Raw genomic sequence first — 112,500 nt, forward strand, 5'->3', positions numbered from 1 at the left:
GGTCCAGGCCCAGGTCTGCCCTGAGCGCGGCTACCGTTTCGGCGTTTGCTGCCGGGCCGAGTCGGTTCGCGATGACGCTGTCGAACGAGAAGCTCAGCAGCCAGAACGTAATCGCTGATACCAAAATGATCAGGATGACACCGGTCAGAATTCTTCGGGTTGCGTAACCCAGCATAATTTCCTCATTTGACGGTTCAATACAGTCAACGCGCATTGGCAGCGCGCCTTGTCGGGAGGCCGCCAAAGGTTTTGTGGCGGCCTCCCGACCGGGTTACTTAGACAGGCCGAACTGTTCCAGCGTGGGGGCGATCTGGTAGGCGGTCCCCACGAAGGCGTAACCTTCCCGGGCGGCGGCCAGGGAACTGCCCTTGGCGATAGGGGCGGACCAGGCGTTCTTGACCCCCCATTTGTTGATTTCCTCGTACGCCGGGGCAGCTTCCTCGGCGGAGACGGCCGCGCCTGCGCGGGTGAGCATTTCCGTTAGCTCCGGGTCTTCCACCTTGAATGGGTTGAGGAAGCCATTGGGACCGAAGTGTCCGAACGCGACCGTGCCGTCCGGGTCGTTGCCGTCTGGCCAGATGACCAGGGGGAACTTGCGGGAGGTGATGGCCGTGACGGTGTTCTGTGCAGGGATCGGTTCCCAGGTCACGTTGATGCCGATGTCAGCTAGTGCCTGACCTACCACGGGCTCAAGGGTTGCCGAGTAGATGATGCTCGGCATAGTGACCGAGAAGCCGTCCGGGTAGCCAGCCTCCGCCAGCAGTTTCTTTGCTCCCTCCACATCGTAGGGATAGGTCTCGTCGAGTTTCTCGTCGAACGCTTCGAAGGTCGGGTAGAAGACCTGCTCCGTGGGGGTTCCCATGCCGCTCATCGCCGCCGCCACGATGTTCTTGCGGTCAAGCGCCATGTTGATGGCCTGCCTCACCCGAACATCGGCGAGGGCCGGCTGGATTGTGCCATCGCGATCAGCGATAATCAGGGTCTGCTGGCTGGTGCCATCGATTTGGGTGATCTCGATTCCCGGCACTGCCTCAAGAGACTTTCGTGAACCGGGCATCACACTCGGGGCGACATCAACTTCACCCGACCGCAGCGCATTCTCCAAGGCCGTTGTGTCTTCGATAACTCGAACCGTTACGGTCTCAAACGGGTAGGTTTCGGCGTTCCAGTGATCGTCACGCTTCTTCAGTACGTATGTCGCCCCCTGCGTCGATGCTGCAGTGTCGAGAATGTAGGGGCCGGATCCGATCGGGTTCAGGCCGTACGCCTCGTCCGCCATCTGACCGGACTTCGCGATTATGCCAGCGGGTCCAGTGAACTTCCTCAGCAGGCTGGGGTCCGGTTTGCTGAGCGTTATTGTGAGTGTCGTGTCGCTCGTGACTTCGACACCCGAGATCGCCGCAACTTCCTTTTGGCTGGGACCAGGGGTGTCGCGGATACGCTCAAGGGTCGCCTTGAGATCATTCGCTGTCGCCTTGCTGCCATCCGAGAACTTGAGGTCGTCCCGGAGCGTCATGTCCAACTTCAGCCCATCGGCCGAGAACTCCCACTTGGTCGCCGCACGGGGCTCGTACTTTCCGTCAGGGCCAGCGAACACGAGCGTGTCATAGATCGACTTCCAGATATAGCCGTCCGTACCCGAAGACGCACGGACGGGATCGAGCTGCGCAGGCTGCCGGCTCACTGGAATCGTAAGCTCAGTCGGCGCCTCCGCTTCAACAGAATCACTGCCGGACGGTGAGCAGGCGCTGACCGCAAGGGCTGCGACGGCGACCATGGTTGCGGCGCCGACACGCCACCCCCGGCGACGCGGAACGTCTTGGGCCCGCCTGTCTACAAACAGGTTGTTCATCAAAAACTCCTTTGTCTTCACTACCACCACACTCTTGTGCTGCGAATCACGGTACCAACATTTGCAACCGCTTGCATTAAAAAACTTGAATCGTTACATTCTGCCGGATCCTGATAGCGCTTTCCCTTGGGCCGTTGGCACTATCGAGGCACGGCCGGTGAAGCAACCGGTTTCATTTTGGATGAAACAGTGATTCACTGTTTAGGCCGTGAGGTGCAACATCGAATGCACCGCATCAACCGGACCCAACGGCGCGGATGGAGAACGAAACCGATGAATACGACGACTGGGCTTGAGGGAGTCTTTGTGGAGGCGCCCCGCGCGCTGGGCACCGCTGCCCCTTACCTGAGGCGCTCGTTCGACCTCGGTCAGACGCCGGCGAAGGCCGTACTGCGCGTGACAGCGCTCGGCATCGTCGAACCTTGGTTGAACGGACGGCGGGTGGGCTCCGAGGTACTGGCACCTGGCTGGACTTCCTATCACCACCGGGTCGTGGTCTCGGACCACGACGTCACAGACCTGCTGCGCGATGGCGAGAATGTCGTCGGCGCGATTGTCGGGCGCGGGTGGGCAGTCGGTAGGTTGGGCTGGGATGGGAAGTCGGAGTTCTACGCAGACCGCCCCTCCGTGTGGATGGAGCTGCACCTCAAGTTTCCCGACGGCCGCAAAGAAGTGGTTCCCACGTCCGCTGCCTTCCGTGTATCAACGGGAGCCATTCTCGAAGATGACCTCTATGACGGGGAAGTTTATGATGCTCGATGGCATCCTCACGGCTGGAGCGAGCCGGGATTCGATGACAGTGCCTGGCTGCCTGCCGAAGAGAAAACGTGGGATTTGAGCACCCTGGTCCCCCGGGTAGCAGAGCCGATCCGGCCCGTCGAAGTGCTCCCCACCGTTGCGATCTCTGTAGCGGAAGACGGCGCCCACATCGTGGACTTCGGTCAGATCATCTCCGGCTGGGTACGTCTGCGGGTCTCAGGCATTGAGGGTTCGCAGATCACGCTGCGTCATGGCGAGTTGCTCACACCCGGTGGTGAACTCGAGACATCGAACCTTCGCACGGCAAAGGCGATCGACCGTTACACATTTGCTGGTCACGGAGTCGAGGAGTGGGAGCCGCGGTTCACCTTCCACGGATTCCGATACGCCGAGATCTCCGGGCTGCAGGGGACGCTCTCACCCGAGGACGTCGAAGCCGTCGTCGTACACAGTGACATGGTGCGTACCGGGTGGTTCGAGACATCGAACCAACTCCTGAACAAGCTGCATGAGAACACCGTCTGGGGAATGCGCGACAACTTCGTTGGCCTGCCAACGGACTGCCCACAACGGGATGAACGACTTGGCTGGACAGGGGACATCAATGCTTTCGGCCCCACAGCCGCCTTCCTTTACGACGTGCGCGGTGTTTTGTCATCGTGGTTGTCTGACGTCGCAGCTGAACAGAACGAACTGGGGTACGTGCCCTGGTACGTCCCGCAAATAACCGGCCGATCGCAATCACCAACAGCCCTCTGGGGGGACGTAGTCGTCAGCCTGCCATGGGCGCTGTACCGCGAGTATGGTGATGTGCGCATCCTCGAGGACAACTACACATCCGCTACCCGATTCGTGGATGACGTCGAAGGGCGCCTCGACGAGAACGGTCTGTGGTCCAACGGCTACCAATTCGGAGACTGGCTGGACCCCGATGCTCCAGGAGATCGCCCGGATCTCGCCAAAGCTGACAGATTCCTGGTCGCGACCGCCTACTTCGTTCGTGCCACTGCAGAAATTGCTCAGATGGCACGCGTACTCGGCAAGGACAACGACGCCGATCGGTATCAGGCACTGTCAGTGCGGGTCCGGGAAGCATTCCTGCATGAGTACGTGGCACCGTCCGGGCGACTCGTGGACGAGTCACCGACGGCATACGCGCTTGCAATCCGCTTCAACATCCTCGACGGAGAACGCAAGCACCGCGCCGGGCAGCGTTTGGCCGCAAAGATCGCCGAGGCCGGCTTCCGAATTGCCACAGGCTTCGCCGGCACACCGCACGTGCTTGACGCACTCGTCGAGACCGGACAGATCGACGTGGCCTACCGGCTGCTGATGCAAACGGAGAGTCCATCCTTCCTTTACCCCGTCACCATGGGCGCCACAACAATTTGGGAGCGCTGGGACTCGGTCCGTCCCGACGGCACCCTGCATCCATCCGAAATGACCTCGCTCAACCATTACGCCCTCGGAGCAGTTGCCGACTGGATGCACCGGCGAATTGGAGGACTGGCTGCGCTCGAACCCGGCTACCGGCACGTCGAGATCTCACCACTGCCCGGGGGCGGAATAACCTCCGCGAACGTATCCCACACCACGCAGTGGGGCGAAATAGCAGTGGCGTGGCGGATAGACGGAACCACCGTGTCCCTGGACGTCACGATTCCGGACGGCGTAACGGCACGAGTCACTCCCCCGCTTCACCCCGATGCCCTCGTAAAGGATGTCCCCGCAGGAAAGCACTCCTGGGCGTATGAGGTGCCAGTCCCCGAAATGCCTGAGTTCGATCTCGACACCCCTGTTGGCGAAATCACCGCTTTCCCCGCGGCGTGGGACGCCGCGTTCGCCGCGATCCTCCAGCACATGCCGTTTCTCAAAGACTTCATGAAAGAGCCCCCCCTCGCGAGCACGCCGCAAGGCCAAGCCTCACTTCGGTACATGCTCAGCCACATCCCGGGCTCCAATCCAGCGGTCGAGGCCGACGTCTACCAGGCGCTCCAATCTGCCCGGATGCAAACCATCTCGGGGGCAACAAAGATGTGACCCGCTTCAGGACCTTTGTTCGTGGTCCGCGACGCAACCCACCGCTTCCTCGACATCCATAAAGCTGACGGCGAAGCGCCTAAACCGGATAAAGGCGCCCGGAAGTGAAGGAGCAAGTTATGTCCGATTCAAAGTTCTTTGACCACAACTATGACGTCGTCATTGTCGGCACAGGTGCCGCGGGACTGGCGACAGCCCTGGGCGCCGTAGACGAGGGCCTAACGGTCCTCCTCTTGGAAAGCACCGGCAAGTGGGGCGGCAACACGGCCATGTCCGGGGGCGGCATGTGGATGCCCAATAACCCCCTCATGCAGCGTGACCGTGCCGGTGACTCCCGGAGCGAGGCTCTGACTTACCTTGAGGCGACGGTTGGCGAGGAAGGGCGCGCCACGACCCGTACCCGCAAGGAGGCGTTCGTCGACGGCGTCGCCGACTTCGTCAACACCGCCGAGAAGTACGGGGTGACATTCGTGCGCGCGGCGGACTACCCCGACTACTACCCCGAGCTCCCGGGCGGCAAGATCGGCCGTGGCCTCGAGGTGAAGCCTTTTGACATCAAAAAGATCGGTGACTGGTGGAAAACGTGCCAGGCACCCGCGGCGCTGCCGATCAAGACCGACGACGTGTGGCTGCTGGGCCGCGCATGGTCAACGCCTGCAGGTTTCGTCCGCGGGGCGCAGCTGGTCTTCCGTGCCCTCGGCGGTGTGGTCACCGGCAAGAAGCTCGGGGGCATCGGCGCCGGCTTCGCCGCTGCGTTCCTCCATGTCGTCGTGCAGAAGCAGGGTGCTGAGCTGTGGCTGAATGCGCCGCTGCAAGAACTCATCGTCGAGGACGGCCGTGTCGTAGGCGTGCGGATCACCCGGGACGACAAACCAATGACAATTGGCGCGGCGCGGGGAGTGATGCTCGCCGGCGGCGGCTTTGACCACAACAAGGACCTCCGCCAGAAGCACCAAGGGATCGACGGTGCCCCGTCGGGCGCTCCGGGCAACCTTGGGCGCCCCATCGAAATCGCCCACGCCAACGGCGCCGCGCTTGAGCTCATGGACGACGCATGGTGGGGCGGATCGGTCGCCGCAGCACCGGGACACAACGCCGCGTTCATCGTGGCAGAGCGTTCCTTCCCCTACTCCATCATCCTCAACGCCAAGGGCGACCGGTTCGCGAACGAGTCAGAGTCCTACGTCGACCTCGGCCACCACATGCTCGAACACGACAAAGACGGCCCCTACTGGCTGATCGGCGACGCCCGGCACGCCCGGCGCTACCTTCGCACCTTTGCGATCGACCCGAAAAACAACAAAGCCATGAAGGAGGCGGGAATCATGGTCAAGGCTGCCACCCTCATCGAGCTCGCCGCGAAGCTCGACATGGATCCCGCCCGCCTGGAAGCGACCATCCACCGGTTCAACGGCTTCGCCAGGGCCGGCGTCGACGGCGACTTCGGCCGCGGCAACTCAGCCTACGACCGCTACTACGGCGACCCCACAGTCCACCCGAATCCCTGCCTCGGCCCGCTCGAAAAGGGCCCATTCACCGCATTCAAAGTGGTCATAGGAGACCTCGGCACCAAAGGCGGCGTCGTCACCGACGCCGCAGCCCGGGCATTGCGCGAAGATGGCACCGTCATTGAAGGCCTCTACTCCGCTGGCAACAACTCCGCCTCCGTCATGGGGCGGACGTACCCCGGCCCGGGCTCGACCATCGGACCCGCCGTCGTCTTTGGTTTCATAGGTGCACGCCACATGGCACGGCAGAGCGGCTAACGCTAAACCGACTCCTTCCGACAAACCGGGCCAAACTCGACGGATCAGCCACTGCTGCTCAACAAGCCTAGTTAGTGTCCGGAGGTTCCCTACCAAACTTGTGCGGCGACCACATGGATTATGGAACGCGGCGGGACTAGGAGATGGCTATCGCCATAATTTCTGTGATTTCAAATGCGGTCATCCGAAGCCATGTGGAGTTGAAACCCCTTGGTGGCCACCTTATTTGACGTATTCCTAGAGAAGAGAAGGACCTCGTCCACCATGAACGTCGAAAACTACCACTGGGGGAGCTTCACTACAGGGGATGTGATAGAAGTACTCGATGGCGACCTCGTCATTGCTCGTGGAATAGTCGACAAGTACACCGACGGCGGACTGATCCTCTGGATCCACTTGTCTTACGGAGGAGGGACGCGGGCATTCAGTCGGAAAGATGGGTGGCACGCCCGTCTTGCTAGCGATCCAAACCCGTGAAGGCACTACAAGTTCAATTCGATCGAGCTAGGTCTTTGCTTGACCTACGGTTCACTGTCGGCTCTGGACCTCTCGACCATCCGATCGAAAGCCGTATCCGACGGCGCTTTAGTCCCGCTATCAAATCCAGGTCCTTCCCGACGCCCCGATCGCAACGGTAGTTCTCCACACGGCTCACTGGCATCGTCTAGCTAGGCACACCCTAACCTGACGTCAGGAACCCCTCGGAACAACTGTCAGATAAGGGTCCATACCGCCGTTTCCAGACAATGCTTCCGGAAGCTCAGAGAATCCACCCTGACACCTTCCGCAGCGACACCCCGGTCCATGGCTAGAAGGGACCAAAACACCAAGCCCCTCCCAAAATCCGTTGACAGCACCAACGCCCCAACTTAGGCTCCTGCCATTGTGAGCCACGGATGCGTAAACGAAGGAACAGCGCCATGAACGAGGACAACGGGCAGGTACGGGATCAGTTGGGCCGCCTGGGCTTTGGCGGTACGGGTGTGGGCAACCTGTACCGCGCCATTTCTGACGAGCAGGCGGCCGCAACGGTGGAAGCAGCCTGGGGCGGCGGCATCCGCTACTTCGACACCGCTCCCCACTACGGGCTGGGGCTGTCCGAGCGGCGGATGGGCGAAATCCTCTCCCGGAAACCGCGGGAAGACTTTATCCTCTCCACGAAGGTGGGCAGGGTCCTCGTCCCGTCGCCTGCAACCAGGGACGCAAAGGACCCGGACGGCTTTGACGTACCGGCTGACCTGCGGCGCGAATGGGATCCCTCCGAGGCAGGCGTACGACGCAGCATCGAGCAGTCACTGGAACGGCTGGGCCTGGATTACATCGACATCGCCTACCTGCACGACCCCGATGTCTACAGCATGGAAGATGCAGTTGAGTCTGCCCTGCCGGCCCTGGAGAAGCTCCGCGCCGAAGGACTGGTCCGTGCCATCGGTGTCGGGACCAACACAGCCGGCGCCGCCCTGCAGTGCATAGAAGCGGCAGACCTGGATCTCCTCATGCTGGCAGGCAGGTTCACCATGCTGGAACAGCCGGGCTCAGACGGCCGTGCCGGCGAAGGACTGCTGGACCGCTGCCAAGAGCTGGGGACCGGGGTGGTGAGTGTGGGCGTCTACAACTCCGGCATCCTGGCCAAGCCCGAACTGCCTTCCGATGCGCATTACAACTACTCCCAAGCGCCCGTGGAAATCCTGCAAAAGGCCCGCCAGTTGGCAAGCCTCTGCAAAGAACATGGCGTCGAGCTTCCCACTGCCGCCATCCAGTTCCCCTTCCGCCACCCCGCCGTCGTCAACGTCACGGTTGGCGCCAGCAGGCCGGAGCAGATCCGCGAAAGCGCCGAACGCATGGCCACCGAGGTCCCAGAGTCCCTGTGGCAGGACCTGCAGGAGAGGGGCCTAATCCCAGCCTGACCCGGTTCTCAACGTACGCGAAAACCGGATCCCGGCATTCCCTCCTTCTAAAAACACATCCCCTGTTTAAACTCGCAAGGACTTCTAAAGTTGGGTTACCTACTTTTAGAAGGAGTTTACGATGCGCTGTAGGGATCCGGGCATAAGACGCAGGTTCATTTACGTGCTTAGGCGACAGGTGACCTGAGATGGACTGGCAGGGCTGGGCCCTGTCCGGGCTGGCGGCAACCTCTGTGTTGACCGCCGTGATGATCGCGGCCCAGATGGCCGGGCTCACGCGGCTGGATTTGCCGCTGGTGCTCGGGACCCTCGTGACGCCCGATCCGGATAAGGCCCGCGTGGCGGGGTTCTTTATCCACCTCGGTGCCGGCCAGGGGTTCGCCCTCGGTTATGCGGCAGTCTTCGCGCTCCTGGGGCAGGCGACGTGGTGGCTCGGCGCCCTGTTGGGACTCCTCCACGTCGCGGTGGCCCTGACGGTTATCCTCCCGTTGCTGCCCGGCGTCCATCTGCGATTGGGGTCCACCAGGGCCGGGCCAACCACCACCGCTGTACTGGAACCGCCGGGCCTGCTGGGCCTGAACTATGGCATCCAAACCCCTGCCGTTGCGGTGGTGGCGCACGTCCTCTACGGCACGGTGCTTGGGCTTGCTTCTGGGGGCACGATGAGCGTTGATCATTGGGATCCGGCCCGGCAGGAGCGGGAGCTGCCGGGCGCGTTGTGGGAGCAGCATTCACCCACCCCCATCGCTGATTACGGGCTTTTCAGTGACACGCGTACAGCCGCGCTCGTTTCCGCCGCGGGGTCGCTGGACTGGCTTTGTGCTCCCGCGTTCGACGGCGAACCCCTCTTTGGTGCCTTGCTGGGAGGACCGGAGGCTGGACGGTTCCTCGCCGGACCTGCCGATCCTGCCCTGGTCATCCTCCGCAGGTACCGGCCGAACACCGCAACCCTGGAAACGGTGTGGGCGGTCGGGAACGGCAGGCTCACCTTGACGGAAGCCATGATCGCGGAAGTGGCGGGAGAACTGCTGCCCACCACTCTCCTGGTGCGGCGCCTTGCAGTGGAAGGTTCACCGGTCCGTGTCACAGTGCTCTTCGACCCTAGACTTGGCGAACAGCACCGGCGCCCGCGCGTGCGCCGGGGCCAGGACCTCGTCTGCGACTGGGGTCCACTGGCAACATCCCTGGGAACCAGCCCCCACCTTGACGTTGAGCCGGGACACCCCCTGACCTTGAACATTGTTCCGGGCAAACCCCTCACGCTTGTCCTCGCCTTGGCCTATGGCGAACCGCTGATCCATGTTGACCCCGGCGCAGTCTGGAACCTGGTGACCCGGGACGAGGCCCGGTGGCAGGCGTGGACGGAAGAAATCGACGGCGCCATCCCGTACCGCGACGCGGTGCTGCGCAGCCTGCTGACACTTCGGCTACTCACCTACTCCCCCTCGGGAGCCCCCGTGGCCGCTCCCACCACCTCGCTGCCCGAGCACCCGGGAGGCATCCGCAACTGGGACTACAGGTACGCCTGGCCCCGGGACGCGAGCATCGGCGTCGGCGCCTTCCTGCGGGCGGGTAAAATGCAGGAGGCGGAGGACTTCCTCGGCTGGCTCTTGCATGCCAGCCGCCTTGAACGGCCGCACCTTCCCGCCCTGCTCACCCTGACCGGAGGACACGTCCCGGCAGAACGGAACCTCTTCCAGTGGCTAGGCTATGCCGACAGCAGCCCGGTGCGGACCGGCAACCTCGCGGCAGGCCAGCACCAGCTCGACGGCTACGGCTGGGTCCTGGACGCCGCGTGGGCATTCGTGGACAGTGGCCGAAGGCTGACATCCGAAACCTGGCGGGCCATGCGCGGGTTCGCCGATCTGGTCGCCGCCAACTGGCAGGAACCCGACGCCGGCATTTGGGAGATCCGCGGCGACGCCGCCCAGCACGTCCACTCCAAAGTCATGGCCTGGCTCGCGCTGGACCGGGCCCTTCGCATCGCGGCTAGCCACCGGCTCAGCAAGCGGCGCCGGCTCAGCTGGGAATCCGCCCGCAGCCGGATTGCTGCCCAGGTGCGAACGAATGGTTATAGCGCTTCCAGGAATTCATACACGCGCACCTACGGCTCCGATGACCTCGATGCAGCCCTCCTGGTCCTGCCGCTCACCGGCCTGGAAGAACCGGGCTCGCCCCGCCTCGCGGGAACAATCGATGCAGTCCGCGACGAACTGTCCGCAGGATTTCCGCTGCTCTACCGCTATCCGCCGGGCCAGGACGGCCTACCCGGGAGCGAGGGAGCATTCCTGCCCTGCTCCTTCTGGCTCGTTCAAGCCCTTGCAATGACAGGCCAGCGCCGCGAAGCCGCCGGCCTGTTTGAGGCCCTCCTGCACAGGGGCTCACCGCTGGGACTCTTCAGCGAGGAAATGGACCCATCCTCCGGCATCCTCCTGGGCAACTTCCCCCAAGCCCTGACGCACTCCGCACTGGTCCAGGCCGCACTCGCCCTCCGCGACTGTCCCCCCACAAGCCGTAAGGACTCGCGTATCAGAACCGCGTAAGGGTGGCCGGCGAAAAGACCCGGAGCCATGGATTTCTTGAGAAAGCTGAGGGCCCTGGCAGAAACGAGCGAGCTAGGATGGTGGAGTAAGTCCGTTACCGCGATGCGGGCGGATTCCGACCGAAGGGAGAAACACCGTGGGTTTGGACGACAAGATCGGTAACGCCGCCGAGAAGTTGGGCGGCAAGGGCAAAGAAGCCACCGGAAACGCCACTGGCGATGAAAGCCTGAGGGCCGAAGGCCAGGGTGATCAGGCTAAGGGCGACCTGAAGCAGGCCGGAGAGAAAGTCAAAGACGCTTTCAAGAAAGACTGATTTCCATTATGGGAAGGGCGCCGCTCCGACTGGAGCGGCGCCCTTTTCTGTCTTCACCGGTCAGTTTTCCGAACTGCTCCTGTCCTAGGTGGGGCAGTTCCGGTTAACGAGTACCGACTACTCGTGTCCACGTGGCTGAAGCAACATAGTCTTTTCAGCAGCGGAGAAGTTATCCCGCTGCTGAGGTCTCAGCCATGAATTTCCCCGGCCAGGTGCCGGGGATCAAGCTGGGGCCGGCGACGATGGTGTCCGTCTGAGACCGCGGACACCGCCCCCAGCCGTCGCCGGCCCCACTCACGTGGTCAAGCCGGTTGCGCCGTAGTGGGGCCACCGGAAGCGCTGCCCACGGCAGGCACATGCGGCCAGGGCAGAGGCGCCAGGAGTGCGGTTTTCAGCTCATCGTTCAGTTCTTCAGGAACATCCAGCTCAACGTTCAGAGCCAGCAGCGCCCTGCTGAAGAAGTTTCGTGCGGCGGCGGCCATCGTGATGTCGGTGATCTCGCGGTCGCTGAAACCGCACTCGCGCAGCCGCAGGGCATCGTCATCAGTCATGGCAGCAGCGTGGGTGCTGAGCTTCACCGCGTAGTCCATCATTGCCACTTCAGCCTCCGGCAGGCCGGCGTCGTGGAAGTCCCTGGCGATGGCACTCAGTTCCTCTTCCGGAATGATCGAGAGTGTTTTCTTTCCGTGGGCCAGCCGGCAGTGGGTGGACCCGATGGCCTGCGCGGCCGCCAGCGTCACGAGCTCATACCGGCGCAGTCCCAGGGACCTGCTAATGGCCTTAGTGAGCGATTCCCAGGCGAGGAACGCCTCAGGGTTCAGGCTCATGGCCTTGGTATGACTGGGGACATAGCCGAGTGAACGGCGGTCGGCGTCGTAAATTTCGGCCGTCAGACCGGTGGCCTCGGATTCGGGGGTGATCCTCAGTATGGTCACAAAAACTCCTCCATTTGGCCGGCTGCGGCAACAGCCGGTGCCGCCTCTCCCAGCAACGGAGGCCGTGATTTTGACTCATTGTGGGCCTCGGCCCGCCGTTTGTAAACGGCCAGCGCCCCTCGGCCCGCGAGAGAAGCGTACCTAGACTTGAAGCGCTGGGACTATGCGCCGGCGGTGCCCTTCGACGTATGTGGGTGGGCGTACCAGGAAACTGAAGCTGTCGGCCAATCCACACGCCATGACCGCCGCCGCCAGCAACACCAGCAGCGCCCATAATCCCTCATTCCAGCGGATGAGTCTCGTCATGGATCAAAGGTAGTGGCATCAGGTAGCGCGCATCCGGTGAGTGGAAGCCCCCGCGCGAGTCGAGCTCGAGCGCAGGGGCTTCCGTGCTTCCGCTTTGGGGGAAAAGTTGGAAGCACCTAGAAATGTACCGGCTGGTAACTACCGAAAAAGACGGTTTGGGTCGCCTTCCGGAAATCTTGATTGAACCTTGAGCGGCCCACAGGCGGCATGGCCGCCGGCGCTCAGTCCGCCTCCGGCCCTTCGGTTGCCTCGGGGTCCTCTTCCGGTTCGAAGGTGTTCGGCTCCGCATCGGCACCGATGCCTACGCCGTCCACACCGCCGGGAACGCCGCCGTCGTCCTTGCCCTTGCCGGCAGCCGCGCCTTCCTGCAGCTCGTCGTCAGGCAGTGAATCAGGTGAGTTGATGGTCATTGCTCCTCCTTCAGTGGCCGGGCCTCCACGCTAACAGCCTCCGGCGCGAAAGGAGCGGACAAAACCAAAGAATTTAGGGCCGACGGCGGACCGGGGCCGCCGCTTTCAGGATGACGTCGAGCCCCCGCCGGCTTCCGGGCCAGTGCCTTTCCAGGGCCTCGGGTCCGGCCCGCTTGAGCACCGACCGCAAAACCAGGGCCACAATCACGGCATCGTCCGCGTAGCCAATCACCGGGATGAAGTCCGGCACCAGGTCAATGGGCGAGAGCAGGTAGGCGAGCAGCAGCACCAGCCGCACCCGCACCCCGACCGCGAGGGTCCGGTCCGCGGCCAGCCTCCTGATGAGCCGGAGCAGGTCCGGCAGCAGGCGCAGCGCGTCCTTCATGGTGACGGTCTCAGGATGGCGGCGGGCGTACCACCACAGGAGGAGCAGCAGCAAGGCGTACGCCAGCAGCAGCCCGGCCGCAATCCCGACGACGGTCTCCCAGGACATCCGCATCTCCCTGCCTCACGGCCGGGTGGGGCCCGGCCCCTGGACGAGCGTACTCCAGTTGTTCCGGTCAGGATCGGGGTAGCCTTTCGGGAAACCCACCCTGAGGAGCAAGCAATGGATTACCGCGTTCTGGGCCGTACGGGCCTCTCCGTCTCAGCCATCTGTGTCGGCACCAGCTCCTTGGGCAGCCATCCTGCTCCGCGCGGGACGGACACCGCTGTTGCCACCATCCGCCGCGTCCTCGAAAGCCCCTTCAACTTCATCGACACCTCCAACGAATACGGCGACGGCGGCAACAGCGAGAAGCGGATCGGCCAGGCCCTCGCCGAGGTTGGCGGCCTCCCGGCGGGCTTCGTGGTGGCCACCAAAGTGGACCCCATCCGCGGGAGCAAAGACTTTTCGGGGGACCGCGTCCGCCGTTCTGTCGAGGAAAGCCTGGAGCGGCTCGGCCTGGACCGGCTGCAGTTGGCCTACCTGCACGATCCGGAAAAGATCACCTTCGAGGAAGGCACCGGGCAGGGCGGCCCGCTGGAGGCGCTGATTGACCTGCGGGACCAGGGCGTCATCGGGCAGCTGGGCGTGGCCGGCGGGCCGATTGACCTGGAGCTGAAGTACCTGGCCACGGACGTGTTCGACGTCGTCATCAGCCACAACCGCTACACCCTGGTGGACCAGACCGCCGAACCCCTGATCCGGGACGCGATGGGGCGCGGGGTCGCGTTCGTCAACGCAGCACCTTTTGGCGGCGGCATGCTGGTGAAGGGGCCCGACGCCGCCCGCAACTACTGCTACCGCCCGGCGAGTTCGGCGATTATCGAGCGCGTCCGGAGGATGGAGGCGCTCTGCGCCGAGTACTCCGTACCGCTGGCGGCCGCGGCCCTGCAGTTCTCCACCCGCGACCGCCGGATAAGTTCCACCATCGTGGGCATGTCAGAGCCGGGCCGTGTGGACGAAACGCTGCAGCTGGCCGGCACGGACATTCCCGAGGAGTTCTGGGACAGGATCCTGCCTCTTGCCACAGCGGGAACCGGGGAACTGGGCTAAGTCCGCGCCCCGATGAGCCAAGGTTGATGTTGGCCCGCCCACCACATTGCAGAACAAAATAGAACAGAAATCCACCAATTTCTCTTGACCGCAGTTGTTTTAGCCTGTTACAAAGGCTGTAACGCCGGTACCCCAATCCCCTCCGGCAACCCCCACTAGCAAGCGACGGCACCCTTGCCGGTCCTATTTTGAATCGATACAAGAACACGACGCCGTGGTCCGCGCCCCACCCGTCATCGAAGGAGATGAACGTGATCGAAAGTCCCAGCCTGCGCAGCACGTCCCGCAAGCCCTCCGGAAAAACCCTTGCCTGCTGCCTGGCAGCCGCCGCGCTGGTAAGCGGCGCAGGAATCAGCCTGGCCGCCCCCGCGGCCCACGCGGAGCCGAGCAACTACCGCTTCGACTTCGGCCGCGGACCGGTAGAAGACGGCTACACCGGCGTCAGCGCAACGGACGCCTACAGCCCTGAGAAGCGTTACGGCTTCAACACACCCGAGCACATGGCCAACGTTCCCGCCAAGGGAACCGGGGCGGGCAGCGACGCCGTCCGCTTCCTGCAATTCGGGACCAGGAGCGCCAACACCTTTGACGTGGACTTGAAGGAAGGCCTGTACAAGGTGTCCGTCACGCTGGGAGACACGTCCCGTGCGAGCATTGCGGCCGAGGGCGTCTTCCAGGAGATGAACCTGACCGGAAACGGCGCCACGGCCTCCTTCGAGATTCCCGTCACCGATGGCCAGTTAAACCTGCTGGTCACCGAAGGCAAGGTTGGTACGGCCTTCACGCTGAGCGCGCTGGACATCGAAAAAGTGTCGCGCCATCCCGACATGGATCCGGCCATCTGGGTAGGCGGGGACTCCACGGTTGCCAGCTACTACCCCCTGGAGACCAGCGTGCAGGGCGGCTGGGGGCAGATGCTCCCTCAGTTTGTTGACCCTGAAGCCTTCGACGTCCGGAACATGGCAACCGGCGGACAGATCGCCCGCGGCTTCCGCAATGACGGCCAGCTGGAAGCCATCCTGCAGTACATTAAGCCGGGCGACCTATTCCTGCTGGAGATGGGCATCAACGACACCGCCGCCAAGAACGCCACCACCGAGGCGGAGTTCAAGGAGATCATGCGGGACATGGTCCGGCAGGTGGCGGCCACCGGAGCGACACCTGTCCTGGTAACGCCGCAGGGCCGGGCCACGGACTTCGTGAACGGCGTGCACTCCTCGGTGAACCGCTGGTACCGCAACTCCACTGTTGCGCTGGCCCAGGAAGAGGGCATCCCCCTGGTTGACCTGAACGTCCTGGCGTCCGCCTACTTCACCGCAATTGGTCCGGAGGCAACGCTCGCACTGTTCATGACCGGTGACACCCTGCACCCCAACCGTGCCGGCGCCATCGAGCTGGCGCGGCTCGTGGCAGAGGACCTGGCACGCCAAGGCCTCTAACCGAGCAGGAAGCGACGGCGGGATGCGGCGGGGAGCCGCGTCCCGCCGTCGTGATTCCAGGCCTCCCCTGTCCCACGGACCGCGGAGGGGGAACCAGCCGGACCGCCCTCGGCGAGCGCGGTCAGGGGATGAGGTTCTCCGCCCGGTAACGCTCGAACAGCGCGATGAACGCATCGAGTGTCCGCCGGTAGCCGGTAAACCCGGCGTCCCGGCTCTTGCCCATGTCTGTCACTACCTCGATGTTGCGCCCCAGGTCGCCGTCGGTATGCCACCAGGAGGCGACACGATCCAACTCCGGCTCGCTGAGGTTATGGCGCCGGGCAAGTTCCCGCCACTGGCCCTCCCGCCCCGCCATGGACTGCTCGAGGGGCCGGGGCTCCCCCTCGTACCCCTCCCACTCCACGCCGAAGTAGGCTGCAAGCTTCGGCCACATCCAGCGCCAGCGGAACACGTCGCCGTTGACGATGTTGAAGGCCTCGTCAGCGGCCCGGGGCGTAGTGGACGCCCAGAGCATGTGCTCGGCGAGCAGGCCTGCCTCGGTCATGTCGGTCAGGCCGTTCCACTGCGTCTCGGATCCCGGAAAGACGAACGTCTCCCCGCTCTCCCTGCAAAGGGTGGCTTGGGCGGCGAGCGTAAGGCCCATGTTCATGGCGTTGCCCACCGCATGCCCGATCACCGTGTGCGCGCGGTGCACGGACCAGGTGAACCCCTGCTCAGCCGCCGCCCACAGCTCATCCTCCTGGGCGTAGTAGAAGTTCGGGACCGGCAGCCGCGGTTCCTCCTCGTGGAAGGGCGTGTCCGCCATCTCTCCGGCTGCGTACGCCTCGAAGGGTCCAAGGTAATGCTTCAGGCCGGTCATCAGGGCAACGTGGGCCACGTCCTTGCCGCGGAGTGCAGCGAGCAGGTCGCGCACCATCCCGGCATTGACCGTGATGTTCTCCTCCTCGGTGTCACGCCGCGACCACGCTGTGAAAAAGACATGCGACGGATTCTCCGGCCCGAGCACACTGGCCAGCGATGCGGCCGAGGTCAGGTCCGCGGACAGCCACCGGACCCCGGCGCGCTCCACCCCGGGCCTGCGGGACAGGGCAAGGACGTCCCAGCCCCCACCTGCCAAGATGTCCACCAGGGCGGATCCGGCGATGCCGGTGGCTCCCACTACCAAAGCCGACCGCCCATTTCCCGCTGTTGTTCCTGTACCGATGGTCATGGTCCTCCTCGTGGTGTGCTGCTCGTGCCAATGGGGACAAGCCGGCATCCCGGGGAGATATTCCTGCAGGCCGAATCCTCCACGGCTGGTGCTGGACGTCGTCGTGATCGGATAGCCCTCATCGACGTCGTCACCACGTCCGAACGCACCAAGGAACACGAACCGGAGACTCCTGGGCGGGCTTAAGGCAGCCAAACCCGTTGAGCCCGCTGCCGCGCCCAGAATTGATCCGATCTTGAGGTAAACCTTGCTGCCTGTTGACGTTGCAGGTCCACGCTGGAGCTATCGAACCTTCAAATCCATCGGACCACCCAGCTTGTGGGGAGCAGGAAGTCATGGGGAACAAAGTAGTTTCTGAGGAAGTAACAGCCGTGGAAGGCGTGCTCACGGATCAGCATCCGCTCGACTTCTACACGTTGGGGCTCGCCGGCTGCATTGACCGGCTCACGGCGCCTCTCCGCCAGCGAGGGACGGCGGTCCGCTGGGATACCCCGCACTGGGGCATCGAGATCCCGGCGGACTGTGCCACTCTGCTGTATCAGTCGGCGCGGGAGGCGCTCAGCAACACCTTCAAATATGCCCAGGCCTCGCAGCTCAACCTCCAGCTCGCCGCAGTGGACCACGGGATCCGCCTGGTGGTGGCCGACGACGGCACGGGCTTTGACAGCCAGCTCGCCACGTGTGGGCGCCACCACGGCTATGGCCTGCGGCTTATGTCAGCGGCCGTCCACGAGGCCGGCGGAACCGTGGAGGTCTGCTCCGTCCCGGGTCAGGGCACCAGCGTGACCGTCACCCTGCCGCTGGACTAAGAACTGCGATGCCTGCCTAAGAACTGGATACCCGCCGTCGCTGGGACGGCGGGTATCCGTATTTTCGGCTCGTGGTGCCGCTACCGCGTCAGCTTCGCGCTGTCGTGCTCAAGGTCGCCGATGTGGCCTGGTGCGTTGGCGGCCAGGACCCTGGCGACGAAGGCGGCGTACTCGTCCATGAAGTGCCGAAGGAACTTGGCGGTGTCCTCGTTCTTGACCTCGCCGTCTTCGCCGAAGACCGCAGCGTTGTAATGGATGTAGGCCTCAGGGGCATTGAGCTGCGGCGCGTCCAGGAAGCTCAGCACGCTGCGGAACGAGGACTGCATGACCGCCGTGCCGATGCTGCCCACGGAGGCGCCGATGATGCCGGTGGGTTTACGGGCGAAGGAGTTGCTCCCCCACGGGCGGGAGCCCCAGTCGATGGCGTTCTTGAGGGCACCGGGGATGGACCGGTTGTATTCGGGTGAGACGAACAGGATGCCGTCGGAGGCCTCGATGGCCTCCTTCAGGGCCCGGCCTTCGGGCGGGAAGTCGGCGTCGTAATCGTAGCTGTAGAGCGGGAGGTCCCGGATGGGGATTTCGGTGAATTCGAGGTCCTCGGGAGCGAGTTTGATCAGTGCGTTAGCGAGGACCCTGTTGATGGAGCCGGTAGCGAGACTCCCCACGAAGTATCCGATCTTGAACGGTGCCATGAGTGTTCCTTCCACTGGCCAGTCAATGCCGGCCGTCCATGTCCTGCTTGGAAAAGGTGCCGCCCGTGACTGGACGGCGGTTGGTGCTCAGTGCATCACCAGTCCAGCACATGGAGACCGACCTCGGCCAGAGGTGCGGCAGGTCCTTGACAGGCTGCGGGAGGGAGCGCTGAATGATCTGTAGCGAAGTCCCCGGCGCGGTCAGGAGCAACCATGAGCGAGAATCCACTGCAGGACGAGCGGGTCCACACGGAGGCACCCGCCGAGGGCGACCCGGATGCCGACGCCACAGAGATCCGGGTGCACACGCAGGACCCTGCCGAGGGACCGGATACTCCGGAGGCTACCGGGCCCGGCAAATAACCCAGCCCGGTGCGGGGCCGAGTTTGGGCGGCTGCCTGGAGGTCATTGATCCGCTTGTTGGAGCTGGCGTACGAATGCGGCGGCGCCTTCACCGGAGAAATCTTGCCTATCGACGGGGCGGCCAGAGACAGCCATGAGAAGTGCCAACACGCTTCCCTCGACCGCTGCGCCAGAACCGTGCTCAAACCTTGAATCCGAAGCTCGCAGACGAAATCCAACTGCGTGTTCCTTGCCGCCGCCCATGAAGGTGCCGGTCTTGAGTTGATAACGCAAGGCCGCCTCGATCGACTCACCCGGGTAGGAGCGCACAATCCCCAGGGGACGCCGAATGTCCTCACCATGCACGATCACTTCGACGAGTCGGGTAGCCAGAGCAGCAGGCGGCGTCTTGATTGCTTCGCGTATGCGGCGGAACTCAGTCAGGGTCGCTTCCGGGGTCGCGGCACGTTCCCTGGTGATGCCGATTGCGTTGTCCTTGTCGAAGTCGAACTTCGCGGCGATCAGCCGACGGAGAAAGCTGAGACGGGTTGTCTTCGCGGAATCCACGAGATGGGCTAGGACGTCATGAATGTCCCAGCCGGGGCAGAGCGAGGGCTGGGCCCATTGCTCCGGGGTAAGCGACTCAAGTTCTCCAATGAGGGTCTCGCGTTCGCTGTGAACTGCTGGCCACACCGAGGCCGAAGGTCGGGAAGGCATGGGGCAATATAACCACGGGATAAGGACGACCACCCGATATGTGACAGGACCACGCGTGGATTCCTCGCTGTGCTGGTTTGGACTGGTGGACTGGTCTGGTCTGGTCTGGACAACGAACAACGGCCCACGGGAGACTGACGCCATGCGCAACCTGGCCTTCGGCATGAACCTGAGCCTGGACGGCTACATCGCCGCGCCCGGCGGCGACCTCGGCTGGAGCGTGCCGAGCGACGAGCTGTTCCAATGGTGGTCCGACCGGGTAGGGGCTACGGGACTGGCGCTGTACGGGCGCAAAGTGTGGGAGACGATGAGCTCCCACTGGCCCACCGCCGACCAGCAGCCCGGCGCCACACCGGCGCAGATCGAGTATGCCCGCCGCTGGCGGGCCATGCCGAAGGTGGTGTTCTCCTCGACGGCCAGCACGGTGGACTGGAACACCCGCCTGGTCACCGGCGACGCGGTCACCGAGATCACCCGGCTCAAGGCCGACGACGACGGGTCCATGGACATCGTCGGTGCCACGCTCGCCGCGGCGGCCATGCGGGCCGGACTGATCGACGAGTACGTGCTCGTCACCCACCCGGTCCTGGTGGGCGGCGGCACACCGTTCTTCACAGCCCTGGACAACTGGGTGAACCTGCGCCTTATGGAGACCCGGACGTTTCCCGACGGTGTGGTCCTGACCAGGTACGAGACCAGGCGCTGACTGCCCGGCGCCGGAGCTGGCCCTCCAGATGGCGGCTACCCCTTGCGGTTCGGGTTCCCCTGCGACTATTTTGAAACGACTCAGAAAACGGTTTCTTGTGTTACGTGACGGGTGATACTCCGTCCTCCAGCGACAAAACCGAAACAGCGGAAACGCACCGACGGAATTGGACACGATGATTGAGAACACGCTGGTCAGGTGGATCGACGGCGACGCCCCGGCAGAAATCAGCAGCGGCATCACGTGGGGCATGCCGTTCCCACGCGGAAAAGTAGCGGGCACCGAGGAACTTAGCGTCCGTAATGCCGACGGCAAGCCCATCGCAAGCCAGTCCTGGCCGCTGGCCACCTGGCCCGACGGTTCGCTCAAATGGGCCGGGTTGGCGATCCCCGCCACCGATGCTCCCTCCGAGGGTTACGAGGTGACAGCCGACGGCGGCGCCTCACCCGGCGAAGCCGGCCTCCCGCCGTCGGCCCTCCGCAGCGTCACCGTCACCGAAACGGCCGAAGCATTCACGGTGGACACCGGCACCCTGCAGGCGGTGATCAACCGCAGCGGTTCGCACCTCTTCAGCAGCCTTACCCGCGGCGGAACCGAAGTGGCACGGGATGCCTGCCTGGTCAGCCTCCTGCAGGACAGCCTTCCAGAGGGTGCCGGAACGGCCAACCGGGAAGCCTTCACCGGCGAGGTCACCGCCGCCGTGCTTGAACAAGCTGGTCCCGTCCGTGCCGTCGTCCGGCTGGAAGGACACCACCGTCCGGACACACCCGGCAGCAGCAGTCGGAACTGGCTTCCGTTCGTGGTTCGGCTCTACTTCTACGCCAATGCCCGCAGCGTGCGGATGGTGCACTCGTTCATCTGGGATGGCGACGCCGGGCAGGACTTCCTGGCGGGACTGGGCGTCCGGTTCACCGTGCCGCTTGAGGCCGAGCTCCATGACCGGCACGTCAGAATCGCCGGGGCCGACGGCGGATTCCTGGTTGAAGGCGTGCGCGGACTGACCGGCCTGCGCCGGGACCCGGGTGAGGAGGTCCGCCGGGCGCAGGTGGAAGGCCGGCCCACCCCGCCGCCGGCGGAATGGAACCCGGAAGTTTCGGAGCGGCTCCACCTGGTTCCCGCGTGGAATGACTACACGCTCACACAGCTCAGCGCTGACGGCTTCGACCTCCGCAAGCGCACCGGCACGGGCCATGCCTGGGTGGGAATCTCCGGCGGCACCAGGTCGGCCGGCTTCTGCTCACTGTCCGATACCCGCGGAGGTTTCGGCGTGGGCGTGAAGGATTTCTGGCAGTCCCACCCCGGCCAGCTGGACATCCGTGGTGCGGCCACCGGCGAGGCGTCCATGACCGCATGGCTGTTTTCCCCCGAGGCCCAGCCCATGGACCTGCGCTTCTATCACGACGGCCTGGGCCAGGACACGTTCGAGGAACAGCTCGAGGGGCTCGAGATCACGTATGAGGACTACGAGCCGGGCTTCGGCAACGCCACCGGCATTGCCCGCACACATGAGTTAACTCTTTTCGCCTACGAGGGCACCCCCGCAACGGAAAGCCTCGCTGCGGACGTTCACGCCGCCTCAACCCCCGCCCTGCTTCAGGCCACCCCGGAATACCTGCACTCCGTGGGCGTCTTCGGCGACTGGGACCCCGTGGACCGCAGCACCCCCGCCCGGGCCGAACTCGAGGACCACCTGGACTTCCTCTTCGATTTCTACGCCGGCCAGGTGGAGCAGCGCCGCTGGTACGGCTTCTGGAACTACGGCGACGTGATGCACACCTACGACTACGACCGGCACGTGTGGCGGTACGACGTGGGCGGCTACGCCTGGGACAACTCCGAGCTCTCCCCCGACCTCTGGCTCTGGTACTCCTACCTGCGCTCCGGACGGGCGGACATCTTCCGGTTGGCGGAGGCCATGACCCGGCACACTGGCGAAGTGGACGTGTACCACCTGGGACCGTGGAAGGGACTGGGGTCGCGGCACAACGTGCAGCACTGGGGCTGCAGCGCCAAGCAGCTGCGCATCAGCACCCCGGCCTACCGCCGCTTCTACTACTACCTCACCGCGGACGAGCGCACCGGCGACCTCCTCACCGAACTGGTGGACAGCGACCAGAACTTCCTGGGCCTGGACCCGGTCCGCAAGGTCCGCCCCGACGCCGACACCTACCGCCCCAACCGGAATGCGCTCGGCGTGGGGCTCGGGACGGACTGGGGCTCCCTCGCTGCCACCTGGCTCACCGACTGGGAACGGACCGGCAACCCGCACTCCCGCGACCGACTCCTGGGCACCATGGCAGACATCGGCGCCCTCAAACACGGCTTCCTCACCGGCGAGGCCCTGTACGACCTGGACAAGGGACGGTTCGACACCGGCCGCGAACTCATCCAGGTCTCACACCTCAGCGCAGTCTTCGGCCTGGTGGAGATCTGCAGTGAACTGGTGGACCTGGTCCCTGATCCTGAGTTCGAGCGGGCCTGGCTGCAGTACTGCCGGCTTTTCCTGGCCACCAAGGAGGAGCAGGTGGAGGCCGTGGGCCAGCCCCTGGCCGGGATCTATCTCACCCAGGCGCACAGCCGGCTCACCGCTTACGCAGCGGCCCGGTTGCACGATCCGGAACTGGCGGCCCGGGCGTGGGAAAGCTTTGCCGAGGGCGGGGAACACCTGAACCACGAAGCGGCCTTCACGCTCCGGAAGATCGAGCCGCCGCATGTGCTGCTGCCCGTGGACGAGGCACCCACCGTCTCCACCAACGACGCCTCGCAGTTCGGCCTGGCGGTCATCCAGAACCTGGCGCTGATCGGCAACCATTTGCGCTGACCGCCGGCTTCACATCACGACGGCGGCACCCCGGCGGGCCGGGTCCCCGGAGCAGGTGCCGCCGTCGTCCATTCCCATTTCCCGGGTGCTTGAGCGTCCCGGCGGGGCTAAGTTAAAGCTACTGATGACCCCAGTTTTCTCATCAGATTCGGTTCAGTCAAAGGAGACATGATGAGCACGAAAGTGGAGAAACGGATCGTGGTCGACGTACCGGTCAGCACGGCCTACAACCAGTGGACCCGAATTTCGGGACCTCGGACAAAACAGGACAGAACTCGCCCTGACGCTCGAGTACCAGCCCACGGGCGTGGTGGAGAAAGTGGGTAGCCTGCTCCACGTGGTGGGCCGCCAGGCCGAGCACGACCTGAAAAAGTTCAAGGAATTCATCGAACATGAGGGCCACGCCACCGGAGCCTGGCGTGCACCAATTCCGCGGACCGCCGCTGGGACGGCCGCAACTGCAGAACCCACCACCGAACCGCGGCCCTACAACCGGTTCGAGCACCCGTTCGACCAGACCGGCGGACTGGTGGACTTCGAGGGCGAGTCGGACGAGACAGCCGAAGGCGAGAACTACAGCTCCACGGCCCGGAAGAATCGCCATAACGGCGAGGGCATTGCGCCCTACGGCAACCTTTTCGGACAGCCCTGACCAGCCCTTTTACGGAAGGGACCCCGGTGCCCGCTGCCGGCGTCGTTCTTTCTTGCTCTGGAAACCGGCCGGCCTAAAAGGTATGTTGGTAAGCATGCTGATGATTTTTACGGCTCATCAGCTTCCGGTAACAAAAGCGAAGGAGACGTTATGAGCACGAAGGTGGAAAAACGCATTCTGGTGAACGTACCGGTAAGCACCGCTTACAACCAGTGGACCCAGTTCGAGGACTTCCCGCACTTCATGGGCGGCGTCAAGAGCGTTACGCAGCTCAGTGACGACCGGCTGGAGTGGGTGGCCGAGATCGGTGGCATCCGCAGGCAGTGGGAAGCCAAGATCCTGGAGCAGATCCCCGACCGCAAGGTGGCCTGGGCCGCCACGGAAGGCGCCACGAACGCCGGCGCCATCGAGTTCGAGGACATCGGCGGCGGCCAGACCTCCCTGCAGCTGACGCTTGAGTACGAGCCCGAAGGCATTATCGAGAAGGTGGGCGACAAGCTTAACGTCGTGGAGCGCCAGGCCGAGGCAGACCTGCAGCGGTTCAAGGAATTCATCGAGGACGAGGGCTACGCCAGCGGGGCGTGGCGTGGCAGCGTCAGCTCCGGAGCACCCGCAGGCACGCCAGGCGTCGAGGACGCAGCAGGCTCACGCGGCGATTCGGGCAAGGCGGGCATTTCCGGCAAGGTAGCCGCAGGCTTGGGCGTTGCAGCAGCAGCCGGCGCAGCAGCAGCCGTGGCCGCCAGCGGAAAGAAGGACACCACCGCGGCTGCCGATGAAACGGTAACTCCAACTGTTCCCGGGGAGCCAGTCACCGTCACGCCGATTTCGACGGACACAACGACGGACACCACAGGCACGGCTACCGGCACGACGGCGGCAGCCGGCTCCACCGGTTCGGTGGCCGACCTCGGTGATGACAGGATCGGCCACACGTTCGACCAGACGAACGGCCTGGTGGACACCACCGGCGAGTCCGACGAGACGGTCGAGGGCGAGAACCTCAGCGCCGGGGAACGCCGCGAAGGCGACCGCCGGCCCGACGGCGGCTTGCCGCCCCTTGGCGGGAACCTCGGCCAGCACTAAACCGGGACTTACCGCGCCGGAAACTGACTGAGGCTTGCCGCTGAAGCAGGGCTCCGGGGTCGGACCTTCCGGACATAACGAAAGCGCCGCCCACCTCCTTTGGAGGCGGGCGGCGCTTCGTCGTTCCGGTGCTACTGTTCCGCGCCGGCGTACTTCACGGCCGGCGCAGCCGGGGTTTCCATACCCTCACCGATGAAGAAGCTCGGGTGCGGCGGCTGGTTGTACGCGACGCTCTCGCGTGCCACGCCCGTCCGGTACATCGGATCATGCATGAGGGTGCGGAGCCGGACCTCGGTGGGCGAGGTGCTGGTGTAGATCCGCAGCTCGGTGCTGTCCGACGACGGGAAGGCAAGTTCCTCGCGCCAGTCACCCAGGAGGTCTGCCTGCAGCGACGGGTTGCCCTTGGTGTGGTTGTTGGTCCTGGCGCCGGCAGCTGTCAGCAGGCGGTCGCTGGTCTCTGTTTCCCAGTTCCACTTTGAAACGGTGGGGACACCCACGCCGGCAACGGCGTCGAAGTCGTGGTCAACGATCTCGCGGAGCAGGTCCCCGTCCCACCAGGCCATGAAGTTGGCAGCCGGGATCTTGTTCGCGATCAGCTCGCCCTTGGCCGAGCGCAACTGGCCGACCGGGGAGTTCCAGGCAGCATCGCCGCCCACAGCCCAGCCCTCGGCTCCGGCGTGGCGGGGATCAATGTCACCGATGGCGCCGCGGCCGGTGTCCCGGGCAGCGGGAATGCTCCACAGCACTTCGCCGGTGGCGGAGTCGCGGAAGGTGGCGCCGCGTTTGCCGCTCTGGGTCATGTTCTCGTGCACCGCGAAGGTCTCCAGGCCGGGGCGGGACGGATCCCAATCGCTGGTGTGGATGGCGTCGCCGTGGCCCAGCTTGGTGTTGTAGAGCGGCTTGCCGTCGTCGTCGATGGTCATGGAACCGAAGACGAACTCGTCCTTGCCGTCCTGGTCCACGTCGGCCACGGACAGGTTGTGGTTGCCCTGGCCCTTGTACTCCGCCCCGGCAATGTCCGAGTCGAAGGTCCAGCGCTTCACCAGCTTGCCGTCCACCAGGTCATAGGTGACCAGCACGGCGCGGGTGTAGTAGCCGCGGCTGAACATCATGGACGGCCGCTCGCCGTCGAGGTACGCGACGCCGGCCAGGAAGCGGTCCACGCGGTTGCCGTAGTTGTCGCCCCAGGAGCCGACGTTGCCGCGCGGCGGGTCGTAGGGCACCGTGTCCATGATGGTGCCGGTGGTGCCATTGAAGACCGTAAGGAATTCCGGACCGGACAGCACGTAGCCGCCGCTGTTGCGGTAGTCCGCCGCGGGGTCCCCGATCACCGTTCCGGCGCCGTCCTTGGTGCCGTCCGCCGTCTTCATGGACACTTCGGCTTTGCCGTCGCCGTCGAAATCGTAGGCAAGCACCTGCGTGTAGTGGGCGCCGGCGCGGATGTTGTGGCCCAGGTCGATGCGCCACAGCTTGGTGCCGTCCATCTTGTAGGCGTCAACGTAAACGTTGCCCGTGTAGCCGGACTTTGAGTTGTCCTGCGCGTTGGAGGGGTTCCAGAGTTGGATGATCTCGTAGCTGCCGTCGCCGTCCAGGTCTGCAACGCTGGCATCGTTGGCTGAGTAGGTATACGGCTTCCCGTCCTTGCTGACGCCGTCGGCCGGCTTGTCCAGCTTGATGGCGAGGTAGTTCTGGGCCAGCGGCGTGAACTCGGCACTGAGCTTGTCCTGCCCGTTTCCGTTGCCGACGGTCTTGATGACATACGTGGAGGCTGCGGTTCCGGCCGGGTCCACGTAGGTGGTGGTGTTCCGGATGGGCTCTACAGTGAGCTGGACGCCGTCGCGGATCACGTGGAAGCCGACGCTGTCCTTGTCCAGGCCCAGCATGCGCCAGCCCAGGGTGACGCCCTGGTCCGTCAGCACGGCCACGGGCGCCCGGTCCAGGTTCTCCACCTGGCGCTGGAGCCCTGCCTTGCCGGATTGTCCGGGGGCGGTGCTCGGGTTGGCCTGCGCGAGAGGCACTCCGGTGAACGCCAACGCTGCGGCCGTGAGAGTTGCCGCTGCGGCCAGCGGGGCCGCTTTCCAGGCGCGGCCTGCCCGGGACGGACGGGAACATTGTGAGGGATAGAACAAGGGAACATCTCCTTTGATGCGGCGGCAGCTGAGTCTGCCACACGACAGTTTGGAACGTTTCACTTCGCGCTGTCCGCGGTCCCTCGGGAGGAAGAGGGGTTGTTTGGCGGCGCCTGGAAAACGCTTTCTGCCCTACTGGTCTATCAGTGCCGGTCGGGGTGGGTCAAGGTTTTTGCGTTCCTAAGTGGGCGTATTTGTTCTATTGCGTTTCGTTATAGGTAGTTCGGGCCCGGAAATATCTGAGCGCAGGATGTGGTTGGGCCGGACATGACAACCATCGGAATCATTGGTGCAGGACACATCGGAAGCCAGATCGCGCGGAAGGCGGTAGAGCTGGGCTACGACGTAATCATCAGCAACTCCCGCGGCCCGGAAACCCTGGCCGGGCTGGCCGCGGAACTCGGCCCCAAGGCACGGGCAGCCACAGCGGCAGAAGCAGCAGGGGGCGGCGATTTCGCCGTAGTCACTGTTCCCCTCAAGAACTACGCGGACGTTCCCGTGGAACCGCTGGCCGGCAAGATCGTCATCGACACCAACAACTACTACTGGGAACGCGACGGCCACATCCCGGCCCTGGACAACGGGGAGGCCACCACTTCCGGGCTGCTGCAGGGGCACCTGCCGGAATCGAAGGTAGCCAAGGGCTTCAACCACATCGGTGCCGCCCAAATCACCACGGACGGGGCGCCCGTGGGTACGGAGAACCGTCGGGCGCTGGCCACGGCCAGCGATTACCCGGAAGCCGCCGAACTTGTCACCCGTCTTTACGACGAATTTGGCTTCGACACCGTCAATATCGGGCTGTTGGAGGAGAGCTGGCGCGTGGAGCGTGACCGGCCGGCGTATGGGGTGCGGCAGAATGCGCAGGAACTGAAGGACAACCTCGCCAAGGCGCCGCGGACCATCTAGGCCCCTGTCCAGCAAGGACCTACAAAACTGGCTGGCAGCAGATGTCCCGCAAAGCGTGTAATGACGCTTTAGCTGCCAGCCAGTTGCGGGTTCCACCTACTCCCAGACCGGGACCAGGACCAGGCCCGCCAGAGCCTGATGCCCTTCATAGTCCCGGGGGCAGGCAGGGCGAACCAGCACCGGGTCCCGGATTCTGCTTACAATCAAAACCTCAATCAACTACTGAGGGACCCATGAAGAAACTCACCACAGCCCTGCTCGCTGCCGGACTCGTTGTTTCCGCTACAGCCTGCACCGCTTCGAACCAGCTCTCCACCGCGGAAACCTGCGAACGGATCCAGAGCGTCGTATCCAACCCCGCGAACAACGCCGGCAAGACGGGCATGAACCGCCTGGCCAACCAGATCCGCCCCATCCACGCGGTTGCCTCCGATGACCTCAAGCCCGCCCTTGAGTCGATCCTTGCGTACACGGACGAGCAGGCAAAGGAAGCACCGGACGAAGCCAGGCTTTCCGAGCTCCAGGCCGGCTATGAGCAGGCTGGCAATACCTACAGCCAGTTCTGCAGCTAAGCCCTACTCTTTGACCGGGCCCGGCTGCCCTTCCTAAAAGGTGGCCGGGTCCGTGTTCGCCCCGCATAAGACCACCGCAACCCGCTCCCCCGGCTTCGGCTCATAAACACCGGCGGTCAGGGCAGCGTAGGCCGCGGCGGCTCCGTGTTCCACCATGACGCGGTAGTCATTCCACAGCCGCGAACGTGCGGCGACGATGTCGGCGTCGGACACCAGAACGCTTGCGACGCCCGCGCGGACCGCGACTGAGAAGCCGATGCCACCGATGCGTCGGGCTCCCAGAGAATCAGCGGCAACGCCGGATACGGCAACGTCAACCGGCTCCCCGGCGGCGAGTGCGGCATGGAGGGTCGGTGCGTTTTCGGGCTCAACGCCCACCACCCTCGCCCGTCCTTCCACAGCAGCAGCGATTCCTGCCATCAGCCCTCCGCCGCCCACGGCTACCAGTACGGTGTCCACCCCGGTTACCTGCTCCAGCAGTTCTGCCCCCACGGTTCCGGCACCGGCTGCGATCTCGGGTTGGTCGTAGGCGTGGCAGTAAACAGCACCTGTTTCCCGGGCGTGCGCCACAGCGGCCTGGTATGCCACGGCGTACTCGGCTCCGCCCTGGATCACCGTGGCCCCGATCGCTTCGAGCTTGCGCACCTTCACTACGGGAGCGGCAGCGGGGACAAAGACAGTAGCGGGCACGCCCAGTTGGGCTGCCGCGTACGCGTTGGCCAGCCCTGCGTTGCCTCCGGAAGCCACCACCACACCGACGTCAGGCTTCAGCTCACCGCGCTCTTTGCTGGCAAGGAGTCGGTTCAGCGCGCCGCGGGCCTTGAAGGTGCCGGTGTGCTGCAGAAATTCGCACTTGAACCACACATCGGCCGGAAACGAACCGGGGTCGGCCTGCAGGACAGGCGTCAGCCGGGTGAGTCCTGCTGTCCGCTGTGCCGCTTCATCCACATCGGCGCGGGTAATCACCTCAGCCTTCGTCGTCCCAATTTCCCGGCTCGGCCAGGGCTTCCTCGGGCTTGTGCTCCTGCGGCGGTTCGCCGCTTCCGGAGTACGACGCCGGAACAGTACCGGCTGCGTGCCCCTGCTGCTCCTCGCGGATGTTGCTGGCACCGGGCAGCTCCGGGTGCTGGCCGCTCTGCGGCGCCTGCGTCACCTGCTCGGTCTCATCGGGGTCACCCGGACCGCGAAGGTCGGCGGTGTTCCGGGGCTCCTCATTCGAAGTGGTCATGATCCTGCCTTTCACTTAACGCAGCGCGAGTCGGTACGTCAGCGTTTGTCGCGGTCGTTGAATTCCTCGTCCAGTTCGTAGTGGCGGAACTCGGTTTCGGGGTTCGGTTCGCCGTCAACCACCACTTCGTGATCCAGCTGGCGCTGGACCTGGCTGTCCAGTATCTGCAATTCGTGGTCTGTGACGGTGTCCAAATCCTCCGGGAACTGGTCTTCCGGAGTGAGGTGCAGCTTGTCGCTCATTGAGTCCGCCATGTCCTGATGCTGGGTATTGGTTGGTTCAGTGTAGCGGTGCTGACGACTCAACCCGCCCCGCTATCCGTCGACCAGCCCCAAGGACGAAGGGCGGGCAGAACCATCAGGTCCTGCCCGCCCTGCTGCTTGCTACAGGAATCAGCCTTAGCGCGAGGCTGTGGGCGAAGCGGAAGACGTCTCGGCGCCTTCAGTCTCGGTTTCTGTTGCCTCAGGCGACGCCGAACCGCTCGGCGACGACGTGCTGGTGGAGCCGGAAGTGCTGGTGGACGTAGGGCTGGAAGTTGCGCTGCCGCCGTCGGCCTTCTCAAGCACCTCGTTGATGAGGTCCTCGAGCTCCTTCTGGTCCGGATCACCGAGGTTGGCTCCGCTCTTGGTGGCCACAACCAGCAGCCTGCCCTCAGCGGCGGAAACCTGCATCAGCTTCTGCTGGTTTTCGCCGCTGCGGGTGCTGACCGTGCCGAAGGTCTTTTCGGCATCCGTGTCAGCCTGGAGCTCCTCGCTGGTGACCTCGTACTTCTGTCCCAGCGCCGTGACGGAGAACGTGGCGCACTGGTCCATCTTGCCGCTGATCTCATTCAGGACCTCGACGGCGTCAGGCCCGTCGCTGCCCGATTGGGCGGACAAGGTGCGGGGCTGGTCGCCTTCTGACAGCGCGACGGCGATCTCACCGCTTTCGACAGTGTCCAGCAGCCCCGCCGTGGCGATGTCTTTGCAGTCTTCAGGGTCCACCGTTGCCGTGCTCAGGAGCAGGTTGGCGATATTGCCGCCCTGGTCCACCTGCTCCTTGGAGTACAGCTTCAGCTCGTTGCCGTCTTCGTCCTTCTTGCCCGAGATCAGCTCGCGCAGCTCATCCTCGGTATAGACCTTTGCTTCTGCCGTTTCCGAGGCGGACGCGGTAGCCGTGGTGGCCGAGGGGCTTGCAGCTCCCCCGCCGCCTCCCGTGCAGCCGGCCAGGGCAATCATCGCTGCCGTCATCAATCCAAGCGCAGGTACTTTTCGCATCAGGTAAAACCCCTTTTGAGATAGGAAGCATGCTTAGTGTTCTTAACACTAAAGGGTTTTTTCCGAAGCAGGAAATACCGGCGCGGCAACTTTCCCAAAGGCTCGCCGGGCGCCCTGGTCAGGCAGGCTCGGCCGCCGGCTCCCGCGGGGAATGCCGCCACGCCCCGCTCACAGTCGCCTGATGGCCAAGGTTGCGTGAGATGGCGCGGGCTGCGGCCCGCACCAGCGGCACCAGCTCATGCGCCGGCGTCGCCGCGTCCGGAACCACGATGGAGAGCGCGGCGGCCACCTCACCATCGGCCGCGTAGATGGGTGCCGCCACCGAGACGGTACGCGAGGGACGGGTTCTGCGGACTACTGCGGCGCCTGACTGCTTCACGCCGGCAAGGACGGCACGCAGGTGATCGGAGTGCAGGTTTCCGGACCCGGGTTCAGCCTCGACGGGCTGTGCGAGCAGTTCTTCCAGCACGCCAGGACCGGCCTGTGCCAGCAGGACCTGCCCGACGGCGGTGCTGCGCAGGGGCATCCGGCCGCCCACCCGGTAGGCCACTTCGGTTGCGTGACGGGACGAGAGCCGGTCTATCAGGACAGCGTCGGTGCCTTCGCGGACGGCGAGCAGCACATGGTGGCGCGTGACCTCGTACAGGTCCTCGAGGTACGGCAGCGCGATCTGCCGTACACCGTGGCCGCGGGGTGAGAGCGATGCGATCTCCCAGAGGCGCAGCCCCACCACGTACCGGCCATCCTCCAGCCGCTCCAAGGCACCCCACTCGGTAAGGTGCCTCACCAGCCGGAGGGCGGTGGCGGGGGCCAGACCGGCAAGCCTGGCCAGTTCGGACAAGCCCAGGGCGCGGCGCTGCTCCGTGAACTGCTCCAGCAGGGACAGCGCCCGCACCACCACTGGCTGCCCGGGGCTTTCCTGCAGCTGCTTTGCCCTGCCGGCTCCCGCCACAAACCCTCCTGATGACCCGATTTTGCGTCTTCCCAGCTTCGGCGGTGTGGCGTGTGACACAAAGTGCGTTTTCACTCAGTGAAAAGTACAGTCATGGGGCTGGGCAGGGGGATCAAGCTGGTTGACGTCCCGACGGCGAGTCCCATGCCGCCCCTTGACCCGATTGGAATCAACGATGAACTCCAATGCCCCTCGAAAATCCTTGGCCGGAATTTTTGTGCTGTGCTGGCTTGGCCTGCTCGCCGACGGTTACGACCTCTATGTCTATGGCGCCACCCTTCCCGGTCTGATCGGCCAGCCCCCATTCAACGTCACGCCGGCCGCCGCCGGCGCGGTGGGCTCCCTTGCGCTGGTGGGAATGCTGCTCGGCTCCCTGATCGTGGGCACCCTGACGGACCGGCTCGGCCGGCGCCGCATCTTCGTCAGCGCCCTCGCCTTGTTTTCCGTGGCCATGCTGGCCTGCGCCGTGGCGCCCAGCTGGGGGCTTTTCGCGGTGTTCCGCTTTATCGCCTGCTTCGGCGTGGGAGGTCTACTCCCGACGGCGGTTGCCCTCACCAACGAGTTCGCCCCGGCCGGCAAAAAGTCATTGGTCCTTGGGGCAGTCCTCACCGGACCGGCCACCGGGACCGTGGTGGCATCCTTGACTTCGCTGGCCCTGTTGGAGTCCAGCGGCTTCCGTCCGGTGTACGCCATCGGGGCCGGCGGCCTCTTGCTGGTTCCGTTCGCCTGGTTCCTGCTTCCGGAGTCGCCATCCTTCCTGCGGACGCAGCGTCGCAATGACGAAGCGGACCGCATCGAAGCCGTGTACGGCCTCCCGCGCACGGAAGAAATACCCACCCCGGCGGCCCGCGTTTCGCCCACGCGCGCGCTCTTCACCAACGGCACAGCGCGGACCACAGTGCTGCTGTGGGCCATCACGGTACTGAGCCTGCTGACGATCTTCGGCGTCAGCACGTGGCTGCCGCAAATCATGCGGACGGCAGGGTTCGGCGTGGGATCGTCAGTGTCTTTCCTGCTGGCGTACTCGGTGGGCGCTGTGGTGGGCACGGTCCTGGCGGCAGTTGCGAGCCAGAAATTCGGGCCGCGGCCCCTGGTGATCGTTGGCTTCGTCAGCGCCGCGGCAGCCCTGCTGCTGATGTCCGCCAACCCGCCGGCCGCGCTGATGACGGTGCTCGCCGCCGTCGCGGGCTTCGGCGGGCTCGGCACCCAGAACATGATCAACGACTACATCGCGCAGTTCTACCCGGCGGCTACGCGCGCCACCGGGCTGGGCTGGGCCCTGGCAGTGGGCAGGATCGGCGCCATCGCGGGTCCGACGTACGGGGCCCTGCTGGTCAGCTTCGGCGGCGGTGTACCGGTGGCGGCCATGGCGTTCGCTGCACCCGCGCTCCTCGGAGCCGCACTTATGCTCGCTCTGCGGTTCAGGGTGGCCGGCCGCCCGGCTGCTGCGCAGGAAGCGGAACTGGTCGCCTGACCAGGCCCATGGCGGCATGGAATAATCCGAGGTGACGGTCCACCGGGCGTGCGGCGCGGCTCTCCACCGGGACCAGGGCAACTGCCGCTGATCCCTTCCCCGCTGCCGTTATGGGGTAGCGCTTTTCGGCAGGAGGGGACGACTTGTGGGCGGGGAACTGATACTTCGTGGCCGGATAGTGTCCGGCAGCATGGACATCGAGGACGGCCTGGTAGCGGTCGACCATGGATACATCACCTATGCCGGGCCGGCGTCAGGCTACCCAGGGAACGCTGCAGGTGACTGGGGTGGCCCAGACCGAAGTGCCGCAGGAAAAGGCGCCGGCCACATCCTGATGCCGGGCCTGGTGGACCTGCACTGCCATGGCGCCCACGGGTCAGACTTCTCTGAAGGTTCCGTCGAGGGCGCCCGTGCTGCTGCCCGTTACCTGCATGGCCGGGGCACCACGACGCTGCTGGCCAGTTTGGTCACGGCAGCGCCCGCGGATCTGCTTCGCAACCTGAAGACGCTGCGGACGGTGACGGAGGAAGGGCTGGTTGCCGGGTCACACCTGGAAGGCCCCTTCCTCTCGGCAGGGCAGTGCGGAGCGCATGACCCCTCGCTGCTGCTGGAACCCGGTGCCGGGCTGATGGCCGAACTGCTCGAGGCGGCAGGCCCTTCCCTGGCCTCCATGACGCTGGCCGCCGAACTTCCGGGCGCGGGCGAACTGGCGGACCTGCTTTCTGCCCGCGGCATCATTCCGTCATTGGGCCACACCGCGTCGGATCATGCGGTCGCCGCCACTTTCCTGGAGCGGGTTGCTGCCGGGCTTTCTGCAGCGCCTAAGTTTTCCGGGGAGCCAGGCCCTGAACCGGCCGGCAGGGGCAGGCGCCCAACAGTCACGCATCTCTTCAACGCGATGCCCAGCCTGCACCACCGCTCCCCCGGGCCCGTCTCCGCCTGCCTCAGCGCCGCCCGCGCCGGGACCGCCGTCGTCGAACTCATTGCCGACGGCGTGCACCTGGCTCCCGAGACGGTAAAGACAGTGTTTGAGCTCGTGGGAGCAGACAACATCGCGCTGGTCACCGATTCCATGGCGGCCACCGGCCTCCAGGACGGCCACTACAAGCTGGGCACCACGGCTGTGACGGTGGACGGAGGCGTGGCCCGTGTGGACAGCACGGGCGCGATCGCGGGCGGAACGGCTACCCTCCTGGACGTTGTCCGCTCCGCCGTGGCAGCCGGCGTTGCGTTGAGGGATGCCGTCACGTCAGCGAGTGCAGTCCCGGCGGCCGTCCTGGGACTGTCACGGCAGGCGGGTGACCTGCGGGCAGGAATGCCTGCGGACGTCGTCGTTGTCGACACCGAACTGAAGCTGGCAGGGGTCCTGCGCCGGGGCGAATGGGTGATGGAGCTGCAGTCCTCCGTCTAGCCGCACGCACGGCTCGGAATGTCGGTGACAAGGAAATGTTGTCTGTCTGCCTGCCCCGTTAAGCGGTTGTGCACTCCTCAAATTGTCAGTGCCTCCGTAGATGATATTCATATGCGACAGAGCGTGAGTGAGGCAGCAGCAATGGAGGGCATTCATGCTTCCATTGCTGCCCTTGATGCGCTCTCCCTGCAAGACGCCCATTTGGGAGCCGACGGGAGCGGGATCGACGTGCTGCAGCGCGGGTACGAGCTCCGTTTGGACCGGATGTCGGTAGTGAAGCGGCTGGAAGCACAGCTGGCCGCGCTCAAGGCCCGGGACGCAGCCGAGTGCATCGAACTGCAAAAGGCCATGACCCCACCGGACGCGCCCGTGCACGAGCGGACCTACGCCGAGATGTCAGCGGTTGAGGAAATCGCTGCCGTCCCGCTCCGCAGCAGCAGGGGCACTCGCCACCCACTCCCGGCAGCTGTGCGCCCTGCCGCTGGCCATGGATGCCCTGTCCTCGGGGACCATTTCATGGCAGCACGCGAAGATCATCGCCGACGAAACCGACAGCGTGGACCCCGCCGGCGCCGCGAACCTGGTCGCCCATTTTTTGGACCCGGACTCCCCCAACCCTGCCCGCGGAGCCGCCGCCGGTGAGCTGGTCCCCTCCCGGTTCCGGACCAAAGTCCGCGCCTGGAGGGAACGCCACCACCCCGAGTCCCTCGAAAGACGCCACGCCAAAAGCGCGGCCGACCGAAGGGTGGAATACAGCCCAGACCGGGACGGCATGGCCTGGATCTCGGCCTGCCTCCCCGCCCACGAGGGCTTAGCCGTGTGGAACAGGATCACCGCACTGGCCCGCGGCGCACAGGGACCGGACGAAAACCGCACCCTCACCCAACTCCGGGCCGACATCCTCGCCCGCCTGCTCCTCAGCGCAGCACCGGCCCTAAACCCCGCCCCGGAAACCAGCGAACGCACCACCAAAAACAACTCCGACGACGGTCCCGATGACGCGATCGGGCTGGCATCCCTAGCGGCAACAGACAGTGAAGCAACTGGCAGCTGCCGGCAAGATGCCGCCGCGGGCCCTGGCGGCGACAAGGGGTACGCCGACATCGCCACAGTCCCGGCCCCGAACGCCCAGGTCCTGGTCACCGTCCCGGTGTTCGCACTGCTGGGCCTCACCGACGAACCCGCGATGCTGGACGGGTACGGCCCGATCCCTGCCTCGATGGCACGACAACTCCTCGCCGACGGCGCCACCTCCTTCCACCGCGTCCTGGTGGACCCGAGGGACGGCGCACCACTGGAAATCGGACGGACCAGCTACCGGTTGACCAAAGCCATGGAGCAGGCACTGCGGCTGCGCGACGGCAAATGCAGCTTCCCCGGCTGCAACAACCGCACTTTGGACAACGAGGCAGACCACCTCCAAGCCTGGCACCACGGCGGAACCACCGGCATCAGCAACCTGGCCCAACTCTGCCCCAAGCACCACCGCCTCAAACACCACGGCACCTGGGCACCCACAACGGCAACCAAAAACGAACCACCCGGCTGGATCTCCCCCACCGGGAGGCACTACAAAAGCGAACACCAGGACTGGGAACCGCCAATGTGGCCGCCCGGATTCCGGCCAGCGGACCTGTCCGGGTTCGTGCTGGCGGAAAAGAGCTACTTTGAAGCAGTTCTTGTGGACTACGTAGTTGGCTAAGGTGCTTTCTCGCGCCGGCGGTGCCGGGCGTATGGCGCCAGGCCTATGGCAGCTGTGTCCGCTTCACGCCCGGACAACTTCCTTCCGCCGCACCAGGAAACTCAGTCAGCGCCGGGAAGGTTCACTTCCACCAGCCCGCCGGTGACGCGGGTTTCAAACCGCGGCTGCCTGGCAGTGGCTGGCCCTGCCTGCACCTCGCCGGACCGCAGTGAGAAGGTGCTGCCGTGCCACGGGCAGACCACGCACGGGTCGCCGTCGTCGTTAGGGCTGCCGCCCTTTAGCTTGCCCTCGTGAAGCGGCCCCGAGAGGTGGCTGCAGACGTCGGACAGCACGTTCACTGTCTCTGCCTCCCGAAACACAAGCAACGGGAGTCCGGCCACAACGCGCTTGTGCAGCTTTCCTTCCGGCAGGTCCTCCAACGGGGCGAGCGCCTGCCACCCGCTGGGGAAGCGGTGCGGGATGTCCTCGCTGTGGTTCACGCCGGCCGCCTGGCGGTAGCTGAGGTGGCCGCCCAGGAAGCCGCCAAAACTGACGACTCCCAAGCCAATGTAAGCGAGTACCTTGCCTGCGCCCTGCTGGCCATTTGCCCGCGCCACCAGCGAAGCGCCGTAGAGGCTAACGGCCGTAATGTTGGCTGCCGCATGGACCAGGCCCACCCGCTGCTGCTGGCTGTGCAGCTGCGACCAGTCCATGAAGCCTGCCACTGCGGACGGCACGGCAGAGGCAGTTCCGACACCGATCAGCACCGTTGCTGCCCGGTCGTTGCCCGGCAGCGTATCGAGAACGGCAGCTGAGATCCACGACCCCAATGGAACCTGAACCGCGAGTGGATGAACCGGGTGGCCGATGGGCACTCCGTGCAGGATGTCGCGGGCCCACTGCGGACGAATCGTGCGTTTTACTACTTTCCGCACCTTCTTGGCCACGGGGTCCAGCCACTCGGCATCTTCCAGCCGGGCAACAAGTTCAAGTGCAGGCAGCGGTTTCATGTGAGTCCCTTACCCCGTTCGTCAAAGTCCAGTCGATGGTCCAGGTCCAGCCGATGCCCGAGAGCCTAGCTGCTGGCGGCCCGCGAGGGACAGGGGTGCCCGCCAGCAGCGCCGCGCATTCGGCGCGGTTCAGCGCAGCGGCGACCCCAGCACGGTGAATTGGTTGCCGCCCATCTCACCGGAGAGCAAGGGCATCGCCTCGGCGATGGCTGCCCGCACACTGTCCAGCTGGAGGGAGGCCCGGTGCGCTTCCGGTGACTCCCACAATTCGGACACAAACACGGTGTCAGCTACATCGTCATTGACGCCCACCTCGTACAGCAGGCAGCCTGCTTCCTTCAGCCCGGCCATGGGCCGGAGCAGAATGGACACCACGGCGTCGCGCTGGCCGGGCCTGGTTCCGAGACTTCCCACATTCGCAAAGGTCATAGTGACAGTTTGCAGCACAGGGCCGACAGAAGCGGGAAGCTGTCAGGCCGCCGTCGTTCGTTTGCCCGCTCCCGGCCCATGTCACACCCCTGTGGTTGGATGGAGTTCTCTTATCGGGGATGGAGGCGGGCATGGAAGTCTGGACGGGGAGCCCCTACCCCCTGGGCGCCACCTATGACGGCAGCGGCACGAACTTCGCGGTGTTCAGCGAGGCGGCGAGCGCCGTCCAGCTGTGTCTCTTCGATGACGACGGCTCCGAGCAGCGGATCAATCTGGAGGCCGTTGATGCCTTCGTCTGGCACTGCTACCTCCCGCATGTCCTCCCCGGCCAGCTGTACGGCTACCGGATGGAGGGCCCCTATGACCCCCACCGCGGCCTCCGCTTCAACCGGCACAAGCTCCTGTTGGACCCCTACGCCAAGGCAACCAGCGGTGATATCACCTGGGGCCAACCGATGTTTTCCTATAACTTCGGAGACCCTGCATCCTTCAACACGGAAGACTCCGCCCCCAGCACGATGAGGTCCGTGGTGATCAGCCCGTTCTTCGACTGGCAGCACGACCGCCCGCCGCGTATCCCCTACAGTGACAGCCTGATCTACGAAGCCCACGTGAAGGGCCTGACGATGACCCATTCGGACGTGCCGGAACGGGAACGCGGCACGTACGCCGGCATCGCCCACCCCGCCGTTATCGAACATCTGCAGAAGCTGGGCGTCACTGCGATCGAACTCATGCCGGTCCACCAGTTCGTCCAGGACAGCACGCTGAAGGACAAAGGCCTCAGCAACTACTGGGGCTATAACACCATCGGCTTCTTTGCCCCGCACGAGAGCTACAGTTCCAGCGCCAGGCCCGGGCAGCAGGTGCAGGAATTCAAGGCGATGGTCCGCTCCCTGCACGCTGCCGGCATCGAGGTGATCCTCGACGTCGTTTACAACCACACCGCCGAAGGGAACCACCTGGGGCCCACGCTGTCCTTCAAAGGCATCGACAACCAGGCCTACTACCGGCTGGTTGACCATGAGAAGCAGCACTACCTGGACTACACGGGCACAGGCAACACCATCAATGTCCGGCACCCGCACGCCCTGCAGCTGATGATGGATTCGCTGCGGTACTGGGTGCTGGAGATGCATGTGGACGGTTTCCGCTTCGACCTCGCCTCCGCTCTGGCCCGCGAGTTCTACGAGGTGGACCGGCTGTCTAGTTTCTTCGACCTCGTCCAGCAGGATCCTGTTGTGTCCCAAGTGAAGCTCATCGCCGAGCCGTGGGATGTGGGCCCGGGCGGGTACCAGGTCGGTAATTTCCCGCCCCTGTGGACGGAATGGAACGGCAAGTACCGCGACGCCGTCCGCGACTTTTGGCGGGGCGCACCGGCCACGCTGGGTGAATTCGCCTCCCGCCTGGCAGGTTCCTCCGACCTTTACGAAAGTTCAGGACGCCGGCCCGTGGCGTCCATCAACTTCGTAACCGCCCATGACGGTTTCACCATGCGGGACCTGGTTTCCTACAACGCCAAACACAACGAAGCCAACGGAGAAAACAACAACGACGGCGAGTCACACAACCGCTCGTGGAACTGCGGCGTGGAGGGACCCACCACGGACAGCGGCATCCTCGCGACGCGGGCGCGCCAGCAGCGAAACTTCCTGGCAACACTCCTCCTGTCCCAGGGTGTCCCCATGGTGCTGCACGGTGACGAACTGGGCCGCAGCCAACTGGGAAACAACAACGCCTACTGCCAGGACTCGGCTCTTTCATGGATCAGCTGGGAGGAAGCGGACCAGCCCTTGGTGGAGTTCCTCACTGCCGTCACCAGGCTGCGGCGGGAACACCCCACCTTCCGCCGCAACAGGTTCTTTGAAGGCCGGCCCGTCCGGCGCAGCGTCGGTCAGCCGCTGCCCGATATCGTCTGGCTGAACACAGATGCTTCAGAAATGGTGCCTGAAGACTGGGGCAACCCCCTTGCCAGGGCCCTCGGTGTGTTCTACAACGGTGCGGCGGTAGGCAAGGACCACCGCGGCCGCATGATCCGGGACCACAACTTCCTGCTGTACTGCAATTCGGGCGACGATCCGGTGGTTTTCACGCTGCCAAGCGCGGAGTACTCACCCAGCTGGGAACAACTCATCGACACGGCCGGGGAGCACGCTGACACCGGCCTCCTCCACGCCAATGAGACCGTGGAACTGGTCGGGAAGTCCCTGCTGGTGCTTCGGGCCTACACAAAACCGCCGGAGAAACCCGACCATTCGGTATCCGCCTCCCTGGCGCTGCTCGCGCCACCCGAGGCTGCGGTGCTACCGAAGGCGAAGGCCCCTTCCCGCGGCCGAATCCACACTGGACCGCCTTCTCACCAGTAGAAGTCAGATCAGCGCATGCATCCCGTGGCTTCTGGGCCGGCCGAACGAGGCGGCACCAAGGAATTCGACGGCGACGAAAGGTTCGTCCCCCACCACCCATTCGTCGTGGCCGGGAGGAAGCGCATAGGTGTCGTTCGCGTGGATGGTGGACCGTCCGCCGTCGGCCGTAGCAATATCCAGCCGGCCGGAGATGCAGTAGCCGAGGTGGTGGTGCTCGCACAAGGCTGTCAGCTCGGCCGGTTTGGCCGACTCCGACCAACGCCAGCCCGGTGCGAGGATCAGCCGGGCGACGGAGTAGTCATCCACCGTCACAAGATCGAACTCCGCCTTGTCCGGGCAGCGCTTCCTGTCAGGAACATCAAACGACTTAACTGCCAGAGCTCTGATGAAATTTGCGGTCATTCGGACACAGCCTAGGGATGGAAGTGGACGCCTGGCGGTGAGTCAGGCGATCTGTTCGGATACCGGCGAGCGGTTAAGAATATCGAGACCATCTAGCTGCATGCGCCATGCCCCCCGGAGCACACTTGTTGACCAGCTCGTGCTGGCGTACCTCTAACCGTAGCCCTGCGGCACCTGAAGTCAATGGGGGGAAAATGCCGCCAGGAAGGGTAGTTTGCGCCCTGGCGCGGCGCGGGACCCAGACGCAACATTGAAATGCCTGGCCCTCAGTAAAAGCTGGAGGAAGAGTCGAACATTGCAGTACGTCAACGCGCAGCTCTAGCGCTTACAACCACCGCGCACAGCAGCCAGGGGCAGAGGCGCCTCTGGCTCCTGCATGGCGTTCACCGGATCCTGTCGGCAAGAAGGAGTGGTCCTGATGCAGGCTGACGATATTCGTCGGTTGTTCCCCGGGCTCCAAAGCACCATTTATCTCAACACAGCCACCATGAACGTCGGCTGCGCTCCGGCTCGGGAAGCGTACGAGGGGGCGCTCGAGCGCTGGTCAGCGGGCAGGTTTGACTGGACCGAGGCGGAACTGGCCGGCGAGGATGCCCGTGCGATGTTCGCCGAAATTGCCGGCTGCACGGCGGGGGAAATCGCGATCGTCCCGGCAGTGAGCGCAGCTGCCGGGATTGTCGCCGCAAACATGCCCGCGGCGAAACGTGGTGAGAATGTCGTGGTCGCAGAGAACGAGTTCACGTCGAACTACTACTCCTGGCTCCTGCTTCAGGAGCGCGGCTACCACGTGCGTGCAGTCGCGCCGCGCGGAGAAGGGGTGTCAGCCGAGGAGTTCGAACGGGCGGCCGACGGCGGCACCCGCCTGATCGCGGTGAGTGCTGTCAGTTCAGCCAACGGCTATCGGGCTGACTTGAATGCCATTGGCCAAATCGCCAGGAACTCCGGGGCCTGGTTTTTCGTCGACGCCTGCCAGGCGGCCGGGGCGGTGCCGCTGGACGTCGTGCGTGCCGGCGTGGACTACCTTGCCGCAGCGAGCCACAAATTCCTCCTCGGCTCCAGGGGCATGGGCTACCTCTATGTCCGTCGGGACCTGCTGGATGCCTTCCACCCCGTCGGGCCCGGGTGGAAGGCAGCCCGAAAACGGGCAGAAAGCTTTTACGGGCCATCAATGGACCTGTCACCGACTGCTTCCAAGCTCGATGCCTCCCTGGCCTGGTTGCCGGCCATGGGAGACCAGGCGGCATTAAGTATTTTCCGCCGGTTCGGTACCCGCGCGCTCCTGGAGCGAAACGCCCGCTTGTCGCTTCGGCTACGGGATGCATTGCGCGCGCAGGGCCTGTCCTTCCAGCCTTCGTCTAACGAAAATCGCTCGACCATTGTTTCGGTCCAGGTCCCTGACACAGGTGCGGTGGCGGCACGCTTTCGGAAGCAAACGTGGTGGCCTCCGTGCGCACCGGCAGGATTCGGCTGGCAGTACATTTTTACAACCTGGAGGAAGAACTCGATCGGGTCGCGGAGCTTATCGGGCCTTCCTGAATGACCGGAGCCACGAGGTCATCCGGCTTCCTAGCTTCCGCGTGCTTTTGTTCCCCCTGGGCCTTCCCCTTGACTACCCACACCCCCCTTCCCTACACTTTTCATAAAGCAGAATCTAAATTCCACAAAGCGGAAACGGCAGCAAACCGGTAGCCAAGGGAAGATAGATCAAAGCCCCTCCTCGGAAGGACCTACGATGACGTACACAGTGAACTGCTCCATCCTCCTCACGGAGCTGCCCCTGCTCGAGCGCCCCGCCGCAGCCAAGGCAGCAGGCTTTGACGCTGTCGAGTTCTGGTGGCCCTTCGAAAGCTCCGTCCCCTCTGACGCCCAGGTCACCGAATTCGAGAACGCCATCAAGGATGCCGGCGTCCAGCTCACCGGTCTGAACTTCAACGCCGGCAATATGCCCGGCGGCGACCGCGGCCTGGTTTCCTGGAAGGGACGCTGCTCGGAGTTCAAGGACAACATCGACGTTGTTGCGGGCATCGGCGAGCGCCTGGGCTGCAAGGCCTTCAACGCTCTTTACGGCAACCGGCAGGACGAGTTCTCCCCCGAAGAGCAGGACGAACTGGCCGTTAAGAACCTGGCCGCTGCTGCAGAAGGCGTTTCCCGGATTGGTGGAATCGTCCTCCTCGAACCGGTCAGCGGCGCACCCAAGTACCCGCTCCTCACCGCTGATGACGCACTCAAGGTCATCGCCCGCGTGAAGGCGGAGGCCGGCGTCGGCAACATCAAGCTCCTCGCCGACTTCTACCACCTCTCCGTCAACGGCGATGATGTCGAATCCGTCATCGAAAACCACGCCAAGGACTTCGGCCACATCCAGATTGCCGACAACCCCGGCCGCGGCGCCCCCGGCACCGGCACCCTCCCGCTAGGCGAGTGGATCGCCCGCAGCCGCGAACTCGGCTACGAAGGCTACATCGGCCTCGAATACAAGGAACCGCAGGAAACCGCCTTCAGCTGGGCCATCCGCGAACACGCCTCCAAGTAACGGCCCAGAGCTCAACTGGGTAGCGCCGAGTGTCGTTTAGAGCCCCCCATAACGACACTTAGCGCGACCTAGTTGGGTCCGGCTCCCTCGATCACCCCACAGACTTTCAGAAAGAGAACCATCATGAGCAACATTGCAGTTATCGGACTCGGAATCATGGGCCTGCCCATGGCCATCAACCTCGTCAAGGCCGGCCACACCGTCAGCGGCTTCAACCGCAGCCAGGACAAGATCGACAAGCTCGTCTCCGAAGGCGGCAAGGGCGCCACCAGCATCGCCGACGCCGTTAAGGATGCCGACGTCGTCATCACCATGGTGCCGGACTCCCCCGATGTTGAGGGCGTCGTCAGCGGCAAGGACGGCGTCTTCGCGAACGCGAACAAGGGCACGTTGTGGATCGATGCCTCCAGCATCCGCCCCGACGTTGCCAAGCGCCTCTCCGACGAAGCCCGCGAAGCCGGGATCCGGCCGCTCGATGCCCCGGTCTCCGGCGGCGAACAGGGCGCCATCGACGCCGTCCTCTCCATCATGGTGGGCGGCGACAAGGAAGATTTCGAAGCCGCCTCGGACATCCTGAACGCCGTCGGCAAAACCATCGTCCATGTCGGTCCCTCCGGCTCCGGCCAGACCGTCAAGGCAGCCAACCAGCTGATCGTCGCCGTCAACATCGAGGTCCTCGGCGAAGCCATCGCCTTCCTTGAGGCCTACGGCGTGGACACCGACGCCGCCCTCAAGGTCCTCGGCGGCGGCCTGGCCGGCTCCAAGGTCCTGGACCAGAAGGGCCAGAAGATGCTGGACCGCAACTTCGACCCCGGCTTCCGCCTCGCCCTTCACCACAAGGACCTCGGCATTGTCACCTCCGCCGCCCGCGAAGCCAACGTCGCCGTCCCCCTCGGCGCCGTCGTCGCACAGCTCGTCGCCGCCACCGTCAACCAGGGCGACGGCGCACTGGACCACTCCGGACTCTTCAAGCAGGTCCTCCAGCTCAGCGGCCGGGAGTAAAGCACCCGCGCCAGAGGCGCGATAACCAGCACAACGGGACCACCGGCGTCGTACATCACGACGCCGGCTCCCTTCAGCACACCCAAAAACAGACTTCCCCCAAACAGACTTAAGTAGGAGCACACCATGAGCAAGATGCGTACCGTTGATGCAGCGGTGGCCATCCTGGAAAAGGAAGGCGCCATCGAGGCGTTCGGCCTGCCAGGCGCGGCCATCAACCCGTTCTATTCCGCAATGCGCGCCCACGGCGGCATCCGCCACACTCTGGCCCGCCACGTTGAAGGCGCCAGCCACATGGCCGACGGCTTCAGCCGCGCCAAGGACGGCAACATCGGCATCTGCATCGGCACCTCCGGCCCCGCCGGCACGGACATGATCACGGGCCTCTACGCCGCCTGGGCCGATTCCATCCCCATGCTCTGCATCACCGGCCAGGCGCCCGTTGCCAAGCTGCACAAGGAAGACTTCCAGGCCGTGGACATCGAGTCCATCGCCAAGCCGGTCACCAAGATGGCCATGACCATCCTGGAACCCGGCCAGGTTCCCGGCGCTTTCCAGAAGGCCTTCCAGCTGATGCGCTCCGGCCGCCCCGGCCCGGTTCTGCTGGACCTGCCCATCGACGTGCAGCTGGCCGAGATCGAATTCGATATCGACACCTACGAGCCGCTGCCGGTCGAGAAGCCCAAGGCTTCCCGTAAGCAGCTGGAAAAAGCCCTGGACATGCTGACGGCGGCACAGCACCCGCTGATCGTGGCCGGCGGCGGCATCATCAACGCCGGCGCGTCCGCGCAGCTGGTGGAACTGGCAGAGATCCTGAACGTTCCGGTAATCCCCACCCTGATGGGCTGGGGCACCATCCCGGACGACCACCAGCTCATGGCCGGCATGGTGGGCCTGCAGACCTCGCACCGCTACGGCAACGAGAACTACCTGCAGAGCGACTTCGTGATCGGCATCGGCAACCGCTGGGCCAACCGCCACACCGGCGGCCTGGAGACCTACACCGCCGGCCGGAAGTTCGTGCACATCGACATCGAGCCCACCCAGATCGGCCGCGTGTTCTCACCGGACCTGGGCATCGCGTCCGACGCCGGTGCGGCGCTGGCCGGGCTGGTTGAGCTCGCCAAAGAGCGCAAGGCGGCAGGGTCCCTGCCGGACTACAGCGCCTGGGCTGCCGAATGCCAGGAGCGCAAGGCCTCGCTGCACCGCAAGACCCACTTCGAGAACATCCCCATCAAGCCGCAGCGCGTGTATGAGGAGATGAACAAGGCCTTCGGCCGTGACACCATCTACGTGTCCACCATTGGCCTGTCCCAGATCGCCGGCGCGCAGATGCTGCACGTGTTCGGCCCGCGCAAGTGGATCAACGCCGGCCAGGCAGGTCCCCTGGGCTGGACGGCACCGGCAGCCCTCGGCGTCGTTCGCGGCAAGCCGGACGAGACCGTGGTGGCCCTCTCCGGCGACTACGACTTCCAGTTCATGATCGAGGAACTGGCCGTGGGTGCGCAGTTCAACCTCCCGTACATCCACGTGGTGGTGAACAACTCCTACCTGGGCCTGATCCGCCAGTCCCAGCGCGGCTTCAACATGGAACAGAACGTGTCCCTGGCCTTCGACAACATCAACTCGCCCGAGACCAACGGCTACGGCGTGGACCACCTGAAGGTGGCCGAGGGCTTGGGCTGCAAAGCCGTGCGCGTGCAGGACCCCAACGACCTCGCCGCCGCGTTCGGCAAGGCCAAGGCACTGATGGGCGAGTTCCAGGTGCCCGTGGTGGTTGAAGTGATTCTGGAGAAAGTCACCAACATCTCCATGGGTGTGGAAATCAACGCCGTGAACGAGTTTGAGGAACTGGCCGAGACCGCTGCCGACGCCCCCACCGCCATCCTGGCGCTGCAGGCCTAGAACCTGCCGGCCTGAACAAGAAAGACACCCACTGCCATGCGCATCGTCATTGCCCCGGACAAGTTCAAGGGGTCCCTGTCCGCCCCGGAAGTCTGCACGCACCTGGAAAAGGGACTGCAGCGCGGGGTTGGCGGGAACCTTGACGTGGTCCGGATCCCGGTAGCCGACGGCGGTGAGGGCACCCTCGACGCCGCCGTCGGCTCCGGCTTCACCCGCCGCAGCGCCGTGGTTGCCGGACCAACAGGCGAACCGGTCACGGCCGACTTCGCTGTCCGGGGCAATGAGGCGGTCATCGAAATGGCAGCCGCCTCGGGTTTGGCCCTGCTCCCCGCCGGCGCGCTGATTAACGGACGGCCAGGCTCGACGGCGGCCGGCACCGCCACCAGCCTGGGCACCGGCCAGCTAATCACCGCCGCCCTGGACGCTGGCTGCAACCGCATCGTTCTGGGTGTGGGCGGCAGTGCCAACACCGACGGCGGGGCCGGCGTCCTGCAGGGGCTTGGCGCCAGATTCCTGGATGCCAAGGGAGATGATCTTCCCGCCGGGGGTGCCGCTTTGGCCCGCCTGGACCGGATCGACTTCAGCGGGTTTGAACCCCGACTGAAGGACACACGCTTTGTGCTGGCGTCCGACGTCGATAATCCGCTGCTCGGCGCCCAGGGCGCCGCGGCGATATTCGGCCCGCAAAAGGGTGCCACACAACAGGACGTCGACGTGCTCGACGCCGCCCTGGCCAGGTTTGTCGAAGTCTTGGCCAGGGAAATCGGATTCCGCGCCGTCAAGGCCGCGGAGGCTCCCGGCGCGGGGGCGGCAGGAGGCGTTGGCTTCGCAGCCATCGCCGTCCTGGCCGCAACCCGCCGCCCCGGCATTGACGTCGTCCTCGAATTCACCGAATTGAAGCAGAGACTGGCCGGCGCAGACCTGGTAATCACCGGCGAAGGCAGCCTGGATGAACAAAGCCTGCTGGGCAAGACCCCCATGGGTGTTGCCCGTGCCGCTGCCGCCCAGGGCGTGCCGGTGATCGCGGTTTGCGGCCGTACCACGCTCGGACACAGCCAGGCAGCCGCTGCCGGATTCGAGGACGTTTACGCTTTGACCGAGCTTGAAAGCAATGTAGACAGGTGCATAGCAGAAGCAGCGCAGCTTCTGGAGCAGCTGGGCACCCAGATCAGCGGAAGGCTGGCGGCGACCACGCTGTCCCGTCCCGCAACCACCAAGGAGGACCTCCATGTCTGAAGAACGTTTTGACCTGGTCATCCGCGGCCAGCGCATCCTTACCACCGCCGGACTGGCACCCCGCGAAGTGGGCGTCCGCGGCGGAAAAATCGTGGCCCTCGAACCGCTGGGCAACGGCCTGGCCGGCACCGAGGTCATTGAACTCGCCGACGACGAAACCCTGATCCCCGGGCTGGTGGACACCCACGTGCACGTCAATGAGCCCGGCCGCACCGAGTGGGAGGGCTTCGCCTCCGCTACCCGTGCAGCCGCTGCCGGCGGGGTGACCACCATCATCGACATGCCGCTGAACTCCGTCCCGCCCACCACCACGGTGGAGAACCTCAAGCTCAAGCGCGAGGTGGCGGAGGACCAGGCGTTCATTGACGTTGGGTTCTGGGGCGGCGCCATCCCCGGCAACAAGGGTGACCTGCGTGCCCTGCACGACGAAGGCGTCTTCGGTTTCAAGTGCTTCCTCCTGCACTCCGGCGTGGACGAGTTCCCGCACCTGGACGCGGATGAGATGGAGGAGGACATGGCCGAGCTGAAGTCCTTCGACTCACTCATGATCGTCCACGCTGAAGACTCCCACGCCATCGACCGCGCACCCCACCCCGGCGGGGACCACTATCAAACCTTCCTGGCTTCCCGCCCTCGCGGCGCCGAGAACAAGGCCATCGCCGAGGTCATCGAGCGGGCCCGCTGGACGGGGGCGCGGGCGCACATCCTGCACCTCTCGTCGTCGGACGCGCTGCCCATGATTGCCTCCGCGAAGCGCGACGGCGTGAAGCTGACCGTGGAGACATGCCCGCACTACCTGACGCTGATGGCCGAGGAGATCCCGGACGGCGCCACCGCCTACAAGTGCTGCCCGCCTATCCGCGAGGCCTCCAACCGGGAGCTGCTGTGGCAGGGCCTGCAGGACGGCACCATCGACTGCATCGTCTCGGACCACTCCCCCTCAACACTTGACCTGAAGGACCTGGAGAACGGTGACTTCGCCGTGGCCTGGGGCGGCGTCTCGTCGCTGCAGCTGGGCCTGTCCCTGATCTGGACCGAGGCACGGCACCGCGGCATTCCGCTGGAGCAGGTGGTGTCCTGGATGGGCGAGAAGCCTGCAGCGCTGGCCCGGCTCTCCAACAAGGGGCAGCTGGCGCTGGGCTACGACGCCGACTTCGCCGTGTTCGCCCCGGACGACGCATTTGTGGTGGACGTATCCAAGCTCAAGCACAAGAACCCCATCACCCCCTACGACGGCAAAGCCCTCTCCGGCGTGGTCCGCAAGACGTTCCTGCGCGGCGTTGTGGTGGACGGCCAGACCCCCACGGGCAAGCTGATCCGCCGCGGCGGAGTCTGAGGACGCGCCATGGCAGTGGAAGCCCACCATCCGCGGACGGTGGCACGGCCGCGGTTTCCCGCCAGGGGTGCTGCGGCGCCGGCGGGTGCACAAGCAGCGGCTGCCCGGGGCATCGCCGTGTGGGTGGTTCCCGAGGAAGGCACCAGCCCGGAACTCCTCGCCCGTGCCGCCCAACTGGTCCTTGCCAGGGCCCTCGAAACTGCTCCGGAGGCGGAAGTCCACTGGCCCGCCGCCGGAGCTCCCACGTCCGGGGTCTCCGCCACGGCGGAAGGAGCCGCAGACGACTCCTCTCAGCCTCCCTCCGCGGCGGAGAACCCCGGCGGCACCGATCACGACGGCGGCACCCGGCTGCCGCCGTCGGCCGGCCCCGTCAGCCGGGTTGCCGTAGACCTCGCCGCCGACACCGTGCTGCTGGACGGCAGCCCCGTGCCGCTGACCGGCGTCGAGTTCAAGGTGCTCCGGTACCTGGTGACCCACCTGTCCCGCACTGTGGGCAGGGAGGAACTCCAGCAGTTCCTTGACTCGTTTGAAACCCCCGGAGCCTCCGCCCGGTCCATCGATGTGTACGTGGGCCGGATCCGGCGGAAACTCGGAAATGCGCGCCATGCCGTGGCCACTGTCCGGGGCGGCGGCTACCGGTTTGTGCCGGGGCAGCGCGCAACCGTCCGCGGCCCGGCGGAATACTGCATATGACGCCGGAGTTGTATGCATAAGCGGCAAGCCGCTTCACTTGATGTTTTGCCAGTAACTGACAAAGTCTTCCAAAGGAACGCCATGAGCCAGACCCTGACCACCAAGCTTCAGCCCGGAACCCAGGCCCCTGATTTCACCCTTCAGGACGCCCAGGGCCGCAAGACCGCCTTGGCCGATTACCGTGGCAAGAACGTCATTGTGTACTTCTACCCCAAAGCCGCAACCCCCGGCTGCACCACCGAAGCCTGCGATTTCCGGGACAGCCTGGCCTCTCTGCAGGGCAAGGGCTACGAGGTCATCGGCATCTCCCCCGATGCACCCGAGGCCCTGGCCGGCTTCACCGGCGACTTCTCCCTGACCTTCCCGCTGCTGTCCGACCCGGACCACGCTGTTGCCCTGGCCTACGGCGCCTGGGGCGAGAAGCTGGTCAACGGCGAAATCACCGAGGGCATCGTCCGCTCCACCGTGGTGCTGGACCCCGAAGGCAACGTCACGCTGGCCCAGTACCAGGTCAAGGCCGACGGCCACGTTGCGGCGCTGAAGGAAGCCCTGGGAATCTAACGCTCTCTCACTTAACGCGCATTTTCACCGGACGCTCTCGCACTGACTGCGGGGGCTTCCGGCGTTTAACGGCACAATCGCGGCGGCGAGTCATCCTGCTGCCTTGGCGGCCTACGCGTCCGTGTCCGCCGTAGCCTTCGCCTCTGTGGCAGCCTGCCGATATTCGGCCGACACCCGGCGGTACACCGGGGTCAGGAAAGCCAGCAGCGCGGCGGCCACCATGATGAGCCCTGCGATCAGGAACACCAGGGCGATGCCGCGGGAGGTGCCCTCGCCCAGCAGCGGGGCCAGCTGGGCCGCGCCGTCGGCCGACCGTGCGTAGGGAATGATCCAGAACTGGGCGATCGGCGCAATAAGGAAGGATGTGATGGGCGCCGCCGCAGACTCAAACGCCATGGCGAAACCGAACACCCGGCCCTGCCGTGGCAGCGGAACCACCTGCTGGATCACCGTCTGCTCGGCAGCCTCCACAACGGGCACCAGCGTCAGGTACAGCCAGATCCCGACGACGTACAGCCATGCCCACTCCCGAAGGGTGAACACCGCGCCGAGAACCCCCATGGCCACCACCGCAAAGAGCAGGGTGCGCAGCGGGTTGGCCCCGAGGCCGAACTTGCTGATCAGCGCCCCGCCGATCAGGAATCCGCTGGAGCCTACAGCCAGAAAAATGCCCCAGAGTTCCACTGGGAACATCTCCAGGCCGTAGGGGTCCATTAGCGCCATGTAGACGCCGCCGATGAAGTTGTTGAACGTGGAGAACAGGATCAGTGCGAACAGGCCGGAAATGGCCAGCACAGCGGCGTAGGAGCCGCGAAGGTCGAACCCGCCGTGCGCATCAGTGGCCGCGACCTGCGTTTCCTCAGGCATGCGAAGGGTGAGCAGGTGTGCGAAGGCGAGCGCCGTGAGCATGAGGGCGACCACGATGGTCCACCCCATACCCAGCAGCCCCACCGACAGCCCTGACAGCACGGAAGTGATGAGGAACATCAGCCCCTGCACCATCCCCACCAGGCCGTTGGCGTTGGCCCGCCGGTCCGGCTCGATCAGGATGGTGACCGTGGTGGACAGTGCGATGTTCCGCAGGTTCTCCACCACCGCGCCGATCAGGATGACCACCGTGAAGATCCAGAACCACGGCTGGGTCAGGTCCAGCAGCGACGACGTGGGCGTCAGGAGGAACATCACCCCGGACAGCACAAACATCACCAGGGTGAAGCCGGCCGCAAAGCGCATCACGGCCAGCTTGCGGTAGCGGTCAACAAAGGTGCCGAAGCTGATGCTGGACAGGGCGATCAGCAGCATGTACGCACCGCCCACCACGCCGGTGGCGATCACGTTGCGGGTCTCCAGGTACACCCAGAAGGTCAGGGCAAACCACAGGTAGCTGGTGGTGATGTTGGCCAGGGCAGTGTTCACCAGGATCCCGGCGAAGGTCCGGGACCGTTCCGCCGGCGTGCGCAGCGAGGTGTCGACGGCGTCAGGGTTGGCCAGGCGCGTTCGTTCACCGTCCTCAGCCGGTGTGGAAGTGAGGGCGTCCTCGCCCAGCCCTGTCCCGCCGTCGGAAGCCGCAGCACCCCTGCCCCGGGCCGGTTCCTGCTCGGTCATGCGTCTCAGTGTAGTGAGGACCAACCGGGGCGGACAGGGTGGAAACCCCCCTCCTGCTGCTTCATCGGAAACTAAGCTCGTAAGGGAGGGCATCCAGCTCTCCGGGCCACGAAAGGACGAGCCATGGCGGACGATTCGATGGAAGAAGCATTTTCCTCAGTGGGTGCGGAGCAGTCCCGGTACGGGATAGACCACCGCCTGGCGCTGCTGGTGACCCGCTTGTTCGCCGACGATGACGCAACCATTGAGCTCACCGTAGTCGTTGACGGCACCGTCATCTCCGGATCAGTGGTTTCGGAGCAGGCCTGGGTGCAGCGGCAGAATGACCAGATCCGTGTGGGCAGCCCTGCCATCGCGGAGGCCTTAGCTTCCTTGGAGCCGACCATGGACGAACAGAAACTGACGGCAGCGCAGGAGGCCACGGCAAAACCCCTGGTGAAGAAGCAGAACCGGTACATCCATTTCCTTGCGCCGGTGCTGCTTTCAGGGGGAGTGCACGTGCGTATGCCGGCTACCAGGGTTGACCTCCGCAAAGTCGCCGCATGGAGCATCGGGCGCATTGCCGTGGATTAGGCCCCCGTTGCCCCCTTCCGGGCACGGTGACAGGATGGCCGCATGGCGATCGAGGTCCGTCCGGCAACCTCATTCGAGGACGTTAGCACCATGCTTGGGCCCAAGCGGCCCGACGCCAACGTCTGCTGGTGCCTGAGCTACCGCATCCCGTCGAAACAAAACCAGGCCCTGCATGGGACGGAGCGCGGGGAGTTGGTGAAGCAGCTGGTGGCGGAGGATCCGCCGCCGGGCGTTTTGGCTTACGGCGGCGGCGAGGTAGTCGGGTGGGCAGCGGTCCACCCCCGCGCGGACACCACTTTCGCCGGCAACCGGAGAATCCCACACGTGGACGACGGTGATGTCTGGTCCGTGTGGTGTATCAGAGTGAGGCCCGGGCACCGCGGCAAAGGCATTTCGCACCACCTGCTGAAGGGTGCCATAGAACTGGCGCGGAGCTACGGTGCACCGGCAATTGAGGGCTACCCGGTGGACAATGCTGGCAGGAAAGTGGACCTCACCATGGCCTATGTGGGAACACGCAAACTTTTTGAGGACGCCGGCTTCACCAAGGCTGCGGACACCGGGTCCGTGCTCAACGGTTTTCCCCGGGTGCTGATGCGGCTCGAGCTGTCAGCTTGAGCGGGCCAAGGACCCGGCGAAGTGACGGCCAGGCCAGCGGGGTCAGGGTTTCTTCCACCATTTTCCGGGCCAGTCCTCGTCGATGGCCCACAATGCCAAAAGCAGGGCGTCAACTGTCATGAGTCCCGCAATGAGGTACGCCCAACCTGTCCACCAACCCATAACAATCTCCTGACCCGGTAACCCCCAGCCACTCGATTGCCCCTAAGTGTGGCACCTAAACCGCTGCGGGGGAACGCCCCAAATCCACACTTCTGAAAAGCGCCTCCAACCTGTTGTGCGCCTCCGTTTCCAGCTTGAGGCGGCGCGTCAGCTTCTCCACCTGCACAGACATCTCCTCGCCCACCGGCAGCCGGTCGCCCGGCCAGCTGGACGCCTCTCTCGATTCAGCCAGCGCCTGCGCCAGAGCATTTGCAGCGGCACGCACTTTCCGTGAGTGGAAGTAGACGCGCAGCAGCGCCCTGCCCTTGTCCAGCGCGGCCTGCAACAGGTCGCGGGCCGCCGCTTCCCCTCCTGATTTCAGGGGGTCAGGTTCTGAACCAGCCGGCACTGCACGGGCGGGTTCCGCGACAGGGGCGCGTCCCGCCGTCGTCCGGTCTTTTTTGTTGATCTGTCCCATGGCTGCTCCGCCTTTCTGCAAGCCGTACAGCCTCCGGCCGGATCGTCTTTGACCCGTGTATCCGGAACGCTGTTCCCTGCCTTCGAGTGTCCCGGGCCTTCCTCAACGTCGGGGCAAGCGGATCCCAAGATTGACGCAAGATCTCCTCGGCATGGAGCGCCTCATGCGCCGCGGCAAATAAAGCAACCGGCAACGGTTTACCGGCCCTGCGACATGCCCGGCAGCCGTTTATACGGTAGAAGTAGAGCTATGGTCTCTCCCGCCGAAATCCGTCGCGCCGTTGTTATTGAGGACGACCCGGACATTCGTGGCCTGCTGGTCCGCGTCCTGGTCAAGCAGGGCTTCGACGTCACCGAGGCCGGCGCGGGCCTTCCGGGCATCGAGGAAGTCCGGCGCCGCAGGCCCGATCTGGTCACCCTCGACCTGAACCTGCCGGATCTCGATGGCCTGGAAGTCTGCAAGCTGCTCCGCGAATTCTCGGATGCCTTCATTGTGATGCTCACGGCCCGCGCCGACGAGCTGGACAAGCTGACCGGCCTGGACAACGGGGCCGACGAATACATCAGCAAGCCGTTCAGCCCCCGGGAGCTGCAGTCCAGGATCAACGCCCTCTTCCGCCGCAGGCCCTCCGCCGCCGTGGACACGGCCGCCCGCAGCGAACTCGAACGTGCCACCGAAGTCCAGCAAAGCCTCCTTCCCAAGGAAGACATCCGCGTCGAGGGCTACGACGTGGCCGGAATGTTCCGCCCGTCCCGCAGCGTTGGCGGGGACTTCTACGACTGGTACCAGACGCCGGACGGACTCCACCTCACCTTCGCCGATGCCATGGGCAAGGGCATGGGAGCCGCTCTCATTGCAGCAACAGTGCGGGCCGTCATGCGCTCCACCGGTCACCGGCAGGACCTGGACGGGGCATTCGCCTCCGCCAGCAAGGCCATCGCCACGGACCTGGATTCCTCCAACTCCTTCGTCACCTTGTTCCACGCGCGGCTGCACGCGGCGTCGGGAACCGTCAGCTATGTCGACGCCGGGCACGGGCTCGCCCTGCACATCCGCTCCGGCGGCACCGCCCACAGGCTTCCTTCCGGGGGCCCGCCGGTGGGCGCCTGGGCAGGGACCAAGTGGCCCCAGTCCTCCCTGGAACTCGCCCCGGGAGATTCCCTGGTGGTGGTCAGCGACGGAGTGCTGGACGTCTTCGCTTCCGTGGAGGACTTCACCGAGGCTGTGCTCCTCGCCACCTTGGGCAAAGATTCAGCCCAGGCAGTCAGCAGCGCCATCCTGGCCCTGGCCCCCGCCGAAACCGCCGAGGACGACGTCACAGTTGTGGTGGTCCGCCGGCTGCCGGAAGAAGCAGCCGGATGACCCGCTTCTGGACCCGCCTGGTGGTGGTGCTGACCGTCATCACCGGCGTCAACTACATTGCCTGGCGCTGGGCGGCATCCCTCAACTGGGACGCCTGGTGGATCGCTGTGCCGCTGGTGGTCGCCGAAACCTACAGCCTGATCGACGTCATGCTGTTCGGCATGACGGTCTGGAAGCTGAAGATCCGCAAGGGCGCACCGCCACCGCCGCACGATGCCACCGTGGACGTCTTCATCACCACCTACAACGAGGACCTGGACATGGTGATGACCACGGCGCTTGCTGCCCAAAAGATCCGGCATCCGCACAGCACCTGGATCCTGGACGATGGCGCACGCCCTGAACTGAAGGCCCTCGCCGAGCAGCATGGGCTGGGCTACGTCACCCGCAGTGAGGACTGGACCTCCAACGTGCCCCGGCACGCCAAGGCCGGAAACCTGAACAACGCGCTGATGCAGACGCACGGCGAGTTCCTCCTGATCCTGGACGCGGACCAGATCCCCGAGCCGGACATCCTCGAAAAAACGCTCGGCTACTTCAACAACCGCCGGGTGGCGCTGGTGCAGACGCCGCAGTACTTCAGCAACGTGCCCGCCGACGATCCCCTGGGCAGCCAGGCTCCCCTGTTCTACGGCCCCATCCAGCAGGGCAAGGACGGCTGGAATGCCGCGTTCTTCTGCGGCTCCAACGCCATCCTGCGCCGCGAGGCCCTGATGCAGCTGGGCCTGGTGGGCTACGTGAAGGAAACCGAGAAGAGCATCCGCCGCGCGCTGGCCGCCTCCCGGTCAGCCATCAAGCATGCCCGGAAGTCCTCGGACGTGGAGACGCCCCTGGTGGCCCAGGTGCTCGACGAGGTGGAGGCCGCCACGCGCGAGGCCCAGCAGGAACTGGACGCCGGCCAGCCGCTCAGCGAAATCACGTACCGCGTCCGGCGCCGGGTGGATGCCGCCGTGCAGACCCTGGTGATGGCCGACGTCGAAGCCCTCCAGGCAGACCTCGAAGAGATCGCCGCCATGGAACTGGCCCACGTGGGCGAGTCCGGCGTTCCGGTTGTGGCCGACGACGCCGTGCAGCGCATGTCCGCCCGCGACTGGTCACCGCTCGGAGCCCTGGAATCCGTGCAGGCCGTCCTGGACGCGCTGTCCGTGGAGCGCAACGACGAAGCCCAGCCGGTCATGCCGCTGGCCACCATCTCCGTCACCGAGGACATGGCCACCGCCATGCGCATGCACGCGATGGGCTGGGAGAGCGTCTACCACCACGAGATCCTGGCGTACGGCCTGGCTCCGGAGGACCTCAAGACCATGCTCACCCAGCGCCTCCGGTGGGCCCAGGGCACCATCCAGGTACTGCTCCGGGAGAATCCGCTTGTCCAGAAGGGCCTCAAGCTGGGCCAGCGGCTGATGTACTTCGCCACCATGTGGACGTACCTCAGCGGTTACGCGGCCGTCATCTACTTCGCCGCCCCCATCATCTACCTGCTGCTGGGCATCCTGCCGGTGACGAGCCTGAGCTGGGACTTCTTCATCCGGTTCATCCCGTTCATGGTGGTCAACCAGCTGCTGTTCGCCGTCGCCGGCCGCGGCATCCCCACCTGGCGCGGCCAGCAGTACAGCCTGGCCCTGTTCCCCACGTGGATCAAGGCGTGCTCGACGGCGGCCCGCAACGTCTGGTTCGGCCGCCCCCTCGGGTTTGCCGTCACCCCCAAGGCCCGCCAGAGCGGCGGACCCAGCTGGAGCCTGATCCAGCCGCAGATCGTAGTGTCCGTGCTGCTGGCCGTGGCCGCCGTCGTCGGAATCATCCGCCTGGCGAATGGCCTTGCGGAACCGCTTGGCACCCTGGTGAACGTCGCCTGGGTCATCTTCGACCTGGTGGTCATGAGCATCCTGGTGCGCGCAGTGCTTTACAAGGGTTATGAGCCGGCCGCAGAGCCCCGTAGTTCGACAAACACAGAGAGGAATGCCGATGGAGTTTAGCTATGAGGTCAAGGGCTCATATGCGGAGGTCAGGGCGGACGGGCGGCTGAACATGGTTTCCGCGCCCAAGCTCCGGGAGTTTGTCACCGGGGTCATCGCCAACGGATCAAACCGGATTGTGGTGAACCTGGAGAATACGGCGTTTATGGACTCCTCCGGCCTGGGCGCTCTCATCGGCTGCCTCAAGGCGGCGCGGCAGGCAGGCGGGGACCTCCGCATCGCAGCGGTCCAGCCACAGGTGAAGATGGTCCTGCAGCTGACCAGCATGGACAAGGTCCTCACGGCCTACGGCTCAGCCGAAGAGGCGTTCAGCAATGACTGAGGTCCTGGCATCCCGCAGCTTCCGCGGACTGGCTGCCGAGGACGCAATCGAATCCGTGCACAATGACCTCGACAGCCTCTGGCTCGACGTCCCCTTTGTGCAGGACATGGACCAGATGACGTTTACGACGGCGGTGATCGAGTCGGCGTCGAACATTGTCCAGCATGCGGAGCCGGCGGGCCAGGAACCGGTGGAGCTCGGCGTGGACATCACCGTCCAGCCCACGCTGCTCCAGGCGCGGGTCAGCGCTTTTCACGCCAAGCCGCCGTTCGGACCGATGGAGCCTGCAACGCAAGGCGAGGACGCCGAGTCAGGCCGGGGGCTGGCCCTGATCCAGGCGCTGGTCACCACTGTCACCTTCGAGCGGCAGGACGGCACCAACACCTGGGTCCTGTCCCGGACCTCGCAGGGCTGATCCTCAGGACGGGCTGGACGGGTGCGGGAACGTCACCGAAACCGTGGCCCCGCCGCCCGGAGTGTCACTGATGGCGAGCTCTCCACCGTGCGCCTGCGCAATCCGGCGGCACGTGGCCAAACCCAGCCCTGTCCCGGGACCGTCGCCGGGCCGGTTCAGCCGCACCAGAGGCTCCATGGCCCTGGGGCGGTCGGCGGAGAGGATGCCCTTGCCGTTGTCGGCGACGTGGACGGTGAGTCCCCGGGGGCAGCTAGTGGCGGTCACAGCCACTTGAAGGTCCCGCTGGGGGTCCCGGTAGTTGAGGGAGTTGGCGAGCAGGTTCTGCACCATGGTGCGCAGCTGTGAGCGGTCGGCATACAGCTCGGCATCCTCGCACAGGATGCCGCTGCCCAGACCCAGGCTTACACCGAGGTCCTGGGCCGCCTCTGCCGTCACGGCCAGCAGTGACACCCGTTCGCGGTTCAGCTGCCCGTCTGCCCGGGAGTAGTCCAGCACATCCTGCAGGGTGCCCAGCATCCGCTGCCCGCCGCTGCCGATGAGCTGCAGGTACTCCTTCACCGGATGGTCCTGGGGAATCTCGGGATCATCCTCGGCCAGCTCCACATAACCAAGGATGGTGGTAAGCGGTGCACGGAGGTCGTGGCTCACGCGGCCGGCAAACTCGGCCAGCATCGCATTGCTGCGCTCCAGCTCAGCCAGGGCCTCATTGAGCTGCAGCGTGCGGTGCTGCAGTTCGAGAAGCTCCACCACCTGCTGCGCCAGCACCTCCAGCACATCAAGCTGCTCGCGCCTGGGAAGTTCGGCGCCCTCGGAGAACACGCACAGCGAGCCGAGCACCAGTCCGCTGGCGGTCCTTAGCGGCACAGAGGCGTAGAAGCGGACGTCGGCTATCTCACCTGTCACAAACGGGTTTGCGGCAAAGCGCGGGTCCTGCGAGGCATCCCGCACCACTGTTGTTCCTGGTTCAAGAAAGACGCTGGCGCACATGGAGTCCTCGCGGGAGCAAATGCCGGCATCGGTCCCGGAGGCGGCGATCTGCAGCTGGTGGCTGGACGTGATGATGTTGACCACGCTATAGGGCACCCCGCAGAGCGAGGCGGCCAGGCGCACCAGGTTGTTGAGGGCACCACGGGCCTGTTCGTCAACCAGCTCCGGAATCTGTCCGGCAGCGTCCGGGAGCAGCCCATAATCCCGCAGGTCAAGGTCCCGCGGATCCTGATCGGTCAGCGTCTGCATAGCCGTCCCGTCCATAATTTTGGTTTCCCCACGTTCTCAACAGCAGCCCAATGCTCCTCCGTGATGATACCGGCTCGGCGTGGGAGCTGAGGTAGTCTCTTGACACTACCCCGATGCTCCACTTCAATATTACGTATGCTGAAATAACAGTTCCATGATGCGGAAGCTCGAAGCCGGTTTTGCTGCGGCTTGGGTGCCGGGAATCCGGCTTCCGCATAGCCGTCACCATGGATGCCAGCATTTGTCACCGAGGAACCAGCCAGCATGAAGCTTGCCGAATTCAATACCGCGGACCCCGCAAGGGCTGCGGAAACCCTCAGGCCCTGCATCGACGTCCAGCGCTGGGTGGACACCGTTGCCGCAGCCCGGCCTTTCCCCACCAAGGAAGCCCTGCTCGCTTTCGCTTCCGAAGCGGCCCACCCCTTCACGTCTGACGAGGTTGAGTCTGCCATGGCGCACCACCCGCGGATCGGCGAACGGCCGACGGCGGCCACCGCCGAAGCGTCCATGTCCCGTTCCGAGCAGGCCGGGGTGGACCCGGCGGACACCGCGCTGGCAGAGGCTTTGGCCCGGGGAAACAGGGAGTACGAAGAGAAGTTCGGCCGGGTGTTCCTGATCCGCGCAGCCGGCCGCACCGCCCCCGAAATCCTGCAGTCCCTGAAGGAGCGGCTGGAAAACTCCCCAGCCGAGGAAGACACCATCGTGGCCCAGCAGCTGCGCGAGATTGCCGTCCTGCGGCTCGAAGGACTGATTACCGAATGAGCGTCTCCCACGTCACCACTCACATCCTCGACACCGGCGCCGGACGTCCGGCGGCGGGGGTCGCCGTCGTGCTCTACAAAAACGACGGCGGCAGCTGGCAGGAACTTGCCGGCTCCACTACGGACGCCGACGGCCGGGCGAAGGACCTGGGCCCGGAGCAGCTGGAACCCGGACACTACAAGCTCAACTTTGCCACCGGGAGCTACTACGCGGGCCTGCAGACCGCCACGTTCTTCCCGGAGGTGGACCTGGTGTTTGAAGTCACTGGCCCCGAGCACTACCACGTCCCCCTCCTGCTCAGCCCGTTCGCATACTCCACCTACCGCGGCAGCTGACCGCCTCGTTGCCCTATCACTTATGGTCCCCATTCCGGCGTTTTGGCAACCGTAAGTGATAGGGCAACGGCGGAAATGTAGGCTTGATGCATGGCTTCTGAACACCCCCCCACCGAGCGCCGCGACATTACCGTCCGCCGCGCGCCCAAGTACGTCCCGTTCCTGATTCTGGGCGCACTGGTGGGCATTGCCGCTGCGGCAGTGGTGGCCTACGGACTGCCGGAAACGCCGAGCTTCGACGCCGGCTCCGTCTTCGGATTCTTCCTGGTGCTGTTCGCCGCCGGCGGCGCGGTTCTGGGAGCCATTTTGGCGCTGATTTTGGACCGGCGCAGCGTCAAGCGGCAGCAGCGGGCCGTCGTGGAGTCCATCCCGGACTCCGACCCGGATACGGATTCCCGCCCCTAGCCCCGGTCATAAACGGGCGGCCGGAAAAGTCTTACCCCATGTCGTGAGATAATCGACCAGTGGCACGCGGCGATGGAAAACTTTCCCATGATCTTCTCCCCGGCGAAAAAGGCCCGCAGGACGCCTGTGGCGTTTTCGGAGTCTGGGCACCAGGTGAAGAAGTAGCAAAACTAACCTATTACGGGCTGTATGCACTGCAGCACCGCGGTCAGGAGTCGGCTGGTATAGCCACCAGCGACGGCAACCGGATCAACGTCTACAAGGACATGGGACTCGTTTCCCAGGTCTTCGACGAGACCACCCTGAACACCCTCACCGGGCACCTTGCAGTGGGCCACTGCCGCTACTCCACCACCGGAGCCAGCCACTGGGCCAACGCCCAGCCCACCCTCGGTGCCACCAGCACTGGAACGGTAGCCCTGGCACACAACGGCAACCTCACCAACACGGCCGAGCTCAACGCCATGATCCAGGAACGCAACGGCGGCCAGCTCACCGGCGAGATGAAGCAGGGCAACACCTCGGACACCGCCCTGGTCACAGCCCTCCTGGAGGGCGAGCCGGGCAAGTCCCTTGAAGCGACTGCCATCGAACTCCTGCCCAAGATCAAGGGCGGCTTCTGCTTTGTCTTTATGGACGAAGGCACCCTCTACGCCGCGCGCGATACCTTCGGCATCCGCCCCCTGGTCCTGGGCCGGCTGGAACGCGGCTGGGTTGTCGCGTCCGAACAGTCGGCACTCGCCACCGTTGGCGCCAGCTTCATCCGCGAGATCGAGCCGGGCGAATTCATCGCCATCGACGAGCAGGGCGTGCGTTCCCAGCGTTTTGCGGAGCCGACGCCGGCCGGTTGCGTTTTCGAGTACGTCTACCTTGCGCGTCCGGATGCCGCCATCGCGGGCCGCTCCGTGTACGAGTCCCGGGTGGAGATGGGCCGCCAGCTGGCCCGCGAAAACACGCAGGTAGCGGACATCGTTATTCCCGTTCCGGAATCCGGCACCCCTGCCGCCGTGGGCTACGCCGAGGAATCCGGCATCCCGTTCGCCCACGGCTTCGTCAAGAATTCCTATGTTGGCCGAACCTTCATCCAGCCGTCGCAGACGCTGCGCCAGCTGGGTATCCGGCTCAAGCTCAACGCCCTCGAATCCGTGATCCGCGGCAAGCGCGTGGTGGTGGTGGATGACTCGATCGTCCGCGGCAACACCCAGCGCGCCATCGTCCGGATGCTCCGCGAAGCCGGTGCCGCCGCAGTCCACGTCAAGATCTCCTCCCCGCCCGTGCAGTGGCCCTGCTTCTACGGCATCGACTTCGCCTCCCGTGCCGAACTCATTGCCAACGGTGCCACCATCGAGGAAATCTCGCAGGCCATCGGCGCGGACTCCCTGGCGTACATCTCCGAGGATGGGATGATCGGCGCCACCCGGCAGCCGCGGGAGCGCCTGTGCACCGCATGCTTCACGGGCAAATACCCCATCGAGCTTCCGGGCTCGGACAAGCTGGGCAAGAACCTGCTGGAACGCACGGACCTCGGCGGCCTGAAGCCCTCGCCGTCCGCCCTTCCGGGCCGGACCGCGGCCCTTGCCGTGGACCCTGCAATCGACCCTGCAGTGGACCCGGCGGAAAAGTCCGGCGCCACGGGCTGCGATCCCGGACCGGACTCGGAGTTTGAGAACCTGCTGACCGAAGCCGACCTTGTGCCAGAGATTCATCACGCAGTCACCACCCCCGACGCTGACAAGAAAGAGTCCGTATGACTTCCGCTGCCCCCGCCTCCGGCAATACCGCCGGGAACACTGCCGGCATCACCTACGCCTCCGCGGGCGTCGACGTTGAAGCCGGCGACCGCGCCGTCGAGCTCATGAAGGGTGCCATCAAGGCCACCCACAACTCCTCGGTGCTTGGCGGGGTGGGCGGCTTCGCCGGCCTCTACGACGTCTCCAGGCTCCTCACCTACAAAAAACCGCTGCTGGCCACCTCCACCGACGGCGTAGGCACCAAGGTGGCCATCGCCCAGGCCATGGATATCCACGACACCATCGGCTTCGACCTGGTGGGCATGGTGGTTGACGACATCGTGGTGGTGGGCGCAGAGCCGCTGTTCATGACGGACTACATCGCCTGCGGCAAGGTGGTGCCCGAGCGCATCGCCGACATTGTGCGCGGCATCGCAGCAGCATGCTCCGTGGCCGGCACGGCACTGGTGGGCGGCGAGACCGCGGAGCACCCCGGCCTGCTGGGTGAGCACGAATACGACGTGGCCGGCGCAGCCACCGGCGTCATCGAGGCCGACCACCTCCTTGGACCGGAGCGCGTCCGCGCCGGCGACGTCGTGATCGGCATGGCATCTTCCGGCCTGCACTCCAACGGCTACTCCCTGGTGCGCCGCGTAATCAACCACGCCGGCTGGGCGCTGGACCGCCAGGTCTCCGAACTGGGCCGCACCCTCGGCGAGGAACTCCTGGAGCCCACCCGCGTCTACGCGGCGGACTGCCTGGACCTGGCCCGCACCTTCCCCGTGACCGGTGAATCTGCTGTCCATGGCTTCAGCCACGTGACGGGCGGCGGCCTGGCCGCCAACCTGGCCCGCGTACTCCCCCAGGGCCTGGTGGCCACCGTCGACCGCTCCACCTGGGAGCTGCCGGCCATTTTCAAGCTGGTGTCCGAACTGGGCAACGTGCCGCTGGCAGACCTGGAGCGCACCCTGAACCTGGGCGTCGGCATGGTGGCCATCGTGTCCGCCGATGTTGCTGATGCTGCTGTCTCCCGCCTCAACGACCGTGGCCTGCCGTCATGGATCATGGGCACTGTTACCCAGGATTCCGACTCAATTCTCAAGTCCGGCCCGGATTACGTACAGGGCGCCAAGGGCGTGGACGGCGGCGCGGTGCGCCTGGTCAACGCCTACGCCTAGGATCTTTTGAGAAGCCGGCGGGTGCCTTGTGCATCCGCCGGCTTTTTTGTGCCAAGATCCTGAACCCGCCATCACCTCCTGCCAAACATCCGGCAACCCGCCATCACCTCCTGCAGGCAAAACCCCAACGCTCCACCACCTCCCGCAGGCAACATGGGATTCAACCAGAGTTACAGCCACCTGACCCTAGTTTGCGTAATTGAGAACCATTCTTGTTAGGATGAACTCGTTCCCGAAGTCCTGCCACGAAACGACGTTCCGATGCCTGCACCCGCCCTGTCCGTGAAGAACCTCGTGCTCTCGCACGCCGGGCGCCAGTTGGTGCACCCCCTGACGTTCTCCATCCAGTGGGCTGAGAGCGTTGCGCTTCTGGGAGCCTCAGGATCCGGAAAGTCGCTGACAGCCTCCGCCCTCACCGGGACAGTGCCGGAAGGAATCACAGCGAGCGGGGAAATTTCGTTTGGGACTGCTTCCCGGCCAGGGGACTGCGGAAGCGCGGCGGGCAATGCCGGCGCCGCGTTGATCAGCCAAGATCCTCAGACCTCCCTGAATCCGCTGGTGCCGGTGGGCAAGCAGCTGATGATCCCGCTCCGCCGGGCAGGGCTCAGCCGCAATGAAGCCCTGGGCGAGGCGGCGCTCCTGCTGGCCCAGGCCGGGATCGAGGACCCTGCAGCGATTTTGCCCCGGTACACCGGCGAACTCTCCGGCGGGCAGCTGCAGAGAGTCTGCATCGCCCTGGCATTGGCCTGCCGCACGGAGGTCCTGGTGGCAGACGAACCCACCACCGCGCTGGACGCCGTGACCCAACTCAAGGTGCTATCGACTCTTCGCGCGTGGGCAGACGAAGGCCGCAGCCTCCTCTTCATCACGCACGACCTGTCGGCTGCCGCCTCGCTGTGCACCCGCGCACTCGTGCTGGAGGGTGGCAGGATAGTCGAGGAAGCACCGATGACACAGCTCCTGCGGAACCCGCGCCATCCCTACACGCGTCGCCTGGTCGAAGCGGGCTCAGGTGCAGCGCTGCCGCCGGCGGGTGCAGGAACAGCGGTGGCAGCGTGACCGGCACCCTGGCCGCGGAGGGCATCTCCTTCGCCTATCCCACGCGCGGATTCCGCAACAAGCAGCCCGTCGAAACGCTCCGAAACGTCAGCCTCCGCCTCTCACCCGGCACCAGCACCGCCCTGGTGGGAAGTTCTGGGTCCGGCAAGTCCACCCTCGTGCGGATTCTGCTCGCCTTGGAAAAGCCCTTGGCCGGCACCGTGAAACTCGCCGCGCGGGAAGTGGCGCCCGGCTCCGCCCGGGTCCTTCGCTGGTACCGCCGCGCGGTGCAGTACATTCCACAGAACCCGGCCGGAAGCCTGGATCCGAGGATGACCATTTCCCAGCTGCTGATGGAGCCGCTTCGGCAGCTCCGGGTGGAAGGAAACCACCGCGAGCTGATGGGCCAGGCGTTGGAGCGGGTCGAGGTGCCGGCCGGACTGATGGAGTGCCGGCCCGGCGAGCTGTCCGGCGGCCAGAACCAGAGGGTGGCCATCGCCCGCGCGCTGGTGGTCTCCCCCGCCTACCTGCTGGCCGACGAGCCTGTCAGCGGCCTGGACCTCCCCCTGCGGGATACGGTTCTTTTACTGCTGGACACGCTGGTGCGGGAGGAGGGCCTGGGCATGCTCCTGGTCACCCACGACCTGGCCACCGCCGCCAGGATGTGCGGCACCACGGCAGTGCTTTCCGAGGGCCGCATCGTGGAGCAGGCGCCTACGGACCAGGTGCTGGAGCACCCCGCCAGCCCGGCCGCCGTCGCCCTTGTGCAGGCGTCGCGGGGCCAACAGCTCCCCGGCCCCCTCCAGGCGGTTGCCCTGTGACCGCCCTCAACGCTCCCAAACGGACAGCAACGAACCCCGGCCCGGCCCCGGGTCTCCTGCTCGCCAGCCAACTCGTTTTCAACATCGGCTTCTACGCCGTGGTGCCGTTCCTCGCACTGGTGATGACCCGGGACTTCGGCATGACGGCCACAGCGGTGGGCGTGGTTTTGGGCGCCCGCGTCTTCAGCCAGCAGGGGCTTTTCCTGGCGGGTGGCTGGATCACGGACCGTTTTGGGCCACGGCGCGCCATACTGGTGGGCTGCCTGGTCCGTATCTGCGGCTACCTCACCCTGGCGATGGCCGGCAGCTTTCCGCTGTTCCTCCTCGGCGCCGTCCTCACCGGGATGGGCGGTGCGCTGTTCTCGCCCGCCCTGGAGTCCCTGGTGGCTCAGGCAGAAGAACGACGGCGGAACACCAGTGGGAAGGCGCCGGCACTTTTTGCGCTCCTCGCCATCTGCGGCGAGATCGGGGCCGTGGCCGGACCGCTGGCGGGCGCCCTGTTGCTCGGTGTCTCCTTCACCTGGGCCGCGCTGGCCGGAGCGGCGGTCTTTGCCGTGATGACCGGGGTGCTGTGGCACGGCGTGCCCGCCGGAGCCCCGGACCTGGCGCGAAGCAAGCCGGATTCCTCCAACCGGCCTTCCTCAGAAGCTGGAGGCGAGGGGATCAAGGTGATGCTGCGGGACAAGCGCTTTGTGGCCTTTGCTGCCCTCTACAGCGTGAACCTGCTGGCCTATAACCAGCTCTACTTCGGCCTTCCCATCGAGTTGACCAGGAGCGGTGCGGGCCCCGAGGCTTTGGCCGGATTGTTTGCCGTCGCTTCGGTCCTCACCGTTGCCCTGCAATGGCCCATCTCCCGGCTGACAACCCGAGTGGGACCAGGCCGGGCCCTGACGGCAGGCTTCCTCCTTAAGGGTTTGGCCTTCGCCACCATGGCCCTGCTTGCCCAGTTCCCGGCAGCCGGCACACTGCAACTCCTGCCGCCGCTGCTGCTCGTGGTGGGGCTATGCCTGGGGCACATGTGCATCGGGCCGGTGGCCATGCCGCTGGTCCTGGACTTCGCCCGCGGCAAACGGACCGGGGTTTATTACGGCCTCCTGGCGAGCATGGGCGGCTGCGCCGTGCTGCTCGGCAACGTTGTCCTCGGACCGCTTTACTCAGGGGCGACCCAGCCCGGACCTGACGCAGTTTGGCCTTGGGCGGTGATGGCGGCACTCACGGTGATTCCCGCCGTCGGACTTTCACGGCTCCTGCCTGCCAAACGCTAAACCCCAAACGTAAAACACGCAAAGGCCAGACCCAGCCGGGTACCGGCCATTTTCCTGCACCATCGATATGCGAAACAGGTAACTAACGTGCCCAAAATCCGGCCAAGAACAGGCTTTACTACCCTTTCCGCACTGCTGCTCGCCGCCGGCCTGACCGGATGTTTCGCCGGTGGCGAGCAAGCGGCAGAAGACGGCGACAGTACCGGCCGGATCAAGCTGGCCATGCTCCAGCCGCCCCGGTCCGGGATGTCCCCGCTGAGTGACGACGCCTTCAAGTTGTCGCGGTGGCAGACCGCCGAGACCCTGGTGGTGCTGGACGGTCTCGGGGAAGCGGAGCCTGCACTGGCCACAGACTGGCAGCAGGTTGACCAGACCTCCTGGCGCTTCACCCTGCGGGATGGCGTCGAATTCCACGATGGTACGGCCCTGACGTCAAGGGAAGTTGTTGCCTCCCTCTCCGCCGCGGTCAAGGCAAGCCCAAAACCGAGGATCCTGGACGGCGTGTCGCTGACCGCCCACGCTGACGGTCCCGGAGCTGTGATCGTCAGGACCGCCACACCGGACCCCCTCCTGCCCCAGCGGTTGTCCAGTCCTCAGCTGGCTATCCTTGCCGCCACCGCATACAAGGAGGGTGGAGTGGTGAATCCGGCCAATGCCGGTACGGGACCCTACCGGTTGGTCTCAGTGGAAGGCACCTCGTCCGCGCGGCTGGACCGCTTCGAGGGGTACTGGGGCGACAAAGCCGAGGCCGACGGCGTCGATGTCCAGTTCGTGCCGGACGGAACCGCGCGGGCAGCTGCCCTGCGGACCGGTGACGCGGACATCGTGGAAGCCATCCCGGTGGGCCAGGCCGCCAGGATCGACCCGGCTCTGGTGCACGAAGTGCCGATGCCGCGCACCAACACGCTGTACCTCAACACGGCGGCGGGTCCCTTCGCTGATCCCGCCGTCCGCGCCGCAGCCCGCGGCGCGATTGATGCCGGCACCATTGTGGACAATGTCTACGAGGGGCGCGCAGACAAGGCCGCGGGACTGCTCGGCCCGGCCCTTCCGTGGGCGGCGGATGAGCGGAGCAGCGACGGCTACACCGCTGCCCTGGCCACCCGCGTGGCCGCAACCGCCGTCAAGGGGACTCCCATCCGGCTTGGAACGTTCACGGACCGCGCCGAGCTGCCTGAAGTTGCGGTTCAGCTGGAGCAGCAGCTGGAAGCCGCGGGCTTTACGGTGGAACAGGACGTTCGCGAGTACCAGCACATCGAGGCCGACGCGCTGGCCGGAAAGTTTGACGCCTTCATCCTCTCCCGCGCCACAGTGCTGGATTCCGGCGACCCCGTTGCCTACCTTTACAGCGACTTCTCCTGCGCCGGTTCGTTCAACATCTCCCAGTTCTGCGATCCGACTGTAGACGAAGCACTGGCCAAAGCCGCAGGCATCCCCGCGGGCCCGGAACGCCGCGCCGCAATCGCCGCCGCCGAAAGACTCATCCTGGCCCGGGACGCGGCCATCCCGCTGCTCCATGAACGCGTCATCCAGGGCGAATCCGGCCGCGTGCGTAATGTGGAGCGGGATCCGCGTGAGCGTGCCCTGGTGACTAACAAGACGGGGATCAACAGCAGGACGGGGAATACCGGCAGTACAGGCGCCGCGAAGTGACGCCCACCGGTACGGCGCTCCTAAAAGTTACCGCGTCGCGGACCGTCGCCCTCCTTGGACTGGTGGTGCTGATCGGGATGATGCCGTGGCTCTCGGGCCGTGGAGCTGAGTACACCATCCTCCGTGCCAGGTACTCGGACCGCGAACCTACCCCGGAAGCCCTGGCTGCCATCCGGGCCGAACTCGGGCTCGAGGAGGGCCCACTGGCCATGTTCATGTCCTGGGTTCAACGCGTCTTCGCCGGGGACCTCGGCACATCCTGGATCAGCAGCACTCCTGTGGGCCCCGGCATCGGAGCCGCGTTGGGCGTTTCGGTGACCCTGATGGGTTTTGCCATTGCGGCAGCGGCAATCATTGTCCTGCTGATCTGCGTGCCCGCAGTATTGAACGGGCTTCGGCAGCGGAGCGGGCAGGCGTCCGGCGCCCTGCCTGCTGCGCTCACCTCCCTGCCGGAGTTCCTGCTTTCGGCCATGCTGCTGGTGGTGGGGGGCGTCTGGCTCCAGTGGTTTCCGCCGTTCGGCTGGAAGGGCCCGGAGCATGCCGTCCTGCCGGCCCTCGCCCTTGGCATCCCGGCGGGCGGCCTGACGGGGCTGCTGTTGTCCGACGCCATTCGCGCCGCCTTCGGGGAAAAATGGGTGGCCACGTGGCGGCTGGCCGGTGCCGGGCACGCTCAGCTTACGCGAGCGGTACTGCGTCGCGCACTGCCTGCAGTGTTGCCGCAGATGGCGCTGATCCTCATCGGCCTGACCGGCGGAGCCGTCGCGGTGGAAAAGGTGTACGCCATTCCGGGGCTCGGCCGGGCGCTGCTGGGAGCGGCCAGCGCCCAGGACATTCCCACCCTTCAGGCCGGCATGCTGGCGCTGATGGGGCTGGCCCTGCTGGTGGGTACGCTGACGACGGCGGCGCGGTACCTGCTTATTGGGCCTGCGGTCCGCTTCGGCACGCTTTCGCTTGCGGAGCCCCCGGGTTCGGGGAGGCGCCGTCTGGCCGTGCCGGCAGTTGCCGCCGGCACCTTGCTGCTCATCATCGGGTCCGGGCTGCTCCGCGACCCCTACACCTCAGCACACCCAAGGCTGGCAGCGCCCGCCTGGTCGCTGCCCTTCGGGGCGGACGCCAGCGGGCGTGACCTCCTGGCCAGGGTGGGGCATGGCGCCGTGGGGACGCTGGGTATTGCGCTGGCAGTGGTGCTGGTCTGCCTGGCCGTGGGAATCGTCGTCGGCCTCTTCCCCTTGGCTGCCACCGGGCCGCTCGAGGTGGCCAACGCCGCGCCGCCCATCCTCGCCGGACTGGTTGTCGCAGCCATGACCGGGCCGTCCGCCCAGGGCGCCGCCGTGGCCGTGGCAGCCGTGAGTTGGGCGCCCCTTGCCGCCCATACTGCCGCCCTTGCCCAAGAGGCCCGGGCACAACCGTACGTGCAGATCCTCCCGGTGCTGGGGGTAGGAAAGGCCCGCATCATGCTCCGCTACGTCCTGCCGGCGGTGGCACGGCCGCTCCTGCGCCACGCAATGCTCCGCCTGCCGGGAGTCGCCCTCGCCCTCGCGGCGCTCGGCTTCCTGGGGCTTGGCCCGCAACAGCCGTCACCGGAGTGGGGTCTTATTTTGGCCGAGGGCATCGGCTACGTTGAGCGGGCACCCTGGGCGGTCTTGGCGCCGGCATCCGCACTGGTCCTGGCCTCGGTCCTGGCCGTGAGCCTCGCGGGCACGAGCAGCTCCGGGGCGGCACGATACGGGAGGGGGAAACGCACTGCCGCCAACACCGCGACGGCATCGGAAACCGCAAAAACGGCCTAGCCCGGCTTAGCTGCCCTCGACGCCCCATCACCTCCTGCAGACCCTAGCCGGAACGCTCCATCACGTCCTGCAGACCCTCACCGGAACGCTCCATCACGTCCTGCAGACCCTCACCGGAACGCCCCATCACCTCCGGGGGCTTCAACCGGAACGCTCCACCACCTCCCGGGGCAGGTCCGGCGGCGGTGCTGCCCGCCGGTAATCTGCGCGGGTCCCCGGCTACACGTGGACACAGGACGTGATGGGGCGTTCGGGGATTTGAGGCAGGACGTGATGGGGCGTTCGGGGATTCGAGGCAGGACGTGATGGGGCGTTGGACCGGAGCCGGCGCCACCCAGAGACAACAAAAAGCCCGCTGCCTGCGCCGGAATTCGGGCGCGGGCAGCGGGCTCAATAACTGTGTCAGCACCTATGACCCGCTGGATCAGGGTGCCAAAAAAGAAGCGCTGCACAAAAAGCTGGAGACCGCAGAAGTGCCTGCTGCATCCGTTCGTGCTGCGGCGTCACAGGACTGTCCGGTTACGGCAACAGCACCTTGCGACAACTAGCCGATCCGACGGGTGTCCACCTCGTCGTCGTCTTCTTCCAAATCATCCGCGTACTTGTCCACATAAGCCGAATAGTCAGGTTCGACCGGCTCATTCGCATAATGGCTCGTGGCACGACTGCCTGGACCCGTCAGCTCACGCTGAAGTGCCGAGTAGTCAGTGTTCGGGGAATAGTACTTGATATCCCGAGCCTGCTTGGTAGCTTTTGCCTTTTGACGGCCGCGCCCCATGGCGTGACCCCCTTTTGTACTTGGACCGGAGGTGGTCACCTTGGCGTAGGTGAGGCCCCGGAATGTTTGGTCAATTTGTCGTACACCTAGATTACATGCTTTCGGCGGGGCCTGCTTGCCACCAGCAGCTCCGGCGGTCACGGCCAGCACCGTTCCTGCCCTTCCAAGGCCAGAACCCGGCTTTTTTCTTCGGTAGAGTCAACTCAGCAGGTACTGATACGGGCCGGGAATCCCGCTGCCCGTGCGGAGAAAACGCAGGAGGATGCACGCAGTGAACCACCATGACGTTCCGCCTAAACCCGGCTCTGCGCCCACCCCTGGCCTGCCCGCCGTTCCCGCGGCCGAATACGGAGTGCCGGCAGCCGAGGCCCCGGCAGCCAGCACCGGCCAGGTACGGGACCAGGGCGAGGGATTGGAGCAGGACCACTCAGCTTTCCCGCACGGACCGGAAGCCGGCCGCGGCAGCGTCAACCAGCGGACGCTGTGGAAGGCGTTCTTCGTCGTCGTCCTCCTGGCAGTCATCGGCTCACTGGTGTGGCTTGCCATGTGGCTGAACACCAACGGCGACCAGGAGGCTTCAGCAGGGGCGGTTCCCGGGAACCTGGAAACTTCCGTCACACCCCCGGCCACTCCCCTGCCACTGCCCCGCGAGGCCGAACCGGCAAGCTATGCCCTGGGCGACTGCTTCAAGGACTTTGACCCGGAGGCGCTGAGATCCGCCATTGTGCCTTGCGACACCGGCCATTCCGCACAGCTGGTTGCCCTGTTCCGCTACCCGGAAGGCGAGTCCTACCCGGGCGCGGAGGCACTTAAGGCCAAAGCCCTGGAAGCATGCCAGGCCGCAAAACTTGGCCCGGCCGCGAACCAGTACACACTGAATTTCGAGCGCAGCTTTCCCAGCTCCACAAGCTGGGACGCCGGGGACCGCAGACTGGACTGCTACGTGACCTCCCCCGCCGGCAACAACGTTAACGCGAGCGTGCTGCCCTAGCGCCTTCGGCGGCAGGGCAGCACGCTTCACAGCAAACCGGCAGATTAGTCCTTCCGCCGGACCACCAGCCCGGTCCCGGGGCCAGCAGCGCCGTTAGGCCCGGCGAGGGCTTCCAGCCCTTCAATGGTGAGTTCATTGACGTCGGTGGCGGTGTCCACCAGCACGGTGTCCCCGTCAGCGATCTCGCCGGACAGGATGGCCTTGGCGAGGCGGTCGCCAATCTCCCGCTGGACCAGCCGGCGGAGGGGCCGGGCACCGTAGGCGGAATCGAAGCCGGACATGGCGAGCCAGGCACGGGCGCCCTCGGTGACGTCCAGGGTCAGCCGGCGCTCGTGCAGCCTCCGGCCAAGTTCGGCCACCTGCAGTTCAACGATGCGGGCGAGCTCTTCCACTGACAGCGGATCGAACAGCACCACTTCGTCCAGCCGGTTCAGGAACTCGGGCTTGAAGGAGGCATTAACGGTGGCCATCACCGCGTTCCGCTTGGCCTCGGCATCCAGCGAGGGGTCCACCAGGAACTGGCTGCCCAGGTTGGACGTCAGCACCAGGATCGCGTTGCGGAAGTCCACGGTGCGGCCCTGGCCGTCGGTGAGGCGGCCGTCGTCGAGCACCTGCAGGAGGATGTCGAAGACCTCGGGATGGGCCTTCTCCACCTCGTCCAGCAGGATCACCGAGTAGGGGCGGCGGCGCACAGCCTCGGTGAGTTGGCCGCCCTCCTCGTAGCCCACGTATCCCGGAGGGGCACCCACGAGCCGCGCCACGGAATGCTTCTCGCCGTACTCGGACATGTCAATCCGCACCATGGCGCGTTCGTCGTCGAACAGGAAGTCCGCCAGGGCCTTGGCGAGCTCGGTCTTACCGACGCCGGTGGGGCCCAGGAAGAGGAACGAGCCGGTGGGGCGGTTGGGATCGCTGATGCCGGCGCGGGCGCGGCGGACGGCATCCGAGACTGCAGTGACAGCCTTCTTCTGGCCGATAAGCCGCTTCCCGAGCTCCTCCTCCATGTGCAGCAGCTTCTGGCTTTCGCCCTGCAGCATCCGGCCGGCGGGAATGCCGGTCCAGGCCGAGATGACCTCGGCGATGTCGTCAGCGGTCACCTGTTCGGCCACCATCTGCGAGGACTTGTCCGTGACGGCGGCTTCGGCCTCCGCGGCGGCGTTCAGCTCCCGCTCCAAGGCCGGGATCTCGCCGTAGAGAATCCGGGACGCTGTCTCCAGGTCGCCTTCACGGGCAGCCATATCATACGCGGAGCGCAGTTCGTCCAGCTTCGCCTTGAGGTCACCCACCCGGTTGAGGCCGGCCTTTTCGGCCTCCCAGCGGGCGTTCAGGGCGGCGAGCTCCTCTTCCCTGTCTGCCTTGTCCGCACGGAGCGCGGCGAGGCGCTCCACCGACGCAGCGTCGGTCTCGCCCTCCAGGGCCAGCTCCTCCATGGTCAAACGGTCGACGGCGCGGCGGAGCTGGTCGATTTCCTCGGGAGCGGAGTCGATCTCCATGCGCAGCCGGGAGGCGGCCTCATCGACGAGGTCGATGGCCTTGTCCGGCAGCTGGCGTCCGGAAATGTAGCGGTTGGAAAGGGTTGCAGCGGCGACCAGGGCAGAGTCGGCGATAGCCACCTTGTGGTGCGCCTCGTAGCGCTCCTTCAGGCCGCGGAGAATGCCGATGGTGTCCTCGACACTGGGCTCCCCCACGTAGACCTGCTGGAAGCGGCGCTCCAGCGCCGGGTCCTTCTCGATGTTCTCCCGGTACTCGTCCAGGGTGGTGGCACCGATCAGCCGCAGCTCGCCGCGGGCCAGCATGGGCTTGAGCATATTGCCCGCGTCCATCGAGGACTCGCCGGTGGCACCCGCACCCACCACCGTGTGGATCTCGTCAATGAAGGTGACGATCTGGCCTTCGGAGTTCTTGATCTCCTCCAGGACGGCCTTGAGGCGTTCCTCGAACTCGCCACGGTACTTCGCGCCGGCCACCATGGAGGCAAGGTCCAGGGCGATCAGGGTCTTGCCACGGAGGCTTTCCGGCACGTCCCCGGCCACGATGCGCTGGGCAAGGCCCTCCACCACGGCGGTCTTACCGACGCCCGGCTCACCAATAATCACGGGGTTGTTCTTGGTGCGGCGGCTCAGGACCTGGACGATCCGCCGGATTTCCGTGTCACGGCCGATCACCGGGTCCAGCTTGCCGGACCGGGCCATCGCGGTGAGGTCCGTGCCGAACTTCTCCAGGGACTGGAAGGTGTTCTCCGGGTCCGGGCTGGTGACTTTTTTGTCACCGCGGACACCCGGCAGGGCAGCGAGCAGGGCCTCATGGGAGGCACCGGCGTCGCGCAGCAACCGACCGGCGGGGTCACTGCCGGCCGAAAGCCCCAGGAGGAGCACCTCGGTGGAAACGAAGGTGTCGCCCAGCCGCTCGGCTTCCTCCTTGGCGTTCTGGATGGCCTGCAGGGCAGGCCGGGACAGCTGGGCCTGCTGGCTGGAAGCGCCGGACGTGGCGGGCAGTGCTTTGATGGCGCTGCTCGCCTGGACGCTGACGGCGTCGGGGTCTGCGCCGGTGGCACGGAGAAGCGCCACCGCGACGCCCTCCCGCTGGTCCATCAGCGCCTTGAGCAGGTGGGCCGGCTCCACCTGTGGATTACCGGCCGTGGAGGCGTTCATGGCCGCAGCCGAAAGAGCCTCCTGGCTCTTGGTGGTGAATTTGACGTCCAATGAGAGCTCCTTTCGGGGTCTGTTGTCTTAGGTTGAGTCTACTACGCTCAACTTTGGTCGGGGTACTTTTTATTTCCTGTTTGCCCACAGCGAACCACGGCATGCACCCGCCTGCCCCGTTTCCAAGGTTGGCGATCCGCCCTAGGATCACCTTGTGACCGGGGAGCACGGAGCTGCCGGCGCACGGCAGACGGGACAAGCCATGAAGAAGTTCGTTGTTCTCTACCTCGCGGCACAATCGGCCCAGGCGCAAATGGCCGAAAGCTCGCCGGAGGCAGCCCAGGAGGGTATGAAAGCCTGGATGGCATGGGCTGAGCGGGCCGGTGACGGCCTCGTGGATATGGGAAACCCGCTCGGGGCCGGGAAGGAAATCACGGCGACCGGCACGTCAGACACGAGCACCGGTGTGGCCGGTTATGGGATTCTCCAGGCCGAGGACCTCGCCGGCGCCCAAGCACTGCTCGACGGGCACCCGCACCTCATGATGCCCGGGGCGACTATCCAGGTTTACGAGTCCCTGGACCTGCCCGGGATGTAGGTGCCCGCGCTAGTGCAACTGGCCAGGAGAACGCCGTCATGCCCGTCAGGTGAAGGGCCGCTTAGGCAGGGTAGATTGCCACGGCCGCTGCTTTGACCACGAAATGCACCGGCAGCCCGGGGGCCAGGCCCAGATCTGCCGAAGCGGCGGGGGTGATGTCCGCCGCCAGCCTTCCGGCCCGCACCCGGATCAGGTCGCCGTGCGGCTCAAGGTCGGTGATGGTCACTTCGAAGTAGTTGCGGGGACTTCCGTGGGCGTCGTCGAGGAACACGGAAACCGCCGACGGCGGGAACACGGCCACCGCTGCCCGGTCGCCCTCCCCTGCCGGGCCGGGGTCCTCCACATGGCCTGCGATGGTCTGGCCGCCTGTGGTTTTGAGCCCGTCACGGAGGAGGGAGCCTGGAATCAGGTTCAGCCCCGCCAGCCCGGCCGCAAACGTGCTGCGGGGCCGCTCGAGTATTTCGCGGGTTGGACCCTCTTCTGAGATGCGGCCCCCTTCCAGGATGACCACACGGTCCGCGAGCATCAGCGCGTCCAGGACGTCGTGGGTGATGATGATGGCCGGCCTGCCTGCGAGGACCCGCTTCAGCAGGCGGCGGAGCAGCGGCGCGGAGTGGATGTCCAGTGCGGCCATGGGCTCATCCAGAAGGAGAAGTCCCGGGTCAGCGGCAAGCGCCCTGGCTACCGCAACGCGCTGGGCCTGGCCGCCGGAAAGCTCCGCGGGGCGGCGGTCATGGAGGTCCTGCGCGTCCACCTCGGCCAGCCAGCGGGTGGCCTCTGCGTGGGCTTGGTGCTTCGCCGCCCCGGCGCTCCGCGGACCGAAAGCCACGTTCTCCAGGGCGTTGAGGTGGGGGAACAGCAGGGGTTCCTGGGCGAGCAGTGCTGTACCCCGGTGATGGGGCGGCGTCCATCTCCTCCTGCCCGGCGAAAGGTCGAACAGCGCCCGCCCGTTGAGCTCGGCCCGGCCGCTGTCCGGCCGCAGCAGTCCCGCGATCACGGCCAGCAGCGTGGATTTGCCCGCCCCGTTCGGCCCCATCACCGCCACCGTTTCGCGCGGACCGACCGTCAGGGCCACGTCGAACCCCCGCCCGGCCACAGCTGCCTCAAATGCGAACGTCACGCGGCGTTCCCCACCGGGGCGGCCGCCGCCGTCGTCGTCCGCTGCGACGTCCAGCCGGAACGCCCGCCCGGCCGCCGGTACGCAAGCGCCACCACGGTCACCGCCACCGCCACCAGCACCAGGGAGAGGGCGACGGCGGCCTCCGGGTCCGTTTCACGCTGAAGGTAGATTTCCAGCGGCAGGGTCCGGGTCACCCCTTGGAGGCTGCCCGCGAATGTCAGGGTGGCGCCGAACTCCCCCAGGCTGCGGGCAAAGGCGAGCACGGCCCCCGAGGCCAGCCCGGGCAGCACCAGCGGCAGCGTCACCCGGCGGAAGACCCGCCCAGGCGAGGCACCGAGTGTTGCTGCGACTGCTTCATAGCGTTCGCCGCCGGTCCGCAGGGCCCCTTCCAGGCTCACCACCAGGAACGGCAACGCCACGAAGGTCTGCGCCAGGACTACTGCGGTGGTGGAGAAGGCGATCTGGAGGCCGAGGACTTGCAGGGTGCTGCCCAGGAGGCCCTGGCGGCCGAACGTGTAAAGGAGGGCGATGCCGCCCACCACGGGTGGCAGGACGAGTGGGAGCAGCACCAGCGAACGCAGCAGGCCCTGCAGCGGGAACCTGCCCCGGGCCAGGACCAGGGCCAGCGGAACACCGAGCACGATGCACAGGACGGTGCTGGCGGCGGAGGTCCGGAGGCTCAGGCCCAGTGCCGACAGGGCGGACTCCGACGTGACCAGAGGCAGGAAGTTGGCCCAGTTGACCCTCGCGACCATGGCGAAGAGGGGCAGAATGACCACCACGGCAGCCAGCACCGCCACTGGATAGACCCAGCGCGGAACGCCGCTGTAGGCCTGCGGGCTCACTTCGGGCCCGCTCCGAAGCCGGCGTCTGACAGCACCCGCTGCCCTTCGGGGCTGGTGATCAGTTCGAGGAAAGCACGGGCATCTGCGCTGTTCCTGCTGTTGGACAGCACGGCGGCGGGATAGCTGTTGACGGCGCCGGCTGCTTCCGGGAAGGGAACGCCCTCCACCCTGCCTGCCGCAGACCGGACGTCGGTGACATAGACGAGCCCCGCATCGGCTTCCCCGGAGGTGACTTTGCCCAGCACGTCCGTGACGGAGTTTTCCTCGCTGGCAGGGTTCAGGTCCGTCCCGGTCTCCTGTTGGATGGCTGCCGCGGCGGCCCCGCACGGAACCTGCGGGGCACATTGGACCACGCGGGTTCCAGGCTTGGCGAGGTCGGCGAAAGAACGGATGCCGACCGGATTTCCCGGCGGGACGGCGATGGCGAGCGTGTTGGTGGCGAAAATCTGCGGTTCGCCGTCCACCAGCCCGGTGTCCTGCAGTTTTTCCATATTCCTGGCATCTGCGGAGGCGAAGACGTCAGCCGGCGCCCCCTGGCTGATCTGGGTGGCCAGGTCCGCGGATCCGGCAAAGCTGAGGGCCACAGCGGTGCCGGGGTGCCGGGCTTCAAACGTCTTGCCCAGTTCCGTGAAGCTGGTTTTGAGGGACGCGGCAGCGAAGACGGTGAGGGTCCGGCCGCTGCCGTTGCCCGCGGCCTCGCCCTTGCCGGTGCACCCTGCGAGCGCCGCGGTCATCAGCACGGCCAGCAGCACGGCAGTTGCTTTCTTGCCCCTGGTCACAGCGCCTTGCCCTGCGGCGTTTCGATGATGACCGTGGTGGCTTTGACCACCGCAGTGGCTACGGAGCCGGGTTCCAGCCCGAGCTCCCGAACGGCCTCGCTGCTCATCAGCGACACCACCCGGAACGGCCCGCACTGCAACTCCACCTGGGCCATCACCTTGTCCGCCGTGATGCCGGTAACCAGGCCCACGAACCTGTTGCGCGCGGAACTGCCGGTGCGGTGCGGATCGTCCGGAAGCTGCGCGAGTTTCCGGGCGTGCCGGGCCAGTTCCAGCCCGTCCACGGCGAGCCGGCCGCCGTCGTCCTTCACGGGGGTGAGCGATCCGTTGTCCAGCCAGCGCCGCACGGTGTCGTCGCTGACCCCGAGGAACCGGGCCGCCTCGGCTACGCGAATAATAGTCACGGGCCCAGTCTATGGCGCAATTGCGGTAAAGAAAGCAGTTGTCCGCCGCATCTTCGGATACCGCATCAACGGTTCCGCCCCCCAATGGCGCCGGCGTTCCTGCTCGGCACCGCCTTAGAACGTCCCACTAGACTTCCTCCATGGCCATCTACATCGACCCGCCGCTGTGGCCTGCCCACGGGACCCATTTTTCGCACCTGGTGTCTGACACGTCGCTGGCGGAACTGCATGGGTTCGCCGCCGCCGCAGGTATTCCGGAGCGGGCCTTCGACGGCGACCACTACGACGTTGCGGAACGCCGCTTCAATGACCTGGTGGCGGCAGGGGCCATCCCCGTGGAGGCCCGGATCCTGGTCCGCAAACTGATTGCCAGCGGACTCCGGATCCCCGCCCGGCAACGGAACAAATCGCTCAAGGTTCCGCTGTTTAACCGGTGGGACGCCATCATGCCCGGCCACGACGCGCTTTTCCTCGACCTCCTGGACCGGTGGAGCGAGCCGCACCGCCGGTACCACGGTTGCACGCACCTGCTGTCAGTCCTGGAAGCCCTCGACCTGCTCGCCGATCCCGTTGACCCGTCCCGCACGGTGCTGCTGGCCGCATGGTTCCACGACGCCGTCTACCGGGGCGTGGCGGGGCAGGACGAGGAAGAATCGGCCCGCCTGGCGGAGGACCGGCTGGTTGCTGCCGGACTTCCCGGGGCGGAGGCGGCTGAGGTTGCCCGGCTGGTCCGGCTGACATCGGACCATCGTCCAGAGCCAGGGGACGACGACGGCGCCCTCCTGTGTGATGCCGACCTTTCCGTGCTCGGCGGCGAACCTGAGGAGTACGCCCGCTACGTGGCCGACGTCCGCCAGGACTATGCGCACATCGGCGACGCTGATTTCGCTGCCGGACGCGCCGCCGTCGTACGCCACCTGCTGGAACTTGACCCGCTGTTCCACACCGGCCGCGCGCGGGAGCTATGGCAGGACGCCGCCCACCGGAACCTGAAAGGCGAACTGGCGTGAACGCACCCACCTCAAACCCCCGCCACACCCTGACCCCGAGCGCAGCCCACCGGCAACTGCCCTACACCGTGCGGCTGGAATGGGGGCTCGACGGCGCCAGGACCGTCACGTCCGGGGTTGACCTCGCCGTGGTGGTGGACGTCCTGTCCTTCAGCACCTGCGTCAGCGTCGCCCTGGACCGGGGAGCCGTTGTGTTTCCGTTCCCTTGGAAGGACACCAGCGCCGAGGACTTCGCCGCCCACCACGACGCCCAGCTCGCAGGGCCCCGCGACGGCGGCGGGCTCAGCCTCTCCCCCGCGAGCCTCCGGGTTGCGGGGTCCTTGGAGCGGGTGGTCCTGCCGTCCCCGAACGGTTCCGCTCTTTGCCATGAACTGGCGGGGGAGGTCCCGTTGGTAGCCGCGGTATCGCTCCGCAATGCGGCAGCAACAGCCGATTGGGTGATGGCCAACTTCGCTGAAGACGCCGTGATCGCAGTGGTTGCCGCCGGCGAACACTGGCCTGACGGCACCCTCCGCCCGGCTGTGGAGGACCAGATCGGCGCGGGCGCGTTTATTGCCGGCCTCGTGGCTGCGGGCAGGGGCGGCTACGAGGCCGAAGACGGCAGGCACGGTTACTCACCGGAGGCCGTGGCCGCGATGGCGGTGTTCGAGGCGGCGGAGCCGCGGCTCCGGGAAATGCTGCACGGGTGTTCCAGCGGCCGCGAGCTGGCCGGTGCCGGCTATTCCGGCGACATCGATATCGCGGCGGAATTGGACGACAGCAGCGCCGTGGCCCTCCTGGTGAACGGGGCGTTCAGCCCCCGCTGAAAGGGCCCGGCGCCCTGCTGGTCCGGCCGGCAGCGCGCATACGTCGGCAGGCCGTACCTTTACGGTTCCCGTTAGAGGATGCCACACTGCTCGGATGACCCTGCGCATCCAGTCCCTCTGCATCGATTCGACTGATCCGAAAGTGCCCGCGGACTTCTGGGAGAAGGCGCTGGGGTGGCGCCGGACCTTTGAGGAGGACGACGAGATTGTGCTCGAGCCGCCGGCCGGCAGCCCCGGGGACGGCGTATCCCCGGATCTGCTCTTCCTCAAGGTTCCCGAGCGCAAGGAAGCCAAGAACAGGCTTCACCTGGACCTGCGGCCCGAAGACCAGGACGCGGAGGTTGCAAGGCTGGAAGCCCTTGGCGCCAAACGTGTTTCCGTGGGCCAAGGCCCGGAGGTCACCTGGGTGGTAATGGCTGATCCGGACGGCAATGAGTTCTGCGTCCTGCGGGCGCTGCGGCCAGAAGAGCTGACGGAGTAGAGGCCATCAGAGCCCAGCCTTAGCCTGTTGTGGCAGCCGGTGTTCCAGCAGCCCGTTACCGGTACGCCGTGACGAATGGCGAACTGGTGGGCACAATCTGCTTGCCCAGCGGCATCAGGGACACCGGGATGAGCTTCAGGTTGGCGATGGCCAGCGGGATGCCGATGATGGTGATGGCCATGGCAAAGGCGGTGACCACGTGGCCGATGGCGATCCAGATGCCCGCCACCAGCAGCCAGATCACGTTGCCCAGCAGGGAGAACACCCCCGTGCCGCCGGGTTTGTCCACCACCGTCCGGCCGAACGGCCACAGCGTGTACGAGGCAATCCTGAAGGAGGCGATGCCCCACGGGATGGTGACGATCAGCAGGCAGCAGATGATGCCGGCCAGGAAGTAGCCCAGCGCAAGCCAGAATCCCCCGAAAACCAGCCAGATGATGTTGAGCAGTGTCTTCATTCATCCATTGTGCCCCGGGGGCTCTGACAAAAGGATGGGGGTTTTCCCTGAGCGGGCCCTTAACCCGGCTGCTGCGCCGGGGCGGCAGCACCCTTCGCCGCCTGCACAAAGGCGCGCACCTTGGCCAGGTCCTTCACGCCCCGGGATGCCTCCACACCGGAGGAGACATCAACTCCCCAGGCATGTGCTGCTGTGGAGGCTGCGCCGACGTTGGCGGGGTCGAGCCCGCCGGCGAGCAGCCAGCGGCGTCCTTGGAGAACCGGCAGGGCCGCCACGGAGGCGTAGTCCCACGCCTCCCCGGAGCCGGGCACGGCGGCGTCGATCAGCAGCAGGTCCTCGCCCCAGTCTTCGAACTGCTCCGGAGCGGCATCCATGGTGACTGCCCGGATCAGCTTCATGCCGGCGTCGTGCACTGTCGTGACGTCCTCACGGGTGCGAGGGCCGTGCAGCTGGAGCCACTCCAGCCCGGCAGCGCGGGCGATCGCCACGGCGTCAACCACAGGTTCATGGCGGAATACTCCGATGGGTGAGACCCCGGCGGGGACCTCTGCCAACAACGAGGACGCCTGGGATGGCGAGACAACGCGGGGGCTGGCGGTGAGGACGAAACCCACGGCATCCGATCCTGCAGTTACCGCTTCACGGACGGATTCGGGCGTACTGAGACCACACACTTTGACAAACATTCCCGGCTCCTTGAGGCTGTTTTGTGTTATCCCCCCGGAGGAGAGTAGCAGGAAGGCCGGCCGCGGGATGTACCCGGGGGAATTAGGCTGGGCAGATGGAAATTATCCGCTTTGCAGACCTCAAGCCCGAGCCCTGGCGGAACGGCGGCGGCGTGACGCGCCAGTTGGCCAGCCACCCCGGCAAAGCTTCCACTCCGGACGGGGCCTGGGACTGGCGGGTCAGCATCGCTGACGTCAGCAAGGCCGGCGACTTCTCCGCGTTCCCCGGGATGGAGCGGGTGCTGACGGTGGTCGAGGGTGAACTCCTGCTGCTGTCCGTGGACGGCGCCGAACATCCCCTGGAGAAGTACCGCCCGTTCCGCTTTCCAGGCGGGGCCAGCACGCATGCGTCGCTGCCCACAGGCGATATCCGGGACCTCAACGTCATCACGCGGACGGGCCGCTTCAAGGGCTTCACGTCCATCATCGAGCTCTCGAAAAAGCGTGCCAAGCCCATCTTCGAAGGGCAGCTGGGGATCCTCCTCCAGGGACAGGCCACGGCAGCCGACGGAAGCAATGAACCCGAGGCACTGGCGCGGTACGACGCCGTGGTGGGCTCCGACATCGACACCCCTGACGTCCTGGGCCGCGGCTTCCTGGCCGTCGTCTCGATCGACCCGGTTGAGGATGAGCCTGGGTCTGAATAGGACAGCCTCGCCTTGGGGTAGCAGAGCCTTTCCACACTGGTGGCTCCACGCGGCCGTCCCTAGACTCGGGCTATGACCACTTCAACATTCAATGCGCTCCTGTCCACCCAGATCGCCAACGAATTCACGGCATCGCAGCAGTACATTGCCGTGGCCACCTGGTTCGCCAACCAGGACCTCCCCCAGCTGGCCAAGTACTTCTACCGCCAGTCCGTGGAGGAACGGAACCACGCCATGATGATGGTGCAGTACATGCTGGACCGGGACATCGCCTTCACCATTCCCGGCGTCCCCGCAGTACGCAACGACTTCACCTCGGTCACCGAGCCGCTGGCCCTGGCCCTGCAGCAGGAAAAGGAAGTCACCCGCAACATCGAGGACCTCTTCCGGGCGGCCCGCGGCGAAAACGACGCACTGGGCGAGCAGTTTATGCTCTGGTTCCTGAAGGAGCAGGTGGAGGAGGTCGCATCCATGACCACCCTGCTGAACATCGCCGAGCGTGCGGACAACCTGTTCGACATCGAAAATTTCATTGCCCGCGAAACCATCGGCGACGGCGGCCGCGACTCGTCCGCACCCGAGACAGCCGGCGGCGCCCTCTAGTCTGCCGCCTCCTTCAACCAAGTAGCGCTAAGTGTCGTTTTGAGGCTTCATAACGACACTTAGCGCTACCTAGTTGGGAGGGTGGTGTGGTGGTGAGGTTCCGCACCACCGGTGGCCGCCCGGGGTCGGGCGTTGCTACGCTGGAAAGGTAGGCTCCGAAAACGGGCCTCCGGACGACGGTTCAGTACCCGGCACGCGACAAGACTGGCCAAAGGATCTGTCATGCCGTGGTTAATCCTCATTCTTTCCGGCGCCCTTGAGGCCGTATGGGCCGCAGCCCTGCACCGTACCTTCCAAACGTCCGGCCGGCGCCGCATCGCCCCCGCCGCCCTCTTCCTGGTCTCCGTGGCCGCCAGCACCGGCGGCCTGGCCATCGCCATGCAATCGATACCCACCGGCACGGCCTACGCGGTGTGGGTGGGCGTGGGTGTGGTGCTGACCTCCGCCTACGCCATCGCCACCAAGGTGGAACGCCCGACGGCGGCACGCCTCCTCCTGCTCTCCGGTATCGCGGTGTGCGTGGTGGGCCTGAAGGTGGTGGCGTAATGCTGCGGCGCTCGATTCCTTGGCTGGTGCTTCTCGCCTCAGCCGTCCTCGAAGCGGTGTGGGCCACCGCTCTCGGTTTGTCCGACGGTTTCACTAAGCCCGTTCCCACCCTGGTCTTTGCAGTGACGGCAACGTTGAGCATGCTGGGCCTGGGCATGGCCATCCGGACTATTCCCCTGGGCACCGCCTACGCCGTTTGGGTAGGGATCGGTGCTGCCCTGACCGTCGGTTGGGCCATGGCCACCGGCGTCGAAGCCTTCAGTGTGCTCAAAGTGGTGTTTATCGCCGGGATCGTGGGATGCGCGGCCGGCCTGAAGATGCTGCCCGGCGGGGCCGACGCCTCCGAGCCGGAAACTGCCTCCTCAGCCAGCCGCTGAATCTCCCCATGTTTCGGGCAGGCCCACGGCGTGTCCCCGGGGATCGCCGTCGTATGCGGCATTCCTGGAACGAAAGGCGGGGAGATCCAGCGGGCAGTCTAGGCTTTTGCCATGGACTCTCCCGAGATCACCCAAGCGATGGCTGCCCTTCGGGCACGGCTCATTCCGGGCACACGGACCATTCTGGGCATTGCCGGCGCCCCGGGATCCGGCAAGTCCACCTTCGCCGAGTGGATCCGGCAGCAGTTCGGGCCGGGGCAGGCCGTGGTGGTGCCCATGGACGGCTTCCACCTCGGCAACGCCATCATCGACGACACCCCGCTGCGGCAGCGCAAGGGAGCCATCGACACGTTCGACGCCGGCGGCTACCTCTCCCTGCTGCGCCGCCTGGTCCGCCGGGACGAGCCAGTCGTTTACGCCCCGGAGTTCCGGCGCACCCTGGATGAACCCGTTGCAGCCTCCATCGCGATCCCGGCCGAAGTGCCGCTGGTGATCACGGAGGGCAACTACCTGCTGGTGGAGCATGAACCCTGGAAGGACATCAGGGCCCAGCTGGATGAAGTGTGGTTTGTGGACACCCCGCCGGAGCTGCGCCTGACCCGCTTGGTGGAACGGCACGTCTCCTTCGGAATGGAGCCGGCAGCAGCGCAAGCCTGGGCAACCGGTCCGGACGAAGCCAATGCGGTGCTGATCCAAGCGGGCCGCCCGGCTGCGGACCGGATCATCCCCTGGCATTAGGAACAGGAATAAGGCGCCTCGGCGCAGGGTTCCTGGTGTGGACACGACTGATCGGAGCAAACCCATGACTGCAGCAACGGTTCATCTCGGCGATGGCCTCAATGTCAGCCCGCTCGGCTTCGGCGGTATGGCACTCACACCGGTGTATGGGGAGGTCGATCCGGCTGACGCGCTCCGGACGCTGCACCACGCGGTCGATGCCGGCGTCACCTTCATCGACACCGCGGACATCTACGGCGGAGGCAGCAACGAGGAACTGATCGCGCAACTGCTGAAGGAGCGGCGGGGTGAGGTCCAGCTGGCCACCAAATTCGGCCTGGTGGGCTCGCCCGCTGACGGCTACACGGACATCCGGGGCGACGCCGCCCACATCCGCCAGGCCGTAGACCGGAGCCTGCAACGGCTGGGCACCGACGTGATCGACCTCTACTACATGCACCGCCGTGACCTCCGCGTTCCGATTGTGGAAACCGTGGAGGCCATGGCGGGGCTTGTGCAGCAAGGCAAGGTCAAGCACCTGGGGCTGTCGGAGGTGACGGCCCAGGAGCTGGCGGAAGCGTCTGCCGTCCACCCCATAGCGGCGGTCCAGAGTGAATGGTCCATCTGGAGCCGCGACGTGGAACGCAACGTTGTTCCTGCCGCGGCCGCTTTGGGAGTGGGCTTTGTGCCGTACTCGCCACTGGGCCGGGGATTCCTCACCGGCACCGTCGACGCTTCCAGCCTGGGGGACAACGACTTCCGACGCCGGATCCCCCGTTTCGCCCCGGACGCGGCGAGTGCCAACCAGGCAGTCGTATCCGCCGTCCAGTCAGTGGCGGACCAACTGGATGCCACGTCGGCCCAGGTTGCCCTGGCGTGGCTGCTCGCCCAAGGCAAACTGCTCGGCCTGCCGGTCGTGCCCATCCCCGGCACCCGCAAAACTCACAGGATCGACGAGAACCTCGGCGCGCTGGCCCTGGACCTGACCCGGGCGCAACTGGACGCATTGGACGCTGCCTCGGACGCCGTCGTCGGCTCCCGCTCCGCGGATCCCAACTGGGTGTCGCAAGGCCGCGAGTAACCGGCGCCGGAAAAGCGTGTCCCTAGACTGAAGCCTATGGACTCACTTCTGTATGACCTGCCGGCGCTGACCATCCGCCGGATCTCCGTCAGTGAGATGGACAACAACGTGTACCTGCTGACCGCCAAGACCAGCGGCGAGCAGGTGCTGATCGACGCCGCGGACGACCTGCCGGCCATCCGGCAGCTGCTGCAGGAGTCGGCTGCCGATACATCCGCTGCGCCCGGGCTTGCCCTGATCGCCACCACCCACCAGCACTGGGACCACGTCCGGGCGTTGAAGGAGCTGGCGGCAACCACGGGTGCGCCCACTGCAGCAGGAAAGGACGACGCCGACGCGTTGCCTGTTGCCGTGGACCAGCGCCTTGGGCACGGGGACACGGTAGCCGTGGACGGCTTCGAGCTGACGGCAGTCCACCTGCGCGGGCACACCCCCGGATCGATCGCCTTTGTGTACGAAGACCCGGAAGGCCCCACGCACATCTTTTCCGGTGACTCGCTGTTCCCCGGTGGAGTGGGAAACACACAGAAGGATCCGGAGCGTTTCGCCCAGCTTCTCGCCGATGTCAGCGAGCGGTTGTTCGGCGCCTACCCGGACACCGCCGTGGTGCATCCCGGCCACGGCAAGCCGACCACCCTGGGTGCTGAGCGGCCGCACCTCGAAGAGTGGCGCGCCCGCGGCTGGTAGCGTTCAGGCCCCGATGCGCTTGGCAATCTGCGATACGCAAAACCCCGGGCGCTAGTGATACCCCTGGCGCCCGGGATTTTGTACGTCGCCAGCTAATCTGCGCGGCGAAAAACGTAACCTTAGCGGCTGCGGCGTTCGTTGGAGGCCGGAGCCGAAGCACGGCGAGGACCGCTGCGGGCGGGACGGCCGGAGCCGCCGCCGTTGCTTGCACCGTAGGATCCGCCGGAAGTTCCACCGGTGTTCGAGGACCAGACGGCCTTGTTGCCGCCGCTGGCTGCACCTCCACCTGCACCTGCGGAGCGTGAACCGCCGCCGGTCCGGGCACCTGCACCGGCGCCGGCTGCTGCACGCTGGCCCGTTGCCGGACGTCCGCTGCGCTGCCCGCCGGAGGCAGCGGGACGGCCTGAGGAAGCGGGCCGACCGGTGCCGCCGCGGGGAGCGTCGCTGCGGGTGACCCGTGAATCAGTGCGTCCGTCCGAACCACGGCCAGCCGCTGCACGGCCACCTGCCGCGGGGACGTCGTTGCGGTGGGTCGAAGCTGCAGTGCCGCGGCCACGGGCGTTGCGGCGTGCTGCTGCTGCTGCGACGGCGCGGTCCTCGTTCTGCTCGGCCACGCGGTCGAACGCTGCACGGGCTTCAGTGCGGCCTTCGAAAGCGACAGCACGCCGTTCGGCACGGGGTACATCGGTACGGGTGGGCTCAGCCGAAACCCGGCCGCGCCCACCGCGGCCGCCACGGCCGCCTGCGGTGGGTGCCGCCTGGCGGCGTGCGCGTTTGCGCTCGGCGTTCGCACCGGTGGAGGTGCCGCCGCCCTGCTGTGCTGCCTTTTTGGCCAGCAACGCAGCGCGGGTCCGCGGATCGATCTTGTCAGCCATCTCGCCCACCAGATCGGCAACGATGGGCGAGCTGGCGGTGACGCGCTCGAAGTTAACCTCGACGCCTGCGGCCTTCATGAGCTTCTTCACGTCGGTCTGCTGCTCCGGGAGGGTCAACGTGACCACGGTACCGTCGGAACCGGCACGGGCGGTGCGGCCTGAACGGTGCAGGTAAGCCTTGTGCTCGGTGGGCGGGTCGACGTGGATGACCAGTTCGACGTCGTCCACGTGCACGCCGCGGGCAGCGACGTCGGTGGCCACCAGGACGCGGACGTCACCGGAGGAGAACTCGGCGAGGTTGCGGTCGCGGGCGTTCTGCGACAGGTTGCCGTGCAGGTCAACGGCGGGGATCCCGGCGTCGGTAAGGGTCTTGGCCAGCTTGCGGGCGTGGTGCTTGGTCCGCATGAAGAGGACACGGCGGCCGGCGCCGGAGGCGAGCTCCACAATCAGCTGCTTCTTAACGGTCTGGTCGTTGACCACCAGGACGTGGTGCTCCATGGTGGTCACCGCTGCCTGCGGGTCGTCCACAGAGTGCGTGAGCGGGTTGGACAGGTAGCGCTGCACGATCTTGTCCACGCCGTTGTCCAGGGTGGCGGAGAAGAGCAGGCGCTGGCCCTGGCTGGGGGTCATGTCCATGAGCTTCTTCACCACGGGCAGGAAGCCGAGGTCGGCCATGTGGTCGGCCTCGTCCAGGACGGTGATTTCCACGGCCTCGAGGGTGAGGATGCGCTGGCGGATCAGGTCCTCCAGGCGGCCGGGGCAGGCGATGACGATGTCGACGCCGGCACGCAGGGCCTTTTCCTGGCGGGCCTGGGAGATGCCGCCGTAGATCACAGTGGTGTTCAGGCCGGCGGCCTTGGCCAGCGGCTCGATGGTGGCGTTGATCTGGGTGGCCAGCTCGCGGGTGGGTGCAAGGACCAGGCCCATGGGGCGGCCGGGCTTGCGGAAGTGCTTGGCTTCCCGCTCGGCGAGCCGTGCCACCAGCGGGATGGCGAAGGCGATGGTCTTACCGGAACCGGTGCGGCCGCGGCCCAGGACGTCGCGTCCTGCGAGGGTGTCAGGGAGGGTCTTCACCTGGATGGGGAACGGCTCGGTGATTCCCTGTGCGGTGAGGGTGTCGGCAAGGGCTTTGGGCGTGCCGAGGGCAGCAAATGTAGTCAAAGTTCAAAGGTCTTTCAGGCGGTATCCGTGCGGATATCGGCCCCCGACGCCGGTTGGCCCAGGGGGTTCGCCGAAGAAAAGTCAGGTGATCAACCAGCCTGCTGCCGCTTATGCAAAGCGGCGGCCGGGACCAAATGGAACGCGTTCATCGACGCAGGATGTGCCTCTCACATGAAAAAAGCCCCGTCCCCTAAATGAAGGGGTACATGGGCATCACTGCACATCAAGTTCCACCAGTCTAGCATCCTCCGCACACCCCACTTCTCCACCCCTCCCCTGTCCCCTCCCAACTAAGTAGCGCTAAGTGTCGTTCTGGGCTTCCAAAACGACACCTAGCGCTACCTAGTTGGGCGTTGCGAACGCAGCCGCTGCGGGGCAGGGTTGAGGCATGAGCGAACACGCGCCCCACCAGCACGAACACCAGGCAACGCACGACGGCGGCCCCGGCCTTTCCGGGGCCAGCGAAGGTCAGGGGATCCGGGACGCGGCGTCCCTCTGGGACGAGCGGTACCGCAGCAAACCCCAGATCTGGAGCGGCAAGCCAAATCCCCAGCTGGTCCGGGAGGCGGGCGGGCTGCGGCCGGGGCATGCGCTGGACCTGGGCTGCGGCGAAGGTGCGGACGCCATCTGGCTGGCACAACACGGCTGGACCGTCACCGCCGTCGACGTTTCAGCCGTGGCGCTCGAACGTGCGCACGGGCATGAGAAGGCCGCCCTGGCACGGGAGAGCGTGCATGCGGCTGAGGGCGCCATCGCCAGCCGCATCCACTGGCAGCAGGCTGACCTTGAGGAATGGCAGCCCGAAGGGTCGTTCGACCTGGTGACCTCGCAGTTCCTCCACTCCCAGGAACTGGCCTGGCAGGGGCCGCTGCGGAGGGCCGCGGCGGCGGTGAAGCCGGGCGGAACCCTGCTGGTGGTGGGGCACCATCCGCACCGGCTGCCGCCATGGGGCGGGGCGCACACCCACGACGGGATGTTCTACACCGGGGAGCAACTGGTCCAGGAGCTGGGGCTTGACGGGCCCGAATGGCACCTGGAAGTGCAGACCAGCCGCGAGCGGCCGGTCACGGGGCCGGACGGCCAGCACGCCACCATCGCGGACGTGGTGGTGCGAGCCAGCCGGCTCGCATAATTTCAGGCGCCCCGCTCCCGCTTGGCGGAGGTGACCCGGGGCGCGACAGCTGCCGCGGCTACCGCGACCACGGCGGCGAGTCCAAAGACGCCCGCGAAGGATTCCGTCGTCGTCGTAAAGGCCGCGAACACGATGCCGGTGGTGGCCAGCGCGAGCGCGCCGCCCAGGGAGTCTGCGATGGACATGGCCGAGCTGTTGAAGCCCTCGTTCTCCTTGGTGGACAGCGCCAGGGTCATCACGCTCAACCGCGGATAGAGCAGGCCCATGCCGCCGCCGGCGAAGATCCACCCAACGATTGCGACGGCGGCCGGCCAGTGCAGCGCGGTGGTGGCCAGGGCAAGGACCACGGCGCCCAGGACCATCAATGAACCGATGCGGACGGCGCGGCGGTGGGACAACCGCGCACCGAGCCGCCCCTGGACTGCCGACGCGCCCGCCCAGGCCAACGCTCCACCGGTAAGGGTGAGCCCGGCAAAGGTGGGCGAAAAGGCGTACTGCTCAATCAGCAGGTACGGCAAATAGACTTCGGCGCCGAAGAATGCGGCAGAAGCAAGCCCGCGGACCAGGATCACGCTTGGCAGCCCGCGCCCGGCAATGAGCGTGTGCGGCGGCACCAACGGCCGCACGGCCACCAGGGCAACCACGACGGCGGCCACCGCCAGGAGTGCCGGCGCGGCGGGGAGACCGGGAAGCGTGACTTCCCGCGACAGGTTGAGCCCCAGCACGGCAAGCGCCGCCAAAGTGGCCCAGGCAAGGCGGCCAAGGGCCCACGGGGTGGGTGGTTGCCCTGAAGGGACTGACTGTTCCTTGGCGGACGCCATCCCGCGCAGCACCGGCACGATCATCACCAGCGCCGGAATGACCAGGCCCACCACACCCAGGAACACCCAGTGCCAGCTCAACACCTGCGCCACAATTCCGGCTGCGAAGGGCCCCACCAGGGACGGGATCACCCAGGCCGCGGAGAACGCAGCGAAAATCTTGGGGTGCAGCAACCTGGGAAAGATACGGGCCACCAACACGTACAACGCAACGGTCAGCGCACCGCCGCCCAACCCCTGCACCAGCCGGCCCGCCACCAGCAGCGGCATGGAGACGGCGGTGCCCGCGATCAACAGGCCCGCCACGAACAGCGCTACCGACGCATATAGGGGAAAGGCGGGTCCCCGCCGGTCGGACCAGTTTCCTGCCGCCACCATGCCGATGACGCCGGTTGCCAGCGGGCCGGCGAACGCCATGGCGTAAAGGCCTGCACCATTGAGCTCGCGGCTGACCACCGGCATGATGGTGATCACCGCGAGGGATTCGAACGCCGCCAGGAACACCAGCGAGCAAGCACCGATGGTCACCCAGAGGTACGGCCGCTGCAGTATGCCGGCGTGGGGATCGGCGGCTGAAAGGGTTGTCTCGCGCACGCTCCTGGCCCGATCGGTCTTTGGTCTGTCGTGCCAGCATAGCGGCCGGCAGTGGCACGGCAGGCGCTTCCCGCCGGCTCACCCGGCGCTGGCCACCGCCGCGGGGACAATGACCCGTCCGGTGGCCGTGGAGTCCTGGTTCAGCATCCAGCCCACCCGTTTGACCGTACTGAGCATCACCACGCTTTCCACCAGTTCGATCCCGGGAATCCGCTGCTGCAGGGCGAGTTCCGCGTTCATTACATCGGCGAGGGACTGCAGCCACATGATGATCACGAAGTTGGTGCGGCCAGTGGTGGAGGCGCTGAGGCGGACGTTGCGGAGGCCGCGGAGCTCGCCGGCGGCCGCCTCATGCCGCCCCGCCGGTACGTTGGCGAACCACTGGCAGGTTACGGGGTAGCCGGAGAACTTCTGCGCCACTTCGCAGCGGAAGGAGAGCACCCTGCTCGCGAGCACACGGTTCAGCTGGCGCTGCACTGTGGCAGGGTGCCTGCCCAAGGCCCGGGCAATGTCGGCCGCCGTCGCCCGCCCGTCCCTTGCCAGGAAGGGCAGCAGCGCCAGGTGGCTTTCCGGCAAAGGCTCGACGACGGACTCCGGCGGTGCAGATCCTGCCGCTTCCGGCCCGGCCTTGGCCTGCAGCGCGGCAACCTGCGCCCGGTCCAGCACGTTGAGGCGCCAGGCGTAACCGCCGGAGTGCAGCCTGGTGCACAACGACGTCTGGTACTTCAGCAGGCCATCGATGTCCTTCAGCCGGGAGGCCACTGCGGTGGTGAACTCCTCAAGGGACGGGGTGAGGACTGTCAGCATCAGGTCCCGGTTGCTGGCTGCTTCTTCGATCGTGACGATCTCGGGTACGGCAGCCAGGGCCTCCGTCACCTCTTCGCGGCGGTGCATCTCGCAGTCGACGTCGACGAAGGCCAGGCACATCTGCTTTGGGTCGCCCATCAGGTGGGCCGTCACCCATGCGGCACCAGAGCTGCGCACCCGTTCCCACCGCGCTGCCAAGGTGGTGGCGTGCACGCCCAGGATTTCGCCTGCATCCGCCCAGCTCACCCGGGGCGCGATCTCAAGCGCGTTGATGAGGGCGAGGTCCTCCTCGGTCAGTTCCATGGTGTTCATTCTTCCGCGCCGGTGCGTGAAACGAGAACCAGGAGGAGTGCTAATGCATTTTTCGAGCAGTTCCTCCCGTTGTGAAGCAGGTCACGCCACACTGGAAACAGACCATTCTTTGGAGGAGCAGAAATGACCACCACATCCACGGCCAGGGAACTCCAGCCCGAATTGGCCCGGTTCCGCCACGCATTGCACCAGGAGCCGGAAATTGGCCTGGACCTGCCGCGGACGCAGGAAAAGGTCCTTCAGGCGCTGGACGGACTCCCCTACGAAATCACCCTGGGCAAGGAAACGACGTCGGTCACGGCCGTGCTCCGCGGCACCGGCGGCACCTTGGGCGCCGGGGCCGGGCAGGCACAGCAGGCGGGGCAGGGAAAGCAGGCCGCGCCGGCCGTCCTGCTTCGCGCCGACATGGACGCGCTGCCGGTCCAGGAAAAGACCGGAGTGGACTACACCTCCCGGGTGGACGGCGCCATGCACGCCTGCGGCCATGACCTTCATACGGCGATGCTTACCGGTGCCGCCACGCTGCTGGCCGAGAACCGGCACAACCTGGCCGGGGACGTCGTCCTGATGTTCCAGCCCGGAGAGGAAGGGTTTGACGGCGCCAGCTATATGATCCGTGAGGGTGTGCTGGATGCCCCGGGCCGGCGGGTGGACGCCGCGTACGGCATGCACGTGTTTTCCGCCCTGGAACCGCACGGCACCTTCACCACAAAGTCCGGAGTGATGCTCAGTGCCTCCGATGGCCTGGTGGTCACCGTGCTTGGTGCAGGCGGCCATGGTTCGGCCCCGCACGCGGCCAAGGATCCGGTGACTGCGGCCGCCGAGATGGTCACCGCGCTGCAGGTGATGATCACTCGACAATTCAATATGTTCGATCCGGTGGTCCTCTCCGTCGGCGTCCTCCACGCCGGCACCAAGCGGAACGTCATCCCGGAAACCGCGCGGATCGAAGCCACCATACGGACCTTCTCCGAGGCCTCCCGGGAGAAGCTGATGGACTCCATTCCCCGCCTCCTGCAGGGGGTCGCGTCGGCTCATGGCCTTGAGGTCGACGTCGACTACCAGCAGGAGTACCCCCTCACCATCACGGACGAGGACGAGACCCATACCGCCGAGAACGTCATCACGGAGCTGTTCGGTGATTCCCGGCTGTCCCGCTGGGCCACACCCCTCAGCGGCTCGGAGGACTTCTCCAGGGTGCTGGCGGAAGTGCCCGGCACGTTCATCGGGCTCAGCGCCGTCCCCCGCGGCGTGGACCATGCCGCCTCCCCGTTCAACCACTCACCGTACGCAACGTTCGACGACGGCGTGCTGGCCGACGGTGCCGCCCTCTACGCGGAACTCGCCACGCAACGCCTCGCCGCACTTTCCCAGTCCCGCACCAACAACTCCTGATCCACCCTCCCAGGAAGAGAACTGACATGACCACTGTCGCGAACCCGCAGCGCAGCGCGCGCGCAGCAATGCGGAAAACCATCGTTGGTACCGGGATCGGCAACGCCGTGGAGTGGTACGACTGGGCGATCTATGCAACCTTCACCCCCTTCATAGCCAGCCAGTTGTTCAGCAAGGCGGACCCGGCGTCGGCCGTCCTGTCCACGCTGGCCATCTTCGCCGTCGGGTTCGTGGCCCGGCCGTTCGGCGGATTCCTGTTCGGCTGGATCGGTGACCGGGTGGGCCGCAAGACGTCCATGACCCTGGCGGTGGGCCTGGCCTCACTGGGCAGCCTGATGATCGGCGTCGCACCGACGTTCGCGAGCATCGGTGCGTGGGCGTCACTGATGCTGCTGGTGGCCCGGCTGGTACAGGGCCTGGCGCACGGCGGTGAGCTGCCGTCGTCGCAAACGTACCTCTCGGAGATGGCGCCGAAGGAAAAGCGCGGGTTCTGGGCCACCCTGATCTATACATCAGGCACGGTGGGCATCCTGTTCGGCACGCTCCTGGGCGCAGTGCTGAACATGGTGCTCAGCACGGAGGCCATGAACGCGTGGGGCTGGCGCATCCCCTTCCTGATCGGGGCGGTGCTGGGGCTGTACGCACTGATCATGCGGTCCCGGCTGCACGAGACCGCAGCGTTCGAAAGCGAGTCCGTGCGCGAAAAGCGGGCACCGATCTGGCCCCAAATTGTTCGCCACCGCAAGCAGGCCATGCAGGTCATCGGCCTGACCGTGGGCCTCACGGTGATCTACTACATCTGGGGTGTGGTGGCACCGAGCTACGCCACCACCGCACTGAAGATCGACCGCGGTGAGGCCTTGTGGGCCGGCGTCATCGGCAACATTGTGTTCATCGCGGCGCTGCCCTTCTGGGGCAAACTCTCGGACCGCATTGGCCGCAAGAAGGTGCTGTGGTCCGGTGCCATTGGCTCAGCCGTGATGCACTTCCCCATGACCTGGCTGCTGAAGGACTCTGCGTGGCAGCTGGCCGTTGGCATGTCCGTGATGCTGATCTTCATCGCCGCGAGCGCCGCGATTGTGCCGGCCGTGTATGCCGAGCTCTTCCCCACCAGCATCCGTACAGTGGGCGTGGGTGTTCCGTACTCCATCTGCGTGGCGCTCTTCGGCGGCACCGCCCCCTACCTGCAGCAGTGGCTGGGCACGACCCTGCAGCTGCCCGACCTCTTCAACGTCTACGCCGTGCTGCTGCTGGTGGTCAGTGCCTTGTTCGTGTTCACCATCCCGGAGACCAAGGGCAAGGACCTTACCCACTAGTTCCCCCATGTAAGTAGCAGTAAGTGCCGTTATGAACGCTCATAACGACACTTACTGCTACCTAGTTGGGTCCCCGACGAAGCGGTTCCGTCCGGCCCGGTATCCGAAGACCGCCGCGAGCAGGCCCACAACAAGGAACAGGACACCTGCCGCCGTGAAGGATCCCGTCGTTTGGTGCAGCTGGCCCACCATCAGGGTTCCCGTCGACCCGAGTCCGTAGCCCACGCCCTGCATCATCCCGGACAGGTGCGCGGCAGTGTGCCCGTCCCGGGTCCGCAGCATGATCATGGTCAGCGCCACCGCGGTGAGGCTTCCCTGGCCCAAACCCAGCAGACCTGCCCATACCCAGACCAGCTCAAGCGGCCCGAAAATGCTCAGCGCGAAGCCTCCGCCGGTCATCAGCGCCACCACGGTGTTGATGGCCCGCTGGTCCCGGAGCCTCGCCGCGAGGGCCGGGGCGAAGAGCGAGCCGAGCATTTGCAGCACGATGCACACGGACACGATCAGCCCGGCCGTGGCACCGTCCACTCCCCGTTCCCGCAGGATGGGTGCCAGCCAGGCGAACACGCTGAAGGACATCATGGCCTGGAGCACCATAAAGATGGTGACCTGCCACGCAACCGCCGAGCGCCAGACGTTTACCCCCTCTTTCACCGGCTGGTGCCGGACGGGGTGCTGGCGTAACGCCAGCGGCAGGAACAGGAAAAGGACGACGGCGGCGGGCAGCGCCCAGAACCACAGCGCCAGGGTCCACTGGCCCGTCGCCGTGTAGACGGGGTAGGTAAAGCCGGCTCCCAAGGCGGCAGAGGCGCAGATGGCCGTGGTGTAGAGCCCGCCCATGAGGCCCAGCCGGTGCGGGAAGTCCCGCTTGACCAGCCCCGGCAGCAGCACGTTGCAGAGGGCGATTGCGGCGCCACAGGCGGCTGTCCCGGCAAGGAGGGCGGGCAGGTGCACTGGTCCCGGCAGATCTCCGGTTGGAGGCCACGGCAGCGCGGCCGGGCGCAGCAGAAGCCCAGCCGTCAACAAAGCCATGGCTCCCAGCAGCACGCGCTCGGCACCGAACCGGCGGGCCAGCACCGGGGCCAGGGGCGCAAACACACCCAGCAGCGTCACCGGGACAGTGGTCAGCACCACCACCGCCCAACCGGGCAGTGCGGCCTGCGAGGTGACCTCGGGAAGCACCGCCGAGAAGCTGGAGAAGACCGTGCGCAGGTTCAGGCCGATCAGGACCAGGCACAGGCCCAGGTACACCAAGCTTCTCCGGCTTCCCACCACGGTTGGTTCCGGCGCCGGCAACCCATCAATCTCGGCGTCCACCAGGTTGTCGGGGTGGGGCTTCCCCGGCGGCTTGGCGCGCCGGTCCCTCTTCGCCGCAGCACTCGTCGCTTCCGTCACCTGCCCATTCTTTCAGGACGGTTGGCGGGCGGGTTATCCACATAGGACCCCGCACGCTTCCTGCCAGGGCAACTCGCGGCCATAGCTTTGGAAGCATGAACGACACAGAAACGCCCAATCAACCGAAGGAAACTCGTGGACAGCCCGCCGCCAGATGAGGCTGAATCGGCAAACGGGCCAATCCAACCGGAAACACGGGTTGCAGCGGAAGCCCGGAAGGCCCGTTATGAGCGCAAGGCAACTGCGAGCGTTTTATTGGCAGTCCTTGCCCTTGTCAGCATGATTGTTACTGCTCCGTTGGCAATGTTTGCCATGCTTGCCACTTACCCTTCCACCGGGCCGTCCCCAATGCCCTGGGTGGCGCCTTTGGTCTTCTTCAGTCTTCCCCTCCTGTTTGCTTTGCCCTCCCTGGTGTTGGCAATTTCCGTGCTCAGGAACTCCCGGGATCCTTCGCCAGACCGGTCCTCGGCGGCGTTCGCCTTATGCATCGCCGGATTGGTCTTCGTCCTGGCTTTGGGGCCTGCACTGGATCAATTGGGAAACCAATAATTAGATCAGTTCAGCCGCCGGTATTCTGAAGGGGATGAGTGAATCCCCAGAAACCCCCCAGCCGCAGCATGTCCCGAGGCCGGTTACCCCCGGAACCCAGGCTTCCTACGGCACGTACGGCGGCCGGCCCGTCAGCTTCGTCCGCCGCGGTACACGCCTGCAGGGACGCCGGCAGGCGGCGTGGGAACTCCATGCCGAGCGTTGGGCCGTGAACGTCCCCCGGCACGTAGCCAACACATCAGTCCATCCGGACTACACCTTCGACGCCGAGGCGGAGTTCGGCCGTAAGGCGCCGCTCATCGTCGAGATCGGCTCAGGCCTGGGTGACGCCATTTGCCACGCTGCCGAGCAGAACCCGGACAACGACTTCCTCGCCGTGGAGGTCTACACTCCCGGACTGGCAAACACCATCATCAAGATCAACAGCCGCGGACTGAGCAATGTCAGGGTTGTCGAGGCCAACGCACCCGAGGTCTTGGCCACCATGCTCCCGGGGGGTTCGGTCAGCGAGTTGTGGGTCTTCTTTCCCGATCCCTGGCACAAATCCCGCCACCACAAGCGGCGCCTCATCCAACCCGAGTTCGCGGACCTCGCTGCCCGCGCCCTGAAGCCGGGCGGGCTATGGCGGATTGCCACGGACTGGTCCAACTACGCGGTCCATGTCCGCGACGTTCTGGCGGATTCGAAGGACTTTGAAAACCTGCACACCGGCGAGCGCCGCGGACCGGAAAGTCCGCTGACGCAGGTGTGGCAGTCCGGCGTGGAATCTGTGGTGGGCGGCGCCCCGGTCCGTGAAGGCCGCGCACCGGTCAGCACGGAACACACCGGGCCCAACGAAGGTGTGGATGAAACGGGCGGCTGGGCCCCCAGGTTCGAGGGCCGGATCCGGACCAGCTTTGAAAGCAAGGCCCACGAAGCCGGGCGGCTTATTTTTGATCTCTGCTACCGCCGCCGATAATTCCAGGGCTGCCACCTCCGGCCGCTAACCCCGCGCACCATCAGCCCACCTTGAGGGGATGCCACACAGACTGCCGTGTAATCCACATAGTCCTGACGGATCACTGGCCCGCACCATCACCGCGTGGCACGATTGCCCTTATGCGGGGAACGCACCATCCGCGTATCCGCGCCAGCACAAGGGGAACAGCCATCAAAAGAGAATTAAGACAGGCCGCAGATGCGGCTGAGAACGCCACCAACTCCCCCACCCTGGAACTGCTGGCGAGGGCGGGATTTGCGGCGAGCGGCATCCTGCACCTTTTGGTGGGGGCCATCGCGATCCGGCTGGCCATGGGTGGTACGGGCAACGCTGACATCAGTGGTGCCGTGGCTGAACTCGCCACCCAGCCTGCGGGACCTTTCCTGTTGTGGGCCAGCTTCGCCGCCTGCGCAGCCCTCGCGCTGTGGCAGACCAGTGATGCCATCTTCGACTACAACCGGTTGCCCACCAAGGAAAAGGCTGGAAAGAAGGCGAAAGCAGCGGCGCAGGCAGTGGTATTCGCCGGGCTTGCCTTGACGCTGATGTCCTTCGCGATGGGCTCCGGTTCAGGCGGGGACAACCAGCAGGCGGCGAGCGACCTTACCGCCGCCGTGATGAAGGCCCCCGGCGGCGTAGCGCTGCTGGTCCTGCTGGGCGTGGGCATTGCCGTCACGGGCGTGGTGTACGGCATCCGCGGCCTGCGGAAATCGTTCGAAAAGCATCTGGCGATGCCCTCGTCCCCCACCGCACGGACCGCCGCCACGGTGCTGGGTGTAACCGGGTATGTGGCCAAGGGCATTGTGCTGCTGCTGGCCGGGCTGCTCATTGCCATCGCCACGGTGCAGGCGCACCCTGAGGAGTCCACGGGACTGGACGGCGGGCTTCGGGCGCTCCGCGACCAGCCCTTCGGGGTGTACCTCCTGGCAGCAGTAGGTGCAGGGCTGATCTGCTACGGCGCCTACATGATCGTCCGGGCCCGCCTGGCAAAAATGAACCGGTAGCGGCCTGCCGCGGCCGGCTCCCCCCGCAGGAGGGTGCCACTGCGGCCAGGTCCGGGCCATGCCCCGGCCCGTCCCGCCCAGGTATGTGCTGGACTATGGCACGTGCCGGGCTACGGCACGGTGATGACCGCGACGGCGTTCTGGGTGCCGTCCCGCAGTTCCACACTCGAAATGCTCGCCAGCTGGATGGGCGTTGCTCCGGTGACCCTGACCCGGCCGCTCGGAGTGGCAGTCCAGGCACAAGCCCGGTCCTCACCGCCCGCGCGGTCACGCACCCACAGCGACAATGTGCCGTCGGCAGGGAGGCTGCTGCCATTGACCGCGAGCTCGGTTCCCCAGGTCTTCCGTGCCAGGTCGATGCTGAACTGCAGGCCACCTCCCGACTGCACGGAATAGCTCGCGTCCGGCTGCGCCGGCCGGCTGAGGACCGGAGCCACCGCCAATCCCACGGCGAGGCAGGCTGCGGCGACCACCCCCACCAGAGCCGCCCACCGCCGTCGTGCCTTACGACGGCGGCGCGACAGTTCGGCGAGGAGGAACGCCGGGGCCCCGGCTGCAGGGGCGGCGGAAGCACCCGGTCCCGCCGAAACGGCGGTGAGCGCCACCGCCTCCGGCACCGGGAGGGCGTCCAGCAACGCAGGCACTTTCTCCAGCCGGAGAAGCTCGTCCCGGCATTTTGCACACTCCTGCAGGTGCGATCCGAATTTCCGCAAATCCTCGGCGTCCAGTCCGCCCAGAAGATAGGCACCCAGCAAGTAGTGCAGCTCGGCAGCGTTCACCGTTCCACCCCCATCTCGTCCAGGATGGTCCGTAGCGCCCGCACAGCGTAATAGGCGCGGGATTTCACCGTTCCGGTGGGAATATTCAGCTGCACCGCCGCCTCGCTTACGGTAAAGCGGCGGTAGTGCAGGGCCACCAGTACGTCCCGGTGTTCAGTGGTGAGTCGGAGCAGGGCTTCCTCGATCAGTACCCTGTTCAACAGCTCATCTATGCGCTCAACAGCATCGGCGGAGTCGGCGAGTCCGTCGTGAAGGGCCTCTGCCGGGCGGCGCTGTGCCCGGCGGTAGTTGTCGATCATGATGTTCCTGGCCGTCCGGAAAAGATAGCTGCGGAGGCTTCCGGTGACCTCCGGCGCGTGCTGCCAGACGCGGAGCACGGTTTCCTGGACCACGTCCTCGGCCAGCTGCGGATCCCGGGAGGCGCTGAGCACAAAGCGGCGCAGGGCGGGGCCGTGCTCGCGGTAGATGGACTCCACAACGTCCTCGTCAAGCGGCATTCGAAGGACCTCCGTCCCAAGCCTCCTGCACGGCACTTCCGCGCTCCCCGGTTGGTACGACGTCCGCAGCCGGAGTTTGGTTCATTGTGAACCATTCTTCACCCGGATGCGTCGTACTGGTTAGCGTCCGGCGATCCGACGTCGGGCACGAGCCAAGGAGCAAACCTATGAAAAAGCATCTGGGCGCAGGCCTCGCCATCCTGGCCCTGACGGCGGCCCTGACCGGCTGCGGCGGTGGCACCGGAACAACTCCAGCAGCCACCAGCCCCGCTGTCACGGCAGGCTCACCTCTCGCTTCTGCAACCGCGCCCGCTGCCTCTGTTTCTCCGCCCTCAGCAACATCAACTTCAACCGCAGCGGCCGGTGTCGACCTTATGACAGCGTCCTCCAGCGCAGGGGACATTGTGGTGGACGGCAAGGGGATGAGCGTCTACTTCTTCACAAAGGACGTGAAGGATTCCGGAACCAGCGCTTGCACAGGAGGGTGCCTGACCGCGTGGCCCCCGCTCACCACCACTTCTGATACGCCCAAGGTCGAAGGGGTGACCGGGGCCGTGGGAACCATCACGACGCCGGACGGCGCAAAGCAGGTGACCTTGAACGGCATGCCGCTGTACTACTTCGCCAAGGACACCAAGGCCGGTGACATCCTTGGCCAGGGCGTCAACGATGTCTGGTACCTGGCGGATCCCTCCGGCGAAATGATCAAGATGGGAGCTTCCAAATAGCCCTATGGGGACGGTGAGCCGGGTGCCGGCGCCGTCATGGGAGCGGAACTGCCGGCAGCGTCGCGGGCAGCGGAACTTGTGGCGGAACCGGCACTTCCGGCGAGCCGCCGAGGCCATCGGCAATGTGGCCGGGTACAGCGCCTGGCAGGGTTTCTGAAGCGGGGACTTCCCCGGGTTCCCCCGGGGAAGTCCGCTGGCCGTCAGCGGTCTCCGGCGCAACTAAACCGTTCGACGACGGGGCGGCGGTCGGTTGCGCCACTGCGGCGGGGTCCGACGGGATGGAGGTTGGGCTGCCGGATGAAGTGCCGGCAGGTGCTGCACCGGCCGGCATGGTAGGCAAAGGCATCGAGGGCTGTTCGCCCGGGGTGTCTGCAGGTGCTTCGCCGGAACCGGTGATGAAGGAAGTGACAACCTGGTTCAACTGGGTGAACGAGTCACGGATGGATTGGTCTGATGCGGCAGCAACTGCGCCGCCGGCACCCAGCGAGACCGCCACTGACAGGGCGGTAAGGGTGATCCGGCGCTTGGCCCTTCGACGGGCAGCAAGCTCATCAGTGGCAGGTGCAGGCACTTCGACGGCAAGCACTTCGACCGCGGCGGCTTCAGTCGTGCGAGCAGCAGGCTCGACGGCGGAGACGTCGGTCTGCGGGGCTGCTGCAGCAATTGCGTCTTCGGCGAGTTCGGCGTCAACAGGAGGCGCCACGTTGGTGCCTGCCATCAGGGCCAGCAGTTCGGCAGAAGGCTCCGGTGCAGCAGAGCCCAGGGCCCGAAGCTCGAGAAGGACGGGGCGGAGCTGGGTATCGCCGCCCAGGTCCGCCTCCAGCAGCAGCTGGTCGACGGATCCGTTACGGCGGGATCCTGCGGTGTCACTCATGGTTTGCCTGGTTTCTTTTGAGCGTCTGTGCCTTGAGATTTTGAAGGGCCCGGCGCTGGAGCTGCTTGATTGCCCCTTCGCTCTTGCCCATGATGCCGGCCACCTGTTCTATGGACAGGTCGGCCACCACCCGCAGGGCAAGCACTTCCTGGTGTTCGTCACTGAGCCCGTCCAGCAGTGCGGCAGCCGCGCAGTTCAGCTCCACCGCACAGTGTTCTGCGGAGGGGGTGCTCCGGCTGTCCTGCAGAGGGTCGTAGGGAGTCAGCTGGGGCCGGCGTTCCAGCCGCCGGTAGTGGTCCACCATTCGGGCGTGGGCAATATAGAAGATCAATGACTTGGCCCCCTGCAGCCCACCGGTGAGGCCGCCGATCTGCGGGAAGAACGCGAGGAACACGTCCTGGGTCACCGCTTCGGGATCGTCGACGCCGCGTGCTTTGAGGTAGCCCAGCACCGGGCCTGCGAAGGACCGGTAGGCAACGCCGAACACCGCAGCCGGGTCGGCTCCGTCTGCGTCATCGAATATGTCTATTTCTTCTTGGGCCAAAGTGTCTAGCACCGGTGGCTCCTCCATCCCGGAACACGGCCATGCCCATCCCTGTGTAGGGTGCGGTCCTGCGGGTCCTGCTCTTGCTTTCCTGCTGCCTTCCGGCAGGTGTGTCCGGGCTGAATTACGGGCCGGCCTGCCCGGCGGCCGGGACCATTCCTGAAAGGGCGCAATTCCTGGAATCCTGGACTGCCGTACTGCGGGAAACGGAGCGTATGCCGTTTCCCGCAGTACACCCTAGCTAACGCCGCTTAGTGGACTGAAACTGACGGCGCGTCCACAGCTGCGCTGCCGCCGTCGACGGATGCAGCAGGAATCTCGGGAACTGCAGGGACGGCCGGAACTGCAGGCTCGCCGTCGATACCCGGTACAGCGGGGACGGCCGGAACAGCAGGAACCTCGGGACGCTCAACCCCAACAGCGGCGGTACCACCGGCTGCGGTGCCTGCTTCTGCGGCGGCCTCAGCCTCCGCTGCGACGACGGTGCAGAAGCTTTCGATGTTCGTTTCCCCTTGGGCTGCGATGGCCAGCGAGGAGAAGCCTTCGGAAGAAGCGTTCAGGCCACCGTTGGCGAAAGCGGTGCAGAGGCCCAGGGCTGCTGCACCGGCTGCATCAACGGCCGTACCGGCTGCGGCGGATGCGGATGCCTTGGCTGCGACGTCCCGGTCAGAAACGGCGGCCTCCCCTGCGGCGTCTGCGTCTGCGTTTGCGTCTGCGTCGACGGAGGCGTTGGTGGTGGCATCGGCCGCGGCGTCCGCGGTTGCCTTCGTGTCAGCGGCGGCTTCTGCTGCCAACTGCGGAGCCGGTGCGCCGAAGAGGTCGTGGGCGCTCTGCTGCGCTTCGGCCGGGAGAACGCCGGAAACAGCGGCGGCGCCGGTTCCGCCGACGGCAAGGGTGCCGGCTGCCAGTATTCCGGCGGCAACTTTGCTGGTGGCGAGAACGGTGAACAACGACATAAGACACTCCAAAAACGTAGACAACATATGCGATGCAGGTCCGCCTGGCGGACCCATCACCTCCTACATCGCGGCGGACGGCGGAAAGGTTACGGACGACCAAAATCTTTTTTTGCGGTGGTGTCAGCAGCCTCATGGCAACAGGCAGTGGGCAACGGGCAGCGGCCAGCGGCCAGCGGGGTTGAGGGGCGGCGCTACCATCGATGCATGCCTACGATCCCCGAATCCCAGAAGAAGGCCAGCACCTGGCAGTCGATGGTGGACAGCAACAAAGCCCTCCTTCTGCGAAAGACCGGCGAAGACACAACCTACTGGGTTGGGAAGGCCCGCGCCGCCGGCATCCGTAACGACGGCGAACTCCGCACCTGGATGCGCGACGGCTTCGGCGTGACCGGGTACCCCCAATACGCAGTGTCATGGGAGATGTTCGGCTACCCGGAATTTATGCTGCGCGACGCCGACGAGCTGATTGACGGGCAGTACGCCAACCACCCACAACTGAGGCCCATCGCGGATGCCCTGCTGGCATGGGCGTCCGCAACCGACGGTGTGGAGATCCAGATGCGGAAGGGCTACGTATCCCTCCACAGCGCCCGGCGTAAGTTCGCCCAGGTTACGCGGACCACCAACACTGCAGTAGACGTGACGCTCCGGCTTGACGCCCCTGCGGAGGGCCGACTCGAAACGGCCAGGACCCGGTCCGATGACCCCTTCACCCGCAGGGTGCGCCTTACGGCAGCCGACCAGGTGGATGACGAACTTTTTGGCATCCTGGCCGTGGCCCTAAAGCAGAATAGTTAAGCGGCAGAACAGTTAAGCGGCAGAACAGCTGAAGCGGCTGCCGCACGGCGCAGGTGGCCTTGAGGGCAGTGATTTTGTCCCCCTCCAGCAGCTCCACAAACTCGCCGTCGAGCTCCTCCATCCGTAAGGACGGCGTCGGGCGTCTCCCCTAGGTCATCCAGGCCGCCGTCGAGGTAGTGCTCCGGCTCCCCCCAAATTCCCTTCATCAATCTATTGACCCGCCGGCTGCGCCATGAAACCATGATGAGCAGTTGTGATACCGGTATCACAAGGTATCAACAGCAGCTACCACCCAAAACGAAAGGACAGCCCGTGCTCGGCTTCAAAGAAGAGGAATTCCTCGCCCAGACCCGCAGCGCACTCGCGCTGCAGGGACAAATCGAACAGTTCGTGGACGGTATCCAGGAGCGGGGTTTTGACAACCTCTTCCTCATTGGCGCCGGCGGCACCTACGCCGCAATGCTGCCCTACGAGCACTTCATCCGCTCACGGTCCACCCTTCCCGTACGCGCAGCAATCGGCAAGGAGTTGATGCTGACAGGCGACCCGGCGTTCGGCCCCGGATCCATCGCCGTTTTTGCTTCTGTTTCCGGAACAACGGAGGACATCATTGAGGCGATCGACTTCGCCAAGGCCAAAGGCGCCTACACAGTTGGCTTTACCGGCTTCGCCGACAGCCCCTTTGCCAAATCCCTGGATGCCGCACTGATCACCGAACCCAAGACCTGGCCGTTCGACATCCCTCTGCTGCTCCTGTCCACGCGCCTCCTGGCCGCACGGGGGGAGTTTGAGGGGTACGAGGAGTTTGCGGCTGAACTCCAGACCATTCCCGAAGTCCTCCTCGAGGTGGCACGCCAGGCAGAACCAGTGGCGGAAGCGTTTGCAGAACGGAACAAGGACGCGGACTACCACTTCCTTGTCGGCGCGGGCAACCTCTGGGGTTTCACCTATCTGTACTCGATGTGCATCCTCGAGGAGATGCAGTGGCTGCGCACCACGCGGGTGCACGGGGCCGAATTTTTCCATGGCTCCCTGGAACTCATCGAAGAGGACACCAGCCTGGTGCTTTTCCTGGGCGAAGACGAAAGCCGGCCGCTCATGGAACGCGTCGTCAAGTTCGCGGAGAACTACAACAAGAACACCACCATCCTGGACACCAAGGATTATGAGCTGGCCGGAATCAGTGCCCGGTTCCGGGGGCTGCTGGCACCCTTGGTCCTGGACACCGTGGCAGACCGGATCAGCAAGCACCTGGAGCGGGTCCGCAACCACTCGCTTGACCTTCGCCGGTACTACCGCGTCGTTGAGTACTGACAGACACCGCTGCCCGCGCCCCCTGAACCGGGGCGCGGGCGGATTGCCCGGCCGTACGGCCGGAGACACCGCCGTCGAGACAGGATGAGCATGAAAGTCATTGGGTTCGGAGACAACATCGTGGACCGCTTCCTGGACCGGGAAATTATGTATCCGGGTGGAAACTGCGTGAACTTTGCGGTCCTGGCACACCGCCTCGGCCTGGAATCCGCCTACCTGGGCGTCTTCGGTTCCGATCCGCTGGGCGCCTTTGTTCGTTCCGCCATAGCAGCGGAAGGGGTAGACGTCAGCAGATGCCTGATTCGTGAGGGTCCTAACGGCGTTACCGAAATCAAGGTCATTGATGGGGACCGCGTCTTCCTCGGCTGGAACGAAGGAGGCGTCACCATCAGCCAACCGTTCGCACTTGGGCCTGGGGACCTCCACTTCCTGGCAACGGCTGCCTTGGTCCATTCGAGCGTCTACTCCGCCTCCGAAAACCAGCTCCCGTCGGTTCGCGCAGCAGGCCCCCTGGTCAGCTTTGACTATTCCTGGGAACCGGAGCGCCGGACCGACGCCTATCTGCGAAACACCGCCCCATTCGTGGACTTGGCCCTGCTGTCATTGGGGGACGCGCCTTTGGAAGCCGTCGAACGGGAGCTTGCCCGGGTGACGGCGGCAGGCGCCTCGCTCGCCGTTGCCACCAGGGGCGCCGCCGGCGCCGTACTGTACGACGGCGAGCGGTTCCTCACCCAGGCAGCGGCCCCAACGGACGCACAAAGGTTCGCCGATACCATGGGCTGCGGGGACGCGTTTGTCACCGGATTGGCTGTGAGCCTCCTGCGGTCCGGGTGGGCGCGGGACTCCCCGGCAACTCCGGATTCCCTGCGCCCCGCCCTTGCTTTTGCCGCGGAAACGGCTGCCGAGCAGTGCTACGTTGAAGCTGCGTTCGGGTACGGCCGTCCCGTCGCTGCAGCAACTAGGATCTGAACCAGAGCTTGTCCTCATCGGAACCGCGCCAGGGCGATTCCAAGACCAGAAGGGAACCGGATGTCGCCGGATCATCAGCACGGGGGCGCTCCGACCATTTCGGAGGTTGCCGCTGCAGCTGGGGTTGGCAGGGCCACCGTCGCCCGTACCCTGGGCAACTATGGGTCCGTCAGTGATGCCACGCGCGCAAAGGTCCTGCTGGCTGCCGAACGGTTGGGCTACCAGGCCAATACGCTGGCGCGCAGCATGAGTACCGGCATTACCAAGACGCTGGGCATTGTCCTTGCGGACGTGGCAAATCCCTTCTTTTCCGGGGTCCTCAGGGGAATCTCCGAAACGGCCAAACAGGCCGGCTACGATGCCATCATCCTGAGCACGGACGAGAAGCTGGAGCTGGAGCGGGACGCCATCAGGGTCCTGCTGGCCAAACAGGTTGATGGCCTGGTGGTCGCTTCGGCGGCGGGACGGAACGACGACGTCACCCACCTTTCCAGCGCGATGGAACGTGGAATACCGGTGGTCCTCATTGACCGCCTCGTGGACGGCCTGGATACCGACTCGGTGGTCATCGACAACCGGGAGGCCGCCCGCTCCGCCGTCGCGTCCTTGATTGCGAACGGCCACCGCCGGATTGCCTTCGCCTGGGGCCCGGTGACCCTGAGTCCCGCGACCGACCTGCAGCAGATGCACAGCATCCTCGACCAGGCGCTGTGGAGCGACGGCGAACGCCTTCGCGGCTATCTGGATGCCCTGGAAGAAGCCGGGATACCCTTCGATACCGCCCTGGTGACCCACGTCCTGAAGAATGAACGACAGGCAACCAGGGCCATCGGAGGAATGCTCGCTTTGGCCGATCCCCCCACTGCCATCTTCACCACGGAAACCGAGGCAACAGTTGGCGCCCTTCATGCACTACGGACGCACAACCGCCGGATCCTCAAGGACGTATCCCTGATCGGCTTCGACGACAGCCCCTGGGCCGCAGTCATGGAACCACCCCTGACCATGATCCAGCAGCCCATGCGCGAACTGGGCGCCGCAGCGGCACAACAGCTCCTGGTCCGCATCGATGGCGATTCCTCCGCACCGAGGAAACATGTCCTGCCCTCCACCCTTATTGCCCGTTCCTCCGACGGCCCTGCGCCTTCACGCGCTGCCGGCTAAACCTCCGGCAACTATTTCTTCGACGAACCCCTTCCCCCGGGACCGCTAATCATGATTCACTGTGGTACCGGTATCACAGTTTCCCAAAACGCACTTGGAGCAGGTGCCATCCAACGGAGGGCGGCACGCTTCGTCCCGTGGACCACGGCTAATCAGCCACCCGAGCGAAAGTAGAAAACGATGCGGAAAAGCACGCACATGATGACCGCCCTGCTGGCGGGCGCAGCACTTGCTTTGACCGGCTGCGCCGGCGGAAGCGAGCCAGTTGCACAGTTGGACCTGCAGAAAGAGCCCGAATATTCCGGAACCCTCAGTATCCTCACCAAATTCGGCGGCGATCCCCTCGAGCCGTACTTCGAGGACCTGGCCGAGGAGTACAAAAAACTGCACCCGGATGTCACCTTCGAACTCATCCAGGAAACCGACCAGAGCATCAAGGACAAAACCAAGACCCTCACCGCATCCCAGGCCCTGCCTGACATCTACTTCACCTGGGCGGGAAACTGGGCAAACAACTTCATCGACGGTGGCCTCGCCGCGGACCTGACGCAGGCAATCGCCCCGGGCACTGGCTGGGGAAACACTTTCGGCGAGTCGTCACTCAAAGCCTTTGAAAGGGACGGAAAGTACTTTGCCGTTCCCCTGTACAACAACGGAAAATTCATGGGCTACAACGAAAAGGTTTTTAAGGAGTTGGGCCTCAATCCGCCGTCCACCTTCGAGGAATTGATTTCCTCCTGCTCGGTGCTCAAGGGCGCCGGCTACGAGCCTATTGCCTTTGGCAACAAGGACGGCTGGCCAGGCCTGCACTACCTGCAGCAGTTGTTCGCCTATGAGGTGCCGACTGACACGCTCGAAGCGGATTTCAACCCCCAGACGGCGAAACTCGACGACCCGGGCTACCTCCGGGCCATGGAACAGTTCACCGAACTGATCAAGGAATGCACCGGCAGCGGAAAAGACTCAAACGGTGTCCTCTACACCACCGCCCAGCAGGCACTGGCCACAGGTACCGCCGGGATGTACTACCAGGAGGTCCTCGAATTCGACACCACGGCCTCTGAGGGATCACAGCTCAAGAACGACGGCCTGGGCATCTTCAAGCTGCCCGCCTCAGCCACGGCAAAGGGCGACACAAAGGCCATCGAAGGTTCTCCGGAGGGATACCTGATCAACCCCAAGTCGGAAAACGCGGCACTGGCAGTTGACTTCATGAAGTTCGCCACCAGCAAGGAGAACGCCACGAAGCTTTCATCACCGCCGTACGGTCAGCCCAGCGCAGTCAAGGACGTGGTCTCGGAACAGAACTCGAGCGGACCGGTCGTTGAAGGCATCAAGCAGGTGAATGAAGCCTCCGAGGCCATCATCTGGCTGGACTCAGTGACGGTTCCGGAGGTGGCCGATGCCTGGCTGGCCGGCGGCGAAGCCCTTGTTGCCGGAACCCAGTCGCCGCAGCAGGTCCTTGACGCTGTGCGTTCCGCTTCCAACGCAGCCAAGTAGCAGATCTGCCATGACAGTTTCGAACGCGATCCGGAGGCCCGCGCCTTCGGCCTCCGGATCCGGCACCAAAGGCCTCCCCGACGGCCGGCAGGCAGCCAGGAGCAGGGCACGCCAGTGGCGCAATATGGTGTGGGTCCTGCCTGCGGTACTGCTGCTGTGTGCCTTCTGCTACCTGCCCCTCGTCCAGAATCTGGGCTTCAGCCTTCTGAAGTGGGACATCTACAGCGGACGCCAGACCTTCGTTGGTGCCGATAACTACCTCAAGATGGTCAATGACCCGATCTTCTGGAAGTCACTGCTCAACAACACCCTTTATGCCGGAATCTCCATCATCTTCCAGGTGTTCGGAGCACTGGTTTTGGCAGCCCTCGTGGAAGGACTGCCCAGTCCGCGCTGGCGGGGTGCCCTCCGGGCGATCTACTTCGTCCCCTCGGCAATATCCCTCACGGTGGCAGGGCTCCTGTTCTATTTCATCTATGAGCCGCGGATGGGGATCCTCAACGCCGCGCTTGAGACCGTGGGGCTTGGAAGCTTCGCACAAGCCTGGCTTGGCCAGGAAAACACCGCGATCTTCGGCATCATCGCCATGAGCCAGTGGCAGGGTTTCGGCTACTGCACCCTGCTCTTCGCCGTGGCGCTGCAACGTATTCCTTCCGAGCTTTTCGAAGCGGCGTCAATCGACGGCGTCGGGCCCGTCCGCCGGTTCTTCTCCATTTCCCTGCCCCTTGTCCGTGAGATGAGCAGCCTGATGATGATCGTGACAGTGTCGGGGGCGTTCCAGGTTTTCAATGAGGTGATGGTTATGACCACAGGCGGCCCCAACAATTCCAGCCAGGTCCTTGGCACCTGGCTCTACCGCAGCGGTTTCGTCCGCAACGATTTCGGGTATGCCGCGGCCATTGCCACCGCTGTTTTCGTCATCACCCTGGTCCTCGCGGTACTCCAGCTCCGGCTGGCCAAGCGCAGGAGGGTGGAATGGTGACGCGCACTTCAGTACTGATGATCCTGGGACGGGTCTTTGTCCAGGCCTTCCTGGTGGCCCTGGCCATCGTTGTGATCTACCCCCTGCTGTGGATGCTGCTGAACGGCGTGAAGTCGAATTCGGAACTGTTCGCCAATCCGTTTGCGCTTCCCGAAACCTGGCGGTGGGAAAACTATGTGACCGCCTGGAACCGGGGTGTCGGCGACTACCTCACCACAAGCGTCCTCGTCACCGTGGCGTCCACCGTCGCCACAGTGCTGATCAGTGCCTGGGCAGCCTACGGCCTGACCAGGGTCAAGATCCCGTTCAACCGGACCATCCTGATACTGATCCTGGCCGGCCTGATGCTGGCGCCGACCGTGGCCCTGATTCCCCTCGTGAAGATGTTCCAGGCCCTGGGCCTCTACAACAGCTTTTGGGCGCTGTTGATTCTTTACACCGCGTTCCGCGTTCCCTTCACCACCTTCCTGATCCGTGCCTACATGCTGGATTTACCCCTCGAGGTAGACGAGGCCGCGGCTGTGGACGGGGCCTCCAAGGCACGCGCGTTCTGGCAGGTCATTCTTCCGATGTGCCGTCCGATCATCATCTCCACCATCCTGCTGAACGTTCTTTTCACGTGGAATGAATACCTTTTCGCCATGATTTTCACGAGCGGCGGGGCGCTTCAGACGCTGCCGGTGGGGCTTACCAACCTCATGGCCAAACATGGCACGGACTACCCCGTGGTCTTCGCCGGAATGGCCATCGCCGCCGTTCCTGTGATCGTGCTTTTCTTTGCTGGCCAGCGGTACTTCATCCGCGGCCTGGCTGATGGTGTGGGGAAGTGACGATGGGCAGCCTGGACCGGGACCAGATCTGCGGCTCCAATTTTGCCTACCAGCACCACACCCTTGAACGTTGCCTCAACGACATGGCGGAACTGGGGCGCCGGAAGGTGGAGCTGTGGGGCGTTGCGCCCCACCTGCACATCCCGAACGCGGACAGGAACGAGGTCAGGAAAGTTCTGAAGCTGCTCCGTGAGCGTGAGCTTTCTGTGGCATGCCTAACGCCTGAGCAGGTTGCCTACCCCGTCAACATCGCGTCGGGCGCGGACTGGCTGCGGGAGGGCAGCCTGCAGCTTTTCCTCCGCGCAGCCGAAATAAGCAGTGACCTGGAATCCCCACTGTTGTTCCTCACCTCCGGCCGCGGCTATGAGGACGAGCCGCTGGAGCCAGCCTGGGAGCGCAGCGTCCTTGCCCTGCAGGCGATTACCGAACGGGCCTCAGAAATGGGCGTCTCCTGCGTACTGGAACCGCTGCAGCGGGTCGAATCGAATCTGGTCACCGATCTGCCGTCACTGAAACGCATGGTGGACGACGTCGGCCATCCTGACCTCGGGGTAGTGATCGACACCGTGGCATTGGCAGTGGCAGGAGATGCGATCAGTGACTACGGCAAGACCTTCGGCGCGAAGGTACGCCATGTACACCTGGTCGACGGCTCCCCCGCCGGTCACATGGCCTGGGGAGATGGCACTCTGGACCTGGCGGAGATCCTGCGTGAATTTGGGCAGCAGGAGTACAGGGGATCGTTCACCTTCGAACTTTTCGGTGACGGCTCGTACTCCATCGATCCCCGGGCCGCCTTCCAGAAGTGCCTCGACGCCTTCGGGGACTGTGTCCCGCAGCGTTAATACATTTCCCCTAGTTGAACCCAATGCCACCGCTGCCGGGCCGGGCACCAACGGATCCCCGCTTAACCAGCGTTGCAGTGAATTCAGGTGTGGCAGCCGGCGCTTTCCTGCCTTGGATCTTGCTGATGAGGGCCTCGGCGGCCGCAACACCCATCTCGTAGACAGGCTGGGCAATGACCGTCAGCGGAGGGGCGGTGAGGCGGGTCCAGGCGAAGTCGTCGTACATCAGGAACGAGACATCGCCTGGAATCGAGAGACCCAGGTCCTGGATGGCCTCGACCACACTGAGGCCGATCAGCCCGTCGGACGCGATGATCGCCGTGGCAGGATCAGGCTGCTGCAGCAGCTCACGGGTGATCTTCTTGATGGATTCCGGGCCGCCTGCGTTGAGGCGGACCAGGTCCTCCGGTTGGGGAAGCCCCGCTTCTTCGAAGGCGCGCTTCATGCCCTCCCGGCGGTCGGAGATCTGCGAGGAATCCAGGGGCAGACCGGCAAAGTAAGGCTCATCCGTCCGGATGGTGGAAATGAAGGCGACCCGGCGGTGCCCTTCCTGGATCAGGTAGCTGGTGGATTCATGGGAAATCCCTTCCATCTCCACCGCCACCGTCTCCACATCCAGCCCGGGCACCTTGCGGTCGAGGAGTACCAGCGGCCGCCCGGACTTGTGCACACCTTCCAGGTGCCGGGTATCAACCGACGACGCCGGAGCGACGATCAGGCCATCAACACGCTTGTCCAGCAACACCTTCACTGCATCCACTTCGGCCGCGGTGTCCTCATCGGTGTTGACCAGGATGACGTTGAAGCCGCTTTTCTTGGCAGTGTCCGTGATTCCCCTGGTGGCGAGGCCAAAGTGCGGATTTTCGATGTCACCCACCACCACGCCGATGGTGTTCGATTTCCCGGTGTTCATGCTCCGCGCAAGTTCGTTGGGCCGGTAATTCAGCTCTTCCGCTGCGGCCAGCACGCGCTCCCTTACATCATCACTGACTGCACCGTAATTGCCCAGGGCACGTGCCGCCTGGGCTTTGGATACCTGTGCGGCCTTGGCGACGTCGGCCACTGTGACGTCGCGCCGCCGTGAAGCGTCAGTACTCATCTCGGCCTTTCATTCGGGGCGCTGACGCCCTTGGGGCTGGGGCTACATATTCAAGTAATCAATGTGAGCCCGGTCTCAAGTCTACGCACTGCGTCCGGCTCGGCAAGCGGTACCAAAAAACAGGCTGCGGCGTGCTGCAGTTCAGCGCAGGCGCACGCCACCGCCGTTGCTGTCCCACCGGCCTCGCGCCCGGCCATGCCTTCCACCCTCGAAGAAACGGCGGCACGCCCTCCCCCGTGGGCGAACTAAGATGGATCAGATAACCAACCACCGGCCCCGGCCCCGCCGCGGCCTGCTGAAAGTAGCGCGCACCATGCCATCCCAACCGGACGAGAGTGCGGCACTGGCAATACAGACCCC

108 protein-coding genes, 1 pseudogene and 1 riboswitch (2 of these 110 running past the window's edge) are annotated in these 112,500 nt (G+C 65.5%); of the genes and pseudogenes, 71 read left to right on the top strand and 38 right to left on the bottom strand.

Annotated elements, in window-relative coordinates:
• On the bottom strand, window positions 1–175 hold the 5' end (the start) of the coding sequence (locus M1D93_RS17650; protein WP_461172751.1) for an ABC transporter permease. The gene continues 767 nt to the left of window position 1, outside the view; the window shows 175 of its 942 coding nt (coding positions 1–175); it begins with the start codon at window positions 173–175; its stop codon lies beyond the left edge, outside the window.
• Between the two features lie 96 nt (window positions 176–271).
• Window positions 272–1,852: an ABC transporter substrate-binding protein gene (locus tag M1D93_RS17655; RefSeq protein ID WP_461172752.1), complete on the bottom strand. Its 1,581-nt coding sequence runs from the start codon at window positions 1,850–1,852 to the stop codon at window positions 272–274.
• 273 nt (window positions 1,853–2,125) lie between these two features.
• Between M1D93_RS17655 and M1D93_RS17660 the strand changes: the two genes are divergently transcribed.
• From M1D93_RS17660 to M1D93_RS17680, 5 genes are all read left to right on the top strand, one after another.
• Window positions 2,126–4,651 (top strand): alpha-L-rhamnosidase, encoded by a 2,526-nt coding sequence (locus M1D93_RS17660; protein WP_461172753.1) that lies wholly within the window; start codon window positions 2,126–2,128, stop codon window positions 4,649–4,651.
• Between the two features lie 119 nt (window positions 4,652–4,770).
• Window positions 4,771–6,417, top strand: coding sequence for an FAD-binding protein (locus M1D93_RS17665; protein ID WP_461172754.1), 1,647 nt, complete (start codon window positions 4,771–4,773; stop codon window positions 6,415–6,417).
• 920 nt (window positions 6,418–7,337) lie between these two features.
• Window positions 7,338–8,324, top strand: a complete 987-nt coding sequence (locus M1D93_RS17670; protein WP_461172755.1) for an aldo/keto reductase — start codon at window positions 7,338–7,340, stop codon at window positions 8,322–8,324.
• Window positions 8,325–8,512: 188 nt separating this feature from the next.
• On the top strand, window positions 8,513–10,867 hold the full coding sequence (locus M1D93_RS17675; protein WP_461172756.1) for a glycoside hydrolase family 15 protein: 2,355 nt from the start codon (window positions 8,513–8,515) through the stop codon (window positions 10,865–10,867).
• A 136-nt stretch (window positions 10,868–11,003) separates the two neighbouring features.
• Window positions 11,004–11,180 carry a CsbD family protein gene (locus M1D93_RS17680; RefSeq protein WP_461172757.1) on the top strand — a complete coding sequence of 59 codons (177 nt, stop codon included), beginning with the start codon at window positions 11,004–11,006 and terminating at the stop codon, window positions 11,178–11,180.
• A gap of 302 nt (window positions 11,181–11,482) precedes the next feature.
• Here M1D93_RS17680 and M1D93_RS17685 read toward each other — a convergent pair whose 3' ends face one another.
• The 3 genes and pseudogenes from M1D93_RS17685 to M1D93_RS17695 all read right to left on the bottom strand — a co-directional run.
• Window positions 11,483–12,115 carry a carboxymuconolactone decarboxylase family protein gene (locus tag M1D93_RS17685; protein WP_461172758.1) on the bottom strand — a complete coding sequence of 211 codons (633 nt, stop codon included), beginning with the start codon at window positions 12,113–12,115 and terminating at the stop codon, window positions 11,483–11,485.
• A gap of 527 nt (window positions 12,116–12,642) precedes the next feature.
• Window positions 12,643–12,831, bottom strand: a complete 189-nt coding sequence (locus tag M1D93_RS17690) for a hypothetical protein (protein WP_461172759.1) — start codon at window positions 12,829–12,831, stop codon at window positions 12,643–12,645.
• Between the two features lie 192 nt (window positions 12,832–13,023).
• Window positions 13,024–13,105 (bottom strand): annotated as a pseudogene (locus M1D93_RS17695) (YkvA family protein); the annotation flags it as partial.
• Window positions 13,106–13,438: 333 nt separating this feature from the next.
• Between M1D93_RS17695 and M1D93_RS17700 the strand changes: the two are divergent.
• Together M1D93_RS17700 and M1D93_RS17705 are read left to right on the top strand one after the other, a co-directional pair.
• Window positions 13,439–14,368, top strand: a complete 930-nt coding sequence (locus M1D93_RS17700; protein ID WP_461172760.1) for an aldo/keto reductase — start codon at window positions 13,439–13,441, stop codon at window positions 14,366–14,368.
• A 251-nt stretch (window positions 14,369–14,619) separates the two neighbouring features.
• Window positions 14,620–15,807 carry a rhamnogalacturonan acetylesterase gene (locus M1D93_RS17705; RefSeq protein WP_461172761.1) on the top strand — a complete coding sequence of 396 codons (1,188 nt, stop codon included), beginning with the start codon at window positions 14,620–14,622 and terminating at the stop codon, window positions 15,805–15,807.
• Window positions 15,808–15,928: 121 nt separating this feature from the next.
• Here the strand turns inward: M1D93_RS17705 and M1D93_RS17710 are convergent, their stop codons facing one another.
• Entirely contained in the window at window positions 15,929–17,017 is a 1,089-nt protein-coding gene (locus M1D93_RS17710) for an SDR family oxidoreductase (RefSeq protein WP_461172762.1), read from the bottom strand.
• A 335-nt stretch (window positions 17,018–17,352) separates the two neighbouring features.
• Between M1D93_RS17710 and M1D93_RS17715 the strand changes: the two genes are divergently transcribed.
• On the top strand, window positions 17,353–17,826 hold the full coding sequence (locus M1D93_RS17715) for a sensor histidine kinase (RefSeq protein ID WP_461172763.1): 474 nt from the start codon (window positions 17,353–17,355) through the stop codon (window positions 17,824–17,826).
• 80 nt (window positions 17,827–17,906) lie between these two features.
• Here M1D93_RS17715 and M1D93_RS17720 read toward each other — a convergent pair whose 3' ends face one another.
• Window positions 17,907–18,518 carry an NADPH-dependent FMN reductase gene (locus M1D93_RS17720; protein WP_461172764.1) on the bottom strand — a complete coding sequence of 204 codons (612 nt, stop codon included), beginning with the start codon at window positions 18,516–18,518 and terminating at the stop codon, window positions 17,907–17,909.
• 213 nt (window positions 18,519–18,731) lie between these two features.
• On the opposite strand from M1D93_RS17720, the gene M1D93_RS17725 reads away from it, so the two are divergent.
• A complete protein-coding gene (locus M1D93_RS17725) occupies window positions 18,732–18,881 on the top strand; it encodes a hypothetical protein (RefSeq protein WP_461172765.1) in 150 nt (49 codons plus the stop codon).
• A 42-nt stretch (window positions 18,882–18,923) separates the two neighbouring features.
• On the opposite strand, the gene M1D93_RS17730 is transcribed toward M1D93_RS17725, so the two are convergent.
• Window positions 18,924–19,577 (bottom strand): maleylpyruvate isomerase family mycothiol-dependent enzyme, encoded by a 654-nt coding sequence (locus M1D93_RS17730; RefSeq protein WP_461172766.1) that lies wholly within the window; start codon window positions 19,575–19,577, stop codon window positions 18,924–18,926.
• Between the two features lie 142 nt (window positions 19,578–19,719).
• On the opposite strand from M1D93_RS17730, the gene M1D93_RS17735 reads away from it, so the two are divergent.
• The 4 genes from M1D93_RS17735 (at window position 19,720) to M1D93_RS17750 (ending at window position 24,839) form a co-directional block, all read left to right on the top strand.
• Window positions 19,720–20,283, top strand: a complete 564-nt coding sequence (locus M1D93_RS17735; protein WP_461175059.1) for a dihydrofolate reductase family protein — start codon at window positions 19,720–19,722, stop codon at window positions 20,281–20,283.
• A gap of 175 nt (window positions 20,284–20,458) precedes the next feature.
• On the top strand, window positions 20,459–23,104 hold the full coding sequence (locus tag M1D93_RS17740; protein ID WP_461172767.1) for an exo-rhamnogalacturonan lyase family protein: 2,646 nt from the start codon (window positions 20,459–20,461) through the stop codon (window positions 23,102–23,104).
• A 319-nt stretch (window positions 23,105–23,423) separates the two neighbouring features.
• Complete coding sequence (locus M1D93_RS17745; protein ID WP_461172768.1) at window positions 23,424–23,756, top strand: hypothetical protein; 333 nt, start codon at window positions 23,424–23,426, stop codon at window positions 23,754–23,756.
• 150 nt (window positions 23,757–23,906) lie between these two features.
• Window positions 23,907–24,839, top strand: a complete 933-nt coding sequence (locus M1D93_RS17750) for an SRPBCC family protein (RefSeq protein ID WP_461172769.1) — start codon at window positions 23,907–23,909, stop codon at window positions 24,837–24,839.
• Window positions 24,840–24,970: 131 nt separating this feature from the next.
• On the opposite strand, the gene M1D93_RS17755 is transcribed toward M1D93_RS17750, so the two are convergent.
• Window positions 24,971–26,968, bottom strand: coding sequence for a rhamnogalacturonan lyase (locus M1D93_RS17755; protein WP_461172770.1), 1,998 nt, complete (start codon window positions 26,966–26,968; stop codon window positions 24,971–24,973).
• 267 nt (window positions 26,969–27,235) lie between these two features.
• Here M1D93_RS17755 and M1D93_RS17760 point away from each other — a divergent pair, with 267 nt between their 5' ends.
• Together M1D93_RS17760 and M1D93_RS17765 are read left to right on the top strand one after the other, a co-directional pair.
• On the top strand, window positions 27,236–27,877 hold the full coding sequence (locus M1D93_RS17760) for an NADPH-dependent F420 reductase (RefSeq protein ID WP_461172771.1): 642 nt from the start codon (window positions 27,236–27,238) through the stop codon (window positions 27,875–27,877).
• Between the two features lie 233 nt (window positions 27,878–28,110).
• The gene (locus M1D93_RS17765) at window positions 28,111–28,449 is read left to right on the top strand and encodes a hypothetical protein (RefSeq protein WP_461172772.1); all 339 of its coding nucleotides are present in this window, start codon (window positions 28,111–28,113) and stop codon (window positions 28,447–28,449) included.
• Window positions 28,450–28,482: 33 nt separating this feature from the next.
• Here the strand turns inward: M1D93_RS17765 and M1D93_RS17770 are convergent, their stop codons facing one another.
• The 5 genes from M1D93_RS17770 to M1D93_RS17790 all read right to left on the bottom strand — a co-directional run bounded on the left by M1D93_RS17770 (window position 28,483) and on the right by M1D93_RS17790 (window position 31,885).
• Window positions 28,483–29,415 (bottom strand): threonine/serine dehydratase, encoded by a 933-nt coding sequence (locus M1D93_RS17770; protein WP_461172773.1) that lies wholly within the window; start codon window positions 29,413–29,415, stop codon window positions 28,483–28,485.
• Window position 29,416: 1 nt separating this feature from the next.
• Window positions 29,417–29,677 (bottom strand): hypothetical protein, encoded by a 261-nt coding sequence (locus M1D93_RS17775; RefSeq protein ID WP_461172774.1) that lies wholly within the window; start codon window positions 29,675–29,677, stop codon window positions 29,417–29,419.
• A gap of 38 nt (window positions 29,678–29,715) precedes the next feature.
• A complete protein-coding gene (locus M1D93_RS17780; RefSeq protein WP_461172775.1) occupies window positions 29,716–29,931 on the bottom strand; it encodes a hypothetical protein in 216 nt (71 codons plus the stop codon).
• Window positions 29,932–30,075: 144 nt separating this feature from the next.
• Window positions 30,076–30,933, bottom strand: a complete 858-nt coding sequence (locus M1D93_RS17785) for a hypothetical protein (RefSeq protein ID WP_461172776.1) — start codon at window positions 30,931–30,933, stop codon at window positions 30,076–30,078.
• Window positions 30,934–31,051: 118 nt separating this feature from the next.
• Window positions 31,052–31,885 carry an IclR family transcriptional regulator gene (locus M1D93_RS17790; protein WP_461172777.1) on the bottom strand — a complete coding sequence of 278 codons (834 nt, stop codon included), beginning with the start codon at window positions 31,883–31,885 and terminating at the stop codon, window positions 31,052–31,054.
• Window positions 31,886–32,060: 175 nt separating this feature from the next.
• Between M1D93_RS17790 and M1D93_RS17795 the strand changes: the two genes are divergently transcribed.
• The 3 genes from M1D93_RS17795 (at window position 32,061) to M1D93_RS17805 (ending at window position 36,472) form a co-directional block, all read left to right on the top strand.
• Window positions 32,061–33,359: an MFS transporter gene (locus tag M1D93_RS17795; RefSeq protein WP_461172778.1), complete on the top strand. Its 1,299-nt coding sequence runs from the start codon at window positions 32,061–32,063 to the stop codon at window positions 33,357–33,359.
• A 190-nt stretch (window positions 33,360–33,549) separates the two neighbouring features.
• Window positions 33,550–34,770: an N-acetylglucosamine-6-phosphate deacetylase gene (locus tag M1D93_RS17800; protein WP_461172779.1), complete on the top strand. Its 1,221-nt coding sequence runs from the start codon at window positions 33,550–33,552 to the stop codon at window positions 34,768–34,770.
• 403 nt (window positions 34,771–35,173) lie between these two features.
• Window positions 35,174–36,472: an HNH endonuclease signature motif containing protein gene (locus M1D93_RS17805; RefSeq protein ID WP_461172780.1), complete on the top strand. Its 1,299-nt coding sequence runs from the start codon at window positions 35,174–35,176 to the stop codon at window positions 36,470–36,472.
• Window positions 36,473–36,573: 101 nt separating this feature from the next.
• On the opposite strand, the gene M1D93_RS17810 is transcribed toward M1D93_RS17805, so the two are convergent.
• A complete protein-coding gene (locus M1D93_RS17810) occupies window positions 36,574–37,461 on the bottom strand; it encodes a Rieske (2Fe-2S) protein (protein WP_461172781.1) in 888 nt (295 codons plus the stop codon).
• Window positions 37,462–37,590: 129 nt separating this feature from the next.
• Window positions 37,591–37,890, bottom strand: coding sequence for a putative quinol monooxygenase (locus M1D93_RS17815; protein ID WP_461172782.1), 300 nt, complete (start codon window positions 37,888–37,890; stop codon window positions 37,591–37,593).
• Between the two features lie 131 nt (window positions 37,891–38,021).
• Here M1D93_RS17815 and glgX point away from each other — a divergent pair, with 131 nt between their 5' ends.
• The gene (glgX, locus tag M1D93_RS17820) at window positions 38,022–40,256 is read left to right on the top strand and encodes a glycogen debranching protein GlgX (protein ID WP_461172783.1); all 2,235 of its coding nucleotides are present in this window, start codon (window positions 38,022–38,024) and stop codon (window positions 40,254–40,256) included.
• A 3-nt stretch (window positions 40,257–40,259) separates the two neighbouring features.
• On the opposite strand, the gene M1D93_RS17825 is transcribed toward glgX, so the two are convergent.
• The gene (locus M1D93_RS17825; RefSeq protein ID WP_461172784.1) at window positions 40,260–40,658 is read right to left on the bottom strand and encodes a cupin domain-containing protein; all 399 of its coding nucleotides are present in this window, start codon (window positions 40,656–40,658) and stop codon (window positions 40,260–40,262) included.
• 418 nt (window positions 40,659–41,076) lie between these two features.
• On the opposite strand from M1D93_RS17825, the gene M1D93_RS17830 reads away from it, so the two are divergent.
• From M1D93_RS17830 to bcp, 8 genes are all read left to right on the top strand, one after another.
• Window positions 41,077–42,198, top strand: coding sequence for an aminotransferase class V-fold PLP-dependent enzyme (locus M1D93_RS17830; protein WP_461172785.1), 1,122 nt, complete (start codon window positions 41,077–41,079; stop codon window positions 42,196–42,198).
• Between the two features lie 192 nt (window positions 42,199–42,390).
• Window positions 42,391–43,191 carry a hydroxypyruvate isomerase family protein gene (locus M1D93_RS17835; protein ID WP_461172786.1) on the top strand — a complete coding sequence of 267 codons (801 nt, stop codon included), beginning with the start codon at window positions 42,391–42,393 and terminating at the stop codon, window positions 43,189–43,191.
• Window positions 43,192–43,314: 123 nt separating this feature from the next.
• On the top strand, window positions 43,315–44,193 hold the full coding sequence (locus M1D93_RS17840; protein ID WP_461172787.1) for a 2-hydroxy-3-oxopropionate reductase: 879 nt from the start codon (window positions 43,315–43,317) through the stop codon (window positions 44,191–44,193).
• Window positions 44,194–44,319: 126 nt separating this feature from the next.
• The gene (gene gcl / locus M1D93_RS17845) at window positions 44,320–46,098 is read left to right on the top strand and encodes a glyoxylate carboligase (RefSeq protein ID WP_461172788.1); all 1,779 of its coding nucleotides are present in this window, start codon (window positions 44,320–44,322) and stop codon (window positions 46,096–46,098) included.
• Between the two features lie 36 nt (window positions 46,099–46,134).
• The gene (locus M1D93_RS17850; protein ID WP_461172789.1) at window positions 46,135–47,334 is read left to right on the top strand and encodes a glycerate kinase; all 1,200 of its coding nucleotides are present in this window, start codon (window positions 46,135–46,137) and stop codon (window positions 47,332–47,334) included.
• Complete coding sequence (gene allB / locus M1D93_RS17855) at window positions 47,327–48,670, top strand: allantoinase AllB (RefSeq protein ID WP_461172790.1); 1,344 nt, start codon at window positions 47,327–47,329, stop codon at window positions 48,668–48,670. The genes M1D93_RS17850 and allB overlap by 8 nt, the downstream gene beginning before the upstream one ends.
• 9 nt (window positions 48,671–48,679) lie before the next feature.
• Entirely contained in the window at window positions 48,680–49,363 is a 684-nt protein-coding gene (locus M1D93_RS17860) for a winged helix-turn-helix domain-containing protein (RefSeq protein WP_461172791.1), read from the top strand.
• Window positions 49,364–49,444: 81 nt separating this feature from the next.
• Window positions 49,445–49,924, top strand: a complete 480-nt coding sequence (gene bcp / locus M1D93_RS17865) for a thioredoxin-dependent thiol peroxidase (RefSeq protein WP_461172792.1) — start codon at window positions 49,445–49,447, stop codon at window positions 49,922–49,924.
• A gap of 111 nt (window positions 49,925–50,035) precedes the next feature.
• On the opposite strand, the gene M1D93_RS17870 is transcribed toward bcp, so the two are convergent.
• Window positions 50,036–51,529 (bottom strand): MFS transporter, encoded by a 1,494-nt coding sequence (locus M1D93_RS17870; protein WP_461172793.1) that lies wholly within the window; start codon window positions 51,527–51,529, stop codon window positions 50,036–50,038.
• Between the two features lie 123 nt (window positions 51,530–51,652).
• On the opposite strand from M1D93_RS17870, the gene M1D93_RS17875 reads away from it, so the two are divergent.
• The gene (locus M1D93_RS17875; RefSeq protein ID WP_461172794.1) at window positions 51,653–52,102 is read left to right on the top strand and encodes a hypothetical protein; all 450 of its coding nucleotides are present in this window, start codon (window positions 51,653–51,655) and stop codon (window positions 52,100–52,102) included.
• Between the two features lie 42 nt (window positions 52,103–52,144).
• Window positions 52,145–52,720: a GNAT family N-acetyltransferase gene (locus M1D93_RS17880; RefSeq protein WP_461172795.1), complete on the top strand. Its 576-nt coding sequence runs from the start codon at window positions 52,145–52,147 to the stop codon at window positions 52,718–52,720.
• 217 nt (window positions 52,721–52,937) lie between these two features.
• Here the strand turns inward: M1D93_RS17880 and M1D93_RS17885 are convergent, their stop codons facing one another.
• Window positions 52,938–53,339, bottom strand: a complete 402-nt coding sequence (locus M1D93_RS17885) for a hypothetical protein (protein ID WP_461172796.1) — start codon at window positions 53,337–53,339, stop codon at window positions 52,938–52,940.
• A gap of 249 nt (window positions 53,340–53,588) precedes the next feature.
• On the opposite strand from M1D93_RS17885, the gene M1D93_RS17890 reads away from it, so the two are divergent.
• From M1D93_RS17890 to M1D93_RS17905, 4 genes are read left to right on the top strand one after another with little or no spacing between them, the layout of a single operon-like run.
• Window positions 53,589–54,701: a PP2C family protein-serine/threonine phosphatase gene (locus M1D93_RS17890; RefSeq protein WP_461172797.1), complete on the top strand. Its 1,113-nt coding sequence runs from the start codon at window positions 53,589–53,591 to the stop codon at window positions 54,699–54,701.
• Window positions 54,698–56,677: a glycosyltransferase family 2 protein gene (locus tag M1D93_RS17895; protein ID WP_461172798.1), complete on the top strand. Its 1,980-nt coding sequence runs from the start codon at window positions 54,698–54,700 to the stop codon at window positions 56,675–56,677. The genes M1D93_RS17890 and M1D93_RS17895 overlap by 4 nt, the downstream gene beginning before the upstream one ends.
• The gene (locus tag M1D93_RS17900) at window positions 56,667–56,999 is read left to right on the top strand and encodes an STAS domain-containing protein (RefSeq protein WP_461172799.1); all 333 of its coding nucleotides are present in this window, start codon (window positions 56,667–56,669) and stop codon (window positions 56,997–56,999) included. The genes M1D93_RS17895 and M1D93_RS17900 overlap by 11 nt, the downstream gene beginning before the upstream one ends.
• On the top strand, window positions 56,992–57,414 hold the full coding sequence (locus M1D93_RS17905; RefSeq protein ID WP_461172800.1) for an ATP-binding protein: 423 nt from the start codon (window positions 56,992–56,994) through the stop codon (window positions 57,412–57,414). Before M1D93_RS17900 ends, M1D93_RS17905 begins: the two co-directional genes overlap by 8 nt.
• 3 nt (window positions 57,415–57,417) lie before the next feature.
• On the opposite strand, the gene M1D93_RS17910 is transcribed toward M1D93_RS17905, so the two are convergent.
• Window positions 57,418–58,650, bottom strand: a complete 1,233-nt coding sequence (locus M1D93_RS17910) for a sensor histidine kinase (protein WP_461172801.1) — start codon at window positions 58,648–58,650, stop codon at window positions 57,418–57,420.
• Between the two features lie 264 nt (window positions 58,651–58,914).
• On the opposite strand from M1D93_RS17910, the gene uraD reads away from it, so the two are divergent.
• The 10 genes from uraD to M1D93_RS17960 all read left to right on the top strand — a co-directional run bounded on the left by uraD (window position 58,915) and on the right by M1D93_RS17960 (window position 69,627).
• Window positions 58,915–59,412: a 2-oxo-4-hydroxy-4-carboxy-5-ureidoimidazoline decarboxylase gene (gene uraD / locus M1D93_RS17915; RefSeq protein ID WP_461172802.1), complete on the top strand. Its 498-nt coding sequence runs from the start codon at window positions 58,915–58,917 to the stop codon at window positions 59,410–59,412.
• Window positions 59,409–59,747, top strand: a complete 339-nt coding sequence (gene uraH / locus M1D93_RS17920) for a hydroxyisourate hydrolase (RefSeq protein WP_163165858.1) — start codon at window positions 59,409–59,411, stop codon at window positions 59,745–59,747. Before uraD ends, uraH begins: the two co-directional genes overlap by 4 nt.
• 90 nt (window positions 59,748–59,837) lie before the next feature.
• Window positions 59,838–60,152: a hypothetical protein gene (locus tag M1D93_RS17925; protein WP_461172803.1), complete on the top strand. Its 315-nt coding sequence runs from the start codon at window positions 59,838–59,840 to the stop codon at window positions 60,150–60,152.
• A 59-nt stretch (window positions 60,153–60,211) separates the two neighbouring features.
• Window positions 60,212–61,903 carry an amidophosphoribosyltransferase gene (gene purF, locus M1D93_RS17930; protein ID WP_461172804.1) on the top strand — a complete coding sequence of 564 codons (1,692 nt, stop codon included), beginning with the start codon at window positions 60,212–60,214 and terminating at the stop codon, window positions 61,901–61,903.
• Window positions 61,900–63,060 carry a phosphoribosylformylglycinamidine cyclo-ligase gene (purM, locus tag M1D93_RS17935; protein ID WP_461172805.1) on the top strand — a complete coding sequence of 387 codons (1,161 nt, stop codon included), beginning with the start codon at window positions 61,900–61,902 and terminating at the stop codon, window positions 63,058–63,060. Before purF ends, purM begins: the two co-directional genes overlap by 4 nt.
• Before the next feature lie 261 nt (window positions 63,061–63,321).
• The gene (locus M1D93_RS17940) at window positions 63,322–64,119 is read left to right on the top strand and encodes an ATP-binding cassette domain-containing protein (protein WP_461172806.1); all 798 of its coding nucleotides are present in this window, start codon (window positions 63,322–63,324) and stop codon (window positions 64,117–64,119) included.
• A complete protein-coding gene (locus M1D93_RS17945) occupies window positions 64,116–64,919 on the top strand; it encodes an ABC transporter ATP-binding protein (protein ID WP_461172807.1) in 804 nt (267 codons plus the stop codon). The genes M1D93_RS17940 and M1D93_RS17945 overlap by 4 nt, the downstream gene beginning before the upstream one ends.
• Window positions 64,916–66,184, top strand: a complete 1,269-nt coding sequence (locus tag M1D93_RS17950) for an MFS transporter (RefSeq protein WP_461172808.1) — start codon at window positions 64,916–64,918, stop codon at window positions 66,182–66,184. The genes M1D93_RS17945 and M1D93_RS17950 overlap by 4 nt, the downstream gene beginning before the upstream one ends.
• Before the next feature lie 87 nt (window positions 66,185–66,271).
• Window positions 66,272–67,837, top strand: coding sequence for an ABC transporter substrate-binding protein (locus tag M1D93_RS17955; RefSeq protein WP_461172809.1), 1,566 nt, complete (start codon window positions 66,272–66,274; stop codon window positions 67,835–67,837).
• Window positions 67,834–69,627: an ABC transporter permease subunit gene (locus M1D93_RS17960; RefSeq protein ID WP_461172810.1), complete on the top strand. Its 1,794-nt coding sequence runs from the start codon at window positions 67,834–67,836 to the stop codon at window positions 69,625–69,627. The genes M1D93_RS17955 and M1D93_RS17960 overlap by 4 nt, the downstream gene beginning before the upstream one ends.
• Window positions 69,628–70,171: 544 nt before the next feature.
• Here M1D93_RS17960 and M1D93_RS17965 read toward each other — a convergent pair.
• Entirely contained in the window at window positions 70,172–70,405 is a 234-nt protein-coding gene (locus tag M1D93_RS17965) for a DUF3073 domain-containing protein (protein WP_050053419.1), read from the bottom strand.
• 262 nt (window positions 70,406–70,667) lie between these two features.
• On the opposite strand from M1D93_RS17965, the gene M1D93_RS17970 reads away from it, so the two are divergent.
• The gene (locus M1D93_RS17970) at window positions 70,668–71,396 is read left to right on the top strand and encodes a septum formation family protein (protein ID WP_461172811.1); all 729 of its coding nucleotides are present in this window, start codon (window positions 70,668–70,670) and stop codon (window positions 71,394–71,396) included.
• Between the two features lie 44 nt (window positions 71,397–71,440).
• On the opposite strand, the gene clpB is transcribed toward M1D93_RS17970, so the two are convergent.
• Window positions 71,441–74,098: an ATP-dependent chaperone ClpB gene (gene clpB, locus M1D93_RS17975; protein ID WP_461172812.1), complete on the bottom strand. Its 2,658-nt coding sequence runs from the start codon at window positions 74,096–74,098 to the stop codon at window positions 71,441–71,443.
• A gap of 154 nt (window positions 74,099–74,252) precedes the next feature.
• Here clpB and M1D93_RS17980 point away from each other — a divergent pair, with 154 nt between their 5' ends.
• Window positions 74,253–74,636: a YciI family protein gene (locus M1D93_RS17980; protein WP_461172813.1), complete on the top strand. Its 384-nt coding sequence runs from the start codon at window positions 74,253–74,255 to the stop codon at window positions 74,634–74,636.
• A gap of 61 nt (window positions 74,637–74,697) precedes the next feature.
• On the opposite strand, the gene M1D93_RS17985 is transcribed toward M1D93_RS17980, so the two are convergent.
• Genes M1D93_RS17985 through M1D93_RS18000 form a run of 4 tightly spaced genes read right to left on the bottom strand, consistent with a single transcriptional unit; the run spans window position 74,698 to window position 77,784 of the window.
• Window positions 74,698–75,756 (bottom strand): sulfate/molybdate ABC transporter ATP-binding protein, encoded by a 1,059-nt coding sequence (locus M1D93_RS17985; RefSeq protein ID WP_461172814.1) that lies wholly within the window; start codon window positions 75,754–75,756, stop codon window positions 74,698–74,700.
• Window positions 75,753–76,601 carry an ABC transporter permease gene (locus tag M1D93_RS17990; RefSeq protein ID WP_461172815.1) on the bottom strand — a complete coding sequence of 283 codons (849 nt, stop codon included), beginning with the start codon at window positions 76,599–76,601 and terminating at the stop codon, window positions 75,753–75,755. The genes M1D93_RS17985 and M1D93_RS17990 overlap by 4 nt, the downstream gene beginning before the upstream one ends.
• Entirely contained in the window at window positions 76,598–77,335 is a 738-nt protein-coding gene (gene modA / locus M1D93_RS17995) for a molybdate ABC transporter substrate-binding protein (protein WP_461175060.1), read from the bottom strand. The genes M1D93_RS17990 and modA overlap by 4 nt, the downstream gene beginning before the upstream one ends.
• 41 nt (window positions 77,336–77,376) lie before the next feature.
• On the bottom strand, window positions 77,377–77,784 hold the full coding sequence (locus M1D93_RS18000; protein ID WP_461172816.1) for a TOBE domain-containing protein: 408 nt from the start codon (window positions 77,782–77,784) through the stop codon (window positions 77,377–77,379).
• 140 nt (window positions 77,785–77,924) lie between these two features.
• Here M1D93_RS18000 and M1D93_RS18005 point away from each other — a divergent pair, with 140 nt between their 5' ends.
• The 3 genes from M1D93_RS18005 (at window position 77,925) to M1D93_RS18015 (ending at window position 80,081) form a co-directional block, all read left to right on the top strand.
• On the top strand, window positions 77,925–78,794 hold the full coding sequence (locus M1D93_RS18005; RefSeq protein WP_461172817.1) for a DUF4031 domain-containing protein: 870 nt from the start codon (window positions 77,925–77,927) through the stop codon (window positions 78,792–78,794).
• On the top strand, window positions 78,791–79,600 hold the full coding sequence (locus M1D93_RS18010) for a 2-phosphosulfolactate phosphatase (RefSeq protein WP_461172818.1): 810 nt from the start codon (window positions 78,791–78,793) through the stop codon (window positions 79,598–79,600). The genes M1D93_RS18005 and M1D93_RS18010 overlap by 4 nt, the downstream gene beginning before the upstream one ends.
• 94 nt (window positions 79,601–79,694) lie before the next feature.
• Window positions 79,695–80,081, top strand: a complete 387-nt coding sequence (locus M1D93_RS18015) for a VOC family protein (protein ID WP_461172819.1) — start codon at window positions 79,695–79,697, stop codon at window positions 80,079–80,081.
• Window positions 80,082–80,136: 55 nt separating this feature from the next.
• Here the strand turns inward: M1D93_RS18015 and M1D93_RS18020 are convergent, their stop codons facing one another.
• A complete protein-coding gene (locus tag M1D93_RS18020; protein WP_461172820.1) occupies window positions 80,137–80,538 on the bottom strand; it encodes a YccF domain-containing protein in 402 nt (133 codons plus the stop codon).
• Between the two features lie 59 nt (window positions 80,539–80,597).
• Window positions 80,598–81,224, bottom strand: a complete 627-nt coding sequence (locus M1D93_RS18025) for a phosphoribosylanthranilate isomerase (RefSeq protein ID WP_461172821.1) — start codon at window positions 81,222–81,224, stop codon at window positions 80,598–80,600.
• Window positions 81,225–81,319: 95 nt separating this feature from the next.
• Here M1D93_RS18025 and M1D93_RS18030 point away from each other — a divergent pair, with 95 nt between their 5' ends.
• The 7 genes from M1D93_RS18030 (at window position 81,320) to M1D93_RS18060 (ending at window position 85,921) form a co-directional block, all read left to right on the top strand.
• Window positions 81,320–81,910, top strand: a complete 591-nt coding sequence (locus M1D93_RS18030; RefSeq protein WP_461172822.1) for a HutD/Ves family protein — start codon at window positions 81,320–81,322, stop codon at window positions 81,908–81,910.
• Window positions 81,911–81,982: 72 nt separating this feature from the next.
• Entirely contained in the window at window positions 81,983–82,513 is a 531-nt protein-coding gene (locus M1D93_RS18035) for a ferritin (protein WP_461172823.1), read from the top strand.
• Between the two features lie 147 nt (window positions 82,514–82,660).
• A riboswitch (guanidine-III (ykkC-III) riboswitch) is annotated at window positions 82,661–82,726 on the top strand.
• Between the two features lie 9 nt (window positions 82,727–82,735).
• On the top strand, window positions 82,736–83,059 hold the full coding sequence (locus M1D93_RS18040) for a DMT family transporter (protein WP_461172824.1): 324 nt from the start codon (window positions 82,736–82,738) through the stop codon (window positions 83,057–83,059).
• The gene (locus tag M1D93_RS18045) at window positions 83,059–83,436 is read left to right on the top strand and encodes a DMT family transporter (protein ID WP_461172825.1); all 378 of its coding nucleotides are present in this window, start codon (window positions 83,059–83,061) and stop codon (window positions 83,434–83,436) included. The genes M1D93_RS18040 and M1D93_RS18045 overlap by 1 nt, the downstream gene beginning before the upstream one ends.
• A 111-nt stretch (window positions 83,437–83,547) precedes the next feature.
• Window positions 83,548–84,174 (top strand): nucleoside/nucleotide kinase family protein, encoded by a 627-nt coding sequence (locus M1D93_RS18050; protein ID WP_461172826.1) that lies wholly within the window; start codon window positions 83,548–83,550, stop codon window positions 84,172–84,174.
• A gap of 64 nt (window positions 84,175–84,238) precedes the next feature.
• On the top strand, window positions 84,239–85,234 hold the full coding sequence (locus tag M1D93_RS18055; RefSeq protein ID WP_461172827.1) for an aldo/keto reductase: 996 nt from the start codon (window positions 84,239–84,241) through the stop codon (window positions 85,232–85,234).
• Between the two features lie 36 nt (window positions 85,235–85,270).
• The gene (locus M1D93_RS18060; RefSeq protein WP_461172828.1) at window positions 85,271–85,921 is read left to right on the top strand and encodes an MBL fold metallo-hydrolase; all 651 of its coding nucleotides are present in this window, start codon (window positions 85,271–85,273) and stop codon (window positions 85,919–85,921) included.
• 119 nt (window positions 85,922–86,040) lie between these two features.
• Here the strand turns inward: M1D93_RS18060 and M1D93_RS18065 are convergent, their stop codons facing one another.
• Entirely contained in the window at window positions 86,041–87,957 is a 1,917-nt protein-coding gene (locus M1D93_RS18065) for a DEAD/DEAH box helicase (protein ID WP_461172829.1), read from the bottom strand.
• 388 nt (window positions 87,958–88,345) lie between these two features.
• Between M1D93_RS18065 and M1D93_RS18070 the strand changes: the two genes are divergently transcribed.
• Window positions 88,346–89,089 (top strand): class I SAM-dependent methyltransferase, encoded by a 744-nt coding sequence (locus tag M1D93_RS18070; protein WP_461172830.1) that lies wholly within the window; start codon window positions 88,346–88,348, stop codon window positions 89,087–89,089.
• A 2-nt stretch (window positions 89,090–89,091) separates the two neighbouring features.
• Here the strand turns inward: M1D93_RS18070 and M1D93_RS18075 are convergent, their stop codons facing one another.
• A complete protein-coding gene (locus M1D93_RS18075) occupies window positions 89,092–90,504 on the bottom strand; it encodes an MFS transporter (protein WP_461172831.1) in 1,413 nt (470 codons plus the stop codon).
• A 78-nt stretch (window positions 90,505–90,582) separates the two neighbouring features.
• The gene (locus M1D93_RS18080; RefSeq protein WP_461172832.1) at window positions 90,583–91,614 is read right to left on the bottom strand and encodes an Lrp/AsnC family transcriptional regulator; all 1,032 of its coding nucleotides are present in this window, start codon (window positions 91,612–91,614) and stop codon (window positions 90,583–90,585) included.
• 132 nt (window positions 91,615–91,746) lie between these two features.
• Between M1D93_RS18080 and M1D93_RS18085 the strand changes: the two genes are divergently transcribed.
• A complete protein-coding gene (locus M1D93_RS18085; RefSeq protein WP_461172833.1) occupies window positions 91,747–93,018 on the top strand; it encodes a M20 metallopeptidase family protein in 1,272 nt (423 codons plus the stop codon).
• 26 nt (window positions 93,019–93,044) lie between these two features.
• Entirely contained in the window at window positions 93,045–94,334 is a 1,290-nt protein-coding gene (locus M1D93_RS18090) for an MFS transporter (RefSeq protein WP_461172834.1), read from the top strand.
• 57 nt (window positions 94,335–94,391) lie between these two features.
• Here the strand turns inward: M1D93_RS18090 and M1D93_RS18095 are convergent, their stop codons facing one another.
• Window positions 94,392–95,729: an MFS transporter gene (locus M1D93_RS18095; RefSeq protein ID WP_461172835.1), complete on the bottom strand. Its 1,338-nt coding sequence runs from the start codon at window positions 95,727–95,729 to the stop codon at window positions 94,392–94,394.
• A gap of 135 nt (window positions 95,730–95,864) precedes the next feature.
• Between M1D93_RS18095 and M1D93_RS18100 the strand changes: the two genes are divergently transcribed.
• The 3 genes from M1D93_RS18100 (at window position 95,865) to M1D93_RS18110 (ending at window position 98,258) form a co-directional block, all read left to right on the top strand.
• Window positions 95,865–96,278, top strand: a complete 414-nt coding sequence (locus M1D93_RS18100; protein WP_461172836.1) for a hypothetical protein — start codon at window positions 95,865–95,867, stop codon at window positions 96,276–96,278.
• Window positions 96,279–96,312: 34 nt separating this feature from the next.
• The gene (trmB, locus tag M1D93_RS18105) at window positions 96,313–97,236 is read left to right on the top strand and encodes a tRNA (guanosine(46)-N7)-methyltransferase TrmB (RefSeq protein WP_461172837.1); all 924 of its coding nucleotides are present in this window, start codon (window positions 96,313–96,315) and stop codon (window positions 97,234–97,236) included.
• Window positions 97,237–97,376: 140 nt separating this feature from the next.
• Window positions 97,377–98,258 carry a DUF1206 domain-containing protein gene (locus tag M1D93_RS18110; protein WP_461172838.1) on the top strand — a complete coding sequence of 294 codons (882 nt, stop codon included), beginning with the start codon at window positions 97,377–97,379 and terminating at the stop codon, window positions 98,256–98,258.
• Between the two features lie 110 nt (window positions 98,259–98,368).
• Here the strand turns inward: M1D93_RS18110 and M1D93_RS18115 are convergent, their stop codons facing one another.
• The gene (locus M1D93_RS18115; protein WP_461172839.1) at window positions 98,369–99,037 is read right to left on the bottom strand and encodes a zf-HC2 domain-containing protein; all 669 of its coding nucleotides are present in this window, start codon (window positions 99,035–99,037) and stop codon (window positions 98,369–98,371) included.
• The gene (locus tag M1D93_RS18120; RefSeq protein WP_461172840.1) at window positions 99,034–99,534 is read right to left on the bottom strand and encodes a sigma-70 family RNA polymerase sigma factor; all 501 of its coding nucleotides are present in this window, start codon (window positions 99,532–99,534) and stop codon (window positions 99,034–99,036) included. Before M1D93_RS18120 ends, M1D93_RS18115 begins: the two co-directional genes overlap by 4 nt.
• 167 nt (window positions 99,535–99,701) lie before the next feature.
• Between M1D93_RS18120 and M1D93_RS18125 the strand changes: the two genes are divergently transcribed.
• Window positions 99,702–100,262 (top strand): COG4315 family predicted lipoprotein, encoded by a 561-nt coding sequence (locus tag M1D93_RS18125; RefSeq protein ID WP_461172841.1) that lies wholly within the window; start codon window positions 99,702–99,704, stop codon window positions 100,260–100,262.
• A 34-nt stretch (window positions 100,263–100,296) separates the two neighbouring features.
• Here the strand turns inward: M1D93_RS18125 and M1D93_RS18130 are convergent, their stop codons facing one another.
• The 3 genes from M1D93_RS18130 to M1D93_RS18140 form a co-directional block, all read right to left on the bottom strand.
• Entirely contained in the window at window positions 100,297–101,136 is an 840-nt protein-coding gene (locus M1D93_RS18130) for a hypothetical protein (RefSeq protein ID WP_461172842.1), read from the bottom strand.
• Complete coding sequence (locus M1D93_RS18135) at window positions 101,129–101,707, bottom strand: RNA polymerase sigma factor (RefSeq protein WP_461172843.1); 579 nt, start codon at window positions 101,705–101,707, stop codon at window positions 101,129–101,131. Before M1D93_RS18135 ends, M1D93_RS18130 begins: the two co-directional genes overlap by 8 nt.
• A 224-nt stretch (window positions 101,708–101,931) precedes the next feature.
• Window positions 101,932–102,636: a protein tyrosine phosphatase gene (locus M1D93_RS18140; protein WP_461172844.1), complete on the bottom strand. Its 705-nt coding sequence runs from the start codon at window positions 102,634–102,636 to the stop codon at window positions 101,932–101,934.
• A 207-nt stretch (window positions 102,637–102,843) separates the two neighbouring features.
• Between M1D93_RS18140 and M1D93_RS18145 the strand changes: the two genes are divergently transcribed.
• The 8 genes from M1D93_RS18145 to M1D93_RS18180 all read left to right on the top strand — a co-directional run bounded on the left by M1D93_RS18145 (window position 102,844) and on the right by M1D93_RS18180 (window position 111,041).
• Entirely contained in the window at window positions 102,844–103,437 is a 594-nt protein-coding gene (locus M1D93_RS18145; RefSeq protein WP_461172845.1) for a DUF5655 domain-containing protein, read from the top strand.
• A 312-nt stretch (window positions 103,438–103,749) separates the two neighbouring features.
• Entirely contained in the window at window positions 103,750–104,751 is a 1,002-nt protein-coding gene (locus M1D93_RS18150) for an SIS domain-containing protein (RefSeq protein WP_461172846.1), read from the top strand.
• Between the two features lie 90 nt (window positions 104,752–104,841).
• Entirely contained in the window at window positions 104,842–105,720 is an 879-nt protein-coding gene (locus M1D93_RS18155) for a PfkB family carbohydrate kinase (RefSeq protein WP_461172847.1), read from the top strand.
• A 60-nt stretch (window positions 105,721–105,780) separates the two neighbouring features.
• Window positions 105,781–106,884 carry a LacI family DNA-binding transcriptional regulator gene (locus M1D93_RS18160; RefSeq protein ID WP_461172848.1) on the top strand — a complete coding sequence of 368 codons (1,104 nt, stop codon included), beginning with the start codon at window positions 105,781–105,783 and terminating at the stop codon, window positions 106,882–106,884.
• A 180-nt stretch (window positions 106,885–107,064) separates the two neighbouring features.
• Window positions 107,065–108,384, top strand: a complete 1,320-nt coding sequence (locus M1D93_RS18165; protein WP_461172849.1) for an ABC transporter substrate-binding protein — start codon at window positions 107,065–107,067, stop codon at window positions 108,382–108,384.
• A gap of 10 nt (window positions 108,385–108,394) precedes the next feature.
• Complete coding sequence (locus M1D93_RS18170) at window positions 108,395–109,366, top strand: carbohydrate ABC transporter permease (RefSeq protein ID WP_461172850.1); 972 nt, start codon at window positions 108,395–108,397, stop codon at window positions 109,364–109,366.
• Complete coding sequence (locus tag M1D93_RS18175) at window positions 109,360–110,196, top strand: carbohydrate ABC transporter permease (RefSeq protein WP_461172851.1); 837 nt, start codon at window positions 109,360–109,362, stop codon at window positions 110,194–110,196. Before M1D93_RS18170 ends, M1D93_RS18175 begins: the two co-directional genes overlap by 7 nt.
• A 2-nt stretch (window positions 110,197–110,198) precedes the next feature.
• Complete coding sequence (locus M1D93_RS18180) at window positions 110,199–111,041, top strand: sugar phosphate isomerase/epimerase family protein (RefSeq protein WP_461172852.1); 843 nt, start codon at window positions 110,199–110,201, stop codon at window positions 111,039–111,041.
• A 10-nt stretch (window positions 111,042–111,051) separates the two neighbouring features.
• On the opposite strand, the gene M1D93_RS18185 is transcribed toward M1D93_RS18180, so the two are convergent.
• Window positions 111,052–112,140: a LacI family DNA-binding transcriptional regulator gene (locus tag M1D93_RS18185; RefSeq protein ID WP_461172853.1), complete on the bottom strand. Its 1,089-nt coding sequence runs from the start codon at window positions 112,138–112,140 to the stop codon at window positions 111,052–111,054.
• Between the two features lie 313 nt (window positions 112,141–112,453).
• On the opposite strand from M1D93_RS18185, the gene M1D93_RS18190 reads away from it, so the two are divergent.
• Window positions 112,454–112,500, top strand: the start of a protein-coding gene (locus tag M1D93_RS18190; RefSeq protein ID WP_461172854.1) for a DEAD/DEAH box helicase. The gene runs 3,499 nt beyond the window's last position; the window shows 47 of its 3,546 coding nt (coding positions 1–47); its start codon is at window positions 112,454–112,456; its stop codon lies beyond the right edge, outside the window.

The organism is Arthrobacter sp. Z1-9, from assembly GCF_054792695.1.

Bases quoted from the DNA above. Each gene is read 5' to 3' on its own strand.
- M1D93_RS17655 (WP_461172752.1), bottom strand. From the start codon at position 1,852: ATGAACAACCTGTTTGTAGACAGGCGGGCCCAAGACGTTCCGCGTCGC.
- M1D93_RS17660 (WP_461172753.1), top strand. From the start codon at position 2,126: ATGAATACGACGACTGGGCTTGAGGGAGTCTTTGTGGAGGCGCCCCGC.
- M1D93_RS17665 (WP_461172754.1), top strand. From the start codon at position 4,771: ATGTCCGATTCAAAGTTCTTTGACCACAACTATGACGTCGTCATTGTC.
- M1D93_RS17670 (WP_461172755.1), top strand. From the start codon at position 7,338: ATGAACGAGGACAACGGGCAGGTACGGGATCAGTTGGGCCGCCTGGGC.
- M1D93_RS17675 (WP_461172756.1), top strand. From the start codon at position 8,513: ATGGACTGGCAGGGCTGGGCCCTGTCCGGGCTGGCGGCAACCTCTGTG.
- M1D93_RS17690 (WP_461172759.1), bottom strand. From the start codon at position 12,831: ATGACCATCAACTCACCTGATTCACTGCCTGACGACGAGCTGCAGGAA.
- M1D93_RS17700 (WP_461172760.1), top strand. From the start codon at position 13,439: ATGGATTACCGCGTTCTGGGCCGTACGGGCCTCTCCGTCTCAGCCATC.
- M1D93_RS17710 (WP_461172762.1), bottom strand. From the start codon at position 17,017: ATGACCATCGGTACAGGAACAACAGCGGGAAATGGGCGGTCGGCTTTG.
- M1D93_RS17715 (WP_461172763.1), top strand. From the start codon at position 17,353: ATGGGGAACAAAGTAGTTTCTGAGGAAGTAACAGCCGTGGAAGGCGTG.
- M1D93_RS17720 (WP_461172764.1), bottom strand. From the start codon at position 18,518: ATGGCACCGTTCAAGATCGGATACTTCGTGGGGAGTCTCGCTACCGGC.
- M1D93_RS17725 (WP_461172765.1), top strand. From the start codon at position 18,732: ATGAGCGAGAATCCACTGCAGGACGAGCGGGTCCACACGGAGGCACCC.
- M1D93_RS17730 (WP_461172766.1), bottom strand. From the start codon at position 19,577: ATGCCTTCCCGACCTTCGGCCTCGGTGTGGCCAGCAGTTCACAGCGAA.
- M1D93_RS17735 (WP_461175059.1), top strand. From the start codon at position 19,720: ATGCGCAACCTGGCCTTCGGCATGAACCTGAGCCTGGACGGCTACATC.
- M1D93_RS17740 (WP_461172767.1), top strand. From the start codon at position 20,459: ATGATTGAGAACACGCTGGTCAGGTGGATCGACGGCGACGCCCCGGCA.
- M1D93_RS17750 (WP_461172769.1), top strand. From the start codon at position 23,907: ATGAGCACGAAGGTGGAAAAACGCATTCTGGTGAACGTACCGGTAAGC.
- M1D93_RS17760 (WP_461172771.1), top strand. From the start codon at position 27,236: ATGACAACCATCGGAATCATTGGTGCAGGACACATCGGAAGCCAGATC.
- M1D93_RS17765 (WP_461172772.1), top strand. From the start codon at position 28,111: ATGAAGAAACTCACCACAGCCCTGCTCGCTGCCGGACTCGTTGTTTCC.
- M1D93_RS17775 (WP_461172774.1), bottom strand. From the start codon at position 29,677: ATGACCACTTCGAATGAGGAGCCCCGGAACACCGCCGACCTTCGCGGT.
- M1D93_RS17780 (WP_461172775.1), bottom strand. From the start codon at position 29,931: ATGGCGGACTCAATGAGCGACAAGCTGCACCTCACTCCGGAAGACCAG.
- M1D93_RS17785 (WP_461172776.1), bottom strand. From the start codon at position 30,933: ATGCGAAAAGTACCTGCGCTTGGATTGATGACGGCAGCGATGATTGCC.
- M1D93_RS17795 (WP_461172778.1), top strand. From the start codon at position 32,061: ATGAACTCCAATGCCCCTCGAAAATCCTTGGCCGGAATTTTTGTGCTG.
- M1D93_RS17800 (WP_461172779.1), top strand. From the start codon at position 33,550: ATGGACATCGAGGACGGCCTGGTAGCGGTCGACCATGGATACATCACC.
- M1D93_RS17810 (WP_461172781.1), bottom strand. From the start codon at position 37,461: ATGAAACCGCTGCCTGCACTTGAACTTGTTGCCCGGCTGGAAGATGCC.
- M1D93_RS17815 (WP_461172782.1), bottom strand. From the start codon at position 37,890: ATGACCTTTGCGAATGTGGGAAGTCTCGGAACCAGGCCCGGCCAGCGC.
- glgX (WP_461172783.1), top strand. From the start codon at position 38,022: ATGGAAGTCTGGACGGGGAGCCCCTACCCCCTGGGCGCCACCTATGAC.
- M1D93_RS17825 (WP_461172784.1), bottom strand. From the start codon at position 40,658: ATGACCGCAAATTTCATCAGAGCTCTGGCAGTTAAGTCGTTTGATGTT.
- M1D93_RS17830 (WP_461172785.1), top strand. From the start codon at position 41,077: ATGCAGGCTGACGATATTCGTCGGTTGTTCCCCGGGCTCCAAAGCACC.
- M1D93_RS17835 (WP_461172786.1), top strand. From the start codon at position 42,391: ATGACGTACACAGTGAACTGCTCCATCCTCCTCACGGAGCTGCCCCTG.
- M1D93_RS17840 (WP_461172787.1), top strand. From the start codon at position 43,315: ATGAGCAACATTGCAGTTATCGGACTCGGAATCATGGGCCTGCCCATG.
- gcl (WP_461172788.1), top strand. From the start codon at position 44,320: ATGAGCAAGATGCGTACCGTTGATGCAGCGGTGGCCATCCTGGAAAAG.
- M1D93_RS17850 (WP_461172789.1), top strand. From the start codon at position 46,135: ATGCGCATCGTCATTGCCCCGGACAAGTTCAAGGGGTCCCTGTCCGCC.
- allB (WP_461172790.1), top strand. From the start codon at position 47,327: ATGTCTGAAGAACGTTTTGACCTGGTCATCCGCGGCCAGCGCATCCTT.
- M1D93_RS17860 (WP_461172791.1), top strand. From the start codon at position 48,680: ATGGCAGTGGAAGCCCACCATCCGCGGACGGTGGCACGGCCGCGGTTT.
- bcp (WP_461172792.1), top strand. From the start codon at position 49,445: ATGAGCCAGACCCTGACCACCAAGCTTCAGCCCGGAACCCAGGCCCCT.
- M1D93_RS17870 (WP_461172793.1), bottom strand. From the start codon at position 51,529: ATGACCGAGCAGGAACCGGCCCGGGGCAGGGGTGCTGCGGCTTCCGAC.
- M1D93_RS17875 (WP_461172794.1), top strand. From the start codon at position 51,653: ATGGCGGACGATTCGATGGAAGAAGCATTTTCCTCAGTGGGTGCGGAG.
- M1D93_RS17880 (WP_461172795.1), top strand. From the start codon at position 52,145: ATGGCGATCGAGGTCCGTCCGGCAACCTCATTCGAGGACGTTAGCACC.
- M1D93_RS17885 (WP_461172796.1), bottom strand. From the start codon at position 53,339: ATGGGACAGATCAACAAAAAAGACCGGACGACGGCGGGACGCGCCCCT.
- M1D93_RS17890 (WP_461172797.1), top strand. From the start codon at position 53,589: ATGGTCTCTCCCGCCGAAATCCGTCGCGCCGTTGTTATTGAGGACGAC.
- M1D93_RS17895 (WP_461172798.1), top strand. From the start codon at position 54,698: ATGACCCGCTTCTGGACCCGCCTGGTGGTGGTGCTGACCGTCATCACC.
- M1D93_RS17900 (WP_461172799.1), top strand. From the start codon at position 56,667: ATGGAGTTTAGCTATGAGGTCAAGGGCTCATATGCGGAGGTCAGGGCG.
- M1D93_RS17905 (WP_461172800.1), top strand. From the start codon at position 56,992: ATGACTGAGGTCCTGGCATCCCGCAGCTTCCGCGGACTGGCTGCCGAG.
- M1D93_RS17910 (WP_461172801.1), bottom strand. From the start codon at position 58,650: ATGCAGACGCTGACCGATCAGGATCCGCGGGACCTTGACCTGCGGGAT.
- uraD (WP_461172802.1), top strand. From the start codon at position 58,915: ATGAAGCTTGCCGAATTCAATACCGCGGACCCCGCAAGGGCTGCGGAA.
- uraH (WP_163165858.1), top strand. From the start codon at position 59,409: ATGAGCGTCTCCCACGTCACCACTCACATCCTCGACACCGGCGCCGGA.
- M1D93_RS17925 (WP_461172803.1), top strand. From the start codon at position 59,838: ATGGCTTCTGAACACCCCCCCACCGAGCGCCGCGACATTACCGTCCGC.
- purM (WP_461172805.1), top strand. From the start codon at position 61,900: ATGACTTCCGCTGCCCCCGCCTCCGGCAATACCGCCGGGAACACTGCC.
- M1D93_RS17940 (WP_461172806.1), top strand. From the start codon at position 63,322: ATGCCTGCACCCGCCCTGTCCGTGAAGAACCTCGTGCTCTCGCACGCC.
- M1D93_RS17965 (WP_050053419.1), bottom strand. From the start codon at position 70,405: ATGGGGCGCGGCCGTCAAAAGGCAAAAGCTACCAAGCAGGCTCGGGAT.
- M1D93_RS17970 (WP_461172811.1), top strand. From the start codon at position 70,668: ATGCACGCAGTGAACCACCATGACGTTCCGCCTAAACCCGGCTCTGCG.
- modA (WP_461175060.1), bottom strand. From the start codon at position 77,335: ATGACCGCGGCGCTCGCAGGGTGCACCGGCAAGGGCGAGGCCGCGGGC.
- M1D93_RS18005 (WP_461172817.1), top strand. From the start codon at position 77,925: ATGGCCATCTACATCGACCCGCCGCTGTGGCCTGCCCACGGGACCCAT.
- M1D93_RS18015 (WP_461172819.1), top strand. From the start codon at position 79,695: ATGACCCTGCGCATCCAGTCCCTCTGCATCGATTCGACTGATCCGAAA.
- M1D93_RS18020 (WP_461172820.1), bottom strand. From the start codon at position 80,538: ATGAAGACACTGCTCAACATCATCTGGCTGGTTTTCGGGGGATTCTGG.
- M1D93_RS18025 (WP_461172821.1), bottom strand. From the start codon at position 81,224: ATGTTTGTCAAAGTGTGTGGTCTCAGTACGCCCGAATCCGTCCGTGAA.
- M1D93_RS18030 (WP_461172822.1), top strand. From the start codon at position 81,320: ATGGAAATTATCCGCTTTGCAGACCTCAAGCCCGAGCCCTGGCGGAAC.
- M1D93_RS18035 (WP_461172823.1), top strand. From the start codon at position 81,983: ATGACCACTTCAACATTCAATGCGCTCCTGTCCACCCAGATCGCCAAC.
- M1D93_RS18040 (WP_461172824.1), top strand. From the start codon at position 82,736: ATGCCGTGGTTAATCCTCATTCTTTCCGGCGCCCTTGAGGCCGTATGG.
- M1D93_RS18045 (WP_461172825.1), top strand. From the start codon at position 83,059: ATGCTGCGGCGCTCGATTCCTTGGCTGGTGCTTCTCGCCTCAGCCGTC.
- M1D93_RS18050 (WP_461172826.1), top strand. From the start codon at position 83,548: ATGGACTCTCCCGAGATCACCCAAGCGATGGCTGCCCTTCGGGCACGG.
- M1D93_RS18055 (WP_461172827.1), top strand. From the start codon at position 84,239: ATGACTGCAGCAACGGTTCATCTCGGCGATGGCCTCAATGTCAGCCCG.
- M1D93_RS18060 (WP_461172828.1), top strand. From the start codon at position 85,271: ATGGACTCACTTCTGTATGACCTGCCGGCGCTGACCATCCGCCGGATC.
- M1D93_RS18070 (WP_461172830.1), top strand. From the start codon at position 88,346: ATGAGCGAACACGCGCCCCACCAGCACGAACACCAGGCAACGCACGAC.
- M1D93_RS18080 (WP_461172832.1), bottom strand. From the start codon at position 91,614: ATGGAACTGACCGAGGAGGACCTCGCCCTCATCAACGCGCTTGAGATC.
- M1D93_RS18085 (WP_461172833.1), top strand. From the start codon at position 91,747: ATGACCACCACATCCACGGCCAGGGAACTCCAGCCCGAATTGGCCCGG.
- M1D93_RS18090 (WP_461172834.1), top strand. From the start codon at position 93,045: ATGACCACTGTCGCGAACCCGCAGCGCAGCGCGCGCGCAGCAATGCGG.
- trmB (WP_461172837.1), top strand. From the start codon at position 96,313: ATGAGTGAATCCCCAGAAACCCCCCAGCCGCAGCATGTCCCGAGGCCG.
- M1D93_RS18110 (WP_461172838.1), top strand. From the start codon at position 97,377: ATGCGGGGAACGCACCATCCGCGTATCCGCGCCAGCACAAGGGGAACA.
- M1D93_RS18120 (WP_461172840.1), bottom strand. From the start codon at position 99,534: ATGCCGCTTGACGAGGACGTTGTGGAGTCCATCTACCGCGAGCACGGC.
- M1D93_RS18125 (WP_461172841.1), top strand. From the start codon at position 99,702: ATGAAAAAGCATCTGGGCGCAGGCCTCGCCATCCTGGCCCTGACGGCG.
- M1D93_RS18130 (WP_461172842.1), bottom strand. From the start codon at position 101,136: ATGAGTGACACCGCAGGATCCCGCCGTAACGGATCCGTCGACCAGCTG.
- M1D93_RS18135 (WP_461172843.1), bottom strand. From the start codon at position 101,707: ATGGAGGAGCCACCGGTGCTAGACACTTTGGCCCAAGAAGAAATAGAC.
- M1D93_RS18140 (WP_461172844.1), bottom strand. From the start codon at position 102,636: ATGTCGTTGTTCACCGTTCTCGCCACCAGCAAAGTTGCCGCCGGAATA.
- M1D93_RS18145 (WP_461172845.1), top strand. From the start codon at position 102,844: ATGCCTACGATCCCCGAATCCCAGAAGAAGGCCAGCACCTGGCAGTCG.
- M1D93_RS18155 (WP_461172847.1), top strand. From the start codon at position 104,842: ATGAAAGTCATTGGGTTCGGAGACAACATCGTGGACCGCTTCCTGGAC.
- M1D93_RS18160 (WP_461172848.1), top strand. From the start codon at position 105,781: ATGTCGCCGGATCATCAGCACGGGGGCGCTCCGACCATTTCGGAGGTT.
- M1D93_RS18165 (WP_461172849.1), top strand. From the start codon at position 107,065: ATGCGGAAAAGCACGCACATGATGACCGCCCTGCTGGCGGGCGCAGCA.
- M1D93_RS18170 (WP_461172850.1), top strand. From the start codon at position 108,395: ATGACAGTTTCGAACGCGATCCGGAGGCCCGCGCCTTCGGCCTCCGGA.
- M1D93_RS18175 (WP_461172851.1), top strand. From the start codon at position 109,360: ATGGTGACGCGCACTTCAGTACTGATGATCCTGGGACGGGTCTTTGTC.
- M1D93_RS18180 (WP_461172852.1), top strand. From the start codon at position 110,199: ATGGGCAGCCTGGACCGGGACCAGATCTGCGGCTCCAATTTTGCCTAC.
- M1D93_RS18185 (WP_461172853.1), bottom strand. From the start codon at position 112,140: ATGAGTACTGACGCTTCACGGCGGCGCGACGTCACAGTGGCCGACGTC.